At 54.8% G+C, this 115,343-nt stretch carries 93 protein-coding genes (1 of these 93 running past the window's edge); 58 read left to right on the forward strand and 35 right to left on the reverse strand.

Annotation, left to right across the window (positions count from 1 at the left end; genetic code table 11):
• Positions 1 to 162 (reverse strand): DEAD/DEAH box helicase (locus tag AC01ZF_RS06855; protein WP_476575244.1); only part of this gene is annotated, 162 nt, incomplete at its 3' end.
• Positions 163 to 674: 512 nt separating this feature from the next.
• Positions 675 to 1,829 carry a CRISPR-associated protein Csx3 gene (locus tag AC01ZF_RS06860; protein WP_476575229.1) on the reverse strand — a complete coding sequence of 385 codons (1,155 nt, stop codon included), beginning with the start codon at positions 1,827 to 1,829 and terminating at the stop codon, positions 675 to 677.
• A 230-nt stretch (positions 1,830 to 2,059) separates the two neighbouring features.
• On the opposite strand from AC01ZF_RS06860, the gene AC01ZF_RS06865 reads away from it, so the two are divergent.
• From AC01ZF_RS06865 to csx2, 10 genes are all read left to right on the forward strand, one after another.
• Positions 2,060 to 2,938, forward strand: a complete 879-nt coding sequence (locus AC01ZF_RS06865) for a CRISPR-associated ring nuclease (protein ID WP_428113566.1) — start codon at positions 2,060 to 2,062, stop codon at positions 2,936 to 2,938.
• A gap of 152 nt (positions 2,939 to 3,090) precedes the next feature.
• Complete coding sequence (locus AC01ZF_RS06870; protein WP_428131253.1) at positions 3,091 to 4,836, forward strand: hypothetical protein; 1,746 nt, start codon at positions 3,091 to 3,093, stop codon at positions 4,834 to 4,836.
• A gap of 13 nt (positions 4,837 to 4,849) precedes the next feature.
• Positions 4,850 to 6,478 carry a Cas10/Cmr2 second palm domain-containing protein gene (locus tag AC01ZF_RS06875; protein WP_428113562.1) on the forward strand — a complete coding sequence of 543 codons (1,629 nt, stop codon included), beginning with the start codon at positions 4,850 to 4,852 and terminating at the stop codon, positions 6,476 to 6,478.
• Complete coding sequence (locus AC01ZF_RS06880; RefSeq protein WP_428113560.1) at positions 6,475 to 8,805, forward strand: RAMP superfamily CRISPR-associated protein; 2,331 nt, start codon at positions 6,475 to 6,477, stop codon at positions 8,803 to 8,805. Before AC01ZF_RS06875 ends, AC01ZF_RS06880 begins: the two co-directional genes overlap by 4 nt.
• A gap of 3 nt (positions 8,806 to 8,808) precedes the next feature.
• Complete coding sequence (locus AC01ZF_RS06885) at positions 8,809 to 10,602, forward strand: RAMP superfamily CRISPR-associated protein (protein ID WP_428113558.1); 1,794 nt, start codon at positions 8,809 to 8,811, stop codon at positions 10,600 to 10,602.
• On the forward strand, positions 10,599 to 11,174 hold the full coding sequence (csx19, locus tag AC01ZF_RS06890) for a type III-D CRISPR-associated protein Csx19 (protein ID WP_476575230.1): 576 nt from the start codon (positions 10,599 to 10,601) through the stop codon (positions 11,172 to 11,174). The genes AC01ZF_RS06885 and csx19 overlap by 4 nt, the downstream gene beginning before the upstream one ends.
• A gap of 12 nt (positions 11,175 to 11,186) precedes the next feature.
• Positions 11,187 to 13,289, forward strand: coding sequence for a TIGR03986 family type III CRISPR-associated RAMP protein (locus AC01ZF_RS06895; protein ID WP_476575231.1), 2,103 nt, complete (start codon positions 11,187 to 11,189; stop codon positions 13,287 to 13,289).
• Positions 13,290 to 13,298: 9 nt separating this feature from the next.
• Positions 13,299 to 13,583: a hypothetical protein gene (locus tag AC01ZF_RS06900; RefSeq protein WP_428113552.1), complete on the forward strand. Its 285-nt coding sequence runs from the start codon at positions 13,299 to 13,301 to the stop codon at positions 13,581 to 13,583.
• A gap of 531 nt (positions 13,584 to 14,114) precedes the next feature.
• Complete coding sequence (locus AC01ZF_RS06905; protein WP_428113550.1) at positions 14,115 to 16,196, forward strand: TIGR03986 family type III CRISPR-associated RAMP protein; 2,082 nt, start codon at positions 14,115 to 14,117, stop codon at positions 16,194 to 16,196.
• Positions 16,197 to 16,204: 8 nt separating this feature from the next.
• Positions 16,205 to 17,440 (forward strand): TIGR02221 family CRISPR-associated protein, encoded by a 1,236-nt coding sequence (gene csx2, locus AC01ZF_RS06910; RefSeq protein ID WP_428113548.1) that lies wholly within the window; start codon positions 16,205 to 16,207, stop codon positions 17,438 to 17,440.
• Positions 17,441 to 18,025: 585 nt separating this feature from the next.
• On the opposite strand, the gene AC01ZF_RS06915 is transcribed toward csx2, so the two are convergent.
• The gene (locus tag AC01ZF_RS06915; RefSeq protein WP_424676302.1) at positions 18,026 to 18,745 is read right to left on the reverse strand and encodes a haloacid dehalogenase type II; all 720 of its coding nucleotides are present in this window, start codon (positions 18,743 to 18,745) and stop codon (positions 18,026 to 18,028) included.
• A gap of 916 nt (positions 18,746 to 19,661) precedes the next feature.
• Here AC01ZF_RS06915 and AC01ZF_RS06920 point away from each other — a divergent pair.
• Entirely contained in the window at positions 19,662 to 20,291 is a 630-nt protein-coding gene (locus AC01ZF_RS06920; protein ID WP_424676303.1) for a hypothetical protein, read from the forward strand.
• Between the two features lie 66 nt (positions 20,292 to 20,357).
• Here AC01ZF_RS06920 and AC01ZF_RS06925 read toward each other — a convergent pair whose 3' ends face one another.
• Both AC01ZF_RS06925 and AC01ZF_RS06930 read right to left on the reverse strand, forming a co-directional pair.
• Positions 20,358 to 22,235 carry a S8 family serine peptidase gene (locus AC01ZF_RS06925; protein WP_424676322.1) on the reverse strand — a complete coding sequence of 626 codons (1,878 nt, stop codon included), beginning with the start codon at positions 22,233 to 22,235 and terminating at the stop codon, positions 20,358 to 20,360.
• Positions 22,207 to 23,706: a S8 family serine peptidase gene (locus AC01ZF_RS06930; RefSeq protein ID WP_476575232.1), complete on the reverse strand. Its 1,500-nt coding sequence runs from the start codon at positions 23,704 to 23,706 to the stop codon at positions 22,207 to 22,209. Before AC01ZF_RS06930 ends, AC01ZF_RS06925 begins: the two co-directional genes overlap by 29 nt.
• Before the next feature lie 526 nt (positions 23,707 to 24,232).
• Between AC01ZF_RS06930 and AC01ZF_RS06935 the strand changes: the two genes are divergently transcribed.
• The 3 genes from AC01ZF_RS06935 to groL are packed head-to-tail and all read left to right on the forward strand — an operon-like array spanning position 24,233 to position 26,754.
• Positions 24,233 to 24,763, forward strand: a complete 531-nt coding sequence (locus tag AC01ZF_RS06935) for a DoxX family protein (protein ID WP_424676305.1) — start codon at positions 24,233 to 24,235, stop codon at positions 24,761 to 24,763.
• Between the two features lie 54 nt (positions 24,764 to 24,817).
• The gene (groES, locus tag AC01ZF_RS06940; protein ID WP_012616334.1) at positions 24,818 to 25,111 is read left to right on the forward strand and encodes a co-chaperone GroES; all 294 of its coding nucleotides are present in this window, start codon (positions 24,818 to 24,820) and stop codon (positions 25,109 to 25,111) included.
• 5 nt (positions 25,112 to 25,116) lie between these two features.
• A complete protein-coding gene (gene groL, locus AC01ZF_RS06945; protein ID WP_424676306.1) occupies positions 25,117 to 26,754 on the forward strand; it encodes a chaperonin GroEL in 1,638 nt (545 codons plus the stop codon).
• Between the two features lie 193 nt (positions 26,755 to 26,947).
• Here groL and efp read toward each other — a convergent pair whose 3' ends face one another.
• Positions 26,948 to 27,517, reverse strand: coding sequence for an elongation factor P (gene efp, locus AC01ZF_RS06950; RefSeq protein WP_012616332.1), 570 nt, complete (start codon positions 27,515 to 27,517; stop codon positions 26,948 to 26,950).
• 441 nt (positions 27,518 to 27,958) lie between these two features.
• Here efp and AC01ZF_RS06955 point away from each other — a divergent pair, with 441 nt between their 5' ends.
• The 3 genes from AC01ZF_RS06955 (at position 27,959) to AC01ZF_RS06965 (ending at position 30,827) form a co-directional block, all read left to right on the forward strand.
• Complete coding sequence (locus tag AC01ZF_RS06955; RefSeq protein ID WP_424676307.1) at positions 27,959 to 28,915, forward strand: D-2-hydroxyacid dehydrogenase; 957 nt, start codon at positions 27,959 to 27,961, stop codon at positions 28,913 to 28,915.
• Between the two features lie 54 nt (positions 28,916 to 28,969).
• The gene (locus tag AC01ZF_RS06960) at positions 28,970 to 30,166 is read left to right on the forward strand and encodes an aminotransferase-like domain-containing protein (RefSeq protein ID WP_424676308.1); all 1,197 of its coding nucleotides are present in this window, start codon (positions 28,970 to 28,972) and stop codon (positions 30,164 to 30,166) included.
• A gap of 280 nt (positions 30,167 to 30,446) precedes the next feature.
• Positions 30,447 to 30,827, forward strand: coding sequence for a GxxExxY protein (locus AC01ZF_RS06965; RefSeq protein WP_424676309.1), 381 nt, complete (start codon positions 30,447 to 30,449; stop codon positions 30,825 to 30,827).
• Positions 30,828 to 31,045: 218 nt separating this feature from the next.
• Here AC01ZF_RS06965 and icd read toward each other — a convergent pair whose 3' ends face one another.
• Positions 31,046 to 32,848: an NADP-dependent isocitrate dehydrogenase gene (gene icd / locus AC01ZF_RS06970; protein ID WP_476575233.1), complete on the reverse strand. Its 1,803-nt coding sequence runs from the start codon at positions 32,846 to 32,848 to the stop codon at positions 31,046 to 31,048.
• Positions 32,849 to 33,151: 303 nt separating this feature from the next.
• On the opposite strand from icd, the gene AC01ZF_RS06975 reads away from it, so the two are divergent.
• From AC01ZF_RS06975 to AC01ZF_RS07050, 16 genes are all read left to right on the forward strand, one after another.
• Positions 33,152 to 33,508, forward strand: a complete 357-nt coding sequence (locus AC01ZF_RS06975; protein WP_012616327.1) for an NADH-quinone oxidoreductase subunit A — start codon at positions 33,152 to 33,154, stop codon at positions 33,506 to 33,508.
• Entirely contained in the window at positions 33,499 to 34,023 is a 525-nt protein-coding gene (locus AC01ZF_RS06980) for an NADH-quinone oxidoreductase subunit B (protein WP_424676310.1), read from the forward strand. The genes AC01ZF_RS06975 and AC01ZF_RS06980 overlap by 10 nt, the downstream gene beginning before the upstream one ends.
• 1 nt (position 34,024) lies before the next feature.
• The gene (locus tag AC01ZF_RS06985; RefSeq protein WP_424676311.1) at positions 34,025 to 34,543 is read left to right on the forward strand and encodes an NADH-quinone oxidoreductase subunit C; all 519 of its coding nucleotides are present in this window, start codon (positions 34,025 to 34,027) and stop codon (positions 34,541 to 34,543) included.
• 2 nt (positions 34,544 to 34,545) lie between these two features.
• Positions 34,546 to 35,781, forward strand: coding sequence for an NADH dehydrogenase (quinone) subunit D (gene nuoD, locus AC01ZF_RS06990; RefSeq protein WP_424676312.1), 1,236 nt, complete (start codon positions 34,546 to 34,548; stop codon positions 35,779 to 35,781).
• A 230-nt stretch (positions 35,782 to 36,011) separates the two neighbouring features.
• Positions 36,012 to 36,704, forward strand: a complete 693-nt coding sequence (locus tag AC01ZF_RS06995) for a complex I 24 kDa subunit family protein (RefSeq protein ID WP_424676313.1) — start codon at positions 36,012 to 36,014, stop codon at positions 36,702 to 36,704.
• 35 nt (positions 36,705 to 36,739) lie between these two features.
• The gene (nuoF, locus tag AC01ZF_RS07000; RefSeq protein WP_428113622.1) at positions 36,740 to 38,044 is read left to right on the forward strand and encodes an NADH-quinone oxidoreductase subunit NuoF; all 1,305 of its coding nucleotides are present in this window, start codon (positions 36,740 to 36,742) and stop codon (positions 38,042 to 38,044) included.
• Between the two features lie 162 nt (positions 38,045 to 38,206).
• A complete protein-coding gene (gene nuoG / locus AC01ZF_RS07005; protein ID WP_424676315.1) occupies positions 38,207 to 40,918 on the forward strand; it encodes an NADH-quinone oxidoreductase subunit NuoG in 2,712 nt (903 codons plus the stop codon).
• 13 nt (positions 40,919 to 40,931) lie between these two features.
• Positions 40,932 to 42,155 (forward strand): NADH-quinone oxidoreductase subunit NuoH, encoded by a 1,224-nt coding sequence (nuoH, locus tag AC01ZF_RS07010; protein WP_424676316.1) that lies wholly within the window; start codon positions 40,932 to 40,934, stop codon positions 42,153 to 42,155.
• 72 nt (positions 42,156 to 42,227) lie between these two features.
• Entirely contained in the window at positions 42,228 to 42,725 is a 498-nt protein-coding gene (gene nuoI, locus AC01ZF_RS07015; RefSeq protein ID WP_012616319.1) for an NADH-quinone oxidoreductase subunit NuoI, read from the forward strand.
• A gap of 95 nt (positions 42,726 to 42,820) precedes the next feature.
• On the forward strand, positions 42,821 to 43,327 hold the full coding sequence (locus AC01ZF_RS07020) for an NADH-quinone oxidoreductase subunit J family protein (RefSeq protein WP_424676317.1): 507 nt from the start codon (positions 42,821 to 42,823) through the stop codon (positions 43,325 to 43,327).
• Positions 43,327 to 43,629 (forward strand): NADH-quinone oxidoreductase subunit NuoK, encoded by a 303-nt coding sequence (nuoK, locus tag AC01ZF_RS07025; protein ID WP_287908885.1) that lies wholly within the window; start codon positions 43,327 to 43,329, stop codon positions 43,627 to 43,629. The genes AC01ZF_RS07020 and nuoK overlap by 1 nt, the downstream gene beginning before the upstream one ends.
• A 6-nt stretch (positions 43,630 to 43,635) precedes the next feature.
• On the forward strand, positions 43,636 to 45,564 hold the full coding sequence (gene nuoL, locus AC01ZF_RS07030; RefSeq protein ID WP_424676318.1) for an NADH-quinone oxidoreductase subunit L: 1,929 nt from the start codon (positions 43,636 to 43,638) through the stop codon (positions 45,562 to 45,564).
• Positions 45,565 to 45,699: 135 nt separating this feature from the next.
• Complete coding sequence (locus tag AC01ZF_RS07035) at positions 45,700 to 47,277, forward strand: complex I subunit 4 family protein (protein WP_424676319.1); 1,578 nt, start codon at positions 45,700 to 45,702, stop codon at positions 47,275 to 47,277.
• 92 nt (positions 47,278 to 47,369) lie between these two features.
• Positions 47,370 to 48,839, forward strand: coding sequence for an NADH-quinone oxidoreductase subunit N (locus AC01ZF_RS07040; RefSeq protein ID WP_428131237.1), 1,470 nt, complete (start codon positions 47,370 to 47,372; stop codon positions 48,837 to 48,839).
• A 378-nt stretch (positions 48,840 to 49,217) separates the two neighbouring features.
• Positions 49,218 to 49,364 (forward strand): hypothetical protein, encoded by a 147-nt coding sequence (locus AC01ZF_RS07045; protein ID WP_476575234.1) that lies wholly within the window; start codon positions 49,218 to 49,220, stop codon positions 49,362 to 49,364.
• Positions 49,365 to 49,379: 15 nt separating this feature from the next.
• Complete coding sequence (locus tag AC01ZF_RS07050; protein ID WP_476575235.1) at positions 49,380 to 50,861, forward strand: choice-of-anchor Q domain-containing protein; 1,482 nt, start codon at positions 49,380 to 49,382, stop codon at positions 50,859 to 50,861.
• Between the two features lie 164 nt (positions 50,862 to 51,025).
• Here the strand turns inward: AC01ZF_RS07050 and AC01ZF_RS07055 are convergent, their stop codons facing one another.
• Positions 51,026 to 51,382, reverse strand: coding sequence for a PleD family two-component system response regulator (locus AC01ZF_RS07055; RefSeq protein ID WP_424674955.1), 357 nt, complete (start codon positions 51,380 to 51,382; stop codon positions 51,026 to 51,028).
• 111 nt (positions 51,383 to 51,493) lie between these two features.
• The gene (locus tag AC01ZF_RS07060; RefSeq protein WP_424674954.1) at positions 51,494 to 52,279 is read right to left on the reverse strand and encodes an enoyl-ACP reductase FabI; all 786 of its coding nucleotides are present in this window, start codon (positions 52,277 to 52,279) and stop codon (positions 51,494 to 51,496) included.
• Between the two features lie 205 nt (positions 52,280 to 52,484).
• Between AC01ZF_RS07060 and AC01ZF_RS07065 the strand changes: the two genes are divergently transcribed.
• The 5 genes from AC01ZF_RS07065 to ybeY all read left to right on the forward strand — a co-directional run bounded on the left by AC01ZF_RS07065 (position 52,485) and on the right by ybeY (position 57,051).
• A complete protein-coding gene (locus AC01ZF_RS07065; protein ID WP_476575236.1) occupies positions 52,485 to 53,441 on the forward strand; it encodes a peptidylprolyl isomerase in 957 nt (318 codons plus the stop codon).
• A 210-nt stretch (positions 53,442 to 53,651) separates the two neighbouring features.
• The gene (locus tag AC01ZF_RS07070; protein WP_424674952.1) at positions 53,652 to 55,388 is read left to right on the forward strand and encodes a WD40 repeat domain-containing protein; all 1,737 of its coding nucleotides are present in this window, start codon (positions 53,652 to 53,654) and stop codon (positions 55,386 to 55,388) included.
• Between the two features lie 187 nt (positions 55,389 to 55,575).
• Positions 55,576 to 56,127 carry an inorganic diphosphatase gene (locus AC01ZF_RS07075; protein WP_012259161.1) on the forward strand — a complete coding sequence of 184 codons (552 nt, stop codon included), beginning with the start codon at positions 55,576 to 55,578 and terminating at the stop codon, positions 56,125 to 56,127.
• Between the two features lie 10 nt (positions 56,128 to 56,137).
• On the forward strand, positions 56,138 to 56,578 hold the full coding sequence (locus AC01ZF_RS07080; protein WP_424674951.1) for an NUDIX hydrolase: 441 nt from the start codon (positions 56,138 to 56,140) through the stop codon (positions 56,576 to 56,578).
• Positions 56,579 to 56,589: 11 nt separating this feature from the next.
• Positions 56,590 to 57,051 (forward strand): rRNA maturation RNase YbeY, encoded by a 462-nt coding sequence (ybeY, locus tag AC01ZF_RS07085; protein ID WP_424674950.1) that lies wholly within the window; start codon positions 56,590 to 56,592, stop codon positions 57,049 to 57,051.
• 56 nt (positions 57,052 to 57,107) lie between these two features.
• Here the strand turns inward: ybeY and AC01ZF_RS07090 are convergent, their stop codons facing one another.
• From AC01ZF_RS07090 to AC01ZF_RS07140, 11 genes are all read right to left on the reverse strand, one after another.
• Entirely contained in the window at positions 57,108 to 57,296 is a 189-nt protein-coding gene (locus tag AC01ZF_RS07090) for a hypothetical protein (RefSeq protein WP_424674949.1), read from the reverse strand.
• A gap of 3 nt (positions 57,297 to 57,299) precedes the next feature.
• Complete coding sequence (locus tag AC01ZF_RS07095; protein ID WP_428131383.1) at positions 57,300 to 58,439, reverse strand: methyltransferase domain-containing protein; 1,140 nt, start codon at positions 58,437 to 58,439, stop codon at positions 57,300 to 57,302.
• 17 nt (positions 58,440 to 58,456) lie between these two features.
• A complete protein-coding gene (locus AC01ZF_RS07100) occupies positions 58,457 to 59,545 on the reverse strand; it encodes a M20 family metallopeptidase (RefSeq protein WP_424674947.1) in 1,089 nt (362 codons plus the stop codon).
• A gap of 188 nt (positions 59,546 to 59,733) precedes the next feature.
• A complete protein-coding gene (locus AC01ZF_RS07105) occupies positions 59,734 to 60,519 on the reverse strand; it encodes an SDR family NAD(P)-dependent oxidoreductase (protein WP_424674946.1) in 786 nt (261 codons plus the stop codon).
• Positions 60,516 to 61,409, reverse strand: a complete 894-nt coding sequence (locus AC01ZF_RS07110; RefSeq protein ID WP_476575237.1) for a R2-like ligand-binding oxidase — start codon at positions 61,407 to 61,409, stop codon at positions 60,516 to 60,518. Before AC01ZF_RS07110 ends, AC01ZF_RS07105 begins: the two co-directional genes overlap by 4 nt.
• A 20-nt stretch (positions 61,410 to 61,429) precedes the next feature.
• Positions 61,430 to 65,131 (reverse strand): HEAT repeat domain-containing protein, encoded by a 3,702-nt coding sequence (locus AC01ZF_RS07115; RefSeq protein WP_424674944.1) that lies wholly within the window; start codon positions 65,129 to 65,131, stop codon positions 61,430 to 61,432.
• Between the two features lie 280 nt (positions 65,132 to 65,411).
• Entirely contained in the window at positions 65,412 to 65,630 is a 219-nt protein-coding gene (locus AC01ZF_RS07120) for a Franean1_4349 family RiPP (protein ID WP_424674943.1), read from the reverse strand.
• Position 65,631: 1 nt separating this feature from the next.
• Positions 65,632 to 69,957 (reverse strand): adenylate/guanylate cyclase domain-containing protein, encoded by a 4,326-nt coding sequence (locus AC01ZF_RS07125; RefSeq protein WP_476575238.1) that lies wholly within the window; start codon positions 69,955 to 69,957, stop codon positions 65,632 to 65,634.
• Positions 69,958 to 70,102: 145 nt separating this feature from the next.
• Positions 70,103 to 71,275: a radical SAM protein gene (locus tag AC01ZF_RS07130; protein WP_424674941.1), complete on the reverse strand. Its 1,173-nt coding sequence runs from the start codon at positions 71,273 to 71,275 to the stop codon at positions 70,103 to 70,105.
• A gap of 101 nt (positions 71,276 to 71,376) precedes the next feature.
• Positions 71,377 to 72,909 (reverse strand): aldehyde dehydrogenase family protein, encoded by a 1,533-nt coding sequence (locus AC01ZF_RS07135; RefSeq protein ID WP_424674940.1) that lies wholly within the window; start codon positions 72,907 to 72,909, stop codon positions 71,377 to 71,379.
• A 603-nt stretch (positions 72,910 to 73,512) separates the two neighbouring features.
• Complete coding sequence (locus AC01ZF_RS07140) at positions 73,513 to 74,574, reverse strand: homoserine dehydrogenase family protein (RefSeq protein WP_424674938.1); 1,062 nt, start codon at positions 74,572 to 74,574, stop codon at positions 73,513 to 73,515.
• Between the two features lie 183 nt (positions 74,575 to 74,757).
• On the opposite strand from AC01ZF_RS07140, the gene AC01ZF_RS07145 reads away from it, so the two are divergent.
• The gene (locus AC01ZF_RS07145) at positions 74,758 to 76,206 is read left to right on the forward strand and encodes a leucyl aminopeptidase (protein ID WP_424674937.1); all 1,449 of its coding nucleotides are present in this window, start codon (positions 74,758 to 74,760) and stop codon (positions 76,204 to 76,206) included.
• Positions 76,207 to 76,334: 128 nt separating this feature from the next.
• Positions 76,335 to 77,228, forward strand: coding sequence for a DMT family transporter (locus AC01ZF_RS07150; protein WP_424674936.1), 894 nt, complete (start codon positions 76,335 to 76,337; stop codon positions 77,226 to 77,228).
• Between the two features lie 96 nt (positions 77,229 to 77,324).
• Here the strand turns inward: AC01ZF_RS07150 and AC01ZF_RS07155 are convergent, their stop codons facing one another.
• The 9 genes from AC01ZF_RS07155 to AC01ZF_RS07195 form a co-directional block, all read right to left on the reverse strand.
• Complete coding sequence (locus AC01ZF_RS07155; RefSeq protein WP_424674935.1) at positions 77,325 to 78,122, reverse strand: slipin family protein; 798 nt, start codon at positions 78,120 to 78,122, stop codon at positions 77,325 to 77,327.
• A 66-nt stretch (positions 78,123 to 78,188) separates the two neighbouring features.
• The gene (locus AC01ZF_RS07160; protein ID WP_424674934.1) at positions 78,189 to 79,508 is read right to left on the reverse strand and encodes an NfeD family protein; all 1,320 of its coding nucleotides are present in this window, start codon (positions 79,506 to 79,508) and stop codon (positions 78,189 to 78,191) included.
• Positions 79,509 to 79,679: 171 nt separating this feature from the next.
• Positions 79,680 to 79,883, reverse strand: coding sequence for a DUF951 domain-containing protein (locus AC01ZF_RS07165; RefSeq protein ID WP_424674933.1), 204 nt, complete (start codon positions 79,881 to 79,883; stop codon positions 79,680 to 79,682).
• Positions 79,855 to 81,081 (reverse strand): nucleoside triphosphate pyrophosphohydrolase, encoded by a 1,227-nt coding sequence (mazG, locus tag AC01ZF_RS07170; RefSeq protein WP_424674932.1) that lies wholly within the window; start codon positions 81,079 to 81,081, stop codon positions 79,855 to 79,857. Before mazG ends, AC01ZF_RS07165 begins: the two co-directional genes overlap by 29 nt.
• Positions 81,078 to 81,986, reverse strand: coding sequence for a peptidylprolyl isomerase (locus AC01ZF_RS07175; RefSeq protein WP_424674931.1), 909 nt, complete (start codon positions 81,984 to 81,986; stop codon positions 81,078 to 81,080). The genes mazG and AC01ZF_RS07175 overlap by 4 nt, the downstream gene beginning before the upstream one ends.
• Positions 81,987 to 82,012: 26 nt before the next feature.
• A complete protein-coding gene (gene lepA / locus AC01ZF_RS07180) occupies positions 82,013 to 83,836 on the reverse strand; it encodes a translation elongation factor 4 (protein WP_476575239.1) in 1,824 nt (607 codons plus the stop codon).
• A gap of 147 nt (positions 83,837 to 83,983) precedes the next feature.
• Positions 83,984 to 84,922 (reverse strand): diguanylate cyclase, encoded by a 939-nt coding sequence (locus tag AC01ZF_RS07185; protein ID WP_428131395.1) that lies wholly within the window; start codon positions 84,920 to 84,922, stop codon positions 83,984 to 83,986.
• Between the two features lie 123 nt (positions 84,923 to 85,045).
• Positions 85,046 to 87,907: a PAS domain S-box protein gene (locus AC01ZF_RS07190; RefSeq protein ID WP_476575240.1), complete on the reverse strand. Its 2,862-nt coding sequence runs from the start codon at positions 87,905 to 87,907 to the stop codon at positions 85,046 to 85,048.
• 597 nt (positions 87,908 to 88,504) lie between these two features.
• A complete protein-coding gene (locus AC01ZF_RS07195; RefSeq protein ID WP_476575241.1) occupies positions 88,505 to 89,734 on the reverse strand; it encodes an MFS transporter in 1,230 nt (409 codons plus the stop codon).
• 194 nt (positions 89,735 to 89,928) lie between these two features.
• Here AC01ZF_RS07195 and AC01ZF_RS07200 point away from each other — a divergent pair, with 194 nt between their 5' ends.
• From AC01ZF_RS07200 to AC01ZF_RS07215, 4 genes are all read left to right on the forward strand, one after another.
• Positions 89,929 to 91,509, forward strand: a complete 1,581-nt coding sequence (locus AC01ZF_RS07200) for an acyl-CoA carboxylase subunit beta (protein WP_424674925.1) — start codon at positions 89,929 to 89,931, stop codon at positions 91,507 to 91,509.
• A gap of 24 nt (positions 91,510 to 91,533) precedes the next feature.
• Positions 91,534 to 91,893 (forward strand): OadG family protein, encoded by a 360-nt coding sequence (locus AC01ZF_RS07205; protein WP_424674924.1) that lies wholly within the window; start codon positions 91,534 to 91,536, stop codon positions 91,891 to 91,893.
• A 64-nt stretch (positions 91,894 to 91,957) separates the two neighbouring features.
• Complete coding sequence (locus AC01ZF_RS07210; protein ID WP_424674923.1) at positions 91,958 to 92,356, forward strand: biotin/lipoyl-containing protein; 399 nt, start codon at positions 91,958 to 91,960, stop codon at positions 92,354 to 92,356.
• A complete protein-coding gene (locus tag AC01ZF_RS07215) occupies positions 92,356 to 93,522 on the forward strand; it encodes a sodium ion-translocating decarboxylase subunit beta (RefSeq protein ID WP_424674922.1) in 1,167 nt (388 codons plus the stop codon). Before AC01ZF_RS07210 ends, AC01ZF_RS07215 begins: the two co-directional genes overlap by 1 nt.
• Here AC01ZF_RS07215 and AC01ZF_RS07220 read toward each other — a convergent pair.
• Positions 93,509 to 94,414 carry an oxidoreductase gene (locus AC01ZF_RS07220; protein ID WP_424674921.1) on the reverse strand — a complete coding sequence of 302 codons (906 nt, stop codon included), beginning with the start codon at positions 94,412 to 94,414 and terminating at the stop codon, positions 93,509 to 93,511. The two genes, AC01ZF_RS07215 and AC01ZF_RS07220, sit on opposite strands and share 14 nt — an antisense overlap.
• A gap of 152 nt (positions 94,415 to 94,566) precedes the next feature.
• Between AC01ZF_RS07220 and AC01ZF_RS07225 the strand changes: the two genes are divergently transcribed.
• From AC01ZF_RS07225 to mreB, 12 genes are all read left to right on the forward strand, one after another.
• On the forward strand, positions 94,567 to 95,691 hold the full coding sequence (locus tag AC01ZF_RS07225; protein WP_424674920.1) for a L,D-transpeptidase family protein: 1,125 nt from the start codon (positions 94,567 to 94,569) through the stop codon (positions 95,689 to 95,691).
• Between the two features lie 81 nt (positions 95,692 to 95,772).
• On the forward strand, positions 95,773 to 96,906 hold the full coding sequence (locus AC01ZF_RS07230; protein WP_424674919.1) for a hypothetical protein: 1,134 nt from the start codon (positions 95,773 to 95,775) through the stop codon (positions 96,904 to 96,906).
• Positions 96,907 to 97,012: 106 nt separating this feature from the next.
• Complete coding sequence (locus AC01ZF_RS07235; protein WP_424674918.1) at positions 97,013 to 98,197, forward strand: response regulator; 1,185 nt, start codon at positions 97,013 to 97,015, stop codon at positions 98,195 to 98,197.
• Positions 98,198 to 98,562: 365 nt separating this feature from the next.
• Complete coding sequence (gene atpB / locus AC01ZF_RS07240; RefSeq protein WP_424674917.1) at positions 98,563 to 99,489, forward strand: F0F1 ATP synthase subunit A; 927 nt, start codon at positions 98,563 to 98,565, stop codon at positions 99,487 to 99,489.
• A gap of 80 nt (positions 99,490 to 99,569) precedes the next feature.
• Complete coding sequence (atpE, locus tag AC01ZF_RS07245; RefSeq protein ID WP_012258898.1) at positions 99,570 to 99,800, forward strand: ATP synthase F0 subunit C; 231 nt, start codon at positions 99,570 to 99,572, stop codon at positions 99,798 to 99,800.
• Between the two features lie 30 nt (positions 99,801 to 99,830).
• Entirely contained in the window at positions 99,831 to 100,325 is a 495-nt protein-coding gene (locus AC01ZF_RS07250) for a F0F1 ATP synthase subunit B (protein ID WP_424674916.1), read from the forward strand.
• A 44-nt stretch (positions 100,326 to 100,369) separates the two neighbouring features.
• Complete coding sequence (gene atpH, locus AC01ZF_RS07255; RefSeq protein WP_424674915.1) at positions 100,370 to 100,843, forward strand: ATP synthase F1 subunit delta; 474 nt, start codon at positions 100,370 to 100,372, stop codon at positions 100,841 to 100,843.
• Between the two features lie 60 nt (positions 100,844 to 100,903).
• Positions 100,904 to 102,472 (forward strand): F0F1 ATP synthase subunit alpha, encoded by a 1,569-nt coding sequence (atpA, locus tag AC01ZF_RS07260; protein ID WP_424674914.1) that lies wholly within the window; start codon positions 100,904 to 100,906, stop codon positions 102,470 to 102,472.
• A 62-nt stretch (positions 102,473 to 102,534) separates the two neighbouring features.
• On the forward strand, positions 102,535 to 103,407 hold the full coding sequence (locus AC01ZF_RS07265; protein WP_424674913.1) for a F0F1 ATP synthase subunit gamma: 873 nt from the start codon (positions 102,535 to 102,537) through the stop codon (positions 103,405 to 103,407).
• An 18-nt stretch (positions 103,408 to 103,425) separates the two neighbouring features.
• The gene (atpD, locus tag AC01ZF_RS07270) at positions 103,426 to 104,841 is read left to right on the forward strand and encodes a F0F1 ATP synthase subunit beta (protein WP_287908785.1); all 1,416 of its coding nucleotides are present in this window, start codon (positions 103,426 to 103,428) and stop codon (positions 104,839 to 104,841) included.
• A 69-nt stretch (positions 104,842 to 104,910) separates the two neighbouring features.
• A complete protein-coding gene (locus AC01ZF_RS07275) occupies positions 104,911 to 105,330 on the forward strand; it encodes a F0F1 ATP synthase subunit epsilon (protein ID WP_424674912.1) in 420 nt (139 codons plus the stop codon).
• A 280-nt stretch (positions 105,331 to 105,610) separates the two neighbouring features.
• A complete protein-coding gene (gene mreB, locus AC01ZF_RS07280; protein WP_012616267.1) occupies positions 105,611 to 106,621 on the forward strand; it encodes a rod shape-determining protein in 1,011 nt (336 codons plus the stop codon).
• Positions 106,622 to 106,738: 117 nt separating this feature from the next.
• On the opposite strand, the gene AC01ZF_RS07285 is transcribed toward mreB, so the two are convergent.
• Both AC01ZF_RS07285 and mce read right to left on the reverse strand, forming a co-directional pair.
• Entirely contained in the window at positions 106,739 to 107,719 is a 981-nt protein-coding gene (locus tag AC01ZF_RS07285) for a DinB family protein (RefSeq protein ID WP_428112397.1), read from the reverse strand.
• A gap of 100 nt (positions 107,720 to 107,819) precedes the next feature.
• Positions 107,820 to 108,239 (reverse strand): methylmalonyl-CoA epimerase, encoded by a 420-nt coding sequence (gene mce, locus AC01ZF_RS07290; protein WP_424674910.1) that lies wholly within the window; start codon positions 108,237 to 108,239, stop codon positions 107,820 to 107,822.
• A gap of 109 nt (positions 108,240 to 108,348) precedes the next feature.
• Here mce and AC01ZF_RS07295 point away from each other — a divergent pair, with 109 nt between their 5' ends.
• Positions 108,349 to 110,526: an ATP-binding protein gene (locus tag AC01ZF_RS07295; RefSeq protein ID WP_424674909.1), complete on the forward strand. Its 2,178-nt coding sequence runs from the start codon at positions 108,349 to 108,351 to the stop codon at positions 110,524 to 110,526.
• Between the two features lie 40 nt (positions 110,527 to 110,566).
• Here the strand turns inward: AC01ZF_RS07295 and rpoD are convergent, their stop codons facing one another.
• From rpoD to AC01ZF_RS07310, 3 genes are all read right to left on the reverse strand, one after another.
• The gene (gene rpoD / locus AC01ZF_RS07300; RefSeq protein WP_424674908.1) at positions 110,567 to 111,712 is read right to left on the reverse strand and encodes an RNA polymerase sigma factor RpoD; all 1,146 of its coding nucleotides are present in this window, start codon (positions 111,710 to 111,712) and stop codon (positions 110,567 to 110,569) included.
• A gap of 331 nt (positions 111,713 to 112,043) precedes the next feature.
• Entirely contained in the window at positions 112,044 to 112,898 is an 855-nt protein-coding gene (locus AC01ZF_RS07305) for a 3'-5' exonuclease (protein ID WP_424674907.1), read from the reverse strand.
• Positions 112,895 to 114,130 carry an SH3 domain-containing protein gene (locus AC01ZF_RS07310; protein ID WP_476575242.1) on the reverse strand — a complete coding sequence of 412 codons (1,236 nt, stop codon included), beginning with the start codon at positions 114,128 to 114,130 and terminating at the stop codon, positions 112,895 to 112,897. The genes AC01ZF_RS07305 and AC01ZF_RS07310 overlap by 4 nt, the downstream gene beginning before the upstream one ends.
• Positions 114,131 to 114,506: 376 nt before the next feature.
• Here AC01ZF_RS07310 and metG point away from each other — a divergent pair, with 376 nt between their 5' ends.
• Positions 114,507 to 115,343 carry the beginning of a methionine--tRNA ligase gene (gene metG / locus AC01ZF_RS07315; protein WP_424674905.1) on the forward strand. 966 nt of this gene lie beyond the right edge of the window, so the window shows 837 of its 1,803 coding nt (coding positions 1–837); its start codon is at positions 114,507 to 114,509; its stop codon lies beyond the right edge, outside the window.

Below are 115,343 nucleotides of genomic sequence, written 5' to 3' on the forward strand. Positions count from 1 at the left end.
GAGCAGAGGAAAAATGGCGGCCTTCGTCTTGCCACTGCCGGTTGGTGCCTGAAGAATGACGTTCCTGCCATTGAAGAGATGCTGAGCGACGGCGATCTGGAAATCATACGCCGGAAAGCCGAACATTTCCTTAAATGACTGTTTGAGCGTATCATCGTTCATAAGGTTAAGGTCCTATCTTTGGATATATCTTGCGTGGGTTAGGTGTCTCTATTCCTGGAGATAAGGCAATGTTAGCACTGAGATTTCGTGCCTGGCCCAACATCGTATGCGCTACCTTCAGCCGTACCAATTTTCAACCCGACAGACACTCCTGCGTTCCGCTACCCGCGTTCTTCCCCCAAGACCCTTGAGATCGGGCGGGATACCGACCAGGCACAGAGATCATTCCGCCGGTCTGGTTCCGCAACCGGGAGGAGTGCGCGGAGCCAGACCTCAGGGGTCGGGTGCGTTTCCTGTTGAAGTCTAGCACACAACGCCGTCACAAATGCGACATCCGACGCCAGCACGAGAGGCAATGGTCGCGTATGACGCGCGCCGTGTGATGTCCGGTCGTCATGTTCGCAATAGCGGGTGAAAAATCTGTATTGCGCGATACCTTGTTGCATTCTCCAAATATAAATTGCGTCATCCGCCAGAGCGTTCTGAGCCTCATTTTCTGATCGGCGCTCCGGCTATCGGTTGCTCCGAAGTACAACCAGCGATCCTGGACGATACTCCTGCACTCTGCTTGTAACGACAATGCCGTTCGTGTATTCCTGCGCCTGGACGATTGCCAGCCACGGATGATGGCGGTAGGCAAGCGCCGCGCCGACGGTCAACCAGTGTGGAATCTTGCCGCTGAGCACTATGCCGCGCTGCGGGTCGCACGCCGGCAGTGTTGTGCCGTCGATTTCGTGGTAGTCGAGGTATGGCATTCCGGGTTGCATCTCAATCCAGGTCCATTCGGAGGTTGTGGTGATCTGCCATGAAAACGCAGCAGGCGCCGCCGATGATGCGCAAGTCAATGAAACGGGAGGTTGCCATCCCAGGCGGGGGTCGAACAGGAAGACCGTGTTTGGCGCTGCGCGCAGCGCCAGCGCGGCGTACAACCAGTTCGGTCCCCGTCCGTAGATAGAAAGGGCTGTGTCCGGCACTTCATCGAGGGCGGATGGCAGATCGTTGGGCTGCCAGCGCCGTTCGCGCTCCGGCAATCCGATCGGGCGCGCGAGGTGATCAATATCGATCACCAGTTCGGTAGGGGTGTGCGACAGATGGTACGCTTTCAGTTCAACATCGGTGTAGCTCAAAACCTGCTTCAACCGCTGTGCCAGCGCCAGCGCCACAGGTCCGACAGCGTCGGTATAACGTTCGAGGCTGCCGATCTGCCCGCGCAACACCGGCGCGTCGGCGTCGATGCGGTCGGCGCCGTCGAGGACGGAATGGAGTTCTGCGATAATCGCCAGCCCGTGGCGTTCAGCGCGCTCACGCCATTCTGTCAGCCCCTCGACTGTGGCGGAAATGAGGACGGCATGGGTGCAATGGTCCAAGATGCGCTCCTGATCGCGCGTCGGTTTTCCACCGGCATCGACGATCAGCGGCAAATGGCGTTGCGCTAAGTCGCGGCAGACCCGATCGACAAAGTCGGCGCTGAACGATCCTTTCTGCCGCAGCAGTCGCACAGTTTCGGGAGGCGCTTCCTGACTCCAGTCGCCTTCGCCGTCGGGGCAGGCGCGCAGCACGTAATGTTCCACGCGCTGCCGGCGCAACTCTTGTGTGAGCAGATAGGTCAGCACCGACTTGCCGCTATGCGGCGGACCGCCGATGAGAATGGCAGGGAATGGGTTCACAGGCGACTCCTGGTGAATGGGACACGGATGGTTTTGACAAACAGCATAGCGCTGTTATAGTATGAACAGTTCACAGGCGACTCCTGGTGAATGGAACACGGATGGAACGGATCGGGAGGGTCCGCGCGGATCGGGAGGGGGCGCGCCTCGTGTTCTCTACCCCGCTGAGGAGTGAGGATAGCGCGTGATCGACCGCACATCCATCGCGCGCTGATCACATGGGAGCAAGCATGCAGCCAAAGACCGACGCTGGTGCCACGCTGGTGGCGACGCTGGGAGGGCAGCCGCAAATCGTGACCTTTGCCCTCGATGCGCTGCTGGCACAGGGTGAAGCCATCAGCGACGTCTACGTTTTGCACCTCTCGTTTGCCAACCTGCGCACCCGGCAAGCATGGCAGCGGCTGCAAGCCGAATTCGTTGACGACTACTATGCCGGACGGCGCTGCCGACTGCGTCACGTTCCTCTTCGCGCGAACGGCTCGGAACTGACCGACATCCGTGCAGCAGCGGACGCCGAGGCGGCGTGGCAATGCATCCGCGACCTGATAGCCGACCTCAAACGTGAAGGGAGACGGCTGCACCTCTGTCTCAGCGGCGGTCGGCGCATGATGGCGCTGCTGGCGATGTCGGCGGCTGCGCTGCTCTGCGACCACCAGGACCGCATCTGGCACATGCATACGCCGGAAGCAACGTTGCAGCGGGTCAAGGATGGTGCACTGATGCACGTGACACCTGCCGATGGCGTACAGTTGATTCAGGCGCCACTGGCGCCGTGGGGTGCCTATTTTCCGGCGCTGCGCGCCCTGGCGCAGACGCCAATGCAGGCGGTGGAGACGCAGTTGCGGCGCATTGTCCCCGTTGATGAGCCACAGTGTCGCCAGGTGTGGGAGCGGCTCACCCTGCGCCAGCGCGACGTGCTGTGCGCCTTTGCTCGTGGGTTGCGCCCGGATCAGGTGGCTGTTGATCTGTCGGTCTCGTTGAGTACCGTCAATTCGCACAAAACCTCCATCCTGGCCGAGTGCCGCAACGCATGGGAACTTGCGGACGACGCACCGCTCGATTATCGCTTCATCCGCGAGCATTTTGCTACATTTATAGAGGGAGTATAGCAGCCGTTCAACCGAGCCGCATCAGCAGAAGTGATGAGGAAGAATCAGCAGGAGTGGGGATGAGCCGCACCGACAGTAGTGGTAAGGTAGACTGCAAGAGCAGATCAGGCTGCCAACCGGTGTACGTAATGGTTATCCACGAGGAGATGTGTATGGGTGGTAAGTGTGATATTGACAATTTGAGGGAACAGACGTACAAATTCTGGAATAAACACAACTATGAGGATTATATTCAGCAATATATTCAGCAATTGCTGGGTTGCGAACTTAAGATGGCTGCTCAAGAACCTGATCGACTACGCGGTGTTGACCAGCCTGTTCACACCCTAGCGCTGACCGTCGGCGAGTCGTTTGAGCCTCTGTTGCAGGTTGTTTGCGTGTTAAAGCCGAAGCGGGTAGTGTTGGTATTGAATACATTGTATAGCAAGATGCCGGGCGTTGATCATGGTACGCGGCTCAAGGGGTATATGCTGAGCCTGAAGCAGGCTCCTCTCTCTGAACAGTTCCGTCCCAACTTGGCGGACGATAGTTTTGACCTGATCGAATTACCCAAGGATACGCCTACCCACGTTTTCCGCGCTCTCCGCGAAGCGTTCCAGAAGCAGGAAGCCCAACCTCCGGCAGGTTACACCAACGTTGTAGACATTACCGGCGCTAAGAAGAGTATGGTGGTGGGTGCGTTTCTCTACGCGGCTCATTCGGGTCTGCCGATCACTTATGTTGATTTTGATGAATATGATCCCGATTGGCACCGGCCCTATGGCTTTACCTGTCGCATTGGAACCGTTGCCAACCCCTACGAAGCCTTCCACCTGCGTGACTGGGAGCAGGTGCGACGGTTGTACGAGAGCTACAGCTTCCGCAATGCGCGCGTTTTGTTGGGGAGTGAGCCTGGTTCCGGTAGTCAGGGGAGTGGTATCCTCGGTGCGATGTCGCAAACTCTGGACGCTACCGCCAACGGTGATTCGCTGTTTGAGCCGTGTGATCTGGAGAAGGTACAGCGTTTGGCCAAGTTGCTCAAAATGTATGAAGAGTGGGAAAACGGCAATTACGCCGTTGCTAAGCAGATGCGCGACTGCTTTGATCCGCCGTTGCCCGATGATGTGGTACCGTGGAGTATTGATGTCTTAGGTCTGATTTGGCCGAATGTGTCTGCTGTAACGACCGCAACCGCTGCGGCGCAGCAGTTGCTGGATAAACACCTGAAGTTGAAACATGGCGATCCCGACCCTACTCATTCGCTGTTTAACCAACCAGAACCGCTGCTGGCGTATGTGAGCGATGAGCTGGCGAAGATCGAGCGGTTAATTACGAAGAATGAAGATTACCGTTCGGCGTATTTGCGGGCGGCCGCTCTGGACGAGTTTCTTTTGAAGGCGCGGCTATGCATTGCCTGGCTCAAAGGTAGCCTTGATCTGACGGACAGTGGCGGGTCATCGAAGAAAGTGAGTAATTTATCTAATACCGAGCAAAGCGAGGGTTTCAAACGTCTCGCCGATCACAGTGGGGCTGAGGCAATGCGAGAAGTGTTATTAGGAGGCAAATCGCTTGATCTACGAGGGTGTGGGAAAGTAAAAATTGTGTCGGGCTGTCCTTCACTCAATAAGTATTGGGATGGCAAAGCGCTCGATTTTACTCACAATGGTAATCGTGGTTTTACCAAACTGCGTGGTGAAGCCATTCATACCCATCTGTACCTTCCTAGTTCTGTTGCCGAGGCCGCGTTGGAGTGGGTGAAGGCTGCTGTGGAAGAGTTTATCCAAAACTGGTTAGAGCATTTCTATCCAGGTACGGTTGCTGCTGCTAAAGGAAAGAACGATCGAGTCGCAGCGCCTTCGTGGTCGCGTTTGGTTGAGGTATGCGATCTGAAATTCTTACCGCCGGGTCTGCGTCAATAATGGAGATCCACCTATGCCCTACCTCTTGGCTGCCGAGGCCGATAAGATTCAGGATTTCATCTTTCGCTCTTCGCGCTTGCGCGAAGTGGTCGGGGCGAGTCAGTTGTTGACCCGCTTCTGCCGTAGCATTGAAGATACATTGGCGAAGCAGTACAACGGTCAGGTTGTGGTCAACGATGGTGGTAGTTTTCGGGTCATCTTTGACGATGTCCGGCAAGCAATTGATTTTGGCAACGATTTGTCCGAACTCTACCGTTTGACGCTCGGCGGCAGCCTGACGGTCGCCGAACCGGTGGAGATGAACGATGACTTTGCCGACGCGAATAAGAACGCCGCTGAGAGGCTGCGCTGGGGGAAGAATCGTCGGCAAGGGGTAATGGTCGAAGTTCATATGCCGTATGTGGCCTTTTGCGAGTCGTGTGGCGTGGGGTTGGCGGAACGGCGTGATCGGCTGGCGGTAAGGAACGCTTCCCGCCACAGATATCTGTGTGCGACCTGTCAGATTAAAGCAAAGGAGCGAGATCGCGGTCTGCGTGAATTCCTCGGTGCAGTGTACGATGCTTATGCTAAGAAAGCGGAAATTCCTGCCCATATTAAGCCGGATTGGCCCGAGGACGCCGATGCCATTGCCGAACTTGACCTGAGTGGACGAAACTACGTAGCCTATTTGGTGGCCGATGGCAACGGTATGGGTCAACTATTCGGCAGTTGTGACCAGCATCAGCTCCAGCAACTTTCGCAAGGTCTATCAAGGGTGCTGAGCGAGAGTCTGGCCGTTCCGATGATTGCGTTCCGCAAGCAGGTTCCGGCACAGGCAGCGATGATACCGATGCTTCCCCTCATTCTCGGTGGTGACGATCTCTTTGCGCTCATCCCGGCGCCGTATGCGCTCGATATTGCCCGTCGCTTCTGCCTCGAATGGGAAAAGTGCATGCAGATGCTGGTAAATAAGATAGGTCTGCACAACGTGCCTCGTCCGACGATTGCCGCGGCAGTGGTAATTTGCAAGGGTACCTATCCGTATACACTGGCCCATCGCCGGGCCAAAGCCTTGCTAGAGGATGCCAAGCGCCAGAGCAAATTGCTGGCTGCCAAGACGGGCGAGCATCTGTCGGCGGTCAATTTCGAGGTCATTTTAGGCAATCGGTTGGCGGGCATAAACGAGGCAGACGGTGATCAGGTCATCCAGCGCTCGTTACGTCCGTATTGGGTCGCCGAGAACGATCTTTCGGTAGGTGCCTTACAACACGGTATCGACCTTAGGCATCTGCTGGCGCAGCGCTATGCACTGAAAGATCTTCCCCGGAAGCGCTTGGCCGAATTGCGCCGTTGCTTTGCCGAGGCGCCGGCGGGTATTTGTGTGCGGGAGCGTACCCAAGCCTTAGAACGGTGGACGCAGCATCGGCTCGAAAAGATTCTGGAGCGCTTGAGTGCAGCTTCACGTTCGGCGGTAGTCGGTGCACTCGAAGCGGTAGGCAAGCTCAAGAACGATGGGAATGGCGCTCACTACTGGCGCAGAATCGCGCACGATAACCGCGATGTAGTCGCTCACGGTATACCCGATCTGCTGGAAGTATGGGAGTTTGCGCAGGATCTGTCACACGCTCCCGACGATTATGAACCGCAGGAGGAAGAGGCATGAGTACCCGTCTCGAATTCGAGATCGAGTTCAAGAGCGATTACCACATTGGCGCCGGTTATGGTCTCGGTCTACAAGTTGACTCGGCCCTACTCCGCGACGCCGACGGCGTACCGGTAATTCGCGGCACGGTGCTAGCCGGTCTCCTGCGTGAAAGTCTAGCGAACCTGCTGACGTTGCAACCATTTGCGCGACCTGATTGCCAGCAACTTCTTGAGCGCGTCTTCGGCTCGCCGCGTCAGCTTAAACGCTGGCGCATCTCGTCGGCCCGGCCAGCCGGGTTGCTGGTACCGCAGGTACGCCCCCAAAAGCAGCGCATGCAGTTTATGGTCGCCCAAACCACAACTCGCGCGCGGATCAATCCGCGCACCCGCCGCGTTGAAGAGAATAAACTCTTTACCCACGAGGACGGCGATGGCAGCCTGCGGTTTCGCTTTGTGGCTGAGTGTGAGTGTGATGATGCCATTGCGCAGCAGGAAGCGGAGTATATCGTTGCGGCGGCGCGCATGCTGCGCAACCTCGGCGCAGGGAAACGCCGTGGCTATGGTGAGTGCGAGATTCATTTAGTTGATCGAAACAGAGAAAGCGAACTGTTAACACGGCTGGCTAAGCGCCTAAAGAGTGAGACAGTCCCTGAGTCTGCGCCTGAGATTATTCATGACGAGACTAAGCCGTTTCATCTGCCTACCGATACCGGTAATCACACCTATCGCCTGCGGGTGATCATCCGTCTTGATGAACCGTTGCTGATTGCCCGCCGCGCTGAAGCCGGCAACCAGTATGAGACGCTCGACATGATTCCCGGCAGTGTGCTTCGCGGCGCGCTGGCGTGGTGTGCGGCGAAGCGTCTGGGACAGCAACTTCAGGGGTCGGTATACCGGTGTTTTGTCGAACTGTTCTACCGTGATACAGTACGCTTCTCGATGTTGACTCCGGTAGAAGTGTCTCAGCAAGCTAGTGGTTATCCCACTATAATTGCCCCGCGCGATCTGCTAACGTGCGAATTGCATCCGGGGTATGCCGATCCCAGCCGAGATAAAGGCCATGGAGTCTGGAGTCTGTTCGATCCGAGTGCGCCGGAGGAATGCCCGCGATGTAAGCGTACCGGCCAGTTAACGAGCTTGGGAGGGTTTATTTCATTAGTCAGAGGTATGCCGCGTTCCAGGCATAAACCGTCTACGATGGTAGAGATGCACATTCGCATCGATCCTGACAGTGGGCGGGTGCGTACCGGCGATCTGTACGGGTACGTAGCTTTAGAGCCGGGTCAGTATTTTGTCGGTGAGGTAACCTGTACCGATCAAACGGTCTGGGACCTTTTACAAAACATGGCCAATCTTCAACCAAATGGAGAGGTAAACGAACTGCACCTCGGTAAAGCCACCCAACGCGGCTATGGCAAAGTTAGCGCCGTGTTTCAGCCAATCAACGAACCGCTGTTCAGCTTGCAGCCACTCACAAAACGCCTCACGTCAACGAAGCATGTCACGATGCTCTTGTTGAGTGATGCGATTATTGTCGATCCTTGGGGGCGCTTCTGGCGTGGGTTCGATGCCGCATGGCTACAGCGCGAGTTGCAGTTGCTGGATAGTGCAGAAGTCTCGATTGATTGCAACCAGAACGGCGAGGCGCTGGCGTTTTCAGCGGTGCGGACGGTAGACTCCTTCAATGCCACGTTAGGTTTGCCGCGCGCGCGAGACATTGCCATCGTTGCCGGTTCGAGCGTGCGATTGAGTTTCAAGGGCATTGAGCTGGATGATCTCATACAGCGCCTGAAAGAGGTGGAGAATCGCGGCATTGGGTTACGCCGCGAAGAGGGGTTTGGCCGGGTGGCCTTTAATCACCCGATCTATCGGCAACTCGAAGGAATCGACAGCCCGATGCTCGATCTCACTTCGTTGCAGATGGCGTCTGCCGAACAGTCGACCCCGCTTGTGGCCGTGCTTGCTTTCACCCGCGAGTGGGAGGAAAAGCTCGAAGCGAAAGCAAAATCCTTCGCTTGTTTCAACGATGGGCGTTTTGAGACGATTGCCCGTCTGTTGCATATTTCTCAGCATACCTCGGTTGATGCCATCAAGCAGGATTTACAACGATCAGGGAATGCAGAGAACATTCTCGGCAAATCGTTGTCCGGCCGCGACAAACCGAATTTCTTCACGGCTGACGGGAAGAGCGGTATGGATGTGATCGATAAGCTGCTGGATGTGTTGGTAGACAAACTCAGGCAACACAAGTTGGACCAACATCCGCAGGCATGGCGCATAGGCTTGCAGATGCTGGCTGCCCGGATCGCTGCGCCTGCCCGCCAGAAGGCTGAAGAGAGGAGATAGCCGATGAAGTTTCGTGCCATCACTGCTAAGCTAACGCTGCGTACAGCGCTTCACGTGGGCACGGGCAGCGATACGGAAACGACCGACGATCTCTTGCGCCGTGATGTGCGGGGGCGGCTGCTCATACCGGGTACCGCTATCGCCGGTGCGCTGCGCAGCATTGCCACGCGGCTCGCGCCTCGCTTTGGGGAAAGTCCGTGTCAAGCGATTGACAACCAATCGTCAAGCGCCGTCTGTCAATGCCTCGTCTGTCAGCTCTTCGGCGATGTGAATCCAAGGGAAGATAGTGATACCGCCACTGCTGCCCGGGTGCTGGTCTACAATGCCGTGCTCGATACGATCCCATCGCTGACCATCCGCGATGGAGTTGGGATTGATCGGGTGACCGGTGCGGCTGCGCGACGTGAACGGATTAAGTTCGATTACGAAGTGTTGCCGGCGGGGACGGTATTTACTCTGAGGCTTGAGATCGATCCCAAACTGCCTGATGTGCCGAAACTGCTGCCCTTATTGGCGGCGACGTTGGCCGAATGGGAACAGGGACGAGGAGCAATCGGTGGTCGGGTCAATCGGGGGTTGGGTGCGTTTACTCTCAACGAGGTGCAATGGATCGAGCGCGATCTGAATTGTCCAGAGGTGCTGATCGAGTTTTTACACCACGGGCCGTCTTGGCACACTACTGACGGCGACCGCACATGGCTGACCACTCAGGTCCAGCAGGCACGGGCGTGGGTAAAACCGTACCAGGGTGATGATCCGGTCGCCCGTTCATGGGTTTTGGCCGAATTTACACTGGCCGCAACCGGTCCCTTTCTGACCAACGATGTGGCTCAAGCCGGTCGGAGCGGGTTTGATCATGCGCCGGTGTTCGCGACTTACGAGCAAGGGGCTAAGCCGGTGTTGCCCGGTTCGAGCCTGCGCGGTGCTTTGCGGAGTCAGGCCGAGCGGATTGCCCGTACTCTAGCGACCGTAAGCGCATGGGATACCGGTAAGGATATGGAGAGTCGCAAGACGGTATTCTTAACTACGTGCCCCGCGTGCAACCCGCTGACGACCAAAACGAGCGACCCGGTTGCGAGTTGTAATAGTTTCATCAAAACCCTACCGAAGAGTGAACGAAATTCTATTGAGCAGCGTGGTGCCAAAGACAAACTCTGTCTCGCCTGTCGGCTCTTCGGCAGCCCGTGGAACGGCAGCCGGTTGCGCGTCGAAGATGCACCATTTGTCGGCGATAAGGTTACTCTCAAGGTGCTCGATTTTCTGGCTATCGACCGTTTTACCGGCGGCGGGCGCGATACGGCCAAGTTCGACGCGGTGGTGCTGTGGCAGCCCAAGTTCCGAGTGCGTCTCTTTCTCGAGAACCCCGAACCATGGGAATTGGGTTGGCTGGCGCTGGTGTTGCGTGATCTGCACGACGGGTTGATCACTGTTGGCTTCGGTGCCGCCAAAGGTTTTGGTCAGTGCAGGATCGAAGACGGTGCTGTGACTCTCGGCATTATTCACGAAAGCGATTTTCCGCTGTCTGAGACGAATAACCAGGAGCCGGCTGCGCAGCAGGCGATTACCGCTAAACAGCGACTTTTGCAATCAAAAGGCGGGATGAGCGGCGTCTACCGCACGTTGATGCTTGATCCGACAACAGAGAACGATTGGAGGGCTCTGGCAGAGAGCTGGATCAGAGCGTTCAATGTGACGGTCAAGGAATACAAACATGCATTCGGTTTGAATAAAGACGGCTACTTCGATGAAATCAACGGCACTTGGTTGCCCGATCTCTATCCAGCGAGGGTGTCATGAGCGACGAAAGCAACGACTTTTTTACCCAACTGTATAAAAAGATGCAGCAGGCGAAGTTGAGCGACTCAGATCGCCCGGCCATCCTGGGTGGCGAGTTTATACCTGATCAACTGTGCGACTTCCTCAATGCGTGGCAAGCGCATTGGCAGGGGATGCCCTACCGAATCTGGGAACACGTCAGCCATATCGAGTTTGCTGACCAGCCCGCCCAATCGGAATATCTCCAGCGTGCCGAAATCTTCGGTGAGAGTGGTCATCTCTCGCTGCGGCGCGATGGTAATCGCTGGCTGTGGCATTACATCGGTACATCAGTATCGTTCAATGGATTCGCCTTCGAGAACTTCTGGCAGAAACATCCCGCCTGTCAGCTTCGCCGTTACGAAGAGTCGGTCATACTGTGGGGTGAGCGCAAAGATAATCAACCGCGCTGGTTCGAAGACCGGGTTGCAGCGTCCATCCTGGCGTATCCTCTGAATGCAACTGGTCGCGTCTACCTGCATTTCTGGCGCTACACCGAACAGGGACGAACGGCGTTTGTCTGGTACCGGGCATTAAATGACAGGCCAGCATAAAGCGGAGGCACAATGAGCAAATCTAAATCCCCACGCCGGCCTATATCGAGCGGCGCCTCATCTGCACAAGGATACCGCTTTCTCAACCCCTACAACTTCGTGCGCACATTGGAAACGCGCAACCGGCACCTTGCCCCTTTGTTAGGTCGTTGTGCACCACCGCCCCATGATCGGTATGTGGGGTTGACCGGACGTATCTATTGCCGACTCACCGCCACCACCCCGATCTTTGTTGCGGATAGCGAGGATGTGCGCGAAGAGCACGTCAATGGCAAGATCCATCGTCACTATCGCTTCTTCCGCGATCCGGAAGGCAATATCGCTATTCCCGGTACGAGTCTGCGCGGTGCAATCCGCGCGATCTTTGAAACAGCGACCAATTCCTGCTTTGCCCACTTTGCCGGTGATAAGCGATTGAGTTATCACCTGTTGCCAGAGCTGGCGCTTCAACTGGTTCCAGCGCGGGTGCGCCAAATCGACACGCGGTGGGAATTGGAGTTGTTACCCGGAACAACAACGATCACACCCGGCCAACGACCTTCCGGTCCGCAGTACGCTGCATGGGTGCATGTGTACGATCCGTTGCAGAAGAGCAAAACGGTCGCTCAGTCGCCCAATACGCCCTACGATCGGCGTCAAAAACTTTCGCTGACCGGCTTTGCACATGGTGAGTTTTGCCAGGCGATTATCGAGCGTATGAGCCATCCGCGCCGCAATTTCAAGTTCTGGAATGTGGTGCACCTGGCAAAATCGGACCAACCACTGCCGAAGCCCGGCGCTAACCAGCTACAGGTGAGCGGGTATCTCTGTATTACCAATCAGAACATTGAGAATAAACACGATGAGCGGCTGTTCTTCACCAATCAGAAGCTCTCTCCACTTGATTTGCCTGACTCAGTATGGCAGAAGTACGAAGAACTGATCGCCGACTATCAAGAGCGTCACCGCGATGAGGTGCGCAAACGGCGGGATCCAAATCGTCCGCAGGGCAAGGAGCCGGCCTTCAGCCGTTTTATTGTCGAAGGCCGCCAAAAACTAACAGATGGTGATCTGGTCTATGCCATGCTCGACAAAGATGGCAACAGTGGATACAAGGTGCGATTCATTGTGCCCGTCTCGGTGTCGCGTGTCGGCTTTGAGCGCACCATCGGCGAACTGCTGCACCCCTCTAATCTGAAGAAATGCTCAACCTACGATGCGCTCTGCCCTGTGTGTCGGGTGTTTGGGTGGGTGTGGGGTGACGAAACCGCCGTTAATCCTCCAGAACTGTCAGCACGAACGGCGTATGCCAGGCGCGTTAGCTTCAGCCATGCCGTATTGACCAAAGATGGCGGAACGTGTGATGAAACCCTGGCTATTCTGTCTACGCCCAAGCCGACCACCTATCGCTTCTATTTGCGTCCACGCACCGGCAAACCACAAGATGGACAAGATGGACAAGACGACGGACAAGTAGATTACAACAGCCAGAATCAGATCCTGCGTGGGCGCAAAGTCTATCGCCATCACGGTGCAAAGCTCAATCCGCAGGAATACCGGAGTGTCAACGGTGCAAAGAGTGATCAGAACCGGACGATGCACTGTGTACAACAGGCCGGCAGTGTGTTCGAGTTTACCGTCGATTTCGCGAATCTGGCTCCGGTAGAGTTGGGTGCTCTGCTGTGGAGTTTGCAACTTGAGGGCTGGTATCACCGCATCGGCTACGCCAAACCGCTGGGGTTCGGCTCGATACAGATCGAGGTCGTTCGTGTTTCATTGCTGGACCCTACCGAGCGGTATGCATCGTTTGCACGTAGCGGTTGGCACGACCAGGATCCGCAACGCATCAACGCATGGATCACGGCATTCAAGCGAGCGATGACATCGCGTTTTGGCGCTGCGTTTGAGCAGTTGGCAAACATCCGTGATCTCAAGGCATTACTGGCCGATACTCCACCCTTGCCTGTCCATTACCCGCGTTCGACACGCCAACCGCAGCCGGATGGCAAACAGTATGAATGGTTTGTCGGCAACAAGCGGGGAGGTAAAAATCCCGGACCGCGTATCGCGTTGCCACTGGCGGAGGATGATTCTGCGGGGTTACGGTTAATTGGCAAGCACGGTGTTACTGAGTGAGGTGGTTTCATGCCAACCAATGAGCTTTCGCTATGGGAAGTCTTGTATATTGGCTCGAACTTGGAGTTTCTGGGCAATGTCACTGCCCGAACACCGCTCTACCCCTCTCGTACCAATCCACTTGGCATTACCGACCGACTAAGAATGCCCCGTCAAGACCTGGAGGAACTCGAATTATCTGAGGCTGAGCGTGTTTTGAGTGCCGATTTAGACGAGGTATTGAAGTGCATAGAGGAGGATTACCATGCCGATGTTTTAGGTAGGAATGCCAGAAAGATACGACAAGATCGCTAGAAATGTGCTTAACGTTTTGTCTGAAGAGGGGAGCAGGCGGAGGGTGTTCGTAACTTTGCGGGATCGCACGGATCAAATTATCGATCTGCTCCGTGATCCAATATATTTTTAGTGTCGATCCGGAGATATTAGAGTTAATCGACGTTAGTAAAGACGACTTCTACGAAGCAGCGAGGTGTTCTTCAGTAGGATTTTTCTGTGGCATCAATGATGTTTATGCTCCGCGCTACTGAAGAGGTATTGCGAACCTACTATTCTAAAGTCACTCATCAACAGGCCCAAAGAAGAAATTGGGGCGTCTTGTTAGAAGTGCTCCGTATCCCGGTTTTGAACTGTCCATCTGAGCTGATCAATTTGTTGGGAGAATTACAGAGAAGGCGAAATGCTGCCATGCATCCCGGTATAAGAAGGCCGGATGAAAGGGATTTGAGCACCGCGAAGGAGATATTCTCGATGTGTGTCACCTCACCTGATGGTTGACGATTCTAAAGGCAAGGTTCGGTGCAGCACATATCTAGTGATGAGGTCGTGATGGCAAAGCACAAAAACAAAAAGCGTGGACAGGTGCATCAAGGCGGAGGCAAGGCCAATCGCCCCGAAAAGCGGGATCGTTATCAGGTATCGGCGCAAGTGGTTCCACCATCGCCACCGACGGTACCGTGGCCACGTGCCAAAGAGTCAACCAAGGCGCGGGAAGCCTACCGCTTCCTCAACCCATACAATTTCGTCCGCTATTTGCCACCACCCGATATACCGGAAACCGATCCCGATGCGCAGTTGCTGGGCCGTTGCCCGCCGCCGCCCCACGACCGCTATGTGGGTTTGACTGGACGCATTACCTGTTCGCTGGAGGTTGTAACGCCGCTGTTTATATCTGATAGTCACGATGTGCAGGTGACGAATGTTCTACTGTCTGATGGCAGAGAAGTACAGCACAAGCGTTATCGCTTTTTCCAGTATGATGGTCAAGACGCCATACCTGCTACGAGTCTGCGCGGCATGATCCGTGCCTTGTTTGAAACGGTGACCAATTCACCGTTCAGTGTCTTCAATGGCGAGGAACGGCTCGAGTATCGCATCGACCCGATTGAGGCCAAACGATTTAAACCAGGCATCGTGCTGAGTTTGCCTGACGGTGATCAACCGGGCGTCATTGCCCTCTGTGAAGAAGCGAAGATCGGTGCGTATCACGAAGACGATTACCTGAACGTCTTGCACGGCGATTGGCGTTGTGGTGAAGCGGCGTATGCCGTTCTGAGAACTACCAAGAATGGTGTAAAGAAGGTGGAAGCACTTGCGCGTGAGCAAGATAAGAAACGCTTACTAAAGCACAACAAACCCTTGGTTAAGGGGTGGGTGAAAATAACCGGCCGCACTATTGAGACAAAGCGCAATGAGCGTTTCTTTTATTTCAAAGAAGGTGATTCGGCCAAAGCCAAGCACGTCTCTTTCGATACCGAGCGCGAAGCCGACTTTAACGCGGTGTTGCATGCCCAACTCCACGAACGACGTGACGATTTTCACCGCCAGGTGCAGAGTGAGCGGTTGATGCCGGGCAATTTGGTGTACGTTGAACTAGAACCGGATCAAAAGACGGTGCGCAATATTGCTTTGGCAAAAGTGGCACGGTTGCGCTATCGTCACGCAATTGGTGATCTGCTCCCTGAGCACCTGAAGCCGAGTGAAGAGTACGAGCGGCTCGATATTGCTTCGCGTGTATTCGGATGGGTACGCGCCACGCCAGCCGAGGATCGGAAGGCACGCATCGCCTATGCCGGACGGGTGCGCTTCAGCCACGCAGTATTGACTGAAGACAAAGGCGTGTACGCCGAACCAATGCCGTTGGCCGTCTTGGCTTCGCCCAAACCAACCACCACACTTTTCTACTTGCGCAAGAAAGACGGCGAATTGAGCGAAGCAGAACGCACGCAACCGGGTGTGGTAACGACCATCGGCTACGATGGTCCTAATCAGTTGAGTGGACGGAAGTTCTACCGTCACCACGGAAATAGCCTGAATCGACTCGAATATGAGCGTGCCGGGCAGCGTCGCGATCATCAGAATCGCACGGTGCGCGGAGTACGTGTGCCGGGTAACGTATTTCAGTTCACAATCGATTTTCATAACTTGGCGCCGGTGGAGTTAGGTGCTTTGCTGTGGACGCTAAGCTTAGGCGAAGAAAAATGCTTTTTCCGGCTCGGTTATGCTAAACCCCTGGGATTTGGCAGCGTGAAGCTGGAGGTCGAGCAGGTTGAACTGCTTGATCCGATCGCACGCTATCGTTCGTTGCAGACATCAGGGTGGCGCCGTGCTTTACCCACGGAACGCAGTAAATGGATAGCTGCTTTTGCAGAAGCGATGAAGCGCTGCTATGGTAAACCTTTGTGCGAATTGCCGAATATTATCGATCTCATGACGTTGCTGCGCGATCCGGTTCCACCGCTTCCCATCCATTACCCGCGCACCAATGTTCATCCAGACCCAGAGGGCAAGAACTTTGAGTGGTTTGTTGCCAATAAGGTAAAATCAAACAAGTCTGCCAACGCCGGTCGCAACCTCGAATTGCCGGGCAATGAGAAAGGCTTGCAATTGTTACAGAAACTCGCGGAGTGATATGTCGTATGAAAACTAAAGCTATTACCTTCCTCGGCGTTAGACCGCAAGAAACATGCTATGTCTTTCCAGATGGTCGCGAGCATGTTGCGCCCTTTTTCGGGCTAGCATTGGCTCAGCACCTTCCAGATCTAGATCTCGTCGTTTTTACTACTGAACTGACGGCTCAATTCTATCATCAATATTTTGCCAGTGCGCAAGTTGCGAGCATTCGAGCAGTTTCCATCCCTGATGGGCGCGATGATGATGAACTGTGGCGGATCTTTCAGAATGTGGTTGAAGTCATTGAACCGAACGAAGCGGTTGTGTTCGATATTACTCACGGCTTTCGTTCGCTGCCATTCTTATCCTTCCTCGCCGCTGCCTATTTGCGCAAAGTCAAGGCCATTCAACTAAAACATGTATTCTTCGGTAATTTTGAAATGCGTGATCAGAGTGTCACTCCTCATCGCACGCCTGTGCTTGATCTGACCAATTTCGTCGAATTACTCGACTGGATGGTCGGGGCCGACCTGTTTGTGCGTTTCGGCGATGCGCGTGATTTGGCTACGTTGCTGCATACGCAGCATAACCGGGTCAAGCCCGATCCAAAAACTGCTAGTAATGATGAAATGGCTGCTTGGAACAAGTTACCAATTAAAGCAACAGCGAATAATCTGACGAAAGTCTCAAAGGCACTGCGCGTCGTGCGACCGGCTGAGGTTATGGAGGTGAGCAAGCAAATCTACCAACAGTTACCGAATGCTATTTCATCGGTTGGTTCTCTAGCGATGCCCTTCGAACCTCTCGCTAAGCAAGTTATCAATAGCTTTCAAAAGATTGCGCTTGGCGACAATGAGCTTAAGGCCGAGTGGGAATTGATTAGCTGGTATCTAGAACGCGATCAAATCTTTCAAGCGGTGGCATTGATGCGTGAGTGGTTGGTGTCATGGGTGATGGTACAACTTGGTAAGGATGGTGAGTTATTGGAAAAGAAAGAGCGTCAACTGGTCGAACAGGCGCTTGGTGCGGCTGTCCAAGCACAGAGTGGAGGTACTGGCAAAGAAGAGAAAGAAGAGATACATGTTAATCTCAATGCCATTCCCTCACTGAAAGAAGTGATTGATCTTTACAACCAACTTGGCGATTTGCGCAACGATCTTATGCATGCCGGCAAGCGTAAACACCAACTGTCTGCTGAAAAGGTCGAGAAACACGTGAAGAACGTGTTTGATCAGTTACAGAAGTTGCCTCTTCCCAACTGACTATAAACGGTTTAGAGCGGGATAGTGAACAGCAATACTCGTTGCGTTGTGGTTGTCCGAGGATGGTGCGGTGAAACGACTGCGATGAGATCCGTGCTGCAAAGTAGTTTTCGGTGCAGGCGACATTGCTTATACCACTATTGCTTCTGAGCAATAGACGGTCGCTTGCTTTCTGGCAGTGCATTTCTCGGTGATGCAGTATGTATGTTCAACAACATTAACACAAAAGCTTTGATGCATGCAAGTAGTTGGTAAGAGTGTAACCTGGAATCTTCATTTTTCTTCGTATTTATCAGTGCAGATTGAAACATGTTCTAATTCGGTTTTTCGCTACAGTTGATTTGCTGTCCGCCATTTTGCAATGCACATTCGCTTTCGACACAACCCTCAATAAAGATGGCCGTCTGGTTTTCGATGCAGGCCATCAGTTTGCCCATGCGGTACGGACGGTTTACAAGCGGAATCCATCTGATACCAGAAACGTGTAAGCGTTTGGTCAATGCGGTGAATCTTGCTAAAGGTAATCTTAATTAACTATCAACATGGTCGAATACGCTAAACTCCCGGTTTTGCGGTTATCGGCTGTCAGCCAGAATCACGGCCCTGATTTTCCGAAACGGTACTACGATCTTGTCCGAGTTCTACCGCCACGATCTGCTCAGCCACGGTAATCAAGTCACTCCCGATTACATCGGGCGGCGGTGCAAGCGGATCAAGCACCATCCCCGGTCGCGCAACGAAAGCAGCCGCACAACCAACACGTAACGCACCAACGATATCCCATGCGTGGGCAGCAATGAGCCGAATGTGGTTGATTGGTACGCCGAGCCGGTTCGCTGCCATCTGATACACCTCTGGTGCCGGCTTTAAACGTCGTACTTCTTCGACCGAGAGACATTGTTCAATATAAGGCTTCAACCCGGCGGAAACTAGCTGGGCTTCGGCAAGGTCGTAGTTTGAATTGGTCAACGTAACGATCCGTAACCCTGCTGCCCGTAACCGTTCGAGGGCTGGTACAACATCCGAATGAGGTGGTAGACGTCGCATTCCGTCGAGGATGCGTCGCCGATCAACGTCACGGAGTGTGAGACTGCGTCGATTTGCTATCATTGTTAGTGCGGCATCCCCTAACGTGATGAACGGTTCGTAAATCCCGGTAATGGTAGCGACCATCGCCAATTGCAGCATTTGTCCAAACCATTCTTTGCGGACTGTCGGATCGCCGAAAATTTCATCGAAGGCGGGATCAAGCGCTCGTAGATCGAGCAAGGTCTCGTTAACGTCAAAGACACATATACGTGCCATAACTTTCCTCCTTTCCGTTACTGGTTGCTATCTCGAGCAGTTTAGAATCTCTTTCAATAAAGGTCAACATGCAGTAAACGGCCCGGTATGCACCAGGGTGACTTAATCGATACCCAATTGGGCGTCATTGCACCCTTGATCCCCTGGTAGGACCTCGATTGTGGGTGTCACGTGCGGAATGAATGCCCCACCTTGAACGGTAAGCCGGTGCGATAGATGAGATGTGCGATCCCATCTGGTGCGCTTTGCTGAGCCGACCGGCTGCCCAAGCGAACCGTGATTGCCCGCACGCCTTCCTTGATAGCAGCGTTGGCTCCGATCAACAGTGGGGCAATGGTGTCGGATACATCAGGTTGGCACGGGCAGGCGGATGATGATAGTGGTGGAAGGCAATGCTTATCGATAGGGATGACAGTCGGGCATCACAAGTGCTCGACGTGATGCCGCACAGGCGACGCTTGCGACAATCCGTGTGTCTCACTTGCGCGGTTAATCTCACATCCGTTGTGGGGTGATGGCAGCGGACAAGCCCTCCGATCACCAGGAGGTGTGGTGGACGTACATCGATATGAGTTTACGTCTCTCACCGATGCACGCCGTTCGGCTAAGCAACTCTCACTTGACAACCGCGATACGGGTGGGAGCGAGCTATGACTGCTCTTGGAAGGTCCAGAAGTGATGTTTCATTCGAACGGACAACTATCGGTGTTTGGGTTTGTGAGAAACGGGAGCTGCATTGGTACCTATTTGTCCTCCCGTAGTTAGTCAACCATATGTTGAAAGAGGTTCTAATCTATCAACTATTGGTGCGTTTGATGATCTATCACGGTATAATCTTGAACGCTCCCTATGGAACGAATTCACTGCGCTTTTCGTCTTCTGAATAAATAATCCTCTATCGCACAAAGGAAGACCTATGTTGCGTTGGTTTACAGGAACAGTTGTTATCATTATCCTCACCGCTTGCGGTGCTCCGGTGGGTAGCTCGCCTGTTCGGCCCACAGTGGCTCTCGATCAATCTGTTTCCACTCAACCTCCCGCTGCTACCCGCATTCCTGATACTGCCTTACCGACAGCAGTCCTGACTGTGTCGCCGTCGCCTACGCCTGCTGTCTCACCAACTACTTCGTCATCGAGTATCCCAACGATCAAGGAAACATCAATACCACCGCTCAAGGAGTCGCCGATGCCCATTCAACCTGCACCCCCATTTAATGCCCAACCGTTGCAGCCCCCCTACAGCCCCACCATCGAACAGCAGATCGCTGCTGCCAAACAAGACCTGGCTCAGCGCCTTGGGATTGATGCTGCCACGATTGAGGTTGTTTCGGTCGAGGCGGTAACGTGGCCCGATGGTTCACTCGGCTGTCCACGTCCGGGTATGGCCTACACTCAGGTCTTGATCGATGGTCTGCTTGTGCAACTCCGGGCCAATGGCCAGATGTATCCCTACCACGGTGATGGTCGCCAGCCCCTTTTCTTGTGTGATTCGCAAGCCGGTTCGCAGTCAAAACCACCTCGCCAGTCGCCAAGTAACGCACCGTAACGTTCTACATACCTACCCCCTCTCCACATTGCGTGGAGAAGGGGGTACGTACGCTGCAAACTCGCATTACGGCCTGACAACCTCACCACTGAATGATTTGATGTAGGTGCCGAAGAAAGATGGGCTGGTCAGTTCAGCGTAGTTTGTCCAGCGACCAAGCCGAACACCTTGGGCACGGAATGTGATCGTCACCGTTTGTCCCGGTGTGCCGGGTGTAGTTGCAATGTACACATCGTCTGAACCGGCGGTCGGGATAGTACCGATGACCGGTCCAAAACCGTCGTTGCTGTAGATGTTTGCACCTCTGTTGCCAAACGCATTCTCAGCACCGACGGTGACAAATCCGCCATCACCGTTCGAAAGAACCGGACCATACGAGTAGGTAATGTCCTCGACCCCGTTCAGGCCGATCCAGATCTGGAAGGTGTTGATTTGGCTGTCACCCCAGTTCGGCGCGTTCTCCCACTCCAGAATCAGCCAGCAGGCATTCGCCGGGTTGCTGCACGGACCAAAACCGACAAGGTAGGCATAATAGTTACCACCTGCACTGCCGTCAAGGTCGGTCCAGAACGCGCCAAGCGTGTTGTTCGGGCGTTCTGCATTGGGAAAGGTGCGGTTGATGAATGAAATGTCTGCCGCAGTACCACCACCGACCACTGCGTAGCCATTACTGACCATCGCGATCGTATTGTAGCTTTGCCCACCGAACAGGAATGAACGTGAGAGGGTTAGGTTGACGAGAGTCTCGTCACCGAGACTGATATTGGGTGATGCACCAAGACCGGCTAGTGAGAGGTAGCCGTTGAAGCCTAAACGACCCGCACTCACATTCGGAGGCGCTGCCCCGAGCAAGGTTCCGTTGTAGGTAAGACCGTTGCCCATCTCAACTGCACCACCGGTCACGCTACCGCTCACCAGTTTCAATTGTCTTGGCATGGTGTCGTTCATCGTGACCGTCACGTTGTTGAAGGTGTTGTTGGAGATAGTAATGGTGCAATCGGTGGTGCCGCGCAGCGCGAGCGTGGCCGGGTTGCACTCCTTCTCCATCTGGATCGCAGGCTCACGGCGCACGATGGTGATCGGGAAGCGGACCTGACAACCGTTACGCTCGGTGAAGACAACCACGGCGTGGCGTACCTGTCCAATCGGTACGTCACGTGCGTCAACGGTGATGTTGAAGGTATAGGTGCCGTTGGCTGGAATGAAGAATTCCTTCGGAACCGTTATCTTAAAGTCACGTGGTTGGCCGGCCTGGTACGAGATCGTACTCTTGTAGAAGCTGTCGTAGCCCGACACCTCACGCACCGTTCGGCTTACGGTGATCAGTCCTGGTATGTTCGGAACGTATAAGCTTGGATAGTTTGCCTTCCACAGTTCGTTTTGCAACGTTACGTAGTTGGCGCCGCTCTCATCGAATGTGAGTCCCGGATCCCATGCCTTGTTGAGATTGATTCGTCCCGAACCGGCATCGAATGGCGTGAAACGGGTCACGCCGTCCTCTTTAAAGACGCCGGCTGCTTTCGCGCTGGTCATCAAAGCCGATTTGATCTGACCCGGCGTCCATGTTGGGTTGAGCCATTTCAGTAAGATGGCGGCGCCAGCGTTGTGCGGACTCGACATTGAGGTACCGCTCAGGAAAGCGAATTGTGGTACCGGCGTTCCGTATTCAATCGCTGTGTAGCCGGCCAGAATATTGACGCCAGGCGCAGTAACGTCGGGCTTGCTAATGCCGAGCGTTTGGCCGGGTCCACCGCGTGAGCTGAAGCCGGCCATCACATCACCCTGTATCGGGCCGGGGGCGCCGGCTGTGAAGGTGGCCGTCGCACCGGGGTTGGCAGTTAGGAACGCCAGCAGCGCTGCGCCATCGGTGTTCTGAATGTGAACTGTGGGAATGATATGGAAATCGGCATCGAGACTACTCGGCGACGAGTTGTACAAGATCATACCCACGGCGCCCGCCTTCAGCGACGTTGGCACTCTTAGCGACGCGCGCAATCACACCACGCTGACAGACAACGATCTGCCCGGTGAACGATCCCGGTGCTGCCGGGTTTAAACAGAGCGGGTCACCTGTATTAACCACAACCGAAGCAGGGGTGGCAATCCCGGCACCACTCGATGCACCGACAGCGGTAAATGTTCCACTGCTGCCTGTGACGGTTAGCGTGCTGAGATATGAACGATCTGAGGTACTGGCGCCAACAGTGGCTACCCACGGTTCGCGATGGTTGACCGTGTCGGCTCCAGGACCGGAGTTGCCAGCCGAGGTCGACACCAAAATCCCGGCATTGTAGGCGTCAAGGAAGGCGAGCGAGGCGATATCGCTGTAGGGGTTTGTTCCACCGCTAATCGAGAAGTTGATCACTTGAACGCCATCGCGGATCGCCTGCTGCACTGCTGCCGCCGAATCGGTTGTGAAGCAGCCTTGTTCACCGCAGACTTTGTAGTTGACAACATAGGCGCGTGGGGCAATACCTGAAATCGTTCCAAATACCCGACTCCCATCACTGGCCGGTACGCCACGATTGCCGGCTGCAGTCGAGGCTGTGTGAGTTCCGTGACCGTCATCGTCGCGACCGGATAGAAATTCATATGGCTGGGTGCCGACAAAAAAGTCATAGGCAGTCATGAAGCGGTACGAGCCGATCAGTTTGTTGTTGCAAGTAAATGGCGCGTCGCCGGGTATCGCACTGCCAAAATCACATGCGCGCACGCCACCGGGATTACCCGGCGCCGGTGGGGGTGGTGCATATGGCTTGCCGAGCGGATCGGGATCTGAGAACGAGGGGTGTTCGGGCCAGACGCCGCTATCGAGCACACCGAAAATGACCCCTTCGCCAGCAAACGCCGAACCACCGCCGCGGTTCCATGCCGTGGTAGCGCCGATAAAAGTTGGAGTGCGGTAGGTTTCGATTTTCTCGATCCGGTCATTGATCACATCCACTACGTTCGGCAGTCGGCGCAGTTGGTCGAGTTGGGAAACCGGCGCTGCAACTGAAACGCCGCCAATGATCAGATCGAAGCGGTGGGTGATGACGAGGCCGGGTATACGCTGTTGCGCTTGGGCGATAAGTGCATCGAGTTCGGCGTTCAGTTGGCGCAGGTACTGCTGGGCAGCGGGGGAGTTGATGTTGGTAATACCATTCTGCGCCATAAACGACAGTAATGATGGTGAGTCGACCTTCAAGAAGACGCTAGCAAGGGTGCCGTCGCGCGAGAGAGCAAGTTGTTTGTTGTAAGCTGCATCCTCTCGGCTTGTGATGGTTGCTGGCTCGATAGTTAACGGCGTCCCGGTCGTGGGGCGTTCAGGGCGTGGCTGCGCTCCAACAGGGCGCAGCGGCGTTATTCCGACCAAAATCAGCGACAGCAGCAACGTCAAAGCCACGAAGTACGAGCGTGGAAATGGACGACTCATGATTCCCCCTTCAGATGAATACAGGAAACGACGGCATACCCCTTTGTATGACGTTTGATGGTGAAAATGCACCTCCTTTCACTGTGATTACAGCATACTAAGCATGCATGTTCATTAGAACAACGCACGTTACAGAAAGCTAAATGTAATGTGACGATTCAGACAAAGTTTATTGTAGTAGAAACTTTTCTACCGTTCAAGTGCTAGGAAGTGGATTGCGGCAGCTAGTTGATGAATCTTTTTATAGATCATGATGAGATTTTTGCCACTATCAAAGTACAGCCTCGGTGTGACGCGATGGTCACCGGTATTGAAGCGACGGCAACCCACTTGTCAAGAGGTGTTGCTCACTTTCGTGCACAATTATTCCCTGATAGACACCGTTCACTTCTAACGGATTACTAACACTCCGCTGATAGCGATCTAACATCGCTTCTTTATTTACTCAGGTGTACGCCTTACTTGTCATCACCGTTGTATCGCTACGTGCCGATGCACGCTGATGATCAGAAGGAGGTGATTCGCCATGACGATGGATCTTGGCCTGCTCATCCTGCAAGTGGTCATCGGTTTGCTGATGATGGGGCACGGTGCGCAGAAGTTGTTCGGCTGGTTTGGTGGTCAAGGCTTACGCGCCACTGCCGATTGGCTGGCAAGCATGGGGCTACGTGCGCCGCGCTTTTGGGCGCTGATGGCCGGTCTGGCTGAGTTTGGCGGCGGTTTGCTCTTTGCACTTGGCCTCTTCCATCCGATTGGACCTCTCGCCATCATCGCGGTCATGATCGCGGCGATTGCCCTCGTCCACTGGTCGCACGGTCTGTGGATTAGCAACGGTGGGAGCGAGTATTCTCTCGTGCTGACCGTGCTAGCGTTGGTGATGGGGTTGTGGCAACCCGGCGCATATACCCTCGATCGGGTGTTGGGTATCGCTTTGCCGCAACCGCAGACCTTCTGGGTCGGTCTGATCATCGTGCTGCTTGGTCTCGCGTTCGCGCTGTTCGGACGCCAGCATCGTGCGATGGCAACGCCGCATAGCGCCGGTCAAGCTACCAGCTAAGCAGGTGTGGGCGTCATCCAACCCGACGCCCACATAGTCGAGAGGAGGTATCCCGTGCAAGTAAGACCACTTCACGATCGCGTTGTCGTGAAACCAAAACCCAAAGAGGAGAAGACCAAGGGCGGTATCTTCCTGCCGGATACCGCGAGCAAAGAGCGCCCGATGGAGGGCGAGGTTATTGCGGTTGGTCCGGGCCGGCGTGCCGATGACGGTAAGATTATTCCAATGACAGTGAAGGTTGGTCAACATGTGTTGTACGCTAAATACGCCGGTACCGAGTTTAAAATCGACGATGAGGAGTATCTGATCCTGCAAGAGAAGGATATTCTGGGTATCATCGAGGAGTAGGCAATATGGCGAAGCAACTGATCTTCGATCAGCAAGCTCGTACTGCACTCAAACACGGTATCGATACACTCGCGCTAGCAGTCAAAACGACGCTCGGCCCCCGTGGCCGCAATGTTGCCCTCGATAAAAAATGGGGTGCGCCAACCGTCACCCACGACGGTGTGAGCGTAGCGAAGGAGATTGAGCTGAAGGATCCGTTCGCGAACCTTGGCGTGCAACTGCTTAAGCAGGCCGCTGTTAAGACCAACGATGTTGCTGGTGACGGTACCACGACGGCGACTGTGCTTGCCCAAGCGATTATCAATGAGGGCTTGAAGCTGGTAGCCGCCGGCGCGAACCCGATGCTGCTCAAGCGTGGTCTTGATAAAGGTGGCCAAGCCTTGGTAGCCCGCATCAAAGAGCAGGCGATTACCCTCAAGACCCGCGATGAGATCCGCAATGTTGCCACCATCTCGGCCCAAGATGCCGAGGTTGGTGAGTTACTGGCGACCGTGATGGATAAGATCGGTCGCGACGGCGTCGTGACGGTCGAGGAGGGTAAGAGCACCCATCTCGAGCACGAGTTGGTCGAGGGTATGCAGTTTGACCGTGGTTATATCTCGCCCTACTTCATCACCGACTCGGCTCGTATGGAGGCGGTGCTCGATGAACCCTACATCCTGATTACCGACAAGAAGATCAGCTCGATCAAGGATTTGTTGCCGATCCTTGAAGCGGTGCTGAGCAGCGGCAAGAAGGATCTCCTCGTCATCGCCGAGGATGTTGATGGTGAGGCTCTGGCGACGTTGGTCGTCAACAAGTTGCGTGGTACCCTTAATGCCCTCGCCGTGAAGGCCCCTGGCTTCGGTGATCGGCGCAAGGCGATGCTGCAAGATATTGCGATCCTCACCGGCGGTACCGTTATCTCCGAGGAGATTGGCCGCAAGCTCGAAAGCGCTACTCTGCAAGACCTTGGCCGCGCCCGCCGCGTCAAGGCCGATAAGGATAACACCGTGATTGTTGAGGGTCACGGTGACAAGCAAGCCATCCAAGCCCGCATTGCCCAGCTCAAGCAGCAGATCGAGACTACAACTTCGGATTACGACCGCGAGAAGTTGCAGGAGCGTGTCGCGAAGTTGTCGGGTGGTGTGGCCGTGATCAAGGTCGGTGCGCCGACCGAACCGGCGATGAAAGAGCGCAAAGCCCGCGTAGAAGACGCACTCAACGCGACTCGAGCCGCGGTTGAGGAGGGTATCGTTCCCGGTGGTGGTGTCGCACTTCTCAACGCCATCCCAGCACTCGATAACGTCACTACTCAGTTTGACGAAGAGCGCATGGCGCTCAGCGTCCTGCGCCGCGCCCTCGAAGAGCCACTCCGCCAGCTCGCAACCAATGCCGGCGAAGATGGTTCGGTGGTGGTCGAGAACGTGCGCAACGAGCAACGGAAGCACAACAACAACCACTACGGTTACGATGTCATGACCGGTACGTATGTCGATCTCATGCAAGCCGGCATTATCGACCCGGCCAAAGTGGTGCGCACCGCGCTAGAGAATGCAATTAGCGTCGCCGGTATGGTGCTGACGACCGAGGCGTTGATCGTCGAGGCTCCTGAACCCAAGAAGAACAACAACACGCCACCAATGCCGGACGACGATTTCTAATCCGGTGACGAATCCTGTAAAGCCGCACGGCTGTGCGGCACCCCAACTATAAGGTGATCGCGATCAATGGGTAGCGCCGCACGGCTGTGCGGCACCCCAACTATAAGGTGATCGCGATCAATGGGTAGCGCCGCACGGCTGTGCGGCGCTACGGTTATACCGTGATCGTAATGAACACCGTATGGCGGTATCGTTACACCCGCGTAATGTATTCACCGGTGCGCGTATCGATCTTCAACACGTCACCCTCATTGATAAACGCCGGTACTTCAATCACCGCCCCCGTCTCTAACGTAGCCGGTTTGGTGACGTTCGTCGCCGTGTCGCCGCGTACCGCCACCGTCGTCTCAACAACCTTCAAATTGACAAAGATCGGCAACTCGACACCGATAATCTGATCCTTCTCGGCGTCGTATACAAGGTCAACCGTCTCATTCTCTTTCATAAACTTCACCGCATCACCGACCAACTCCGCCGAAACCGGAATTTGATCGAAGGTATCGTTGTCCATAAAGACGAAGCTGTCGCCTTCGCGGTAGAGATACTGCATCGGACGGCGCTCGATACGCACAATGTCGATCTCTGCACCGGCCCGTACTCGATCTTCAATGACTTTACCAGTAGTTAGACTCTTCAGCTTCATCCGCACGAAGGCGCGCCAGTTGCCTGGCGCAACGTGCTGAAACTCAACGACCTGATACAGATCGTTGTTGTACCGAATGACGATACCGTTACGCAAATCTGAAGTTGTTCCCGCTGCCATGTGAATATGCTCCTCGTGATCACGCTTTTTGTGACAATACAACACAAGCCGGGTAGGACTCGCTTCCCGGCGAATGCTATCACTATAGGCGGAAACTCGATTCTACGCAAGTTGTCACCCCAGTGATAAACACATTCTCTACGCCCTCCGCGCTCTTTGCGTGAGCAATCTTTGCGCCCTTTGCGCTCTCTGCGCCTTTGCGTTACCGCCTTTGCGCCCTTTGCGCTCTCTGCGCCTTTGCGTTACCGCCTTTGCGCCCTTTGCGCTCTCTGCGCCTTTGCGTTACCGCCTTTGCGTAAGCGGCCTGTGCGTGAGCAATCTTTACGCCTTTGCTCCCTCCGCGTTCTTTGCGTTAAGAAAACCGTTCTCTTGACCGATCAACCAATTGCTTACGTTCGGTACAATACTCCTAAAGCCCTACAATTTCCTTGAGGAGTCTCCATGAAACTCGTATTACCCAGTTTATTGCGTGATGAACTCCTTCCCCGTGTGAAAACCGTCGCGCCAGAAGCGACCATCGTCTGGTATGATCAGAATGGTGAATCAGACGCACCAATTAACGATGCAGAGGTCCTGCTTCGCTGGTTTTTTCCCCCCGAACAGTTAGCCGGCTTTATCCGCCGCATGCCAGAGCTACGTTGGCTACATATCCCTCGTGCCGGGGTTGATGGTTTACTCATCCCCGAAGTGATCGAGCGTGACATCATCGTTACCAATTCTGCCGGTGTCCACGCCATCCCCATCAGCGAATTCGTAATGCTCTTTGCCCTCAGCCATGTAAAGCAAGCCACCCGTCTGCATCAATTACAAGCCGCTCATCAGTGGCGCGAACACGATCTCCAATTGCGCGAACTGGCCGGATCAACTATGCTCATTATCGGTCTCGGTCAGATCGGGCAGGCCATTGCCACACGCGCGAGCGCCTTTGGAATGCGAGTCTGGGGTTCGCGCCGCACACCACGCCCGACTCCCGGAGTCGAACGGGTGGTAGGTGAAGGGGCATGGAGAACACTGCTCCCGGAGGCCGATTTTGTCGTCATCGCAACCCCACTAACACCGTTCACCCGTGGCATGTTTGGGCGAGAGGAACTGGCGCTGATGAAGCCAGATGCCTACCTGATCAATATCGCCCGTGGTGAAATCATTGACGAAACGGCATTGATCGAAGCCCTCCATAATCGTCGGATCGCCGGAGCCGGCCTCGATGTCTTTACCCAAGAGCCATTGCCGCCCGACAGTCCATTTTGGACATTGCCGAATGTCTTTGTGACGCCACATATCTCATGGAATTCTCCATTTATCCGTTCCCGTACACTTGATCTCTTTATCACGAACCTGCACGCTTTCATCCACAACGAGCCAATGATCAACGTGGTTGATAAGCAAGCCGGGTATTGATACCATATCCGTGTGCAGCCAACACATGGTCTGTGACAGAAGGAGTATATGTTCATGTCTTCAACTGTTGATCGTCTGACCGATCTCTTCGCGACTCGGGTGCGTGAAATTGTGCCGCCACTCTTTGGGGCTGCTGGCGAGCCGGTCCGACCGCTAATCAGCCTTGCCTATGGATTAGCCGACCCCGCCCTCTTCCCCCGTGCTGAGCTGATGGCTGCCGCTACCCAAGTGTTAGCTTACGAAGCGGCCGAATCGCTCAACTACGCGATGTCGTACCCCGGTTTGACCGACCAGATCGTGGCTCGTTTACAGGCTGAAGGAGTCGATGCCCAACCCGAACAGGTATTAGTTGGTTACGGTTCTGGTCAGATTTTAGCTCTATTGCCTGAAATCTTTGTTGAGCCGGGTGACATCGTGATCATCGAGGGTCCGAGTTTTCTCGGTGCGGTCAAGCGCTTTGTCCAGAGCGGTGCCCGACTGATAACAGTGCCGGTCGATGAGCACGGCATGAACGTTACCGTGCTAGCCGATGTCTTATGCAGGTTAGCCGCAGAGGGTCGGCGACCAAAGTTTATCTACACGATTCCCACCTTCCACAATCCTACCGGCGTAACGCTCAGCCTCGACCGACGACGACAGCTTGTGACGTTAGCCGCCGAATACGGCGTACCCGTCATCGAAGATGATGCCTATATCGATCTTCGGTTCAGTGGTGAGCCACTACCATCACTGGCTGCACTCGACCAGGCCGGTTGGGTGATCCGGGTTGGTACCTACTCCAAGATACTTGCGCCTGGCTTACGTATTGGCTGGGTGCATGCCCGTCGGGAAATCATCGACCGGCTCCTCATGGTCAAAGCCGAAGGCACCACCGGCCCATTTATTACCCGTGTAGTTGCCCGCTACTGCGCCGATGGCCGTCTCGAACGGCATATTACCGAGCTACGCCGGCACTATGCTGCAAAGTGTCACGTGATGGTTTCAGCAATTCAGCGTTATTTTCCCGCCGAGGCACATTTTGTCAGACCTGAAGGGGGCTTTTTTATTTGGGTTACGTTACCTTCAGGGGTTAGCGCTCAGGCCTTATTGACCGCCGCTCACGCCCGTGGTACCGAATTTTTGCCCGGCTCTGCCTGCTTCGCCGAACCCGGTCAAGGTGATAATGCCATCCGTCTCGCCTTTAGCCTCCAAAGCAGTGAACGGATAGAGCAAGGGATCGCCGCAATCGGTGCTGCATTCGGCGATCTGTAACTCAAAGACGCGAAGGGGCGATACACAAAGACGCGAAGGGGCGATACACAAAGACGCGAAGGGGCGATACGCAAAGACGCGAAGGGGCGATACGCAAAGACGCGAAGGGCGCAGAGAGCGCGGAGAGTTTTGTGGGAGAATAACAGTACTCTTACATGCCAATACTCGCCTCTTCGCGCCTTAGCGTTCTCCGCGCCTTTGCGTTTTTGCCGCGAATCCTTTCACCTGTTCAAACGGTTTTACTTAATGAGGAGGCAAATCTACATTCAAGAGTTACACCATGAACGAAAACATTCTCAGCCACCACATCATTGCTGCTGCAATCGAAGCACATCGTAATCTTGGCGGACCGGGCCTACTCGAGCGTATCTACGAAGAAGCACTAGTATGGGAATTATCACAAGCCGGCATTCCAGTTGAACAACAAAAATATCTGCCGATCAAGTACAAAAACCAAACACTGGCAACCCCACTCCGCATCGATCTCCTGGTGGGTGGATTAGTCATCGTCGAATGCAAAGCCGTGAATTTCTACAACGAGGTGTTTACGGCGCAAGCACTCACTTATTTGCGGTTGTCCGGTCTAAAGCTTGCCCTCGTCATCAATTTCGGTGAGCGGATGGTAAAAGATGGTATTCATCGTGTTGTAAATCGCCTGTAACGCGGAAACGCAAAGACGCAAAGTGCGCAGAGGGTTTTTGGTAGAGGAAGGAGCGCGCTTGTGTGACTCCAACCCTTTGCGCGCTTCGCGTGCTCTGCGCCTTTGCGTTAATCGGCAGTGCGCAGAGGGTTTTTGGTAGAGGGCGGGGCGCGCTTGTGTGACTCCAACCCTTTGCGCGCTTCGCGTGCTCTGCGCCTTTGCGTTAATTCTCTGCGTTTCTATTCCGCCACGTGACTAAAGATATCGGTCTCCGAGATGATCCCAATCGGCTCACCATTCTCAACCACGGCCAACCGGCGAATATTACGCTCGACCATCAGCGCCGCACACTCGGCGATAGAAGTCTCCGGGCTAACACTCAGCAAGGGCCGTGTTGTCAGATCACCGACAGTCAAACCATCAACCGCTCGACCCTCGCGCACGACCTTCTTCAACACGTCGCGCATGGTCATAATGCCCCACTGTCCACTCGCATCCGGCTTAACAATCACCGAGTGGATATTGCGCCCACGCATATAGATCGCCGTTTCGCGCAACGATGCCTCAGCCGGTACCGCTACCACGGCCCGCGTCATTACCGCCCCCACGCTATCGTGCGGATAAACCTTACCATCAGCTCGGCGCAGAATCTCTGGTCCGAAGGTCGCTTCAGGATGGGGCACGTGACCGGCAGCGATCTTCTCCATATTAGCAATGATCAAGCTACCGAACTCTGAGGTCTTCACCTCGCGTGCCCCTTCCATCAACCGGGCGAAGTCATAGGTCACCGTCTTGTCGGCAATCGTGCGCTCAAGCCCGGCAATAATAAGGTCAGCAGCTTCCGTCCAACCCATATAGCGCAGCATCATCTCTCCCGACAAAATCACCGAACCGGGGTTCACCTTGTCGAGATCGGCATACTTCGGTGCCGTACCATGGGTCGCCTCGAAAATGGCGTGACCGGTCACATAGTTGATGTTACCGCCGGGTGCGATACCGATCCCACCGACTTGCGCTGCCAACGCATCCGAGAGGTAGTCGCCATTGAGGTTTGGCGCGACGATAACGTCAAATTCGTCTGGCCGGGTCAGCACTTGTTGGAAGATAATGTCGGCGATGGTGTCTTTGACCAGAATCTTGCCACTGGCTAGCGCCTCTTTCTGCTCGGCGTTAGCTGCTGCTTCGCCACGTGCCGCTTTCGTGCGCTCCCACTGTGCCCACGTATAGACATAATCACCAAACGCTCGCTCGGCATATTCATACGCCCAATCGCGAAAGGCCCCCTCGGTGAACTTCTGAATGTTCCCCTTGTGCATAATGGTAATGCTCTTCCGCTTGTAATTAATCGCGTATTGAATAGCCGCCGCCATAATGCGCTCGGTACCGATTCGGCTGATTGGCTTAATACCAATCCCGACTTCGATCTTACCTTCTGGTTCCTCACCGATCAAACGGCGAAACTCGTCGGTCTGTTCAGGGGTGCCAAACCGAATCTTCGCGAAATCCTTTGGGAATTCACGCTGTAAGAATTCGATGATCTTGGCCGCCTCTGGACTACCACCACGATACTCAATCCCGGTGTATACATCCTCCGTGTTCTCACGGAAGATGACCATGTCAACCTTTTCGGGGTGCTTAACCGGCGACGGTACACCGGCAAAGTGTCGTACCGGTCGCTGACAGACATACAGGTCGAGATGCTTGCGCAGCGCTACGTTGAGTGAGCGGATACCGCCGCCAACCGGTGTTGTGAGCGGTCCCTTGATTCCAACTAGATACTTCTGGAACGTCTCAATGGTCTCATCGGGTAGCCAGTTGCCGGTCTGTTGGAAGGCCTTTTCGCCGGCCAATACTTCCAGCCACTCGATTTTGCGCTTGCCACCATAAGCCAGTGCTACCGCAGCATCGAAGACCCGCACACTGGCCCGCCAAATATCGCGACCGGTACCATCACCTTCAACGAAAGGAATAATCGGGTGATCGGGCACTTGTAGGCGCCCGTTGACGATTTGAATGGCTTCGCCTTTTGGCGTGGGATTCATAGTTCGACTCCTTCACACCTTACAATAGATTGCGGCCTGTATTATAGCCGACAATTGTTCTCTTGACGACTCTCACGCCACAACATTTTCCTGCACGAATTTGATGGGCATCGCCGTGCGGAAAAGCCGTTATCCGTGCAATGTATGTTCCTGTCTTTACATTGTTTCCCACTTTTGCAGACAGATCGCACAAGAAACTTCCTTAGATCGTTCGCATTGACACAACCCTGAAGACAAGTATAATTCCCTTGACACCTCTGCCCGCACCGGCAGGCCGGCGCTCTGCATACTGTGAGGCTGCGTATGCTTGAATCATACATTCCGGTTCTGATCTTGTTTCTCATCGCCGTCTTCATCGCCGCCTTTGTCATCACACTCTCTGCACTGCTTGGTCCGCGTCGCAGTACGCCGCGCAAGCTGGCACCCTATGAGTCAGGAATGAATCCGATCGGGCAGGCAATCCGACGTATTCCGGTTAAGTTCTATGTCGTGGCGATGCTCTTTATCGTCTTCGACATCGAAGTCGTCTTCTTTTACCCCTTCGCACTGGTGTTTCGCCAGCTCGGGCCGGCCGGTTTGGTTGTGATGGGTGTCTTTTTTCTCGTACTGATCGTCGGCTTCGTCTATGAATGGAAGAAAGGGGCCTTGCGATGGGAATAGAAGAGAAGGCCGGTAATCTTGGTATTGTCACGACGACCCTCGAGACGGTCGTGAATTGGGGCCGTACCAATGCGATGTGGCCGTTGTTGTTCGGGTTAGCCTGTTGTGCTATCGAGATGATGGGGGCGCAGGCGAGTAACTATGACCTATCACGGTTTGGCATGGAGCTGAACCGTGCGTCACCCCGCCAAGCCGATCTTATGATTGTCGCCGGGCGTGTGTCGCGTAAAATGGCGCCGGTCGTGCGTCGTCTGTATGATCAGATGCCTGAACCGAAGTGGGTCATCGCCATGGGCGATTGCGCAGCATGCGGTGGTATCTTTAACAACTACGCCATCGTCCAGGGCGTCGATGAAGTGGTGCCGGTCGATGTCTATGTCGCCGGTTGCCCACCGCGTCCCGAAGCCTTGATCGATGGCATTATGATGCTGCATCAGAAAGTGATGCGCGAGAAGCTTAGCGGGAAGAAGGAAGCTCCGATCCGCATTGATCGGCCACTTGTGCAGGTGAAGTAGTATGAACAATCAGACGGTGCTCACCGTATTGCGTGATCGGGTTGGGAAAGACATTGTGGCCGTGAACGAGTTTCGTGGCGATTTAAGCGTGACGCTGACTCCCGCCGGCTATCTGGCTGCTGCCCAACTTCTCCGTGACGATCCGGAATTAGCGTATACGTTCCTCGAAAATCTGTGTGGCGTTGATTATCTCGGACGCAAGCCGCGCTTTGAAGTCGTGGCTCATCTGACCAGCATGCGCCATCGCCATCGGGTTTGTCTGAAAGTGGGATGTGATGAGCCGAACCCTACGGTCCCCTCGTTAACACCACTGTTCCCGACGGCGAACTATCAGGAGCGTGAAACGTTCGATCTGTTGGGCATTACGTTCACCGGTCACCCTTCGCTGACCCGCATTTTGCTGCCCGAGGACTGGATTGGGCATCCTCTGCGTAAGGATTATCCGTTAGGCGAGGAAGAAGTTGCCTTTACGTTTAATCAGGACCGAATCTACGCGCACAAGCCGTTCGCGAAGGAGTAGCCATGACTGAACCGATCACGGTGCCGACGCCACAGCAGATCATCGAGCCGGCAGTGACCGGGCGTACCGAGACGATGGTGCTAAATATGGGGCCGCATCATCCGAGTACCCACGGTGTATTGCGGCTTGTGTTGGAACTTGATGGCGAAGTGGTGGTGAATGTCGCTCCCGATGTCGGCTATCTCCATACCGGCATCGAGAAGACGATGGAGAGTAAAACTTACCAAAAGGCGGTAGTTCTGACCGACCGCATGGATTATCTGGCTCCGCTCTCGAATAATCTCTGTTATGCACTGGCCGTTGAGAAGCTGCTCGGTGTTGAGATACCTGAACGTGCCCAGATTGCCCGTGTCCTGCTCACCGAGTTGCAGCGGATCGCTTCGCATTTGGTCTGGCTCGGTACGCACGCCCTCGATCTCGCGGCAATGAGTGTCTTCCTCTATGCCTTCCGTGAGCGTGAGCAGATCCTCGATATTTTCGAGTTGGTTTCCGGCGCGCGTATGATGACCAGCTATTTTCGGATCGGTGGGCTGGCTTACGATCTGCCCGCCGATTTTATTCCTACCGTTGAGCAGTTCCTCGCCATTATGCCGTCGCGGATTGATGAATACGAGGATTTACTGACGGCCAACCCGCTTTGGCTCGAACGGACGGTTGGGGTCGGTGTTATTGATGCCCAATCGGCAATTGCCCTTGGTCTGACCGGCGCCAATCTGCGCGCGACCGGCGTTGCTTACGATGTGCGTAAGGCAATGCCCTATAGTGGCTACGAGACGTATTCATTTGAGATTCCGGTGGGCAAGAATGGCGATATCTATGATCGCTACCGTGTTCGGGTTGCTGAAATGCGCCAAAGCGTGAAGATTGTGCAACAGGCAACCGAACGATTGCGCGAGTTGGGACCTGGTCCCGTGATAACTCCTGATCGTAAAGTTGCGCCACCGCCTAAGCGTGAGATTACCGAAAGTATGGAGTCGCTCATTCACCATTTTAAACTGTGGACCGAGGGCTTCAAGCCACCGCGTGGCGATGCCTATGTAAGCATCGAATCACCCCGTGGTATTCTCGGTTGCTATGTGGTGAGTGATGGTAGTCCCAAACCGTGGCGTGTCCATTTCCGCGCACCGTCATTTATCAATCTTCAGAGTCTGGCGCATATGGCTAAAGGTCGGCTGGTGGCCGATTTGGTTGCATTAATCGCCAGCCTCGATCCAGTCCTCGGTGAGGTGGATCGCTGACGGGTTTGATGTGTGGGTTAGGGATTGGTGCCTTTAACGCAAAGATTGCTCACGCAAAGGCCGCAGAGGAAGCAGAGGACGCTAACGCAAAGGCCGCAGAGGAAGCAGAGGACGCTAACGCAAAGGCGCAAAGGGGGCAAGGGACGCAAAGGATGGGTTCTCCTTGCTCACCACGTGGAAGCGGGGGCTGGGGAGAGGGACCTCATGGCGAGGAAACCACGGAGGAAACAGTGACGCTACGCGAAACTTATCAAACTGAAATCGAGTCGATTATCGCGCGCTACGCCAGTAAGCGCAGTGCAGTCTTGCCATTGTTGTACCTTGCTCAAGATACCTACGGCTATCTCACCGATGATGCTATCTGTGAAGTAGCCGCGATCCTTGAATTACCACCGACCGATGTCTACGAAGTGGTCGGTTTCTATACACTCTTTTACGACCGTCCCGTTGGGACGTGGGTGTTGCAAGTCTGTGATGATGTGCCATGTTGTTATTGTGGCGCTGAAGAGTTGATAGCAGCGCTCAAGCAGACACTCGGTATCAACGAGGAAGAGACAACACCTGATGGTATGTTTACCCTGCAACGGGTGAAGTGTTTGGCCGCCTGTGACCGCGCACCGGTTCTCCAGGCCAACCTCAATTATGTGTATGATGTAACCCCCGAACGAGTGCAGACGTTGCTCGCCGATTTGCGGGCCCGAGCTGCTGAAGCACGCAAACAGGGTGTGAGCGGCCGTTTTGCCGAAGATTATGAGTTTACCCGCGATGGCCGTCTTGTCCAGATCGAACGCTTTTCACCGTATCGGCCACGCGAGTTTGTGAACGAACCACCGGTTACACCGACGACACCACCACCGGCGGTGGCTCCTGAGGCTGATGCCGGTCTTGAACGCCCTGATACGCGCAAGGCTTCGCCGTTGTGATACCGCGTTGGTAGCGCGCTAGAAAGATGGATACGATGGGGTTGACCGAACATATTATCATGCGGGAACTTGACATCCCTGATATTTCAGATTTTGCCGTCTATCGGCGTCATGGCGGTTGGGAGGCGTATCGCTATGCCCTCACCGAGAAGACGCCGGCCGATATTGTGCAAATGGTGAAGGACTCCGGTCTCCGTGGCCGTGGTGGCGCCGGTTTTCCTACCGGAATTAAATGGAGTTTTTTGCCTAAGGGGGTCTATCCGCGGTATCTCCTCTGCAATTGTGACGAATCGGAGCCGGGAACATTCAACAATCATCAGATTATCGACAAAAATCCACATCAGCTTATTGAAGGCGTCGCTCTTTCCGCGTTCGCCATCGAGGCCAATACAGCGTACATCTATATGCGCGGCGAGTTTGCCGCTGCGGCACGCACGCTTGAACGAGCAATTGCGCAGGCCTACGAAGCAGGTTTTCTGGGTAAGAATATTCTTGGTACCGGTTTCGATCTCGATATCTATGTGCATCGTGGTGCCGGTGCATATATTTGCGGTGAAGAAACTGCATTGATGGAGTCGTTGGAAGGTAAAATTGGTCAGCCTCGCTTGAAACCCCCCTTTCCGGCAGTCGCTGGATTATACGGTAAGCCGACAATTATCAACAATGTTGAGACTTTGGCGAATGTGCCGCGGATCGTCGAGAAGGGAGTGGCTTGGTACCGTTCCCACGGCACCGAGAAAAGCCCCGGTACAAAATGTTTCTCGCTGAGCGGTCATGTGAATCGGCCCGGTAACTATGAGCTACCTTTTGGTGTTCCTCTCCGCGAGTTAATCGAGTCGCCCGAATATGGTGGTGGGATGAAAGGTGGTCGTCCGGTGAAGATTATCATTCCCGGTGGCGCTTCCGCACCATGGTTGACCGCCGATCATCTCGATGTGCCGCTCGATTACGAAAGTTTGGCGGCTGCCGGTTCGATGCTCGGTTCTGGGGCAGTCATTGTGCTCAACGATACCGTCTCGGCTCCACACCTCGCCTACAAGATGGATGAGTTCTTTAAGCACGAGAGTTGTGGGAAGTGTACGCCCTGCCGCGAGGGTACCCATTGGTTGGTGCGAGTACTCCATCGTATGGTGGAGGAAGGTCACGCGACTGCGGCTGATATTGATACCCTCCACGGCATTTATCGCCAAATGGCCGGGAATTGCTTCTGTCTGCTTGGTGAAAGTGCGGTGATGCCGATAAAAAGTGCATTGCAGCTCTTCCCACATGAATTCGAGACGCTGGTTAAGCGGAGTGTTGGTCATAATGGACACCATATTCGGCTGACAGCTCACCGGTAGGACAAGCGCAACACGGTGAGTTGGGGATTGGGATATCTTGACCGCCGGGGTAGGTTCCCTTCCGCTTACACAGCGGGAGCGGGTCAAATTACCGCCTCCGTGGGAAAGAGTCTGGGACGAAGGGCCAAAGGTACACCCGCTACTAGAATAGGGTAACGTACAATGTCAGATGTGACGCTTACCATCGATGGTGTGCAAGTAACGGTGCCTGCCGGTACTAATATTGTGGACGCAGCCCGTCAGGCCGGAATTGCGATCCCGGTGTTTTGTTACCATCCACGCCTAAAACCGGTCGGTATGTGCCGTATGTGTTTGGTTCAAGTCGGTACGCCAAAGATCGATCCGGCGACACGTCAGCCGGTGCTCGATGCTAACGGTCAACCTGTGATCACAATGATGCCAAAGTTGCAGACGGCCTGTACCACACCGGTTAGCCCTGGTATGGTGGTAAAAACAACCACCGAAGAGGTGAAGTTCGCCCAGCGTGGCATTCTCGAATTTCTGCTGACCTCACACCCACTCGATTGTCCGGTATGCGATAAGGGCGGTGAATGCCCGTTGCAGAACCTGACGATGGGTTGGGGGCCGGCAGTTTCACGTTTCGATTACAACGATAAGGTCCATTTTGAAAAGCCGGTTAAGCTCGGCGATCTGATCTATCTCGACCGCGAACGCTGTATTCTCTGCGCGCGCTGCGTGCGTTTCCAAGATGAAATTGCCGATGATCCGGTGCTCGGTTTCGATAATCGTGGCCGTAACTGGATGATTATCTCAAAATCGGACCCACCCTTCAACAGCAAATTTTCCGGTAATACAACCGATATTTGTCCGGTGGGGGCGCTGACTAGCAGTGACTTTCGCTTTAAGGCACGGGTATGGGAGTTGCAGAGTAAGCCGGTGATCTGCACCTTGTGCCCGGTTGGTTGTAATTTGACCTTCGATATGCGTCACGATCGGCTGATGCGGGTGATGCCCCGTGAGAACGCGGCCGTCAACGATATTTGGATCTGTGACAAAGGACGCTATGGCCATCGCTTTATCGAGTCGCCGGACCGCCTGACCACACCGTTAGTACGGCGTGATGGCAAACTGGTTCCGGTCAGTTGGGATGAGGCACTCGAAGTGGTGGCCGATCAATTGACGATAGTTCGGACACGTTATGGGGGGAATGCGTTAGCCGGGTTGGCCGGAGCACAGCTTAGCAACGAGGATCTCTACCTGTTCCAACGCTTGCTACGTGAGCTGGGAAGCGAGAATATCGATACCGGGATCGGTGGACCGGCGGCGTTACCTCCCGACGAGATGGGTGGGTTGCTAGCACCTGGCCCAGAGACGGATTTGAGCAAACTGGGTACCGGAGCGGTGGTGCTGGTGGTAGGAGCCGATCCTGAAGAAGAAGCACCTCTCTATATGCTACGTCTGCGCGGTATTGCTCAGCGCGGCGGTAAACTGATTGTCGCCGGACTACGCCCGACGAAGCTCGAACGCTCGGCAACGACGGTGGTGCGGTATGCACCGGCAGGTGAGCTGGCGTTTGCCCAAGGTTTGCTTAAGGCAGCCTTAGAGAACGGTGCTAAGCTGGCGACGCTTGAACGGATGCAGGGCTGGCATGAATTGCGCCGATCATTAAGTCAGGCTAAGCTGGCCGATTTTGCTACTGCGTGTGGCTTAAGTGAAGCCGTATTGACCTCAATTGCCCAGAGTTTCCTCACTGCCGAGCACAGTCTGATCGTCTACGGTTGGGAAGCGCGGAGTGCCGGTCTGGCCTTGGTCGAGACACTGGCTGCGCTGATGATCTTGACCGGCAAGGTGGGGAAGGCCAATAATGGTATGATCGCATTGTTGGCGGGCGGCAATAGCCGCGGTGCAATCGAGATGGGTGTGCGCCCCGATGCCGGGCCTGGGTACGAGCCACGTAAACAACGCGGGTTGGATGCCAACGGCATCTGGGCGGCGGCTCAAACCGGTAAGGTGCGGGCCATTTGGCTGGCCGGTGTCGATCCGGCGGCTAAACTACCTGCCGCACGTGCTGCCCTCGATGCTGCTGAGTTTGTAGTTGTGCAAGACCTCTTCCTCACCGCTAGTGCCGAACTGGCCGATGTTGTGTTGCCGGCGGCAAGCGTCGCCGAACGTGAAGGCTCCTACACTAATGCCGAACGGCGGGTGCAGCGTTCGCGGCAAGCCTGTTCGCCGGTTGGTGAGGCTCGCCCCGATTGGCAAATTGTGGCCGCAGTTGCTAATGCGCTGGCAATGGTCCCGATTGGGGGTGGACGTAACGGGTCTATCCCTGTGAAAGGAGAAGCTTGGGAGTATGTGGTCGCATCTGATGTAGCCGATGAGATCGCCGCTCAGGTACGAGGCTATGCCGGCATCACCTACGCTGCACTGGCCGCTACCGGTACCGGTGGCGGTTGGGGGCGTCAGTTTGATGACGCCATCTATTACGACGGAACGAGTTATGCCAACAGTGAAGGTGTTGGCCTGGTCTTGCCGTCCTTGGCGGCGATGGCCTCCTCGCGGCTGACCTTCACCGGCGCGACCACACCATTTACCGATGAACGTCCGCTCCTGTTGCTCGAACAGGTGTTGGCTTACGATGGCGACCGCCATCTACGTGGCTCGAAGCTACAAGGGTTGATCCCACCCGGCTACGTTGCTATCAGTACCGAGGATGCGGCGAAGCTGAATATTCATAGCGGTGATCGGGTGCGTCTCACTTCAGCCGCCGGCGAATTGGTGATCGCAGCACGGGTGTCGGCCGATTTGCCGGCAGGAATTGTCTTGTTGCCGGCAGGTTTGGCCGATGTCGCGGCAGCGACCATCGAAACTGGGCCACGGACACGGGTAAGTCTGGCTAAGGTGGTGATGGGGTAGCAAGGAAGCGATTATGGATTGGCTTACCATTCTGATTATCGTTATTCAATGTTTTGTGATCACGCTGGCCGTGACTACCGCCTTTGCCTATCTAACCCTGTTTGAGCGGCGGCTGTTGGCCCGATTGCAAAACCGTGTTGGTCCTAACCGGGCCGGGCCGGCCGGTTTTTTACAACCGGCTGCCGATGCGGTCAAGCTGTTCTTCAAAGAGGATATTGTGCCGGCATTGGCTGATAAGCCGGTCTACTTATTGGCTCCGGCATTAGCAGTGATACCGGCATTGATCATCTGGGCGGTCATCCCATTTGGTTGTCTCAACCTGAACTGGGATTATCAAGCGTGTTATGATCCCAATCGCACCAATCTGTGGAATATTCTACAGATTACCGATTTGAATATTGGGGTTCTGTACATTCTCGCGATAACGAGTATTGGTGTGTACGGAATCACCCTGGCCGGTTGGGCTTCAAACAACAAATATTCGATGTTGGGTGGGATCCGTTCCTCGGCCCAACTCATTTCGTATGAGTTAGCACTGGGATGCGCGGTGCTGAGCGTGGTAATGACATACGGTACGCTCTCGACCCACGAGATCATCGCCCAACAGCGTGGTTGGTTGTGGGGCGTCATTCCCCAACTGCTCGGCTTCTTCCTCTACATGATTGCCGCTACTGCCGAAGTGGTGCGGGCGCCGTTCGATTTGGTCGAAGCCGAACAAGAGCTGACCGGCGGTTACAACACCGAATACGGCTCGATGAAGTTTGCCCTCTTCTTCATGGCCGAATACATCAAACTGATCGCCGTTTCGGCATTGACCGTCACCTTCTTCTTCGGTGGTTGGCATTTCCCCGGTCTCGACATCCTCGGCCGTGAAGTGACAGCACTGGCCGGGCCGGTTGCCGGTAGCATTGTCTTCGGGATTGTCTCGCTCGGTTCATTCTTGCTCAAGGTGGTTGTGTTCCTCTTTATTTCGGTCTGGATCCGGGCTTCATGGCCGCGTCTGCGCTACGACCGTCTGATGGATCTGGGGTGGAAGTGGTTGCTGCCGTTGGGTCTCCTTAATCTCGCCTACACCGCCGTGGTGATAGTGCTCATTCCCGATCGGGTCGTGCATTCGTGGGTTTTGTTTGGCCTCGGTGCATTGACGATTGCGATTGCGATTGGCTTCAACCGTACTCCCAAACCGGTTGACAATGTGACGTTAGTCGGCGATATTCAATTGCCGCATGGGAATTAGCGTGCGTTGTCAGAGGAATATCATATGGTAGAACGGCACGGGTAGTCTGTAACCCGCTGAAAGGATAGAGCTATGATCAAAGAACTGGTCAAGGGGTTAGGCACAACGCTACGTTATCTATTTAAACCGCCGGTTACTGTTCAATATCCTGAAGTGAAGCGACCGGTGCGGGAACGGTTTCGGGGTCGTCACGAACTCAAACGGTTCGCCAACGGTCAAGAACGCTGTATTGGATGTGCGCTGTGTGCCGCCGCTTGTCCGGCAGATGCAATTTTAGTCATACCGGCGGAAAACGATCCGGCTAATCCTCGTTCGCCCGGTGAGCGCTACGCTGCCGTGTATGAGATCAATATGCTGCGTTGTATCTTCTGTGGGTACTGCGAAGATGCCTGCCCGACCAACGCGATTGTGCTCGAACATCAGTACGAACTCAGTTTCTATGATCGCCGTGCTGCGATCTATACCAAAGAGATGTTGTTAGTTCCTCCGGACAAGGGGCACGGTGAGCCGCCGCCGATTTTGCAGCAGCTTAATCGCCAGCCTAGCCCGCCGGCAAAGATTGATCTGTGATCAGGTTGGTTGCTACGGGGATGCGGTTGCCCGCAAAATCGGTCTCATCCGGCTAGCTTTGCGCCTGCAAACCCGTCCCGTATGGAGCGCGGTGTATGGAATTGATCTTGTTTTTGATTACGGCGCTGATCGCAATTGTTGGGGCAGTCGCGATGGTGGTATCGCGCAATGCGGTGCATAGCGCACTCTTCCTACTACTCAACTTTGCCGCTATTGCAGTGCTCTTTCTTCTCTTGTATGCCCCATTTCTCTTCGCGATCCAGCTTACCGTCTATGCTGGTGCGATCATGGTGCTCTTCTTATTTGTCGTCATGTTGTTGGGCGCTGAAAAGGTCGAAGATGCACCTGACCGTATCGCATGGCAGCAGCCGTTGGCCTTGGTACTCGGTTTGGCATTATTGGTCGTAGCGGTTGTGGTTGGGTTAGGCGGTGCTACCACCCCTCCACCCGACGGTGCAGCGCTCGTGTCGTTTACCGATCCGCGTTCACTGGGTGGATTACTCTTTACCGATTATTTGCTCCCGTTTGAAGTAACCGGCTTTATTCTGCTGATTGCTGTGGTGGGCGTTGTTGTGTTGAGTCAGCGCGGGAGGAAAATCTGATGGTGCCCACGTCGTATTATGTGCTGCTCAGCGCCATCTTGTTTACCATCGGCGTGCTCGGTGTGTTACTACGACGGAATGCAATTGTGATCTTTATGTCGGTCGAATTGATGCTAAATGCGGCGAATTTGGCCTTGGTAGCTTTTGCGCGTGAGCGGCTTGGAGTTGAAGCACAGGTGATAGTCTTTTTTGTCATTACGGTGGCCGCTGCTGAAGTAGCGGTCGGTTTGGCGCTGTTGGTATCGATTTTCCGTACCAAACGTACAGCAGATGTGGATGAAGTCAGTACATTGAAGGGCTAGCCAACCATGGAACTGTTGATCTGGCTGATACCGCTGCTGCCATTTATAGGTTTTTTGTTAAACGTGTTTGTGATTCGTCGCGAGCGTGAGGCAGGATTGGTGGCGAGCGGTATGGTTGCGGCAGCGTTTGTAGTGACGCTGATCGCGGTCAGTATGTTGGCCGGCATGCCACCGGAAGAGCGACGGATTGTGAGTACGGCGTGGGAATGGATCAATACCGGTAGTTTTCGAGTGCCGTTTGCCGTGATGTTCGATCCGCTGACGGCAGTCATGGCGCTGTTGATTACCGGTGTTGGTGCGCTCATTCACGTCTACTCGATCGGCTATATGCACGGTGATCCGCGGGTGGTGCGCTATTTCGCCTACCTCAATTTGTTCGTCACCATGATGCTCTTTCTGGTGATGGCAAATAATTTGTTGCTGCTCTTCCTCGGATGGGAAGGTGTCGGTCTGTGTTCGTTCTTGTTGATCGGGTTCTGGTTCGAGCGCAAATCGGCCAGCGAAGCGGCAGTCAAAGCGTTTGTCGTTAACCGAATTGGTGATGCGGCATTTATTTTAGCGATGTTGGCCATCTTTGCCTATTTTGGTACCCTCAACTTTTACGGCGATGGCGAAAGTGGTCAACTCGGTTTTCTCGAGCGGGTGAGCGATATTGCCGGTTTGCGGATTGGTCCTACGTGGCAGCCAATCTTTGCAAGCACAGCGATCTCGTTTCTCCTACTGATCGGGGCAACCGGTAAGAGTGCACAATTCCCACTCTTCGTCTGGCTCCCTGATGCAATGGCCGGTCCTACACCGGTGTCGGCACTCATCCACGCCGCGACTATGGTGACCGGTGGGGTGTACCTGATGGCGCGTACCGAACCGCTCTTCGTGGCCTCGTTTACAACGCAAGGCTGGGTGGCATGGATCGGGGCGTTGACTGCGCTGCTCGCCGGTACGGCGGCAATGGCTCAATGGGATATTAAGCGAGTGCTGGCGTATAGTACTGTCTCCCAATTGGGTTTTATGGTGGCAGCGTGTGGTATGGGAGCGTATGTCGCCGCAATTTTTCACTTGTTAACCCACGGCATTTTTAAAGCACTGCTCTTTCTGGCTGCCGGTTCGGTCATCCATGGGACACATGATACCCAAGATATGCGGCGTATGGGTGGCTTGAAGGATGCGATGCCTATCACCTTCCGCACCTATCTAATTGGGGCGTTGGCGCTGGCCGGGATTATCCCGTTTGCCGGCTTCTGGAGTAAAGATGAAATATTAGCGCACGCGGTGAGTCATGGGCACACTCCGATCTTCTTGATCCTCTTCCTCACCTCGTTGCTTACCGCCTTCTATATGGGTCGGCAGGTTGCGTTGGTCTTCTTCGGGACACAACGTGATCCGAGCTATCATCCGCACGAAAGTCCGTCGGTGATGACGGTACCGCTGATCGTGTTGGCTGTTGGGGCGGTCATTGGTGGTGCCATCAATCTACCGGTGTTGCACTGGTTGACCGACTGGCTCGAACCGGTGTTGCACGAGCAGGCCGGCGAATTTAATCTGTGGCTGGCGTTGGTAGCCACTATCGGTGCAGTCGGTATGGGCTATCTTGGCTGGTGGGTCTATACCGTCAACGCGGCTAAGATCAAGATTGGCGGTAAAGACCCAGCCTACCGCTACAGCGGTGATATTTGGGAAGGGATGGCGGAAGCGTGGTACCTTGATCGCTTCTACCAGCGCACGGTGGTTGCCGGTTTCGAGCGGCTGGCCGATTTTCTCGCCCTCGTGTTCGATCCGCAGGGTGTTGATGGATTGGTGATGGGTATTGGCCGCTTCTTCGGTGGTTTGGCCAATGGGGTGCGTGCCTTGCAAACCGGCTATGTGCGCACCTATGCGCTCGTCTTCACCGTCGGCGTGTTACTCGTTCTTGGCTTTATGCTCTGGTTTGCCCGCTAGGCGCAACCGGTGGCGCAACCGGATCGGGTGTCTGGCAATCTGATTGCCGGTCGCGCCGCGCTGCGTCCGGTGTGGGATGGCCGGGGCAGCGGTTGACAACCAGCTTGTTGATACGCTGCTCCATAGGGGAGATTTATGAATCAGCTAGGCTTTCCGCTCCTCTCGCTCATCCTTTGGTTGCCGGCAGCCGGCGCCTTGGTGCTGCTCTTTGTGCCGCGCGCCAATGCCGAGCTGGCCCGCCGGGTATCACTTGCCACGATGGTGGTCGTCTTTTTGCTCTCGCTCCTGTTGCCGCTGCGGTTTGAAACAAATCCGCTCCAGACAACTGTCGTCGGTGCATCGCCGGTCATGCAATTTGTCGAAGAAGTGCCTTGGTTGCCGATTGTTGGCGCAACTTATAGTTTGGGCATTGATGGGATCAGCCTCTGGTTGGTCATGTTGACCACCTTTTTGGGGCCGATCGTTGTGCTTTCGACGTGGGATTCGGTGCATAAAGATGTGCGTAACTTCCAGATTCTGCTGCTGATCTTGCAGACGGCCATGATCGGCGTCTTTCTCGCGCAGGATCTCTTGTTATTCTACCTGTTCTGGGAGTTTACCCTTATCCCGATGACCTTCTTGATCGGTATTTGGGGTAGTCAGAACCGAATTTACGCAGCGCGTAAGTTTTTTCTCTACACATTTGCCGGCTCAGTTTTCATGCTGTTGGCGTTAATTGCATTGCATATCCTGCACCGTAATGCGATTGCCGAAATTGAGCCTGGATTTCGCGGTACCTTCAGTTTTAGCCGGTTTGTTAGTGATTTGCGCGCCGGTCGGCTGACCCTTGATAGTCTCACCGAGCGGCTGCTGTTTGGCGCATTTTTCCTGGCCTTTGCCGTCAAAGTACCGCTATGGCCGTTCCATACGTGGTTACCCGATGCCCACGTTGAAGCGCCGACCGCCGGTTCGGTGGTACTGGCAGGGGTGTTGTTGAAGCTGGGCGGCTACGGCATGATTCGCTACAATTTGACGCTCTTCCCGGCAGCCTCGCAGTGGGCAGCACCGGCACTGGCGATACTTGCCGTGATCGGTATTATTTACGGCGCGGCTGTTGCCTTTGCTCAATCGGACATGAAAAAGTTGGTCGCCTATTCGTCGGTGAGCCATATGGGGTTCGTCGTTCTGGGAATCTTTGCCCTCAACACCGAAGGAATTAGCGGTGCTGTGTTGCAGATGGTCAATCATGGTCTCAGTACGAGTGCGCTCTTTTTGATGGTCGGTGTGCTCTATGAACGGCGACATACTCGCGAATTGGCAGCCTACGGCGGGTTGTGGAAGGTAATGCCGGTCTTTGCCGCTTTCAGTCTGCTGGTTGCGCTTTCGTCGGCCGGTCTACCGGGTCTCAACGGTTTTGTTGGTGAGTTTACGATCATCACCGGCGCATTCTGTTCACCTTTGCTGGGATGGATCTACGTTGCCTTTGCCGTCGGCGGTGTCGTATTGGCCGCCGCGTATCTGCTCAAACTCTTCCGCTCGCTCTTTATGGGTGAGGTACATCAGCCGGATAATACGAAGCTGCCCGATTTGAATCGGCGTGAGCTAACGACATTTGCGCTTTTGAGCATTCCTATTGTATTGATCGGCATCTATCCGGTGTTCTTCTTCAATGGAATGCAGTATAGTGTGGCTGCACTCGTAGCAGATTTGATGGCGCAAGTGGCGGGGAGTTGATGAACCGGAATATGATCTTCTAAAACGTATTGCCGGCATTGAGGGGTGGGCAGACCGTTCACCGCCCCTATGCCGTTGAGGAGGAGATACACATGGATTCATTGACGATCCCACCGGTGGATCTACGTTTACTGGCGCCCCTGTTAGTTGTTGTTACGTGGGCGACGGTGTTGTTGTTAGTTGATGTGTTCTTCATACCTGATGGTCGCAAGAAACTGACCGGCTATCTCGCGATTGGTGGCTTGGTAGCAGCCGGATTGGTCGGTTTGCCGCTGTGGGGCGTGACCGGTACGACCTTTGGCGGCATGCTGCGCTTGGATCCGTTTGCGCTCACGCTCACATGGATTTTCCTGCTGATCGGCATTCTCAGCATTACAATGTCGTTGGAGTATTTGCCTGGTCAAGGGATCGAGCAGGGCGAGTATTATCCATTGATCATGTTTGCCGTGAGCGGGATGATTTTGCTGGCTCAAGGCACCGATCTGATTGTGCTCTTTTTGGGAATAGAAACTCTTTCGATTACGCTGTATATCTTAACCGGTTTTGCCTACCCGCGACTGACCTCGGAAGAGGCAGCGATGAAGTATTTGGTGTTAGGGGCGTTTGCCGCCGGTTTCTTCGTCTACGGGATTGCCTTGATCTTCGGTGCTACCGGCTCGACGCGGCTCGGCGAGATCGGGGCCTATGCAGCGAGTCGCGGTATCGGTGATCTGAACCTAACGCTCTTGCTCGGTGGGGCGGCAATGGTGCTGATCGCCTTCTCGTTCAAGGTGGCGCTTGCACCTTTCCACATGTGGACGCCCGATGTCTATGAGGGTTCACCGACGCCGGTGGCGGCGTTTATGAGCGTTGGTACCAAAGGTGGCGCGCTTGCAGCCCTGGTGCGGTTGCTCTTTGAGGGCTTGCCTACGCTCAATGAATACTGGCTGCCGGTGTTGGCCGGGCTGACTGCTCTGACCATGGTCGTTGGTAATCTCGGTGCGGTGGCGCAGACGAATGTAAAGCGGATGCTGGCCTATTCGAGCATTGGTCATGCCGGTTATGTGATGCTTGGGGTGATGGTTGCCGGCGAGCAGCGCGGGCCTGAAGCGTTCCTGTTCTATATGTTGGTGTATGCGTTGAGTAATCTTGGTGCGTTTGCCGTACTGATTGCGCTTGAGCATCAGGGCGAAAATGCGTGGCGGCTCGATGATTTTGCCGGCCTGTACCAGCGTCAGCCGCTGTTGGCAGTGGCTATGGCAATCTTTATGTTCTCGCTGGCCGGTGTTCCGCCAATGGCCGGATTTATGGCAAAGTTCTATGCTCTGACCGCCGCATGGGAAGGTGGTTTGCCCTGGTTGGCACTGGTCGGGGTGGTGACGAGCGCGATTGCAGCCTTCTTCTACCTCCGTGTTATTATTCGTATGTTCATGACCGAACCAGAAGGCGAACCGACCCCAACCCTAAACCGTGGCCTAACCGTTGATATTGCGCTTGCTGCGATTGGGACGATTGCAATTGGCCTGATTCCGGCGCCGGTCTTTGCACTGGTTGAGCGGTCATTGGTAGTGTTTGGTGGATAGAAAAAGGTTCTGTTATCGCCTCCCCCTTCTCTCCGGCGCGAGAGAAGGGGGATTTGCATGTTCGTATTCGGTTGGGTGGCGATGACTACAATCCGTTGTAGTCATCGGTTGGTGTTGACCAACACAACCAGCATTCTTGCCCTCTCTGGTAAATTCCCCTTCTTTCGGTAACAATTCGGTAACATCGTTGTCGTATACTTATCTGTACCATAGTTAGGGCGTATTTGGTATTTGAACAAGACATACTCCAAGAAGAGCGGTTGCACTCATGTCGAAGGATGCAGTTGCATTTTGATGATGGGCGTTAGATGGTGCCGTAGTGACAGAGGGGATGGGTTAGCGTTGAGCATGAGTCTGAATTGTCGTCGTAGGTGCGCTATGAATGCCAAACATCCGTTGGTAATCGCTAGTGCAATTATCGTGCTGTGTCTATCCATTATCGGCTACAATACGGCACCAGTACAAGCAACAGGTGTGTTGTATGTAGCGCCGACCGCAGTAGGCAGTGGCGATTGTTCGTCATAGGCGAATGCATGTACCTTGCAGACTGCGCTTACCAATGCGGTAGCCGGTCAGCAGATCTGGGTACAGGCGGGTGTCTATAAACCCGGAAGTACACGTAGTGATAGTTTTGCACTTAAGAGCAATGTGGCCGTTTATGGAGGATTTGCCGGTATCGAAACAAGTCTGAGTCAACGTAATATCACCAATATCACTGTTCTGAGCGGCGATATTGATAACAACGATAGTATTGACGCTAACGGTGTGACAACGGAGATCAATGGCGCGAACAGCTATCACGTCGTCACAGCATCTGGAGTAACCGGCGCCGTTCTTGACGGATTTGTGATTACCGGGGGCCAAGCGGATGGTGGAGTTTTTTTCGACAAAGGTGGTGGGCTGTACAGCTACAATAGTAGCTTTTCGCTACGTCACATTACCTTCGCCGGTAATTATGCCTCGAGCGGTGGTGGGATGTACAATGATCACAGTCTTTGCGGACTAGAGCTAGAGACTGTTACGTTCATGGACAACACTGCGCTCTATTTTGGCGGAGGAATGTTTAATGAACAGATCAGTACCATCTGTACCACCACTAATCCGACTCTGAAGAATGTGACCTTCGCCAACAATCGTGCTGATTATGGCGGTGGGATGTTTAATTCAAATAGCAGTCCAGAGATCATCCACGTCACCTTTAGCGGCAACCACGCAGACCAGAAGGGTGGCGGGATGTATAATAACTCGGGCAGTAATCCTGAGGTACGGAGGGTGATTATCTGGGGTAATAGTGCTCAGGCCCATGCTGGAGTAAGTAATGTATCTGGAGCAACACCCAGGTTTACCCACACTATTGTTGAAGGATGTATAAATCCGATTAGTTTGAATTGGATAAATGCTTGCGGCATCAATAATGGAGGCAATCTTGGCGCCGATCCGAATCTTGGTCCACTTACTGACTTTGGTGGGCCGGGGCGTCAACTCTTCCCCTTGTCACCAGGTTCTCCTGCAATTGACGCCGTAACAGGCTACTGTCCTTCAGTTAGCGATCAGCGCGGTGTCGCTCGTCCGGTCGATGGTGATGGTGATAGTGTAGCCCGCTGCGACATAGGTGCGTTTGAGTTTACGGCATCTGTGCCAACTCCAACCCCGACGGCGACGGCGACAGACACCCCGACGGCGACGGTGGCGGAGACCCCGACGGCGACGGTCACGCCGACGGCGACGGCGACGGCGACGGTCACGCCGACGGCGACGGCGACGGCGACAGACACCCCGACGGCGACGGTCACACCGACGGCGACGGCGACAGACACCCCGACGGCGACGGCGACCCCGACGGCGACGGCGACCCCGACGGCGACAGACACCCCGACGGCGACGGCGACCCCGACGGCGACCCCGACGGCGACGGCACAACCGGCTCCATCGTATCGCCTTTACGTTCCGATAATCATGAGGCAGCCAACCGTGTTCGCAGCGCCCGTCCATCGAACCTATCTGCCGATGATGTTCCGCTGAAAGGAGGTTGATTACGGGTAAGATGCGGTTTTCAGCACGACGATAAGAGCGAAGGCATCGAGTAAAAGGTTGTTGCCACTTCCTGCCCTATACGACGAGAGCGCTGCCTACGAGGCAGCGCTCTCGCTACGAATGTAGCAGTGCTCGAGAACGTATGTTGATAGCTATGGTTGTCCTAATAGAAAATTGATCGTCTCGATTAAGACGGTTGCCTCGACCGGTTCAGGCACTATCGCAATCGTCCAATCGCTGGCGTAAGGTACCGATTGAAGCTCATTCATCGGCAAAGCGCTCGCAATCACGATAGGCACATTTGCAGTCGTTTCATCGGCACGGAGGCGCTCGATAACCTGTTCTTCCGGCGAAGACAGGGCCGGCATAGCAATGATAAACAGTGCCGGGAGTGTAGCCGGTAAGGCATCGGGTGTATAAGTAGTGACACGAAAGTCGTGACCGGTTATGAGAGCGGCCAGTCGTTGTGCGGTCGCGCTATCGGTTGATACAACTGCAACCTCTACCATGCTTTCCTCCGCAGTGCAGTGCGCATGTTGCTTCATTGTAGCACACTGCGGACAGAACGGCTACTCACGAAATAGAATATCTCTTGGTGGGTCTTCAGATTCACGGTATAGTTATAATTCGTCACTACTGCCTGGCACAACGACGTTGAATCCACCGTCAACATAATGAATCTCACCGGTGACACCGGCTGAGAGTGGTGAGCAGAGATACAGGGCTGCATTGCCGACATCCTCAATCGTGACATTGCGGCGTAACGGTGCGTACTCGGCAAAGTGCTTGTGTAAGCTGCGAAAATTGGCAATACCACTGGCGGCAAGCGTCCGAATCGGGCCGGCGCTAATCGCGTTCACTCGGATGCCACGTGGTCCGAGACCGGCAGCGAGGTAGCGCACGCTGGCTTCGAGCGCTGCTTTGGCTACTCCCATCACGTTATAACTTCCAATGACCTGACGTGAACCGTGGTAGGTCAGGGTGAGTACGCTGGCGTTAGGGGCAAAGAGCGGCTCGGCAGCTTTGACCAGTGCGATGAGTGAGTAGGCACTGATTTCGAGTGCAATGCGGAAGCCTTCGCGGGTCGTATTGAGGATTGTACCGCTGAGTTCCTCTTTGTTGGCAAAGGCGATCGCGTGAACGAGAAAGTCGATCTGCCCGAACGTCTCGCGGGTGCGTTCCATAAGTGCTGCGATGTCTTCATCTTTCGACACGTCACACGGCTCGATCAGCGGTGCATGCATGCTTTCGGCCAAGGGGCGTACCCGCCGTTCAAGCGCCTCACCAAGGTACGTAAAGCCAATCGTTGCTCCTTCACGATGCAACGCTTGGGCGATGCCCCATGCAATCGAGCGGTCGTTGGCAACACCGAGAATTAGGCCTTTTTTGCCTTCCATGAGGCCCATAGATTATTCCTCCAGTGCAACAAGGTATCAGACTATGGCTTGAGCGCCTCACTGATGTTCTGCTTCACTAGCGCGCCATCTTACCATACTTTGGCCGAGAAGTGGGTAGTACCGATTATGCTGTGGGTGGTAAGATATGGTACGATACCTATATTGTGGCATATTGTCTGTAATACGCCCGGTTTTGGTGTGAGAGGAGTTTTGTGTGAGCCTGGATCGTTTTTTTGTCTATGTAGTTAGTCTGGTGCTGGCGGCGAGTTTGGTCTTGACCGCCTGTGGAGCACCGTCTGGGCCGACGGTAGCCGATTCGGCGACGAACGTACCATCTGCGCCGACAACAAGTGCATCACCTGCGACAGTCTCGAATGCACCAGAAGGAGCTATTGCCCGTGTCGGTGATGAATATATCCTGCGACAAGATTTTGATCGCTTCTATTTGCCAGGCGGAGATGTACAAACACTCGTTAATCAGATGATCGATGTCGAGCTGGTTGTCCAAGCGGCCCGTCAGGAAGGGGCGATGGTCGATGAGACCGTGGTTGATGCGCAGGTGGAGCAATTGCGCTTGGCGCAGGCTGGTGGTGATGACGCGAAATTTGCTGAGTTTTTGCAGAGTAACAACATCGCCGACGAAGCTGAATTACGGCGGTTGTTGCGGCGTGATCAGTTGATTGAGCAGATGCTACTCAAGCATACAACTGCTGAACAGGTGCGGGCGCGGCATATTTTGGTCGCGGCTACGCCGGAGGAAGCTGAGAGTCGCAAGGCCACTGCCGAAGCTATTCTGACCGAATTGCGGAATGGAGCCGATTTTGCTGCGCTAGCGCGAACGCGCTCGGATGATCCAGGATCGGCGGCGCAAGGAGGTGATCTCGGTTGGGCGCCACGTGGCGTCTATGTTGCTCCGTTTGAAGAGGCGATTTTTAGTATGCAACCGGGCGAATTACGCCTGGTCCAAACCGATTTCGGTTGGCATATCATTGAGGTGACTGGCGGGCCAGAGGTGCGCAGTTTCGAGGATCGGGCGTTGTTAGACACACCTGCTGGGCAAGAAGCATTTTCTGCCACGTTTTTGCCATGGGTGGCTGAGCTGCGAAGTGCAGCTGAAGCGGCAGGGAAAATTGAGATTTTAGTCGATCTGAATACGCTGGTTCAGCAGTAAAATTTGTTCACTACTTTTCACGTGCAAAGACACAAAAGTGGTTGGGTGACCAACATGAGGCATCTGCGGCGCGGGTTTTCTGTTATCTGCACACCTAACCGGTCTTTTTTGGGTCTTTGCACTTTCGTATTCAGAAACAAATCGCCGATCACGTTCGTCATGATGATATGCAGAATGATACCATACAGATGCATCGCTAAGGAGAACGTTATGCTGTATCGCCTGGGTCTACTCTGCTTATTGGTACTGGTTGGATGCACAGTAGCGGGAACAACATCGCCGATAGCATCACCGGTATCGAATATTCCACCACCGACAATTGCGATTACTAATGTTGTGCCGACGGCGGTGCCAACGTTACAGCTACCGACAGTGGTGCCAACGCTTCTGTCAACATCGACTCCTCCTGCCCCGACGCCGACACCAATTCCGCCAACGCCACTGCCTCAACCGGTGGTTCTTGCGCCAACATACCCAGAGGAGATTCTATTTTTGCGTGGTGGATCGTTAGTGGCCATCGATCCGTCAAGTAACCAGGAACGGGTGTTGGCGAATAATGTACGTGACGTGGCGATTGATCTGACGGGTCGGCATCTTGCAGTGGCTTCCAATCAGACCATCAATCTGATCGACCGTAGTAGTGGTTCGGTGCAAACGTTGGTATCGGGCAAGATCGCATATGGGTTGAGTTGGGCACCTGATGGATTAACGCTGGCGTATGCAGCCGCTCCTCAACCACCTACGTTGCCGTTCGATTGGATGCAATGGAGTAATTGGTGTGCTACGGCGACTGTGTACCTGATTGACCTGCCGACGCTCAACGAGCTTACCATTGGGTCGGGCTGCGATCCGGTATTCGCCTCTGATGGTCGTCGTTTGGCTTTTGCAACGTCTCCATCGATTCAACCTGGTTCCTTGAACTTTCCCGGCCAAAACAATGCCATTCGATTAGTGAATCGGGCCGGTGCCAATGCGTGGAATCTGGCGACGGCCAATGGTTCTCCCGGATCGGGGTATCTGGTGTATCGGCCAGCGTGGCTACCGGATGCGAAGATGGTAGCCTATCAGCGTTTTCTTGGTTATCAGGCGTTAGTTGATCTTAATCTGACAATGATTACCGATAGTAGCGGAGGTACTGAAAATCCGACTCTGATCGGAACAGGCTGGCTCCGTCCACCGGCCTTTTCGCCTGATGGTCAGTATGTCGCTTCGGTAGAATATAACTTTAGTGATCCTCGTGGCTTCAGCGGCTACGACATTTGGGAATTTGCGTTAGTCCAACTGAAAGGACAACGGAGTGAGATTTTACCGAGCGGTAATCTCAATCTGTTTGGTACAGTGGTAGCGCAGTTGCCACGCATTACCTCAGCAGCTTGGTCACCACAAGGTGATAGTCTAGTGGTACTTACTCCCGAGAATTGGAATGCAACAGCCGATCCGAACGACCCCCTCTATAGTGTCACCACACCCGGTGAGCTTTGGCGTCTCTCGACGAAAGGTCTGCCCCAGAAGATGGTGACGAACAACGTTGATTATGCCAGTCCACTCATCTGGGCTCCTGAAGATCTCGTAACTGCGCAAATTGGGTTGGCGACAATACGCTACCCTGCTTATTGGCAATTTGCGCCGGTTACGAACAACGGTGAGTTGGTAGCAACTGGGAATGGGCGATTCATCGGGCGACGTACCGTCGCTAATTCGGCTTTGCTGAACGGATCAACGTGGATGCAAACCGTCTCCGATTGGATATCGGTGGCCCAAGCTGACCCGCCATACCAACTGCCCGATGGTAGCTATCTTGTCACCTTCTCCGGTCAAGCGGCTGGAAGTGCAATCAGTGGAGTTGCTCGCTTCAATGCAAATACGATCATCATTAGTTATGCACCGGTGTCAGCCTGGCCGAATGAGCAGGCATGGGGTATTGGGTTGGCGTTTGCCGCACAGTAAGTGAGACCGGTCATTTCCAACCGGGAAATTGTATACTATTATTGATGCCGGTCTTGGCTCAAAGCGCCGCCGGCATCTTGATGTGTCATCGTTGGTTATCGGCGCCTAACGAACACTGCTACCATTACGTGTTATAATCTTGCGGTAATAGGTTAAGTTAGATAATACAGTGTAAGTGAGGCAGCCAATGCAGAACCTATGGCACGATCTAGAGCCCGGTCCAGACGTTCCGAACGTTATTCATGTTGTCGTTGAGATTCCGAAAGGTTCACGTAACAAGTATGAATTTGACAAGCGGATCGGTGCCTTTCGTCTTGATCGTGTTCTCTATTCAGCCGTTCAATATCCTGGCGACTATGGCTTTATGCCGCAGACATACTATGATGACGGCGATCCGCTCGATGTATTGGTGATGACCAACTTACCAACCTTCCCCGGCTGCATTGTCGAGGCACGGCCATTAGGTTTGTTCCGAATGCTTGACAAGGGTGAGCCGGACGACAAAGTACTGGCGGTGTTGCAGTACGATCCCTTCTTCGCCGATTATCACAATTACACTGCTCTGCCGGCGCATTATTTACGGGAGGTTGAGCACTTTTTTACCGTGTATAAAGACCTTGAAGGCTCACGGGTCGAGCCGGTCGGCTGGGAGTCGGCGGATGTCGCTCGCGAGCGGATCCAGTACTCGATTGACCGCTATTGGGATATGCGTGCCGGTCGGGTGCTCAAGCGTGCCTGAACGAACACCCATGACTTCACGCCGTTCATTGTCGCACCGTACAGCCTATTCGGCCGGCGGTGTTATTTACCGGATCGTTGCCCCGCAGATCGAAGTGGCGTTAATCGCCACCGATCGCGGGGAACGCTGGGGGTTGCCTAAGGGTCACGTCAATCGTGGTGAGACCGCTGAGGCCGCAGCCGTGCGTGAAGTTGCGGAAGAAACCGGTTTGTTTGGTGTGGTCGAGCGGCATTTGGCGACCATCGAGTATTGGTTCCGTTCGGGATCGGGCCGGGTGCATAAGTACGTCGATCTCTTTTTACTGCGCTACGAGCACGGTGAGATTCGTCCTCAGGCTGGCGAGGTTGACGATGCACGTTGGTTCACGCTCGATGAAGCTCTACAGCGGGTTTCATTTGAGCGGGAAAGGGATGTTCTGCTCCTGGCGCGGCAAATCCTGTGCAGTGTTTGAGACTCACCACTATGACATATACCGTTGAAGTATTGATTGATGACGGTTTGGCGGTTGATGCGGCGTTGGTTGAACGAGCAGCTCAGGCAGTGTTAATCGCTGAGCAAGTTCCTGCCGGTTGTGAGGTTTGCATTCGTATTACGACTGATGCCGAATTACACCGGCTCAACCGCGATTTTCGAGGGATTGATGCGCCAACCGATGTTCTCTCGTTTGCCGATGATGGTGATAGTAGCCAGTTTGTGACTGCACCAAACCTTCCGCGATACCTCGGTGATATTGCTATCTCCTATGAGCGAGTGTTGGCGCAAGCAGCGGAATACGGCCATAGCCCAGCCCGTGAGTTGGCTTACTTGACCGTACACGGGGTGTTACATCTGCTGGGGTATGACCACGAGCACGGTCTTGCCGATGAGGCCCTCATGCGTGCGCGGGAAGAGGCGGTGATGACTGCACTGGGTTTGCCACGCTGAGTACGTCGTTTGGTGTATAACCAGTGGAAGGAGGGGTGAGGGTACCTCCCTTCCACTTACCGTCTTCGCTGACCGAGCAACCTATCGACAGCGTATTCGATCACGAGATAGCTGCCCACTACCAGTAACAACAATCCCCACCATGGCGTCGGTACCCAGATCACGATATGGAGCCGTGACCAGATCAGCCACAAGACAAACACGACGATCAGTATCCTGATCAGGGAACGGAGTCGGCTTGGCATAACTTATTCCCAATCGTCATCTTCGGCAGGTATAGGTGGCGGTGGTGGTGCTGCCGTATCAGGAACCCGAATATGTTCGCAGATCGTTGCCCGATGACCGAGTACCAGCACACGGTGGCGAGCCGTGGCGCGTAAGACCGGTGCTGCCTGTGTTCTGGCCCGGTCGAGCAGTTGTTGATCGGCGACGAGGGTCACTAGCCGTCCACCTGGTTTGAGGACACGCGCGATCTGGCGCAACACGTCGCGGTATAGCTCTTCGAGGTCTTCACCTTCGCCGATCTGGGTGCCGAACGGCAAATTAACGGCAACCTTGGTCACGCTGGCGTCGGGCAACGGTAGCTTGGTCGCGTCCCAGCGGCGGATTGCGATCTGACCACGGATACCGCGGAGATTGGCTTGCATAGCCGTCACCGCAGCCGGGCTAATATCACCGCCGTAGAGTGCGGTAAATGGTCCGGCGGCAGCCCGTTCAAGCAAGATCGTGCCGACGCCGGCCATTGGGTCGAGAAAAATGTCGTCAGCCGCCGGCTGGGTCAGCATGACCATCGTCGCAGCAAGGGCCGGACGCAGTGAGGCCGGGAGGTGGGCAATTTTGCCACGGATGCGCAACGACGCATCGGAAAGCCGAATCGCTACGATCAGTTCTTGTTCGATCAGGGTGGCCCACACCTCCAAATCGGCTTCTTCATTTACCGGCTGCCAACGGCCTGGCCAGCCGTCGCGGATCGCGTCACTGACAGCCCGCCCTAGCTCATAGCGCTGGAAGCGGTGTTTGCCGACCATCCGCGCAACGACGCGAAAGCTGCCGTTCCGCTTTCCACCATGTAGCCGTTGCCACAACGTGAGTGCCGGTTTGACGACTTCCTCATTTCGGGTTGCGGCATGAATCTGGCGTAATCCGCGCTCATCAGGTGCGATTTTGAAGCCACGTGTCGCGACAACGAAGACATCTTCGATGGTACGCAGTTCCAGTAATCGGCGCGGTGAGCCTTGGTAATCAAGGAGGATAAGGTCGTTACGACTCGGTACGTTACGCACCCCAACTTGGCGTGGCGCAGTCCGTTCGTCGGTATGGATTTTTTGTTCAACTTCACGCCATGTGAGCGCGGCGAGGCCGGGTAAGGTTTGTAGAAGGTAGAGCATGGTATTATTTAGGACTGCTAAATACTGTTGACGTAGTCGTTAATGATGTGGTAGAGCGTGACCAGACTGGCAATCTCCACCCACTCTTCAGCCGAATGTAACCCGGCCCCCACCGGACCGAGACAGATGGCCGGAATGCCAATGTGTGAGTAGTAACGCGCATCGGTGGCGAAATGTTCGCGGTAGAAGCGTGGTGGTTGGCCGGTATGACGTTCGATCAGGTTGGCGATCCGTTCAACTTCGTGATGTTCAGGATCGGTGTGTAGCCCGGCGCTAGCCATCACACTTACAAACTCACTATCGGGGAAGACAGCAGCGAGATCGGCCTGAATCGCTTCTGGGGTTGTATCCAGCGTCCAACGAATATCGAACGTAACGAACACCTCTGCTGGTACTTGGTTGCGTGAACCGGCACCGGCGTGAATTTCCGTTGGGGTTACCGACGTGCGCCATTCGTGGGGGCCGGTGGGTGGTGGGTAGCGTTCGGCCAGCGCATTGATCCCACGGGCCAGCCGATAAATTGGATTCTCACCTTCCCATGGTCGTGAACCGTGAGCAGCACGACCGGGTAAGCGCAGCTTGGCCCACATGCCACCTTTGTGCTCGAACAAAATACCGAGATCGGTTGGTTCGAGGCAGAGCATGAATTCGCAGCTCCAGCCTTCGTCGCGCAGCCGACCGGTACCGTGACGACCACCAATCTCCTCATCGGTCACAAACTGAAAACCGACATCGGGTGGGTTGGGTTGGGTTGCCAAATCCCGAATCAGGCGGAGCATGACCGCAATACTACCTTTCATATCCTGGCTACCGCGCCCGTAAATGCGGCCGTTGCGTATTTCTGGTGTAAATTGGTGTGGTTGCCCTACAACGACATCAAGGTGGCCGTTCAGCATGAGTCGTGGTGATCGCGTAGGTCGTAAGGTAATCACGAGGGCCGGTTTACCGCCTGCGCTACTCCGTTCAATGTGCAACGATGGTAGATCGGCGACGTATGCAGCAACATAATCGATAGCAGCCTGCAACTGATCAGGTCGGTCGGCAATCGTCTCAAATCGGATGAGATCACAGGTCAGACGGGTCAGTTCCGCGGCAAGTTCGCTCATATGTATATCCTACAGCATCAAAGCACGGAAGCGTAGAGCGCCGCTAAAGGTAGCGACTGTACGGTTCTGCGTCGTGCTCGCTTAACGCTGTCTGTAGTGTACCACAGTCGGGGTGTGTCGCTACACATGAACGCAAGGATGCAACGGGCAATGTGTCAGTGGTACGTGCGTCGCCGGTGGGTGTGTCGCTACACCAACCGGCTAAACGGCGGTAGAAGATCAGGCGCAACCGCAGCGACAACTGCAAACAGTTTTGCTTTCCAACTAGGAAAGATATGTCGGCGACGGGCGGCGATACCGGCCAGACTCGCTCGTACTACCGGGCGCGGTTGATCGACCAACCAGTGCGGGACACGCCGTGGTGGGCCTTCCCCGTACTGTGGTGCATCAAGGATGTTGGTTTGGGTGAAAAAAGGATAAACCGTACTGACGCAATAGCCGTCGGCAGTGAGGCCACCGGCGAAGCCACGCAGGCCGAACTTAGCAGCGCTGTAGACACTAATGTTGGGTAGTGCGGCGCGACCAAGGATCGACGAGATGAAGACGATCTGCCCGTTAGGACGATGATGCAACATCGGTAAGAGTGCGGCAGTGAGTCGGATCGGAGCGTGGAGATTAATCTGTAAGAGTCGTTCGATGGCAGCCGGCGGGATAACATTGAGTGGGCCATACAGACCGACGCCGGCGTTGTGAATGATCAGATCGAGATCGGGGGCCACGTGCATCACCTGTTGGGCTAGCCGGTCACAACTAGCCGGATCACTCAAGTCTGCCGGTAGTAAAGCCCGAATGCAACCGGGATGCGGACTCGTCTGGTGGTGGGACGCAAACTCGGCAGCGGCAGTCAGTCGATGTGGATGGTGACTGCTTAGGATTAGGTCGGCGCCGGCAGCCAACAATTGGCGAGCAAACTCGCGTCCCAATCCGCCACCGGCACCGGTTAGTAAGACAACCCGTCGCAAGAACGTACTCATGCGGCTTCCTCATCATCGGTCGCCAGTCCTTCAATCTCGGCGAGGCTCTGCTGAGACGCCAGTTCCAGCCGATTGAGACGGCGTTGGAATTGGTTGAGGGCAAAGGTGCTGAAGGTCTCGATCTGCAAGCCAAACGGCATCGTATCATAACTGGTAAAAATCTCATCGATGACGCCTAAGGCGTGCATGACTAGCTCGTTCATCCGCTCAACGATATGATCCCAAATCTGCCGGTCGGTGGCGATCAGGCGTGATAGGAGGTAGATGCCATACGCAATATGACGCGACTCATCTTGTTTGAGCAGCCGAATCCCCTCACGTACACCGGGCATCAGATTGTGAGTGTCGAGAATAGTAAAGTAGCCGTGGTATCCGGTCTCGGCGAGTACCCCTTCAACGATCATATTGTATGTGAGCGACGCTTCGGCGAGATTGAGCGGTGACGGATCGTGCTCTAGACGTTGCATTGCACGCGGGAGTGCGTCGTAAATCAGTGCCCGATAGCTAGGCGTATGGTAGCAACTGAGGTTGTGGTCGACTCGGGCTACTTCGCTGATGAAGCGGGCAAAGAAATCGGTATGCTTGGCTTCTTCAAACAAGAACGTGGTGAGAAAAAGCTCCTCCTCTAGCCGTCCATCGTGCGCAATGGCTTTGATCAGAGGTAACAAGTCGAGGGTAACAGCTTCTTCGCCGGCCTGAAAGAGGGCCGTCAGACGTAGTAATAAATCGCGTTCTTCGTCACTTAGCCGATTCCAGTCGTCAATGTCACGGCTGAAATCGAGCTGTGAGGGGTTCCAGATGCCAAACTGTTTTGCTTTCTCAAATAGACGCATTGGTGGACTGTTGCGACGTAAGCCGCGGCTTGTCGTGACGAAATTGGTGTGGGACATCCCTCGCTCCTTTCACTGAACTAGTGGCTGGAAAGCAGCTTGTTAGCGATTGCTTTCGGTTCACCGATCTCGATCGGTACCAGCCGGTCAAGCAGTACCGTGCCGGCCCACAGCGCTACTTCGGGAATCGGTGATGTGACAAGGGTAATCAGTGCGGTGAGCGCCGCCTCGTACCCGACTTCAGTCCATTGCCGGTCGAGGGCAGCGATTGCTGCATGTTTCACTGCCAGCGGTTGCGTAGCATCACCGGCAAGCCGAAGTAATACGCCAACGACGGTTGCATCGGCTTGCCGACCCAGTACGGCAATGGCATGGCAGCGTAATTGTTCAGGTGCCGTCGGATCATTTGCTACTTGGCGAATGAGCGGATCGTTCGGTTCGTATGTACTGAGATGGTGCAACGCTTGAAACCGAAGGACAACCGTCTGCTGTGGATCGGTTAGTGGTTGACGTAATGCTGCATGATACGGGGCGATGGCAGCGAGGAGCCGGAAGGCTTGGGTTTGGAGTGCCGGATACGGCGAGAGCAACGCTTCTACAAAGACCGGTATGGTCTCGTCGGCTGCCGACGCATCAAAGGCTGCCGCTGCTGCGAGGCGTACAGCCAGATCGGGATGGCTGCGGATCAAGCGGGCCAGGATCGGCGCATGGGTTTCGGGATGGGCGGCGAGCGCGCCTACCGCAGCGAGCGCACAGGTTCGGTCGGGGTCGAAGGCAAGGCGGTGTAAGATAGGGGCCGGACCCGGTTGCGGACTACGACTCAGCGCACGCAGGGCAGCACTACGGATCGGTTCTGGTTGTGAGGTGATCAACTCGGTGAGCGGCGCAACCGGTGCCTCAACTATCGCATCGAGGGCTGCGGCACGGATCGCAGGGGTCTCTTCGTTGTTCAGCGCAATCTCAAGGAGGGCGGGTACCGCAGTAGGGTCAGCATTGCGGCCCAGTGCCCGTAATCCGGCAAGTCGCACCGCTTCGTCGGTAGCAGTGTTGACTAATTGTAGCAGTTGCTCGTTGAGGGTTGGTGGCAATGGCGGTTGGAGCCGATCGAGTGCAGTACAGCCCAAACTGCTGTCTGCGTGTTTGGCAAGATGCAAGAGTACTTCTGCACCATTAGGCTGTTGCGCGAGCGTGTGCAAAGCGGCATAACGCAGCGGCGGGTCGTGTTCGGTATTACGGACAATTGCCACTAAATCGCACGATGGGTCGGCGTTTAGTAGTTCGCTGAGCGGTCGAAGTGAGCTGGTGTCATACAGCGCGACACCGATCAAGGCGCGAACTGCCGGCATCAATGTCGGTTGATGTTGACCAATGGTGCCAAGTGTACGGGCTGTGGCGCTACTCAATATCATGACGTGACCGGCAATTAATGCCGATGGCCGGTCAAGCGCGACTCCGATGAGGTTCGGATGGTTGGCAATTGCCACCATCAGATCGGCTAGTAGTGCCCGGACAGTTGGGTTGTCGGCTTGATCAATCCACTGTTCACTCGGCCCGATTAACGCCGGAAACGATGTAATCCATGTTTCGAGCAGTGTGACACCGTAGGTCGGTGCAAGGATGTGACCGAGTGCTGCTAATGCTTGCTTCCCCCCGTGCTTGCCGAGCGTTTCAATGATGGTTGTCGTCAGGGCTGCGTCTAGATCAGGTTGGTTCAGTACGGTGAGTAAGCTGGTTCGTGCAGTGAGTGCCGTCGATTGATGAAGACGGGCAATTGCACTGAGCACATGCACGGTGGTACGGCGAATGAGCGGTGGATGCCTGCGGTCGAGTAGTGGGTCGAGGTGGGTGATGACGTGGATGTTGTGGCAGAGACTGCGTACCGCAGCCGCGCGAATAATTTCGGGTTCGTGCTCGGCGTAAAGGAGACGTTTGAGCAGCTCGGTCCCATTTGGTAGTCGGCTGAGCAGTCGAATCGCCCGCAGCCGCAGATCGAGCGGGAGGCGATTGCTAATGGCAAAGGCCGCGATAAAGGTTTGGCCGTCGGCTGTCGTTGCAAGATCGGTCAACGCTTCATCACGGGCCGACCATGGTTTGTCGGTTTGGGTTACAAAGCGGGCGAGTTGATCAATATGACCGGTGCGGATCCATACCTTACGCGCTGCTTGCCGTACTTCGGGCATCGGATCGACAATCGCTTGCCCGACTTCGGCAGGCGGAAGGGCTGCCGGTGCGAGCGCGCGGACACTTGTCGGTAATGTGGTGTGGGCCAAGAGGTGATGGGCAATCAGGTATTGCCGGTTTGTACCGGCTGCACCGCTGAGCAGTAAACGTAGGCCAAGCTGTAAGGCTGGTTCGGCGAGATGATGGATTGTGTCGGGATGGGCCACTGCGAGGAGGCAACGACCTGCTTGACTGATCAGATCGGCGTAGGTCGGTAACGGCGGCGGCAAGATGCGTTGCCGGTACAGCAAATCAATTGCCTGCCAGCGTAATACAGGCGGAGCATCGCTGGTGTCGAGGATGGTAATCAGGAGGGTCGTGCTCGTCTCTGGCGGCAAAAGTTCGGTAATCCGTTCTAACAGCTCGTTGATCTGGCCTGATTGGGTACGGCCAATATCGGTCAAAATAACCGGTAATACCGGGACGAGGGTGGCAAGTGCTTCACCCCGCGAGCGACAAATTTCGTCAAGAATGGGCCGGCTAAGTGCCGGATCGAGTCGAGGACGTTCACGAAGCGAACGTGCCAGTAACGACAGGCGTTCGTGAGAGGGGAGCATAGCATCTGCAAGCGTATTGATCAACGGACGCGGGTCAGGAGCGGCGCCGAAGGCCAGCGGGATACACAACCCACGCCAGTGTGGAGTAGCTTGACGGATGGTTGCCGAATGAGGTGTCGCTTGCGCAGCCAATTCTACTGCTTGTCGATACAACCGGTATGCAGTTAATCCAATCCGCCAACCAGCCTGTTCATCTGTAGCAACGATAATCGGTGCGACGAAGGCAGCGGTACGTTCGTACAGCGCGGCGCGCGAAATCGGCCAGCCACTGAGTGGTTGGGTTAGAGCCAGCATCAAAATCTCTGCCGGGCGCTCGCGCAGGAGCACGAGTGGATCGCGCTCGAAGAGGGCCAATCCTTCTTGGCGATCGGTAAAGGTGAAGAGTCGCTGTGCCCATTCTGCCAGATGTTCGGCAGATAACGGTGCAATAGCGTGATGACGAAATCCCGGCCACAATTCTCCCGCCGGTAACGCGACGACCGTGCATGCCCGTGACCAGCGTTCGGGTAGACGGGTGAGAAAACGCTGCCAGATGGCTCGCCGGGCGAGTGGCAACTCCTCCCAGTCGTCGATCAACAGAAGGCAAGGGAGGTTATGTTCGAGTGGGTTCGGCGCGAGGTTTCGCCTCGCCAATGCACGAGCAACGATCGCGCGTGGGGTCAGACTCGGTGAGTCGAGTTCGCCGAGCAATAAGCGCACCAACGGCATTGCCGGTTGCTGATCGAGCCAACGGCGGGCGATTTGGGCAAGCGCGAGGCTACGACCACTGGCCGGCGGCCCGATGAGTGCGATGTGATGCGGCTCGCTCATCAGCTTCGCTAGATCGAGATTAAGACCCAACGGTAGCTCAAGCGCTACCGGTAGCAAACGAGTAATTGGTTCACTCTCGAGCCATTGTTCAACCGCAGTACGAACCTCGCGCGGTATACGGCGTGGCAAAAAGAGATCGCGGAGCGCGCGAGGTACGAAGGTCATCTCAGGACGATCGGCGCTCCGTTCTTGCATAGTGTGTTCCTACCGAAAGCGATGTGCTGGGAATGGTCGTTTGGTTCGGATCGATATGACATACATGAGTCGCAATCGGTACGGTTAATGGCGTTCGGGGGTAGGATGCTGGGGTGTGGGCGGGAGTATCGTAGGCCTCAGCGCCCTGTTTCACGAGCTGAATGGCCTACATTCGCGCACCTCTAACCGTTCCCGATGCTATGAGGCTCGTATTGCTTGTGCCAACACCCTGCCCACTACCTACGTTCCACCCGAAGACGCTCCGACCGCATCACCTACCTTAGAAGAAGCCACGGCCGGCACTCTTGGTCAGGCGCGGATCGAGTTTGCCGGCGAAGGTTTGCAAGCTCTCGACATCAAGCTTCTCGAGTGCCTCCAACTCCTCGTCGGTCAGATCATACCCTGCGCACGCAGTCCGGGCATCGGCGATAAGCTGTTCGCGAAACGCAGGATCAACGACGGCCCGGCCAATGATCTGCTCAACGGCTGCTTGTGACATGTTACACCTCTCCAAGTTGCGTAGCCAGTCGGTGGAGTTCACCGTTGGCGTCGATAAGGGCCAATTCTCTGTTGGCATATTCTAAATACGTAGTAGCTTCGGCCAAGTTTCGGTGATTCAGTGCCAGTCCAAAGCGGGCCGCAGTACACGCATGCTCAAAGCGAGAGTTTATCGCGCTCAAGATGTCAAGTGCGCGGTGGAAATAGTCGCTAAACGGTTCGTCGCGTTCAGCGGCGATTTCGCCGCGTAAGCGCAGTGCTACTGCCTGATCGAGCCGACTACCGATCTGTTCGGCAAGGGTTGCGGCGTGGTTGGCGTGATCGGCAGCTTGATGCAAGAGTGCCATGCGCATATCGCTGTCGTGGCGCCGGCGAGCTTGTGCTAACAGCGCTTCAGCCATCGCACAGTGCGCTTCGACAATGAGCTGCGGTACCTGAATCTGTTCGCCGATCTGGTAGGCTTCTCGCGCATACGCTAGTCCTTTATCCGGATCAGCGTTGGCAGTGGCGGCCACAGCCGCTAACGCGAGCGTGTTACCGTATTGATAGGTGCTTTGTTGCTCGGTATAGATCGTAAGGGCTTGCTGATACACGTGAAGCGCATGCTGATAGTTACCACGCGCATAACTGATAATGCCCAATGTATCATTGGCTTGTGCCACACCTAATCGGTCACCCATTTCTTCGCATAACGCGAGCGCATTCCGACAAGATTCTTCGGCCAAATCGAACTTAGCTAAACGGTAGTAAGCATATGCCTCATTCAGCAACACGCTGGAAAGGGCATATTTCGCGCTTATCTTCCGCGCCAACTCTTCTGCTCGCCGATAATGATTAACTGCTGCAACATAATCGCTCTGTAACTGCGCCAGATAGCCGAGGTTGTTGTGGGTACGCGCACAGCCGTAAAGGTCATCGATGGCCTCTTGTACGCTCAATGCATTCAAGAAATGGTAGCGCGCTAGATCGTAATGGCCGCGCATGCCGTGAATCATGCCTAATTGCTGTTGTAGTTCGGCAGTAATCCGTTCGTCTTCGATGCTCCGTTGATCGTTGCGGATACGCGCTAAGCCGGCCTCACACATCGCCAATGCTTCGTCGAACAGTGCAAGACGGGTAAGGGTTTGGGCGATGTCGGCTGCAATTGCTGCTAGGAGGAGGGGTGGCGTATGATTAATATCTGCACTCGCGATTACCTCAGCTTTACGTAGACGTTCGAGCGCTTCGTGATAGCGCCCCTGTTTCTCTAGCGCTGCTCCCCACGATCGCAAAACCTCGGCTTGGACAACAGGCGGTAAGTGCTCACCACCGATCGTGAACAGGCGTTGGTAAGTCTGTTGGGCCTCATCATAGTGACCAATCGCCGCTTGGATGTCACCGAGGGCTTCCATCGCTTCCCAGAGCCGTGCATCATCACCACGATCGCCCAGGATGTCGATGGCCCAACGGTAGTACGTCATTGCTTGTTCATTCGCATACTCATCGCGCGATAGATGACCGGCTATGAGTAAATACTGGACCGCACGGTCGGGGGTATCACTTAGTCGGTAGTGGTGAGCGAGGAGGAAAATCGGGCCAACAATCGCCCGTGCAGTACGTGACATAAACATTCCGTTACGGCCGATCTGAACATATCGATATTGGCGGGTGGCCGCAAATTCTTGGCGTAACCCACTCAGTTCACGGGCGTACCGTTTTTCGAGATACTCGCCAATCTGACGGTGCAATTCGCGTCGGCGCGAGAAGAGCATACTCTGGTACGTTACTTCGTGTAGCAGAGCGTGCCGGAAACTATGTACTCGCTCGGGTGTTTCATGCTCGAGTAGGGTCAGCTCTTGCGCATCAAGCTGATTGATACGCTCGATGAGTTGTCGAGTATCTTCGTCATATACCGATTGCACAACGGGTAAGGGAAAACGTTGACCAACGACTGCCGCTACGCGGAGCAAGGAGCGAGATCGTTCATCGAGCTGATCAAGACGGGCCATCAGCAGACCATTGAGGCTGTCGGGTAGTTGATCGAGATTAGCATTATCTTGGTACACGGTGCGTACCAGCTCTTCGATAAAGAGTGGATTGCCGGCAGCACGAGCGATAATCTGGGCTTGCAGTTCTGGATCGATGCGCGTGCTTGCCGGAATTGCGGCAATCAACGCGGCACTATCGGCAGCCGGTAGCTCAGTTAGGGCAAGAACTTCCGCACCGTCTGCGAGTGGATCACCGTTCCATTCTAATGAGTCGCGATGTAAGCCAAGGAGCAAAATGGGGACCTGAGCAATCGAATTGGCCAGAAACCGCCAGAGATCAAGCGAAATTCGGTCGGCCCACTGTAAATTGTCGAAGACGAGAATCAGACCGTGTGGTGCAGCTCGTGCGTGGATGATAGCCCGGATCACTTCAAACCGTCGCTCTTGCCGTTGCTGCGGATCGAGCGCGCCCGTGATCACATTGTTGTCAACATCGAGCTTAACCAGATCGGCGACAAGTGGTGTCCAATCGTCGGCAATACCGGCAGTAGCCAATGCCTGACGCAATTGAGCGGCACGGGTTGCCTGATCGGCGTCTGCCGGAATCGTACACAACGCTTGCAGCGCATCACTCCACGGTGCATACGGTTTATTTTGCTGGTATGAGAGGCAGCGTACCGTCACTATCCGGGTTTCGCGAGGAACGCCGCTGACCAGCAGTTCAGCGGCTAGTCGGGTTTTACCGATGCCGGCATCGCCGCTGATGCGCACTACCCGGCCAAGACCGGTTAACGCCAACGCGAGCCGCTCGCGTAGCCATGCCAACTCGTGGCGCCGCCCCACCAGTGGTCGCTGGACTTCTGGGGTTTGGACATGCCGGACATCCTCGAGCCTGAGTAATTCAAGCGGTTCGCGTTTGCCACGTACACTCACCGTGCGCGCATCGGTGAAGACCATAACCGTGCCGGTGGCAACGGCGAACGGTGTTGTCACACGAATTTCGCCCCAGTCACTGTGAGCCATAACACGTGCCGCTACATTGACGGCATCTCCCATCACCGTATATTCCTTGCGATCGATATCGCCCACGTTGCCGGCAAACACAATCCCGCTGTTTAAGCCGATCCGTAAGCGTAGATGATCAAGCGAGATGCCGGCGGGATGCGCTTGGGTGAGGGCTGTAAATGCACGTCGAAGTTCGAGGGCAGACCGTGCTGCGCGCTCGCTATGATCTTCTTGGGCCACCGGCGCACCAAAGATGACGAGGAGCTTAATCCCTTCGGTCGAGACATCGATTTTATTGACATAGCCACCATACTGCTCCACAGCCGTGAATCCGACACGCCAGACCGTATCGATGACGTGCGCTGCGCTTTCTGCCGGGAGGGTTTCGATGAGTTCGGCTAGCCCATCAATTTGCGCAAACAGGATTGACACCGGCCTGAGATCGGCTTCGAGGTGGGGTTGACGAGGATGGGTAATGATCCGATCCACCAAAATCGGTGGTAGATATGGTCGTAGCCGTTCGATATTCCACAACAGGCGGAGCGCAGTGTCGTGGGAAGGTGGTGGCACATCGTAGTGCGGCAAAGCAACGGATACTGCAGTTCCGCTGATGGCTGTTAATTTGATGTAACCTTCGGTAATTGACTCACCTTGGGCGCGTCCAGTCAGCCGTTGCCACGCCTGCGGCCCGACGACGATTTCGCCACTGCTACTCAACTCCTCGGCGTGGGCCACTCGTTCGACACAGGTTCCCATCGCGCTATACCGCATGGTTTCGTCTCGACCGGCGTTGACCAGCGCCACCCGGCCACTCTCGATCCCAATGTGCATTGTCAGTGGGAAGACGCCAATGCCCGGAACTTCGCGGGTAAAGCCGGCTTGTGCGTGCAACATATCACGGGCAACAATAGTTGCGGTGTAAGCATGATCGTCGTCGGTAAAGAGCACCAATAAGGCATCTCCACCGAAGGTGATAAGATCACCGCCGGCTTGTTGGATACGGCGAATTAAGCCTCCAAAATAGGTGTTGAGCGTCTCGGTGACAATCTCAACACCTTCGCGGCCAAGGCTGCTGAGTCGTTCGGCTAATGCAGTGGAACCGCTGACGTCGACAAAGAGTAAGGTGCCTTCAACCCATTCGATCCAAGGTCGGTTGTCGGTCGTGGCGAGACGGTGTACTACTAACCGATGTGGTAGATAGGTACTAAGCGCGTATTGAATATTTGCGAGCCGCGCACAAACCGCATAGAGTTCGTGCGGTCGCATCGTACCACGCAACAAGGAATCGGCTTGGTCTGCCCCGAGATAGCTTCTAATCTGATCGGGATCGAGCTGAAAAGATGCTTGGTCAGACATCAAATTACCGCTCCTGTTGAATGACACCGATCATCAAAACCCATAGTATGAGTATGGTACTTATTCTCAATTATAACAGAGCGGTGTCTATCTAAAAGGTTGAGATTAGGTAAGATTGTGCGGTATCGTGCGGTTGCATGCCACGCTAATACACAAACTCTTCGATATGATAGAGCACTACCTTTGTGCCGGGGGCAACAACCGTGCGCAAGCTCTGTTTGAGCGTCTGTACCTGCTTCGTAATCTCCGCTGTATCAAGTGGTTGGCTACCAGATTCGCGTAACTGATCAAGATAAGGACTATCAGGAGTAACAATCAATGGTGAGAGGTAGACAATATCGTCTGGGCCGAGGTTCATCGCGGCAATAACATTGATGGAGTGTTGGACATGATCGGCAGCGAAGCGACTGCCACCGGCCCCGGCGAGGAGGATCACACCGACCGCAATCCCGGCGGCTTTGATCGTTTGCACAACCTCGATAGCTTCAGCCGGTGAGCCGGGCTTGTTGAGCTGATGGAATACGGTATCATCACCACTTTCAAGACCAAGATAGATCCGGCGCACACCAGTATCGGCCAACTCACGATAATCGGTCAGCGTCTTCCGTTCGGCCCCAAAAATGTCGAGGAAGGCATAGATACCCTTCAAAGGGGCTGTTGGCCCAATCGCGAACTCTTCATGAACTACCTGTAGTAACGACCGTAGTCGCGGCTGAGGAGTAATCAGTGCATTAGCATCACCGAGAAAGATTGCCATCCGCAAGCCGAGACCGGCGCCGACAAATGCCTTCACCTGTCGGATATGCTCACGAAATGTGTCTGGCGTGTGGATTCGGAATGGTCGATCACGGTAGAACGTGCAAAAATGGCAGCGATTCCAACTACATCCTTCGGTAGCCTGCAAGACAAGCGCACGGTATTGATCGGGCGGCACAATGCTGATCCGTTTGTAGATGGTACGGAATCGTTTTCGTTCCGCTTCCAAGCTGGCTACATCCCACCGCCGGATGCGCATAAACCGGTCATGAGCTTCCGGTGGTGCTGTTGCCGCTATCTGATCGATCATCCGATTGGCATCGTGCAATAGCTCGGCCAAGATCGCTTGTCGCTCGTCTGCGGATAGCTTGCGTCGTTCCTTCTGACCGGGAGCAATCGTCCGTTTCAGCAGCACATCACCACTAAGCCCACGCACATAATTCGTACCGTTGCGAAACGCGACAATTGGCCGTCCCTCACCATCGAAGGCGATAATCGTGCGCATCGCCTCGGCGAGCGTGAGATGGTGTGGTTGAAGATTGATCGTAATATCGGTTGTCATAGAAGCCGGTGGTTACTGGATAGCCAGTGCAAAGATGTGAGGAAAGACAGCAGGATGGTATACGCACCCTGAGCATCTTTGCACCAGGCCATCGTCATCTACTATTCAGGCAAGAGGGTGTCCCACCATAACCTGCCCTGTCGGCGCTGCATCAGGTCAACATGAATATGCTTGACTTCAGTGTACTCATCGAGGCCGTAACGCCCCATCTCGCGGCCAAACCCGCTCTGACGGTACCCGCCAAACGGCGCCTGAGGGTTGAGGACGTGATGTTCGTTGATCCAGACCGTGCCGGCGCGAATGCGTTTGGCCACGGCCAGAGCTTGCTGGAGATCGCGTGACCACACTGAGGCGGCGAGACCGTAGATACTGTCGTTGGCGATCTTGATTGCTTCACTCACCTCTTCATACGCTATGACGGCCAACACCGGCCCAAAGATCTCTTCTCGCGCAATTCGCATCTCTGGCCGCACATTGGTGAAAATAGTCGGCTCGACATAATAGCCGTTGGCATATGCTTCGCCCAGCGGCCTACCGCCACCGATGACCACCGTTGCTCCTTCTTCGCGACCGATGGCAATATAGCGCTCGACCTTCGCACGTTGTTGTTCACTGATCAGTGGGCCGATGTCAGTTTCAAGATTCATCGGATCACCGATCCGCATAGTGCGCACTCGTTCCACCAATCGGGAGACGAGCGTATCGTGGAGGGCGTGGGGAACGAGCAGACGCGAACCGGCTTCGCACAATTGACCACTGTGATAAAACGCACCCCACAGCACACCATCGACGACCAGATCAAGATCGGCATCGGGGAGAATGATCATTGCGTTCTTGCCACCTAATTCAAGCGTCACCCGCTTGATATGAGGAGCGGCAAGCGCCATAATTTTGCGCCCGACTTCAGTGCTACCGGTAAACGCGACTTTATCGACATCTGGGTGGGCGACCAGATACTCACCAACTTCGCCGCCGGGACCGAGGACGAGATTGACCACCCCTTTCGGCAGAAGGTTCAGCTCGTGGATCGCTTGAACGATAGCCAATGTACTTAACGGTGCGAGCGACGACGGCTTAAAGACAACCGTATTGCCGGTGGCCAGTGCCGGACCGAGTTTCCAAGCCGCCATACAGAAGGCATAATTCCACGGAATAATCTGGGCACAGACGCCGATCGGTTCCCGCCAGACAAAGTTCCACGAAACACTCGGCAAGTCGTTCCACGGTAACGGTTCGTAGGGATGCTTGCGAGCCATCTCGGCACAGCCACGCAAAATCTCGATACCAAGGGTAATATCGTTGTACGTCGTTTTGCGGAGTGGCACACCGGCGTCATGTGATTCAATCTCGGCTAATTCAAAATTACGCGCTTCGAGTGCGTCGGCCAGCGCATGCAAAATCTCGGCCCGACGCGCTGGGCTGGTATGCGGCCACGGGCCGTGGTCAAATGCCGATCGGGCAGCGGCGACGGCCCGATCAACATCGGTGGGGCTAGCACTGGCGCAGGTTGCTAATGGCTGGCCGTTGGCCGGATCGAAGACGGTAAAGGTCTGTCCACTGCTCGCCGGCTGCCATGCACCGTTGATGTACAGATCATAGTGAGGTAACCCTGCCGGGGAATGTTCGTGCCTCATCGCAAGACTCCTTACATTTGGTGGGGAGCGAGGTGCATGCCGCTATGCGTTATAGTGTAACACGCTGCGTTATAAAACTCAAGAGATGTAACATGATGTTTTGATCATATAGTTCGGCGCTAACGGAGTTATCGGTGAAGGCAACAGTCCTGACGATCTGCCAATCCGCGTCGGAGATATAATCTGCGCTGGAGCATGGATCGTGACGCTGTTTGCCGACCTCGATAATACACTGCCAAACAAGTGGGTCGTTTGGTAATTACGCGATGAACGTAGGCCGTTACCCATTGTTCTACGTTCGCCAAGCAGTTTTGTCATTCGTGGTGGGTCAGATCGATGCAGATGTCTCTTCCTCATGAGCGTAATCGCAACGCGCACGGCATTTCACCGTTCTTTTCGCAATCTGTGTCACGACATCTTCATCAACACAAATCGGCTTGGATAAGGCACGCGCCACCATCATCCCGTACATTTGTCCATCGTAGCCAGTAGGTACAGGCTTCATGAGAACAGTGATCGGCGGTGCGTTGCCGTTGAGGTGGTGATACAGACCGACCGGTGGCGCATCGCGGATAACTGAAACCAAGACGACAGTTTGCGCTATCACAGTTCTCGAGCTGTCGCAATAATATCGCTCAACACACCGGTTGCCGTCACTTCAACCCCTGCACCTGGCCCGCGGATCACCATTGGTCGGTCGTGGTAACGTCGGGTGGTGAAGCTGATCATATTGTCGGGGCCACGCAGACCGGCGAGCGGATGATCGGCGGGCAACTCGCGCAACCCCACCTCGATGTTGTCCGGCGTGATGCGCGTGATATACCGCAAGACGTTGCCAGCGGCGCGGGCCGCGGCAAAGCGTTCCATAACAGATTCCTCGGCTTCAGGCAAGCGTTGCAAGAACTCTGCCACACTGACCGTTGCGAGCTGGGGTGGGAAGAGCGATTCAGCACTCACCGCGTCAGCCGGTACGGGGATGCCACAAGTACGGGCCAAAATCAGCGCCTTACGTGCCACATCAGCCCCGCTTAGGTCATCCCGCGGATCCGGCTCGGTGTAGCCGAGTGCGTGCGCTTTCCGTACCGCTTCGGCAAAACTGCTACCCTCTTCTAACGCGCTCATCAGAAAGCCGAGGGTACCACTCAAGGCCGCTTCGATCCGCAGTACATCATCACCGGTGTCGAGCAAGCCCTGTAATACCCCAATAACCGGCAAACCGGCCCCAACCGTCGCTTCGTAGCGGGTTGCACCACGTTCGGTGAGCGCGGTAAACAGATCGTACTCATCACATAGTGGGCGTTTATTGGCCAATACAACGCGATGACCCGCCGAGACGGCTGCGGCCAATGGCGCGGTATGTTCACTCGTTGCCGTGACATCAACAACGATTGCTATTGTCGCAGGGAGTAACTCGATCCAGTGCCGATCGGTGATCGCATTAGTCATCCTATCAAGCCCATAACCGGCTTCTTTTACGGCGAGGATTTGATGTACTTGTTCTTCTCTCACCGTCGGATCACCGGCAATGATACCGCGACTATCAGCAATCGCTATGTAGCGTAGATCTATGCCATAGCGTCGGCGAATGGCAGGCGCGACGGCTACTATTTGTCGTGCTAAAGCTCGTCCGACGCCACCAATGCCAAGTTGGATAATGGGTGTCATGATGGCCCCCTACACAACTTTCCTAAATGCGGCTATTGTACCATAGTGCAGATGGCAACCCTACGGATGTGAAACGTAAGGCACGTTATTTCCTGAGTATGCGGTCGGATTTGACGGTCTGCTGGCTTGAACGTACAATAAAAGTCCTGCAAAATATGACACATCAGGTATTCCGAGGTTCTTATGGAATGTGAAGTTCAGAGCGGTGAATTGTTGGCTACCGAGACGGAGTTAGCCGTTTTGCTGTACGCCGAGGACGAAACATTACCTGCGGAAGTTACTGCGTTATGCGAACCTAACGATGCCAACGGACGCTGGAAGCAGCAAACGTTACTCTACCCACGCGGAGCGTTGCCGGCGCGGCGGTTGTTGCTGATCGGGATGGGGAAGCGTTCGGGTATTACTGCCGACACAGTGCGGCAAGCGGCAGCCATTGCGGCCCAACGGGCGCAAGAATTGAAGGTGTCGAGTTATCATCTGGGCTACAATGGTCATCTGCCATTGACACCACAACAGTTTGGTGTAGCTTTTGCCGAGGGTAGCATTCTGGGGTCGTACCGATATACACGCTATAAGAGTGACCGGGAGGAGACGCCGGAGATTACGGCTATCTTGCAAGCTGGTTCTGATGCGCCAGAAGCCGTCGAGGGGGTACGGCGTGGTCAGATATTGGCGCGGGCGACGACGTTTGCCCGCGATCTCGCGAACGGTCCCGGTAATGAGGTGACACCGGCATTTCTGGGTCAGACTGCTGTTGAGATGGGTGCTCGTCTTGGTTTGCAGGTCACTGTGCTGGATAGAGCACAGTTGATCGAACAAGGTTTTGGCGGTATTCTCGCCGTTGGGCAAGGATCGGCCAACGAACCACGCTTTATCGTGATGGAATATGGTACTGGCGGGCAAGGTCCAACCATTTGTCTCGTCGGTAAGGGTATAACCTTCGATACCGGTGGTATCAGCATCAAACCGGCCGAGAAGATGGACGATATGAAGATGGATATGAGTGGTGCGGCGGCAGTTTTCGGCGCCATGCAAGCGGTAGCCGAATTACAGTTACCGTTGCATGTGGTTGGTATTGTTTGTGCTGCCGAGAATATGCCGAGCGGTACCGCTTATCGTCCCGGTGATATTATTCGCACCCTCAGTGGTAAGACGGTTGAGGTGCTTAATACTGATGCTGAAGGTCGGATCGTGTTAGCAGACGGCCTCTTTTACGCACAACGCTATCAGCCGGCGGCGATTGTTGATCTGGCAACCCTGACCGGTGCGATCATGGTGGCCCTTGGCTCGCATGCGATTGGTTTGATGGGGAACAATCAAGAATTGGCAAATCGGCTCATTGCTGCCGGTGAAGCGACTGCCGAGCGCGTTTGGCAGTTGCCGCTCTGGGATGAGTACCGTGATGCGATGAAGAGTGACATTGCCGATCTCAAAAATACCGGTGGGCGTTACGGCGGCGCGATTACGGCTGCCGGTTTTCTGGCCGCTTTTGTCGGTGATTATCCGTGGGCGCACCTCGATATTGCCGGTACCGCGTGGGTTGAGAAGCCGTCGCGCGCTTATCAAGCACGTGGGGCGACTGGGGTTGGTGTACGGTTGTTGGTTGAGCTGTTACAGGGGTATGTGGGCTGAGCTGACGAAATGAGTCGCTCGCTGTGAGTGACATCTGTTGCGTACCGTGAGAGGCGGGTTGCAACCCGCCTCTCCGATTGTCACGAATGTACGCCGTTGAACGGTTTTCTGCAAGAAATCAGGATGCTATGTCTACGCTTAATGAAGCCCAACGTCCCTTCGATATTGCGATGGTAGTTATCGCTGCGTTATCGTGGGGGACCATCGGTGTGGCGGTTGGGTGGCTCTATCGCTTGACCGAAACCAATTCGCTTTCGATAGGTTTCCTTCGTTTGCTGCTGTCGGCGCCGGTGTTGTTGATCACTGCACGTATGCTTGCTGGGCCACAGGCCTTTCGCATCAAACCACGCCATCGTTGGGTACTGGCCCTAATCGGTGGTGCGTTCGCCGGTTATCAGGTGGCCTACTTTGCCGCAATTCCGTATCTCGGTGTGGCAGCAGCCGTCTTGATCAATATCTGTAGTGCACCGATCTTCACTGCGCTGCTTGCCCGGGCTTTTCTCGGCGAGCGGTTGCGAGCGAGCACCGGGCTGGCGATTGGCGGTGCGGTGATTGGCGCAGGTCTGTTGGCCGGTGGTGTGCCACAAGTACACTCCACGAACGATTGGCTGGTAGGGGCTGCGTTGGCACTGACCGCCGGCTTTTCGTACAGTCTGGTGGTGTTGGGCGCACGACTGGTCGCTGCTGATTACCATCCGGTCGTGCCGGTTGCGTTGTCGTTTACCCTTGGAGCGTTGTTGTTACTGCCCGCTGCCCTATCTACCGGTTTGGCGATTGATTATCCGCCATTGGGCTGGTTGGTGTTAGGCTACCTGAGTGTAGTCCCGACCGCTTTAGCGTATGCACTCTATGTACGCGGTATGCGCACGGTGCGGGCGACGACGGCAGCCACTATTTCGCTGCTCGAGCCGCTCGGCTCGGCATTGTTGGCGATGCTCTTGCTCGGCGAGCGCTTTACCGCTACCGGTATTGTTGGTGCGGCGTTGCTTGTTGCGAGTATTGCAATCATCGCTCGGCGATAGCCGGTGTATGGTGTGGGGCAGATGACAACCTCTGCCCCACAACTACTGTACGACGCTCGTGCGGGCTACCATACCATGAGCATCGTGCTACCCACCCTAATCTGATGAGCGTACCACATCATTATTGACCGACTGCGGCGCCAAAAAGGTCTTGAGCAGCTCAATCGGGAGCGGGAAGATAATCGTGCTGTTCTTCTCGGTGGCGATTTCGGTCAAGGTTTGCAGATACCGTAGTTGCAACGTGACCGGCTCGCTGGCTAACACGCGCGCCGCTTCGGCCAGGGTACGCGACGCTTGCAATTCGCCATCAGCGTGGATCAACTTGGCACGCTTTTCACGTTCGGCTTCTGCTTGGCGTGCCATTGCCCGTTGCATGTTCTGCGGCAACTCGACGTCTTTTACTTCGACAATCGTTACCTTGATCCCCCAAGGTTCGGTCTGTTCGTCGATGATCTGCTGAAGTTTTTGGTTGATCTTCTCGCGTTGCGCCAGCAGTTCATCAAGCTCGACCTGACCAACAACGCTGCGCAAGGTTGTTTGGGCGATTTGCATCGTGGCGCGGATGTAGTCCATCACTTTCGTGACCGCCCAATTCGGATTGATCACTTGAAAATAGAGGACGGCATTGACCTTAATGGTCACGTTATCGAGCGTAATCACCTCTTGGACCGGCACGTCCATTGTAATAACGCGCATATCAACCCGCACCATACGCTCGAAGATCGGGATCACAAAAAAGATTCCCGGCCCGCGTGGCCCCATTAGCCGACCCAATCGAAAGATAACTCCACGCTCGTATTCGGGAACGATCTTGATCGCCGAGAGCAAGATCATTAACGCAATGAAGGCCAAAACTGCCAGACAAGCGAACAAGAAGAATGTGAAGCCGCTCATATCACTCCCTTTCCGTGATGCAACCAAAATATGTTGGATGCCGACTTCCAACCCCAACCGTTGTTTCTATGATGGCGACGATACTTCAGATGGTTCAATCCGCCGCACCGTTAAGCGCAAGGCATAGATTCCGGTCACACGTACCCATTCACCTGCTTCTGCGGTACCATTTTCGCATACCGCTCGCCACAATGCACCCTCAACAAATACCATCCCTTCTGGATCGAGGCGCTGTCGTACCTCAGCCAGTCGTCCGATTAATCCTTCCTGCCCGGTCGTAACCGGTCGGTTACGCGACCGCAGTGCCAGCCACACCCCGGTCACGGCGAAGATTGCAATGATCATCGCAACTAAGATGATCACCCACAGCGCCACGGCCACACCCGGGGCTTGGGTCGCGTCGAACAGCGTTAATGCGCTGGCGATCATAATGCCCACCCCAATGACGGTCAGCGTGCCATGCGATGGCACGAAGAGATCGGCTGCAATGAGGCCGAATGCGATGAGAATGCCTAACACGCTGAGCCATTGCACCGGCAATGCGATCATACCGATAATTGCGCCAATAAGCAATAGCACACCGAGACCGGCCAGGATACCGATAGTTGGGCTGAGAAACTCGGCGTAGAAGGCAAGCCCTGCCATGATCAATAATAAGAAGACAACGGTCGGGTTGGCGAGTATGAGCAGAAAGGCTTCGAGAAGATTGACTTCGACGACAAAGGGGCGGGCGCCGAGTGTTGCCAAGGTGATCTGCCGTCCATCGGCCAATGTCACTACCCGGCCTTCCAGGCGTTGCAACAATTCGGTACGGTCACGGGCCACCAGATCGATAATCGGCGGTTGTGCCTCGATGGCTTGGGCTGCTGTGGCAATAAAACCGCTCCGTAAGGCGGTATCGGCCCAATCAACATTTCGGTTGTGGGCCTGGCCCCATGCCTCGAATTGCTGTAACTGCTCGTTTAACAACAATTCTTGGGTGTCATTGCTCATACCCATTGTCGGTACGAAGAGGGGGGTGGCAAGGCCAAACCGACTATCCGGTGCCATCGCCGCGATGTGCGCTGCCGGCAATAACCACGAACCGGCAGCGCCGGCATCGTGGCCGGACGGATTGATGTACACCACCACCGGTACACGCGCATTGGCAATATCGTTTGCAAGTTTGCGCACCTCTTCGAGAACGGCGCCGTTTGGCGTCAGTTGCATCACGATGACCTGGGCATTCGCAGCCTCGGCTTCGTGCAAGGCACGCCGCAAATATCCGGCGGCATAGCTACTCAGGACACCCTCGTATTCGGTAACGTAGATTGGCTGAATTGACTGTGCTGTTATACCGGTGACGAATGCTGACCAGAGTAATCCGATGATGAAGTACCGCCACACCGACCACCATCGAGGGATTGGGTATGGAAATAACCGATGTTGAACCATGCGACCTTGCATACTATGAAGCTGACTAGTTCTATCAATGAGCAGGAAGGAAGTACTAATGGAATGTTGAGCGGCTATGATACTATCATAAGGACAATCTCTCTCGTCCCGCCAAAGGTGTCGTTATTCATCAACACCACGTGCTACAAAGCGTTTGATTCGCCGTTCGAGTTCGGCTCGCGGCAACAATACTCGCCGTCCGCATGTCTCGCAGCGCAGGCCGATGTCGGCTCCTAGCCGCACAATTCGCCACGTATCACCACCGCAAGCATGCGGTTTGCGTAACTGGACAATATCGTTACGATACAGCGGAATTGGTGGTGCCATCGGTGGGTTCGTTACTCATCATCTTTGCTGCCGTCCACCATGCGATCAGTTCATCGAGTGTGCAATCACGTAGGTTGCGGCCAGAACGCGCAGCCATCTGTTCAACCTGCTGAAACCGTTGTTTAAACCGCAAGTTTGCTTCGCGCAGGGCCGCTTCTGCATCGAGTTGGAGCCAATGGGCCAGTATGGTCAGCGCGAACAGCAGATCGCCGAGTTCCCTCTGCTGGGCCGCACTATCATCAGTTTCGCGTAACTCGGCTAGTTCTTCGACAATTTTGGCCCAGACTTGCTCAACCGTTGTCCACGTAAACCCAGCTCGGATTGCCTTACGCGCCAGCGTCTGTGCAGTGGCCAGTGCTGGTAATGCTGACGGAATACCATCGAGGACACTGCTATGTACTTGGCCTTTAGCAGCCAATTCTTGAGCCTTTAACGCATCCCAGTTCTGTAGAACTTCACCGGTATCGGTCACACCGGTTGTGCCGAAGACGTGCGGGTGGCGAAAGATCAGTTTATCGGTGACGTGCTGAACAACTGCTTCTAGGGTAAAATGGCCAGCTTGTCGGGCCATTTCACTATGTACGAATACCTGCATCAGTACATCACCAAGCTCTTCGCAGAGATGACGCATGTCGCCGCTGTCGATGGCTTCTAGCGCTTCATATACCTCTTCGAGGAGAGCGCTTCGTAGGCTCTGATGGGTCTGACGTACATCCCATGGGCACCCGTCCGGGCCGAGTAGACGACCGATCACCCACCGCAATCGGTCAATGCTTCGTCGGTCTTCGGCGAGGGACAATGCCGGAACGACCATCCCAAACGCTTCAGTCGGTGGTAATACTGCCGTGGCGAGTTCGGCTACGGTCAACGGTATTGTATTCCCCTCTGGCGCGGTCAACACGACCAACCGATGATTGGTCGGGTAACGTTCAGCCAAAAGGGTAGCCAGTGCGGTCAGATTGCGAGTGGCCGGTTCACCCCAGATCAGAGCCGGGATATGTGTTGCCAGGGGGTATGGCAAGTGTACCGGTTGATAGCTGCCCAAACCTTGCTGTTCTACCCATGGTAACACCTTGGTTGCTGTTGGCCGGGGTGGTGGTTGAAGCAACCACTCAACTGACCACACCTGTAATGCCGCTGGGTCGATCAGGCCCTGACTTACCGCAAGGTTAAGGACAGTATGTAGTGTGGTACTCATGGTGTCTCAGGGAACGGGATCGGTAAGGCGTTTGGATCAAAGCCATCGGCGATCTGTAGTTCCCCACTCAATTCAAACTCACGGCGCAACTCCTCGTACCACGGTACAAAGGTTTCCTGATAAAATTGGCCGGCATTCTGACGAACCCGCAATTGTTCAAACGTATCGAAGGGACGTTGGAGTTCGCGGTCCAATACCTCGACGACATGAAAACCGAAATCGGTCTGCACGATCTGTGGTGTATTGAGTGGTAGTGTAAAGATAGCTTCTTCAAACGCCGGTACAAAATCACCCCGCGTGGCCCAACCCAAATCACCACCGTTCGTTGCCGATGCTGTGTCGCGCGAACGAGTTGCCGCGAGTGTAGCAAAATCGGCGCCACTTTGCAGTTCGGCAAGGATCGCCTGCGCTGCAGCTTCATCATTGACCAGAATATGGCGCGCATGGGCCATATCGGCGCGGGTATTGCGAGCAATGATTTCCAACACGATCTGCTCACGGGCTAACACACTGCGCTGATCGAGCACTTCTGCCGGCGTGGCATTGTTCGCTATCCGATTAAATACCACCGCATCAAGAGCCACCGGATCGACACCAATCCCATGCTGGCGGGCGTAGTACAGCAGCAGCTCATTCTGGATCATCTGCTCAAAGATCTGTCGGCGCAGATCGTTCTCGACCACAATTTGCTCGATCTGCTCACGGGTCTGGCCGGAGGCCAATGCATTGGCTATTCCATCACCGATGGCACGTTTTATTTCATTATTGACATCGGCAACCGTATAAACCTGCGTTCCCAAACGAAACGCTACCGGCGAATCGGTCTCAATCCATTGACGGCCATTCACCACGCTCTGGCAACCGGCCAGGAGGAACAGGGTGAGTAGCCAGATCAAGTGACGCATACTGCCTCTCTCCACATTCCAATACGCTATCGTTCACGCTCATTCCCCGACTCGTTGAGCGATAGAATTGCCATAAATGCTTCTTGCGGAATCTCGACGCTACCGACCATCTTCATGCGCTTCTTACCCTCTTTCTGTTTTTCGAGCAGTTTACGCTTACGGGTTACGTCGCCGCCGTAGCACTTCGCCAACACATCTTTCCGCAACGCTCGAATCGTTTCGCGAGCAATGATTTTCGAGCCGATGGCTGCCTGAATCGGTACTTCAAACATTTGGCGTGGGATCAGTTGGCGTAGTCGTTCAACCAGGTCCCGCCCACGCTGGTAAGCAAAATCACGATGGACGATCAGCGACAACGCATCAACCGGCTGACCGTTGACCAAAATATCGAGCTTGACCAGATCGGCCGCTTGATAACCCGCCAGATGATAGTCGAGCGAGGCATAGCCCTGTGTGCGACTCTTGAGCTGATCGTAAAAATCGATCACAATTTCGGCCAACGGCATCCGATACTTCAGTAGCACGCGCGTCGGGTCGAGATAATCCATACTGACAAAGACACCACGCCGGTTCGTCACCAAATCCATAATAGTGCCGATATAGCGTACCGGCGTAATAACACTAATCTCGACCACCGGCTCTTCGATGGCTTCGATCCGTGACAGATCTGGCATTTCGGATGGGTTAGCGACCGTCACGATCTCACCATCTGACAGCAATACCTGATACTCCACCGAGGGTGCAGTGATCAACAGATCGAGTTTGTATTCGCGTTCAAGCCGTTCGCGTACAATCTCCATGTGGAGTAGTCCGAGGAAGCCACAGCGAAAACCAAACCCAAGTGCAGCCGAGCTTTCGGGTTGGAATGAAAGCGCAGCGTCGTTCAGCTTGAGCCGTTCGAGTGCCTCGCGCAGTTCGGGGTAAGCGTTCGAGTCGATCGGGTAGAGACCAGCGAAGACCATCGGTTTGGCCGGGCGATAGCCGGGTAGCGGTTCACCGGCTGGGGTGTCGGCCAGGGTAATGGTATCGCCAACCTGACAATCGGCGACACTCTTAAGACCGGTTGCGATATAACCCACCTCACCGGCAACCAGCTCGTTCAGGGGGGTCATCGCCGGGCGAAAGATGCCGAGTTCGAGCGTTTCGGCTTGGGCGCCGGTGCCCATAAACTGCACCCGATCGCGGGCAGTAAAGACACCATCAACCACCCGCACATAGGCGATCACTCCTTTGTACGGGTCATAATGCGAGTCGAAGATCAATGCACGTGCTGGTTGCTGGCGCTGGCCGCGCGGCGGCGGGATACGCTTGACAATCGCTTCGAGAATCTCCGGCACACCAATGCCCTCTTTGGCCGAGGCAAAGATGGCCTCTTCAGCAGGAATACCGATCACCGACTCGATCTCCTGCGCGACCTCTTCGGGGTGTGCGCCGGGCAGATCGATCTTGTTGATAACAGGAATGATCACCAGATCGTTTTCAAGCGCCAAATAGGTATTCGCCAGCGTTTGCGCCTCGATACCTTGCGAAGCATCGACAACCAAGAGCGCACCTTCACAGGCAGCCAGCGATCGGTTGACCTCATAGCTAAAATCGACATGGCCGGGAGTGTCGATTAGGTTAAGTTGGTAGAGCTGACCATCGGCCGTACGGTACTCCATCCGCACCGGTTTGAGCTTGATGGTAATGCCTTTTTCCCGCTCCAGATCAAGCGAATCGAGGAGTTGTTCACGCTGCTCGCGCTCAGTAATTGTGCGCGTCGCTTCGAGCAGCCGATCACTCAATGTCGTTTTTCCGTGATCGACGTGAGCAATAATGCTGAAATTGCGGATGTGTAGTTGATCTGACATGTATGATTCAGTCGGTGACAAGACCTTGTATTTGCTGTTGTCTCTGAAAGGAAGTATACCATAGCCCCAGTGGCGCCGGTATCGTTCGCCGTCGATCAACCGGGCTTTGGCTTTCACCGCTTCTACCGTTATATCTTCGATCTTACCTTACACACCCACAACGCAGTTACGCCCTTGCCGTTTGGCCGCGTAGAGGGCTTGATCGGCGCGGTCGATGATCCGTTCGATTATTGTATCGGCCGGTTGGCGCTCGGCCACGCCTAGACTGATCGTAGCTGTGATGGTGCCCTTCTCGGTATGTATCTCTAACGCGGCGACAGCGGCTCGTAGGCGCTCGGCGAGGTGTAGTCCAGACTCCATCCTCGTATTCGGTAACAGCAGGATAAACTCTTCACCGCCAAAACGACCGATACAGTCAGTAGTGCGAATCTGACGGGCAGCCGTTTGGGCAATGGTCCGCAGTACTTGATCGCCGATCAGGTGACCGTATTGGTCATTGATGTGTTTGAAGTGGTCGACATCGAACATGCAGATCGCCAGTGGTTGATCGTAACGGGTGGCAATCGCAAACTGGTGGGTTGCCAGCTCGTAAAAATGGCTACGATTGTAGACACCGGTCAACCAGTCAATTCGAGCGAGTTCCGCTTCACGTGCAAGTGCTCGTTGCAGTTCGCGGTTTGCCATCTCAAGTGCAATCCGGGCTTGGGCCAAGGCCAGATGGGTGCGCACACGCGCCAATACCTCGGCCGGTTGGAATGGTTTCGTAATGTAATCGACACCTCCACACTCAAAGGCGCGCACTTTGTCTTCAGTATCGTCGAGCGCACTGATGAAGATGATCGGTATATGGTTGGTTTCCGGATCGGCTTTTAAGTTTTGACATACTGTATAACCATCCATATCGGGCATGCGGATGTCAAGTAATATCAAATCAGGGTGAATTGTACGAACTGCCGTTATTGCTTGTCGGCCTTGGGTAACCGGGCGAACATCATATGATTGACCACTCAGTAGTTGGGTCAAGAGGAGGAGATTTGCCGGAGTATCGTCGACGATCAGGATGGTAGGTGTTCGATTATCTGGCATGAAGGTAACGTCTCAACTATACCTGTACATTCTATTCTAATGTCAGCTGCCATACGTGCTGAGCGCGCACGACACCAACACGTCTCAACTATACCTGTACATTCTATTCTAATGTCAGTCCTACTATCCAATAGGATTCACAGCTTGTGATGTCGTCACATTATCAATCCATGCTAATACTGACTGATAATCAAATGTTTCAATCCATTGTCGCAAAAGGGTAGCGTCGGCGGGTCGTTCGCGTTCAATGCACTGGACCAATTCTTGCAAGCGGCGAAAGTTGGCCTCTTGGGCCGCCTGTTGCAATGCTTTACACCATTCAGGATGATAGCCGTTATCGGTCACTATTGTGGTTGGTAATTGGTTAGAGATCGGTACGGCGTATTCGAACTCCACGTGTAGGAGTTGTTCAATCGTGTGCACAACGTCATCTTCGCGAAACGGTTTCGCGATAAAGTGGTCGCATCCGGCATCAGCAACGAGTTTCGCTGTATCCTCGAGTACATGGGCCGATAACGCCACGATAAAGGGACGCATCATACCCGGTTCGTGCGCGCACATTTCTCGAATCCGCCGGGTGACCGTAAAGCCATCAAGTTTCGGCATGCGGATATCGATCCAGATTATATGCGGTTGCCACGAGCGCCAAATCTCGATTGCCGCTTGACCATCGGCAACCGATTGGACGGCAAAACCGAGCCGGTGCAGGAGCGCGACGAGGAACAACGCATTCGTTGGTTGATCATCGGCGATCAACATGCGATACACCGGTTGGCCGTCGCGTAGGCGGATTACACGTCGCTGTTCTGGTTCAATGGGTGAGGTTGGCAGTGTTGTGATCGCTGTGTTTAATGGAATTGCTAGGGTAAAGCGGGTACCACAACCTCTTCCCTCGCTAAACACACTCAGATCACCGCCGATCAGTCGGGCGAGTTCGTAACTAATACTTAGACCAAGGCCGACGCCAACGTTTGTGTTAGATTCCCCCGTTTGCTGACCTTGGAAAAAGGGCTGGAAGAGCTTTTGCTGATCCAACGGTGGAATGCCGATCCCGGTATCTTCCACGGTAAAGAGTAAGCGTTGCTCCTCACAGATAACGTGCAAATGAACGGATCCGGCATCGGTAAACTTGATCGCGTTGTTCAGTAGGTTGATTAGAATCTGACGTAATTTTGCCTCATCGCTGATGATGAGCGTTGGTACATTACTGGCACATGTCACGTTTAAGTGTAATTGCTTGGCTTCGGCGCGGTTGCGAAAGAGAAGTTGGATATCTTCAATGAGTTGTCGCACATTCAGCGGTGCCGCATTGTAGGTGTAGCGTCCGGCTTCAATCTTAGCCAAGTCGAGGACTTCATTAATCAGGCGTAGTAAGTGCTCACCACTGCGATTGATAATCGCTAGATACTCATGTTGGGTGGTTGTTAAGTTGTTGTCGTTTGCCAGCAACTGGGCGAACCCTAATACGGCGTGCAATGGGGTTCGTAATTCGTGGCTAACATTCGCCAAAAAGGCGCTCTTGGCCCGATTGGCGGCTTCAGCCTGCTGGCGGGCGATTCGTAATGCTACTTCGGCTTGCTTGCGTGCAGTAATATCACGGGCCACACCGAGAACCATCAACCGCTGCTCTTCATCACGGACGAACGAGGTAATAATTTCGGCCTGCACCACATGGCCGTCGCGGTGGATCAGGTCAATCTCCGCAACCCACGGTGGAGCGGTTGTCAGATCACCTTCCCAATGATTGAGCATGTACTGTAAGGCCAAATGTATGTGCTTGGCTGACTCGGTCGTTAAGAAATCGGTGAACGACATCTCTTGAGCTTCTGCTGCCGAGTAGCCGATCAGTTTATGAATTGATGGGCTGAAGAACGTAAAGCGCATCGCTAACGGATTGAACAACCAAATGACATCGGTGGTGTTTTCGGCAATGAGCCGGTAACGGGCCTCACTACGCTGTAATGTTGCTTCGATCTGTTTGCGTTCGGTGATGTCGTGAACGATGCTAATCGCGTGCGGTACGCCTTGGATGAGTAATTTTTGAGAGGAGAGCAAACAGGTGCGCAACTCGCCGGTACGTCGGCGAAATTGGAACTCCATACTTCGGCATGCGCCGTCACGTTGGATTATTTCGGCCCACCGCCGCCGATCTTCTCGCGAATACCAAATGTTTAGCGTGAGTGCATCCTTACCGATGACTTCTTCAGCGGTGTAGCCGCTAATGACTGTAAACCCATGATTCACCTTGACAAAAACCCCATCGCTCAGACGTGACAACAGGACTGCATCGGGCTGTGCGTTGAAGATCTGTTCGAGTTGGTCGAGGGTCTCGCGTTGTTCAACGGCTAGGGTTTGATTGACCAATAAAATCAAGCCAAACGTCCACAAGGTGGTGGTGGCAATTGATACCAGATACGTTGCAGTCTGCCAAGCCGGTGAAATAAAGAGCCAATTCGGTTCACTAACAACCGCCAGCCCGCGCAGCACGAAAAAGATGGCGTTGACCCCAAAGACGGTGGCGAGGAACACAATGATGGTTCGCAAGTCAGGTCTTGGGGCTTGTAGCAAGCGAATAGCGATCAAGAGCGAACTAAGTGCAAGGAAGGTTGAGAAGAGGACGCGGCGCAGAGGTGGCGTATCATCGGTAAAGGCAAGGATCAGATTGGCGACAAAAAAGAGCACACCGATCATCAGTAAGTGGTACGGACGACCAGGTTCGCCGAAAAAGCGCTTGATGCCGTGATACAGCAAGAGCATGCAGGCGCCTACTATGCCATTACTGACCGCATTGATTACCAACGGTACATCGGCTACATCGCGGAAGCTGGTTATGGTTAGCCCGATGGCTAACAGACTCATCGCGGCTGCCCAGCATCTCAGACCGGGTCGTCCGCGGTTGGCAATAGCTAACCCGATCAGGGCAGATGCCTGTAGAAAGTTGGCGAGGTTAAGGGCAATCGAGAGGGTTAACAGGTCAACGACCATAGGACGCTCCGGGATCGAACATGCATGCAAATATTGTAACGGCTGGCGGCAAACTCTAGTTACTCTTTTTTGTGGTCACCTCGACTCCGAGCGAATATGATGTATCTTTCTGCCGAGTCGGGTTACGGTGTGGTATGTGTGGTATGTGATGACAATACTGCTATAACGGTAAGCACACCGTGTGTCATCGATTCGCAAGCGACTCAATCGGTGAACTTAGGATGAGGGTGAGAAGCGATCCGTTTTAGCTCACCTGCTCAGTCTGCTCATCCTCCAGTGCGAACGACCTGGCGGCTTGTCGCTCCTGTACGTGCTCATTACCTAATCAACAGAAATAGGCTGTGCGTCCCGATACACCCTGCGAATCAGATACGGCGCGCTCCATTGCGTGCTCATTACCTATCAACAGAAATAGGCTGTTCGTCCCAATCGTCAAACACCCGTATCAACGATACTGTGCCCAACGGTATTGTGCCTTGACGTGATACAGTTCCGTCCGCGCCGTGCCTGGTGATGGTATCCATCACCTCCGCCCGCCTGCCAGTCGTGCTGCGGAGCAAATGCCAGAACTGGCGCTAGCGGTTCTGGCAGTATCCATCACCTCCGCCCGCCTGCCAGTCGTGCTGCAGCCGGTGAACGTCGGAGCGTCATCATCGCCCACATCCCAATCACCGGCCCAATCGCCAAGATGGAAAACGCCCAGTGCCACCCTACCAGCGCCACCAGCGGTGGGATCAGCCAAATGGTAATCAGGGTGAGCAAAAAGCCTAAACTCGTCTGGAGGGCTAATGCAGTGCCGATGAGACCTGGCGGAGCAAGTTCACTGATGGCAGTTGAAAATTGAGCCGAGTCGGCGATGATGGTCAGGCCCCACAAAAGTGCTATCCCGGTCGTCAGCCACGGGTTACCACCGAACGTCATTCCGATCACGAGCGCGCATCCACTACTAATGGCCATAGACGCAATCGTAATGGTTGTGCGTCCCAGCCAATCAGCGAGTGCACCGGCGACGATACAGCCAATTCCACCAATACCAATTGCAGCGAAGGCAACCAAGCCGGCCCAATACGCTGCTATCCCGCGTGCTTCAAAACTAGCCAGTAAAAAGAGTGGTAACCATGTCCATGCGGCGTACAGTTTCCACATATGACCGAGGTAGCCGAGATTAGCCAAAAGAATCGGTCGTTCACGCAAGATAGCAGTTACGTGCCGCCAATGAAAGCGCGGTGCAGCGGTTTGTAGTGGGCCTTCACGTATCGCAACGGCCACGATAGCGCCGCCCACCGCTGCTATCCCGCCGGCCAAAAGCAGTGTACGTTGCCAGTCGCCAATCCCTCCTATCACGTTGAGTAAGTGTGGCGAGGCCGAACCTAACGTCAATGCTCCAACCAACATGCCGATTGCTAATCCCCGCTCACGGTTCGTCCACGTTGCCATTATCTTCATCCCCACAGGGTAAACACCGGCCAGTGCCATACCGGTGAGCACACGCAAGATCACTGCCGGTGCTGGTCCATTGGCAACGAGTCCGATCAGAATAGTACACAGCGCCGCTGCCCACGCCGAGCCGGCAAAGAGTCGGTGACTCGGCCAGCGGTCGGCTAACCCCAACACGGCTGAAACAAAGGCGCCACACGCAAAACCCAGTTGTACGGACATTGTGAGCCACGCTCGGCTTGTGTCGTCCAATCCCCATTCGGTAGTTAGGGCCGGCACTACTGCCGAAGCGGAAAACCACGTGCTTTTCACAAACAGGACGGCTAATGCGAGTATCGTGATCACCGGCCATGGTCGGGAGAGGAAGGAGGCGTTGGTGATGGTTGTCATTTGTTTACCTTTTCCTTAAAAGCGCAATCTGCGGTTGCCAAACAACGACTCTATCTTACCACTCGCAACTATTGCGCGTGCTATACTGGCTGCGAGCATCATCGACCTAATCCTACCATCATCCCTGCTACCAACGCTTTCACGTAGCAATGTGAACGCGTATGTCCATTCATCCACCAAGGAGGCATGTCGTTATGACCCAGCACGAACAGACGGCAGAACATACACCTATGACGATGCACGCCCGGCTCGCAGCCCTACGTCAATATCGCCACCGGCTTGAGCAGGGCGGTGGGCCTGAACGGATCGCTCGCCAGCATCAAGCCGGCAAATTGACTGCCCGCGAACGATTGCACATACTGATCGATCACGATACGTTTCAGGAGCTCTACCTCTTTGCCCGCCATCGCTGTACTGCCTTCGGCATGGCAGATAAAGAAATGCCCGGTGAGGGGGTGATTACCGGCTGTGGTAGTGTCGATGGCCGGCAAGTGTTTGTCGCCGCCCAAGATTTTACCGTCGCCGGTGGCTCGGTAGGTGAGATGCACGCCGATAAGATTTGTCAAACCATGGATCTTGCCCTTAAATGTGGTTCACCGTTTATCACCATTAACGATAGCGGTGGAGCGCGGATACAAGAGGGTATCGATGCACTGAGCGGCTATGGGCGCATCTTCTACCGCAATGTGCTGCTGTCTGGTGTCGTACCTCAGATCGCGATTATCGCCGGTCCTTGCGCCGGCGGTGCCGCTTACTCGCCGGCACTGATGGATTTCATCATTATGGTGCGTGGGAGCGAGATGTTTATCACCGGCCCCGAAGTGCTCAAGCAAGTTACCGGTGAGTATGTGACCGGTGAGGAGTTGGGTGGACCGGACGCCCAAGTTCGCAGCGGTGTCGCACACTTTATCGCCGAGAATGATTACGAGGCGATTGCTATCTGTAAGCGGTTGCTGAGCTTTTTGCCGTCAAATAATCTCGAAGATCCGCCTGATCGGGGTAATGGCGAGTTACGTATCTTTTCCGATCCGGTGCTTGATACGATCATCCCGGACGACCCACGTGAACCGTATGATGTGATCCCCATTATCAAGCGACTGGTCGACGATGGCGATTTTATGGAAGTGCAGCGTGGATTCGCCGACAACGCTGTGATCGGCTTTGCCCGCATCGATGGCAGTACGGTGGGAATTGTCGCTAACCAGCCGATGGTGATGGCCGGCGTGCTCGATATCGATGCCTCTGACAAAATTGCTCGCTTCGTGCGTTTCTGCAATGCGTTCAACATACCACTGATTACCTTCGTCGATGTTCCCGGTTTCTTGCCCGGTGTTGCTCAAGAACGTGGTGGCATTATTCGCCACGGTGCCAAGATGTTGTTTGCCTATTCGGCAGCAACAACACCCAAGATTACGGTGATTTTGCGTAAAGCTTACGGTGGCGCGTATCTGGCGATGTGTGGCAAAGACCTCGGAGCAGACCGCGTCGCGGCTTGGCCGAGTAGTGAGATTGCAGTGATGGGGCCGGAAGGCGCGGTCAATATTATCTATCGTGAACAGATTAAGCAGGCAGAAGACCCGGCAGCCGCCCGTGCTGAGTTTGTTCGTCTCTATCGTGCCGAGTTCGCTTCACCTTACGTTGGTGCGGCACGTAACTTGATCGACAGTATTATCGCACCGAGTGAAACCCGTCGCTATCTGAGTCTTGCGTTGGCTTCGCTCCGCACCAAACGTGAATTTCGTCCCCAGAAGAAGCATGGCTTGGTGCCGTTGTGATAGTTGCTATGGGAGTGAGATCGTATGATTGACCTGACGGCCGACCCACTCATTGTCGGTGTGCAGATCGCTCTGACGGGGATAGGTGTTGTTTTCGTCGTACTGACGATTGTCGCATTTGCGCTGAGTGCTTTGCGCGCTAGCCAGCATCTGTTCCGCCGCCGGTCCGAGGTATTGCAGCCGGTTGTTTCCTCACCATCACCTACGCCTACACCTGCCGACCGGCTCGATCCCCAATTGGTGGCCGTCTTGGCGGCAGCAGCCTTTGCTACACTCGGTCAGCCGGTGCGGATAGTGCGGGTGCGTTATTATCGCCAAACGTTGGGGATGTGGGCACGTTTAGGCCGGGTAAGTGTGATGGCTGCTCGTCAACTGCGTCGTTAGGTTCGATTGAAGTGGCTACCGCTCGACGCGCGCTGACCGCTATCAGATACAGTGTGGAGTTCGTATGAAACGCTTACGGATTACCGTCAACGGAATTGTCTACGAGGTCGAAGTTGAGGTGTTGTCCGATGACGATGAGGCGGTTGTCGCTGCACCAACGAGCTTTGCAGCGCCGCCACCGGCCAAATCGGCTGCACCGGCTGCTGCATCATTGTCATCAACCACAACACCGAACACCCATCAGAGTGGGCCAGGGGTACTCGTGTCGCCGATTGCCGGCATTGTCGCCGAAATTAAGGTCAATGTCGGTGATCAGGTGAAGGAGAATGATCCCCTCGTTGTGATCGAAGCGATGAAGATGAACTCCAATGTGAGTTCGCCGGTTGCCGGAACGATTCGCGCTATCAATGTCAAGGTTGGTGATTCGGTGCGGCAAGGTCAACCATTACTGGAGTTTGCCTGATGGAATGGCTCATTGGCTTCTTTGAGGCAAGTGGGTTAGCCCATCTGGCATGGGGTAACCTACTGATGATCGTGGTTGGCTGTGTGTTTGTCTATCTGGCGATTGCCCGTGGTTTCGAGCCATTGTTGCTGGTACCAATCGGGTTTGGCATTATCCTTGGCAATATGCCGTTCGAGCCGGGAATGGGGCAGGGAGTCTACGATCAAGGGAGTGTGCTAAGCTATATCTACTTCGGCGTGATTACCGGTATCTTCCCGCCGCTGATCTTTCTCGGCATTGGTGCAATGACCGACTTTTCGGCCCTAATTGCGCAGCCTCGGCTCATCTTGCTCGGTGCTGCTGCGCAACTCGGCATCTTTTTCACCCTCCTGATGGCGATCTTCCTCGGTTCACGCCTCCCCTTCCTTGATCTCACCGGTGACGATCCACTGCGCCTCTTACGAGCTGCAGCAGCAATCGGGATTATTGGTGGCGCTGATGGCCCAACGGCGATCTTCATTGCGTCGCGACTTGCTCCCGATCTGCTCGGCGCAATTGCCGTCTCGGCCTATTCGTACATGGCATTGGTACCGGTCATTCAGCCACCGATTATGCGGCTGCTCACCACCCGCGAAGAACGCCTCATTCGTATGCCGCCACCGCCGGAAGTCAACCGTACCCAGCGCATCCTCTTCCCCATTATCGGGTTGATCGTCTGTGTCCTGATTGTCCCTGATACGCTACCGTTGCTAGGAATGCTCTTCTTCGGCAACTTACTTAAAGAGAGTGGCGTCACCGAGCGATTAGCCAAGACTGCGCGTAGCGCCTTGATCGACAGCGTAACGATTATGCTCGGTCTGACCGTTGGTGCCAGCACTCAGGCCAGTAATTTTCTATCTCCGCGCTCAATTGCTATTTTCGCACTCGGTGCGTGTGCCTTTGCCATCTCGACTGCCGGTGGCGTGTTGTTTGCCAAGTTCTACAATCTTTTCACGAAGAATAAGATCAACCCACTGATCGGTGCAGCTGGGGTGTCGGCAGTCCCAATGTCTGCTCGCGTCGCCCATAGTCTCGCTCAAGCAGAAGATCACCAGAATTACTTGATCTGGCAGGCGATGTGCCCGAATGTTGCCGGGGTGATCGGTTCTGCCGTGGCCGCGGGGGTGCTGTTGGTTATCTTGCGCTAACCGGTAGCAACAGGCGCTTTGCTAGTTTTGGCCATTCGGGTACATAGCGGAGAGCAGTACACAGCATGACCAAATCGACGCTGCCGTCTCGGATGGCAGCGTCGGCCAACCATGGATCGCTCAATTGCCCAGACCCGATCACGACTGCTTCACTGGCGATCCGGCGTATCCCGGCTACCAATGGCAGTGTCCAGCCTGGAAAACGGGCGACGTCGGCAGTATAGCGCGTCAATGTGACATCAAGCAGTTGCACTCCGGCAGCCACGGCCCGCCGGGCAATGAGCCGTGCATCTTGATGGCTGAGACCGTTGGGAATCAACTCAGCCGCCGGCATACGTAGCCCGATCCACAATCGACGACCGAAGAGGTGGCGCATCTGCTCCAGAATGGTCAATACCGGCAGAATCCGTTCGTTCATCACCGGTTCTACCCCATTGTCGGTGGCACGGCTTGGTGAGACGAGTCGTGCCAGCATACCATCATCGGCAATGGAGATGAAGACGCCGTCTGCCCCGGCGGCCAATGCACGCCACGTCGCCTGGACGTAATCATCAATCAGCGTGGTAGGTATTTGGGCGATGGCTGGCGCCTCGAGCAAGAAGGCAATTCGACTCCCAAATGCATGGGCTGCTGCTACTAATCGTCGGAGACCCGGCAGAAAGCAATCGTGCCATATCCCAAGATGTGCGACCAGAGTGGGTGGCGCATAGATAAACATTGGTTCGCCGATAATCAAACCAACACCGGCTTGTGCCCGTCGCTCGTAGAAACTGGTGAGCGCTCCATGGCAAAATCCGTCGGTCCCGGCGAGACCACTCGGCGCCGGCGCCATCACGATTCGATTAGCTATTTGCCGGCCTGCCACTTGGATCGGGGTAAACAGATCTGCCATATGACGCTCGCCGTACTTCCGTTACTTATCGTAGTATAGCTAAAGATTTCTCTTCTCTGCAACAAGCTGAAAGTAATACGGTTGATATGTTGATGTAGTAATGGAACTGCTATAATAATAGAATAAGGTATTTCCGTTGTTATCGTCCTACAATGTCATACACTATCCTACCGACAACCCATCATCGTCACATAACGACCACGCTGAGCATCCTTGCAATAAGCGTTCTCGGATGGTTGTACTGGTTTCATCCGGTTACTGCACATCCCACAGCCGCTCGCAGTCGTTTACCGGTTGTGCGTACCGTCTACTTCCCGGCAACCGGCCATCATCTTTCCAATCGGGTCGGTTTTCTCGATTTTTGGCGTGCCAATGGTCAGCTTCACACCTTTGGCATGCCGATTACTGAAGAATTAGTGGTTGATGGTCGTATTGTGCAATATTTCGAGCGAGCTAGGTTTGAGTACCATCCTGAATATGCCGGAACGCCACAGCAAGTGCAATTAGGCCTGCTCGGACGGGAATGGTTCGACCCGCAGGGACTGGTGATGCCGCCCGCATCTGCCGGTGACGGTGCATTCTTTGCCGAAACCGGGTATTGGGTGAGTGGCGAGTTTCTAGAATTCTGGGAGCGTCATGGTGGTTTACCGGTATTTGGCTTCCCGATTAGCGACGCTTTCTATGATAACGGTGTCCTGACCCAATACTTTGAGCGAGCCTGGTTGCGGTACCGGCCGGAAGCGCTCTCACCGTTTCTCCGTCAGCAGCAGCTTATCTACGGATTCGATCTCGATACCCTTGACGAAGTTCAGATCGATGATCTTGGTCGGCGCGTGGCGGCACAGCTTGGCCTCAGTACGGCGCCGGTTGCCCGCTTGCCCGGCGCACCCGATTGGAGCCCGGCGCTGTGGCACCGGTGGATCGAAGTTGATTTGACCCGTCAGCGTCTCTTTGCCTACGAGGATGACCTCCTCGTCTTTACCGCACCGGTCGCGACCGGTCGTGATGGCTTCAATACACCACGAGGTGAGTTTGCGATCTACTATCGCTTGCCCGAACAAACGATGGCCGATTGTCTCGGTGGTGAGTGTTGGTATGTGCCGAACATTCCGTGGGTGCAGTATGTGGTTGGTGGGGTCGCCCTCCACGGTACGTACTGGCACAATGCGCACGGAACCGGCGTGCGTATATCGCATGGCTGCATCAACTTACGGATCGATGATGCGCAGTGGTTGTATACGTGGGCCGATCTGGGAGTCCCGGTGCGGGTGTATTAACAGCTATCTGCAGGAAAATGCCGGTTATCTACTAGCACGTGCTATAATGGCACCAGTAACACAGCGTAAACGGATATCACTATGCTGTATGTACCAGATGGTGTGCCACCCCTTGTCACAAGCTCTGTCGCTCGCCTAGAACGTTGTCTGCCCCAACCCGGAGACATATTGGTTCGGCAAGGCGGTCGGGTCGAACCCGATGACGTTATTGCCCGCGGTCTAAGTCAGCCGCAACCATATCTTATTAATCTCGCTCGTGAACTCGGTTTGCCACCGGTGCAGGCAGCGCGTGCCGTCGTGGCCCCGATCGGGCAACCGATCAATGCCGGTGCGGTAATAGCCCGTCGGCGTGGTTTAACCGGTCGGCGTGTGCTTAGTCCTGTCAAAGGTACCTTAACGATGGTTGATGCAACTACCGGCTATGCGTTTGTTGTACCGGAACCTCGTCAGATCACTCTTACCGCCGGCATCCGTGGGATTGTCATGGAGATCGTCAATAATCAACAGGTTGTGATCGAAACTCCCGCTGCACAATTGTACGGCGTTGGTAGTTTTGGTCCCGATTGTAATGGAGTTACTCGCTTGCTCACTCTCGATCCCGCTGAGCCGATCACCGAAGCGATGATCGATGCGCAAAGCATGTATGCGGTGGTTATTGGTGGTAGTGGGATCAGTGCTGCTGCGTTACGCAAAGCAGTTGAGCATCAGGTGCGTGGTGTGATCGTCGGTAGCATTGCCGAGAGCGAGTTACGGGACTTTTTTCGATTGTCAAAACGGTTGCCGTGGACAATCGGTGTGCGCAATTGGCAGTGGTCTGGTTTGATCGAATCACCGCTGACTATCGTCATTACCGAAGGGATTGGCAATGCTCCGATGGCTGCGCCATTGTTTGAACTACTCGCTACGCATGATCGACGCGAAGTCTTCATCGAGAGTAGCACCGATTTGCGCCGGCCACATCGCCGACCACGTATGATCATCCCGCTGTCAAGGAGTAGCAGTACTGCACTCGATCCGCCGCGTCCACCACTGCGTGTTGGTGCGCGTGTGCGTCTCCTCAGCCACGACCACCTCGGTCATCTCGGTCAGATCCGTAGCTTGCCGGTGTTCCCTCAACGGCTACCTTCTGGTGTGCGTACTGCTGCCGTCGAAGTGCTCCTCGAAACCGGTGAGTCGATCTGGTTGCCGCGCAGTTGTGTCGAAGTGATTGCATAACTAAACCGGTGTGGATCAGAATCACTACTGCAAATCGTAGCGACTTCGAGTATACTAGTGAGCAGTAGTAAATGAGATCGTTTAAGCACAATTGCGAGAGAATCCAATGACATATCGCATTGTCGTGGTCGCCCGTGCTAATCCGATATTACGCAGTCTTCCTGAGGCGTTGGCCGGCGACGCTACTGTGCAAATCTTCGATTCGGCCAATGAAGCTCTCTGGTCAATTAGTACCGAACCACCCGATCTCGTGCTCAGCGAACTAGAACTCGACGAGATGAGTGGTCTCGATCTGGCCGAGATTGTGCCGAACTTCGATCCGAATACACGGGTGGTACTGTGGGGGTCCGGCATTACTGCTGCCGACCGTGCCCGTGCCAAGGCGGCCGGGGTTAGTACCGTGCTAAGTGGTGATGTCAGCCTCGATGCAGTGCGCGCCGCCGTGAGCACCGCGCTTCAGGCTATCCATCATGAGTCGACATCACCAACTCCGTCGCCTGCTCCCGTCGCGAGCGAGCCGATGCGCCGTGAACCACCTGCTCCGTCAACCAAATCGGACCTGCGCGAATCGACACTCCGTGAACCACCGGCTGCCAAAGAAACCTCTCACCGTGAACCATCACCGGTCGCCAAAGAAACTTCACCGGCGTCTGAGCCTACTGCTCGGCGTGGTTTTACGCCGGCGCGCATCGTCTTACCCTCACGTGCCGAGCGAGAAGCAGCGGAACGTGCTGCGCGGGAAGCCGCCGAACGGGAAGCTGCCGAGCGAGAGGTATCTACTGCCAGAAGCAGTTTGGCTGCTCGTTCACGGGCGGCAGCCGAGCGCCGTGCTGGGTCATCGTCATCGGCTACCGAACCGCCTATCGGTTGGCGGAGTGACGGTCGTAACCTTATCGTGACTGAGCAAAATATTGCGGCAATCCGCAGTATTATGGGTCAATTGGGCCAAGATCTCGGTACGCAGAGTATTATGCTGACCGACCGCGCCGGGATGATTTTGGTCGAAACTGGCGATAAAGGCAACTTGCCGTTAATGGTGGTTTTGCCTCTCCTGTCGACCGGTTTCTCAACGACCGGTGAGGTTGCGCGCCAGTTGCGTGAGGAAGACGCAACCAGTGTCTATATTCATGAAGGTGTGAATATCGATCTGTACTGCTTCGATGTTGCTCAGCGCTTCTTGCTGGTTTTGGTCTTCAATAAGCGGGTGGCAAGTTCGAAAATCGGTGCGGTGTGGGTGAATGCTAAACGCGCTATCCGTGAATTACGCGAGGTGTTAGCGAAGTCGTCGTAGGGGCATAGAGTCTTATGCCTCTACCCGATGTCGCTCGTGATATCCGAACCATTCCCTGTGCCTCCGCGATACCTCCTAACCTCCGATGCTACCACACTTCACTCTTCGTGTGCCCGTTGATTCCTGACGACAACCGTCGCTACCACTGTTTGCCCATCCTGCGCAGCTATGGTATACTCGCGGCGGCTTTGCAAAACCTATCTACACGCAACCTCAGCCGAGCGGTTGGTTGCGAAATGTTGCGAAGTGCGTTATACTGATTGTGAAAGACTGAACAAAAAAGTGATCGTTCGTGTTTAGGGCGGCAGCGTACACGATGGCAAGACGCTGAGTGATGCCCGACGTTGTCGAGTAGGAGGTAGGCGTTGTCAACGCGGACTCGAACTATTCTGATTATCGCAGGGGCACTTGTTATCTCTATTGTCAGTCGCTTTTTCCTCTACACCGGTCCACCTCACGTCGAAGTTGCCGCCGAAGTTATTTTCGATGGCATTCCTGGTTTCCCCATTACCAACTCGTTCGTTGTTACCATTATCGTTGACATTCTGCTGATTGCTTTAGCCTTTGCGGCAACGCGCAACCTGCAGATGGTGCCACGTGGTTTGCAGAACGTGATGGAGTTTGCCCTTGATGCACTCTACAACCTGTTCCGCAACATGAACGCGAAGTACGTGGCAACCGCTTTTCCGCTGGTTGCAACGATCTTCCTGTTTGTGCTGCTAGGTAACTGGTTTGGTCTCTTGCCAGGGGTTGGTTCAATCGGTGTCTGCCATGAAAAGAAAGATATGCATGGCGTAGTCGAACAGCGATTGGCGTTGATCGGCCCGGCAAATGTGCTTGCCGCTGAAAGTGAAGAGGTGCATGACACCTGCGCTGCACAGGGTAAGAAGCTGGTACCGCTCTTCCGCGCGCCGGCTGCCGATCTGAACTTTACCTTCGCGATTGCGGCCATTTCGTTCGTCTTTATCGAGTATTGGGGTTTCCGAGCACTTGGTCCAGGCTATCTGAAGAAGTTCTTCAATCTCAACGGTATCATGTCGTTTGTCGGCATCATCGAGTTCATCTCCGAACTGGTGAAGCCCTTCGCGCTGGCCTTCCGTCTTTTTGGTAACATCTTTGCCGGCGAAGTGTTGTTGGTAGTCATGGCGTTCCTCTTGCCGTTACTGTTACCGTTGCCGTTCTACGGCTTTGAGGTGTTTGTCGGGTTTATCCAGGCGGTTATCTTTGCGCTACTGACCTACGCCTTCCTTAATATTGCCGTGACCGGCCACGACGAGGAGCACGCACATTAAGTTTGGGTTCATGCGGTTTGTACCGTGTTGTTGTAATAAGGGATCGTTGCAGAGTCTGCTTTTAAGGAGGCATTTCAATCATGGAGGGTTTGAATCTCGTCGCAACCGCGCTCGCTGTTGGTTTGGGCGCCATTGGGCCGGGTGTCGGCATTGGGATCATTGTTTCGGGTGCGGTGCAGGCGATCGGCCGCAATCCTGAAATTGAAAATCGTGTGGTGACCTACATGTTTATCGGTATTGCCTTTACCGAAGCGCTTGCCATCTTCGGTCTGGTGATTGCATTCTTGATCGGTTTCGGCGTGTTGCAGTAGAATCATGACACGTTACGGGAGGCGAAAAGGGTGGAAGCATTAGGCATTAACCTAAACCTATTTCTCGCGCAACTGGTCAACTTTCTACTGCTTATCTTCATTCTGCGCGCGCTGCTGTATCGACCGGTGATGAATTTGCTCAACGAGCGTACCAAGCGCATTGAAGAGAGTGTACGAGATGCAGAAAAGGTGCGCGAGCAGTTGGCAAACGCCAAGCGCGATTACGAGGCTGAACTGGCTAAAGCGCGTCAGGAGGCAGCCAAGATCGTGGCGCAAGCACAAGAGCGGGCGAAGCAGCAGGAAGCTGAGATCATTGCGCAGGCGCGTCGTGAGGCCGAACGCTTGAAAGAGGAGGCTCGCATGCAAGCTGAGCAAGAGCGTGCTCGCTTGCTAAGCGAGGCTAAGAGCCAGATTGCCGATCTGGTAACGTTGACGGCGAGTCGCGTGCTCGGCGCCGAGTTGCAGGCCCGCGGCCATGATGCGTTGATTGCCGAGTCGCTGGCGGCGCTCGACCGCCGGAACTAGCGTTGCACGACTGGCGCCCCCAGTCTGCGTGAGGAACGGAGAGTATGGCAACAACCATTGACGCACGGGCGCTGGCCGCTCCATTGGTGGAAGCTCTGCTAAGTACGGCTGCTGAGCAGATTCGAGCCGCTGCGCCGCGGATCGCCGGTCTTCCGGCAAGCGATGCAGCGGCAGTGCTCCCCGCCGATCTCTTGCCACAGGTGCGCAATTTCCTGCTGACCATGGCAAAAGAGGGATTAAGCGGCGAGTTGAATGCAGTGGCCGAAGCGCTCCAGACCTATCTGGAAACCGGTGGTCGTGTGATCGACGCCAGTGTAACCAGTGCGATTGAACTGAGCAGCGAACAGCAGGAACGGATTACGAGTGAGTTGCGTCGGCGCTACGGCGATGTCCATGTCACCTACCATGTTGATCCAACGCTGATCGGCGGTTTGATTATTCGGGTTGGCGATCAGGTGCTCGATAATAGCCTGCGTGCCCGCCTGAGCGCTATTCAGCGTGCATTACAGGCAAGTTGATTTTTCAGCCTTCAACTCGCTGGCCCGGTGTTGCCGGCAACCAGCGCGACGGAGTAGAGCATGACGACGATTACTGAAGAATTGATCGCCCGGCTGAAGCAGGGCATCATCAGCGGCGTCGACCTTCAGCCGCGTCAGGTCAATGTCGGAACGGTGATTGCCGTCGGTGACGGCGTCGCGCGGCTGTCCGGCCTTGATCAGGTCGTTGCCTCTGAGATCGTTGAGTTCCCGCCTAAGGCCGGCCGGAATGAATCGATTTATGGTATTGCCCTGAACCTCGAGCAGGATAGCGTCGCTGCTATTATTCTCGGTGACGATGAAACCATTGAGGAAGGGGATCTGGTAACCTCGACTGGCCGCGTAATCTCAGTGCCCGTTGGTCAAGGTCTGCTGGGCCGGGTGGTTAATCCGCTCGGTCAGCCGATCGATGGCAAGGGGCCGATCCAGTATGAAAAGATGCGCCCAATTGAGCGTATCGCTCCCGGTGTGATTACCCGTAAGTCGGTCGATACACCGGTGCAGACCGGGATCATCGCGATTGACGCCTTGATCCCGATCGGTCGTGGTCAGCGTGAGTTGATCATCGGTGACCGCCAAACCGGTAAGACGGCAGTGGCGATTGATACCATCATCAACCAGAAAGGTCAAGGCATGGTGTGTATCTATGTCGCCATCGGCCAGCGCCGGGCGCAGGTGGCGCAGGTGGTCGGTACGCTCGAGAAGTACGGGGCAATGGAGTACACCATCGTAGTTTCGGCTACCGCATCGGAAAGTGCTGCACTCCAGTATATTGCGCCTTATGCCGGTTGTGCGATGGGCGAAGAGATCATGGAAAACGGCGTGATGCTCAACGGAAAATTGGTCAAGGACGCTTTGATCGTCTACGATGACCTGAGCAAGCACGCAGTCGCTTATCGCCAAGTATCACTGTTGTTGCGCCGCCCGCCGGGTCGTGAGGCGTACCCCGGTGATGTCTTCTATCTGCATTCACGTTTGCTCGAACGTGCTGCCCGTCTTAACGAGGAATACGGTGGTGGTTCGCTGACAGCTTTGCCCGTGATCGAGACGCAAGCTAACGATGTTTCGGCCTATATTCCGACAAACGTTATTTCGATTACCGATGGTCAGATCTATCTGGAGGCTGACTTGTTTAACGCCGGTCAGCGTCCGGCGCTCAATGTCGGTATTTCGGTGTCGCGCGTCGGTAGTGCAGCGCAAACGCGAGCGATGCGGGCTGTCGCCGGTAAGCTGAAGGGTGAGCTGGCCCAGTTCCGCGATCTCGCCGCTTTTGCCCAATTTGCCAGTGATCTCGATGCCACAACGAAGGCTCAGATCGAGCGCGGTCAACGGCTGCAAGAGCTGCTCAAACAGCCGCAGTTCCAACCGTTGGCCGTCGAAGATCAAGTGGCCGTGTTGTACGCGGCTACCAACAACTACCTCGACGATGTGCCGGTGGCAATGATCACGAAGTGGCGCGATGATTTTCTGGCCTTCCTGCGCACCGCCCATCCAGAAGTGCGGAAGCTGATCTACGACAATCGCCTTGATCGCAAGTTCCCCACGCCTGAGGTTAAGGAGGCGTTGGAGGCGGCGATTAAGGAGTTTAAGGCGACCAGTAACTATAGCTAGCAGATCTCCGGTGGGCGGGCCGTGCGCCCGCTCGCCGGTCTCTTGACTGCAAAGGGTTCGTTATGGCGAGTAGTCGTGAGATTAAGCGCCGCATCCGCTCTGTCAAGAACGTCGCTCAGATTACCCGGGCGATGGAGATGGTATCGGCCTCGAAGATGCGGCGCGCACAACGGAATGTGTTGGCAACCCGGCCATATGCCGACCGGATGCGAGAGGTGATGGCCAATCTGACTGCGCGTGTGGTCGGTGCGGCGCGCCGTGGTACGTTGCTCGAAAAACGCGAGACGGTGAAGAGCGTGGCGCTGTTGGTGGTGACGCCTGATCGTGGTCTCTGCGGTAGCCTCGTCGCGAATGTACTACGCCGTGCCGGGCGTTTTATTACCGAGCAACGGGCGATGGGGCGCACCGTTGATGTGTACACGTTTGGTCGGAAGGGACGTGACTTCTTCTTGCGCACCGGCTTCGCGCCAGCGGGCGAGGCTATTCGCCTCGGTGATGCACCGAAGCTTGAGGCGATTCTCGGGGTGGCGATCAGCGCGATCAGTGGCTTCCAGTCGGGTAAGTACGATGAACTGTACATTATCTACAGCGAGTTCATCAATACGCTCGTGCAGCGACCGGCGATAAAGCAGTTGTTGCCGGTGGAAAGCCCTGATATTTCTACCACCATTAATGTCGATTATACCTATGAGCCGAGCGAAGAAGATGTACTGAACAGCATTCTGCCACGTTACGTCGAAACGCAGATCTATCAGGCGGTGCTCGAAAGTATCGCCAGTGAACATAGTGCACGAATGGTCGCAATGCGCAATGCAACCAATAATGCCAAAGATCTCGTGCGTGATCTGACACTCTCGTTCAATAAGGCGCGGCAGGCCGCGATTACGAAAGAGGTCAGCGAAATCGCTTCAGGTGCCGCTGCTCTCGTCAGTTAATGCTTAGAGGAGGAGCCGATGCCGGCAAAGGGGGTTATTCAAGAAATTATCGGCGTGGTCATCCGGGCCAAGTTCCCGGAAGATCAGGTGCCGGAGATTTATAACGCTATCGAAATTCCGCTCGAACAGGGTGGCCGCCTGGTCTGCGAGGTACAGCAGCAGCTCGGTAATGGCGTAGTGAAGGCGGTTGCGATGGGTTCGACCGACGGCTTGCGTCGTGGGCTTGAGGTGATCGATACCGGTCGCCCGATTGCCGTGCCGGTTGGGCCGGCAACGCTGGGACGGGTGTTTAATGTGTTGGGTGACCCGATTGATGGTGGCCCACCCCTTGGCCCAGAGGTTGAACGACGCCCCATCCACCGAGATCCACCGAGTTTTGAAGAGCAGTCAACCCAAGCCCAGATCTTTGAAACCGGAATTAAGGTGATCGATCTGATCGCACCGTTTACCCGTGGTGGGAAGACGGCTATCTTCGGTGGCGCTGGCGTCGGGAAGACGGTGGTGATCCAGGAGCTGATTGCGAATATCGCGAAAGAGCAGTCAGGCTTTTCGGTCTTTGCCGGTGTCGGTGAACGCTCGCGCGAAGGGAATGACTTGATCCACGAAATGCGCGAGGCGCGCATTGACGAGAATACTACCGTCTTTGACAAGACGATTATGGTCTTCGGTCAGATGAACGAGCCGCCCGGTGCTCGTCTGCGCGTCGGTCTGACGGCGCTGACCATGGCCGAGTATTTCCGCGATCAAGGACGCGACATCCTGCTCTTTATTGATAACATCTTCCGTTTTGTGCAGGCCGGTTCTGAGGTGTCTTCGCTGCTGGGCCGTATGCCGTCGCAGGTGGGGTATCAGCCGACCCTCGGTACCGAGATGGGTGAGTTGCAAGAGCGGATTACCTCGACCAAACGCGGTTCGATTACATCAATGCAGGCCGTGTACGTGCCGGCTGATGACTATACTGACCCTGCTCCGGCAACGGTGTTTAGCCACCTCGACGCAACCATCTCGCTCGAACGCAGCATTGCCGAGCGTGCAATCTTCCCGGCGGTTGATCCACTCGCTTCCACATCGCGTATTCTCGACCCGAATATCGTCGGTGAGGAGCATTATCGGGTGGCGCAAGAGGTAAAGCGCGTCTTGCAGCGCTACAAAGACCTCAAGGATATTATTGCCATTCTCGGTATGGAAGAGCTGAGCGATGAAGATAAGCTGACGGTGCAGCGCGCACGTAAGATCGAGCTGTTCTTCTCGCAGCCGTTTACCGTGGCGCAGCAGTTTACCGGTCGCCCCGGTAAGTATGTGCCGGTGAAGAAGACGGTTGAGAGTTTTGCCCGTTTGCTGAACGGCGAAGGTGACCATATTCCCGAGTCGTTCTTCTACATGCAAGGTGATTTCGACGATGTCCTGGCCGCGTATGAGGCGAGCCAGAAGTAAGCTTGAGCCGGTAATAGCCGTTGGGTTACACTACCGGCGATAGTCTGTGGCAGGCAGAAGGAGCAATCCATGCCCATCCATCTAGAGATTGTCACTGCTGAGCGGGTTATTTTGTCGGACGATGTTGATATGATCAGCGTGCCGACGAAAGATGGTCGTGTTGGTATTCTCCCGCGCCACGCTCCGCTGATGACGATCCTCGAACCGGGTGAACTCGATATTATAAAAAATGGTGAGCGCACGCCGTTTGCCGTGTCGGGCGGGTTTATGGAGGTGCTGCCGCACCGCGTCACGATTCTGGCCGATACGGTTGAGCGGGCCGATGAGATCGATGAAGCACGGGCCGAACAAGCGCGGGCTGAGGCTGAAGCCCGGCGACGTGAGGCCCAGAGTGAGCGCGATATGGCGCTGGCCGAAGCGAAGCTGCGGAAGGAGATGGTGCGGTTGCGTGTCGCGCAGTTGCACAAGCTCAAGCGGCGTCAGTCGTAGCACCGTGTGTATCATGATCATCAGGAGGAGAGGCGGGTTTATGACCCGCCTCTCTGTATGGGTTTGGAAGTGTTTTCATGGAGTGCCGGTAGTCGTCCGTTACTCTCTGCCAAGCGCTACCGCTCGTTACCGATCCTCATCCGAACCATGCAGCCTGGCTGTTCGTCGTAACCTACTCGCTCATTGCCATTTTGTCTCATCATTTGCTATAATACGCCGCGATTATGTAAGATGCAGCTCATTGCTGCTCAGATACACTACGCAAGTAACAGGAACGACTATGGCCCGCAAAATCGGGATTGATTTGGGAACTGCCAATGTCTTAGTCTACGTCAAAGGTAAAGGTATCGTGCTCTCTGAGCCGTCGGCAGTGGCGCTCAGTACGCGCGACGGGCGAGTGCGTGCGGTTGGCGCCGAGGCGATGGCGATGTTGGGCCGTGAACCGGAAAGTATCGAAGTGGTGCGGCCAATGCGGAATGGCGTGATCGCCGATTATGTCGTCACCGAAGAGATGCTGCGCCACTTTATCGGGCGCGCTGCTGGGTGGTTTCGCTTTTCGCGCCCCGAAGTGATGATCTGTATTCCCGCCGGTGTAACGAGTGTTGAGATGCGCGCTGTGCGTTATGCGGCGCTGGAGGCCGGCGCCGGAAAGGCTTATCTCATCCGCGAGCCGTTGGCAGCAGCGATTGGGGCGAATATCCCGATTGCCCAGCCATCGGGGAATCTGGTGATTGATATTGGCGGTGGTACCACTGAGGTGGCTGTCATCTCACTCAACGACATTGTAGTGAGTACATCGGTGCGGGTTGGCGGGAATCGGTTTGATGAAGCGATTGCTGCGTATATCAAGCGCAAATACAACGTGTTGATTGGTGAGCGAACGGCCGAAGCGGTGAAGATTGAGATCGGCTCAGCGTTGCCACTCGATAAGCCACTGGTAACGCAAGTTCGTGGACGCGATCAGGTGACCGGTCTACCGCGCACGATTCAGGTGGATAGCAACGAGATTACCGAAGCCATTCAAGAGCCGTTGGAAGCGATTATTAACGCGGTCCGGGCGGTCTTGGTCGAGACGCCACCTGAGTTGAGTTCAGATATTATCGATAAGGGTATGGTTATGACCGGTGGTGGGTCAATGTTGCGTCGGATCAATGATCTCCTGACCCAAGTGACCGGCGTGCCCTGCTATGTTGCCGATCAGCCGGCTTCGTGTGTGGCAATTGGGACCGGTTTAGCGCTTGAAAATCTCGATGTCCTGTACGATAGCTTGAGCGGCTTGGATTTGCCGTAATTCGTCTACTAATTGTTTGTGCGGTGGGAACAGTGATTGACCGATCCTACCGCACAATTTCTTTGCACTTGCCCGGCTGAGCAGATTTGTTAGGATTGTCTCACCGTGCGCCCCCAATTACGGATGCAATAGCTCCTGCACAATATCAAGGGCGTGGTTTTTGCCATACAAGATATTGTGTCGCATTTGCGCCAATTCGATCAGATGCCCCTGTTCGTGCGATACCACCCAGTTTCCTTGGTGTAGAAGGGGGACCGGCCCGTAAATTTCGTGGTGACCAATGCGCTGCCATGCCGCTTGGGTTAGGCCGCGTAACAGGTTTAGTGTTTGCTGACGGCTAGTAGTGTACCGCTCGAGTAGTTCGTCGATGGGGACGGTACGATACTTGACCGCATGACGCAAGGTTGGGGGGTGGGCCGTCGACAATTTAGGTTGATCGGTCTCGAGAATCAGCCATGCGCGCTCGCGAAAGACAATATCCATATCGGTGAGATGACCGATCAGATCTTTGAAAGCTGGAAACCCATTAACAGGCATTGCTAACTGATCTTCACTCAATCCTTCAACCAATGCCGGTACCGTTTTCAGCCCCTGCTCTAGCCGGCGAACAATGGTGTACGAGCTAAACGTTCCCATCCCATCAACAATCCGAAAATCGAGAAAGCCCTCGCGCACCGTTCCACATTGTGGGCAAAACTGTGGTGCTTCACCTTCAACGAGGTAACCACAGGTACTGCACACAAACAGATCACCCAGCTCACGGTAGGTGAGATCACGACCGGCGGCAAGAGCTTTGGCTGCACGTTCGAGCAGTGCGCGTTGAAAAGCACTTGTTCCGGTAACCGGCCCGGTCGCAACCGCTTCTGGTTCGAGACCGGCAAGTGCGTGATTGATGTTGGTTTGCGTCTGCGACACTTCTCCCAAGCGACGCATTGCTTGTTCGGCGCGCACTCGCTTGACTGCGGCTGAAGCTTCGAGTAAGCGCGCAATGTTGAAGAAGCGCTCACGCCGTGCCTGTTTGGCCCAAACGGCATACGCTGTTTGTCCGACACTCATACTTACCAACAGGCGTCTATCTTCTGCGTCGTTGGTTGTCATACCTTCTGCTCCCGTTATCATAGTGTCGTTATAGGTTCGTTAAATTGGTGTAAAGGTTAGCATGGGCGGTGACGAGCACCGCCCTCCGCACACCAAACGATCAGGCGTGATGTGGTGTGCGGTGTTGCACAAGTTCGATAAGCACTCCCTGCCCGCCGGCTTTGGGATGAACAAATGCGACAAGTGTATCGTGAATGCCGGGGCGAGGCTCATGATCGATGAGGGGGAGGCCGCGCTCTTGCAGCGTGGCGAGTGCGGCATGAATATCATCAACACGGTAAGCGATATGGTGCATGCCCGGCCCCTTTTCGCGCAGGAAGCGAGCGAAACTTGCCTGATCACTGGTTGGGGTGATCAGTTCGATCAGGGTATCGCCAAACCGAGCGACACCGATCGCAGCGTGACGCTCTGGCAGCTCGATGCGCTCCCATTCGGTGACCTCAAAGGCGGTGCGATAAAAGTCGATGGCCGCTTCCAGATCGGCTACCACCAGTCCAATATGATCGACCGCAGTAAACATTGCTCACTCCTTTACTTCCATCGGTAAATCGATGGATATAGCATATCATAACATAGAGCTGTAACGAGATAATTGACAGCTATTATAGGTTGACTACAATGAACGGCAAATGACGCACAACGATGATCCCACAACTAGTTTGTTAAGTCTGTTGGCGGCTGTTTCGCGGGTATTACATGAGGAACGGCCGTTTGTGCAGCGTCTTCATCGTCTCTTTGGTCTACTCCGGCTGGCAATCCGCTACCGCGATGGTCGCATTACGTGCTGGCTGCAATCGGCACGACCGGGAGCAACCCGTCAGCAGGTCTATTCACCCGAATCGAGCCCCTACCCGTGGGATGATCGGCTCACTCGGTCGGTGGCGTTGGGAGGGCAATTGATTATCAAAACAATTGCGCTCGGTGATCCACACCAACCGGGTGATGGATTACCGTTAATTTCGGCCAGCTATCTGGGCATGCCGATCTTTTGGGGAGGGCGACTGTGGGGCGTGTTTGAACTGCGTAGCGATGATCAGAGTCCCTTTACGCATCGCACAACCGAGTTGGTTGAGTCGTTAAAACCGTTGCTGGCGGCTGCAATTGCGCAAGAGGGAGTACAGTCATCGCGGCTACCGGCACCGCGATTTGCCGGCGAAACACCACTGGGTATTACCCTTACCCCTTCCTTGCGTCAAAAGATCATTGCACTGAATGACCAGCTCGAACAGACACTCGACCTCCACGAGTTGTTAGGGATCGTGTTGCGACGAGCGTTGGAGGGTAGCGGCGCGGAGGCCGGTGCGATTGCGTTGGTTGATCACGAACGGCGCGAACTGGTGTTACACCTGTACGAGGGCTATGCGAGCGAGCAAGCCGGTGCAGCGTTACCGAAAATGCCACGCCAACGTTGGGGCTGGGACATCGGTTTGGCCGGGCAAGCGGTACAGGTACGTCGGCCGCTGTTAGTGCGTGATGCCGGCCGTGAACCGGGCCTTCCCAACGGAATGCCGTTTCTTGCCGAGCTGGCTGCGCCGATTAGTACTGATGAGCGAGTGCTGGCCGTGCTCATCCTGCACAGTCGGCGGGCCAATACCTTCACCGAAGAGGTGTTGGCATTTATCGATGCCCTTCGTGAGCGCGCCGGATTGCCATTGGCCCGGGCAATGGCGTACCAGGTTGCCTATGAAACCTCGTACCATTTGGGGCAGGTATTTAGTAGCTTGCCGATCGGATTAGCCCTGCTTGATCTGAATGGGCGAGTGATCCGAGCCAATCCGGCGTGGTATCAGGTATGGCGTGTACCCGAACAACCGCAACGATCGTCGTTTTACGTTGGGATCGATCTGGTCGAGCATCTCCTGACCCGACTCAGCGATCCATTTCGGCTCAGCGAATTTTGCGATCTCGGTCAGCGTTCACCCGACCAAGTCTTTGAAATCAATTTGCAACTGCGCCAACCCTACCAAGAATTGCACGTGCTCTCGGTACCAACGCGCGATAGTCATCACCAACTGACGGGGCGGCTGTGGGTGGTGAGTGATCGCACCCGTGAGCGTGAGTCTGACCGCCTGAAAGACGAGTTTATCGGGATTGTTTCGCACGAATTACGTACACCGCTCACCTCTATTCTCGGTTATACCGAGATTCTGATCAATCGGCAAGATTTGGATAGCGAGAGTCAGCGCGAATTTCTTCTGACAGTCTCGAACGAGGCCGATCGCTTGCATAAAATGGTCAAAGATCTGCTTGATGTCTCGCGATTGGAGGCCGGTGTTGTCAAACTCAACCGCTGGGCGATGGGGTTGTGGCAGGTCATCGAAGAGCTAACCCTTCAGCTCCATACGCAACTCGTACAGCATAAGCTCCTGATCGATATGCGCACACCGTTGCCACCGGTCTTCGCCGATCGCGACAAAGTCAAGCAGATTATTGTCAATCTATTGAGTAACGCGATAAAGTACAGTCCCGAAGGGACCGAGATTCAGTTAACCGTTCGCCAGGCCGAAGCGAGCGATCTGCCAGCCGGTCATCCGCCTGGTCAATGGATGTTGATTACGGTGCAAGACCAAGGTATTGGGATCGGGCCGGAAGATCAGGCGCGTCTGTTTGAGCGGTTTCACCGCGTGGACAACAGCAATACTCGCCAAAAGAGTGGGGTTGGGCTAGGGTTATACATCACCCGTTTATTGGTGGAATTGCACGGAGGTCGAATTTGGGTGCAGAGTACGGTTGGAGTTGGGAGTAGTTTTTCGTTTACGTTACCAATCTGGACGGTACAGCGGGTTGAGGGGGTGCTTGAAGAGTAGGGGCGGGTTCGTATCCCGCCCCTGGTAACGGATGTAGCAGCTAATCGAGATAACCGCGCAGCTTCTTCCCCAAATGGGGATGACGCAGCTTCCGCAGCGCGACTGCTTCGATTTGGCGAATCCGTTCGCGAGTAATCCCAAACTCAATCCCCACCTCTTCGAGGGTGCGGTAGCGGCCATCCTTCAAGCCATAGCGCAATTGAATAATCTTCCGTTCGCGCTCAGGCAATTTCATCAACACCTCTTCGAGTTGTTCGCGCAGCAATGAAGCTGCTGCGGCCTCTGCCGGGGTCGAGATGCGATCATCCTCGATGAAATCACCCATGCGCCCTTCGCCCTCTTGACCGACCGGCATCTCAAGTGAGAGCGGGTGCATGCTTGCCTCGAGCGTGCGGCGTACTTTACCCGCCGAAATGCCCATTGCATCGGCGATCTCTTCAGGTGTTGGTTCACGCTGCATCGTCTGCTGGAGGCGATGGGAAGTACGTTTCACCTGGCTGATCGCTTCACCCATATGAACCGGCAAGCGGATCGTGCGGCTCTGGTCGGCAATGGCACGGGTAATGGCCTGTCGGATCCACCACGTTGCGTAAGTACTGAACTTATGGCCCTTCTTATAATCAAACTTTTCAACTGCTCGCATCAGGCCAATATTACCTTCCTGCACCAAATCCATCATGGTCAGGCCATAAGAGGTATATTTCTTCGCAATACTCACAACCAATCGCAAATTAGCCTGAATCAGATGGTGGCGGGCATCTTGACCTTGTTGGACGGCGCGCTCCAACTCAAACCGTTCACGTGCCGATGCGTACTCCTCACGGTCAAGACGTTGACGGGCAATAGCGCCGGACTCCATTGCTTTAGCTAATTCAACCTCTTGCTCGGCAGTCAATAGAGGAACTTGCCCTATCTCTTGCAAATACATACGCACCGGATCATCAAACGCAATTTCTCCCAGATCGGGCAAATCGACAGTCAAATCGTGATCGGTTTCTGGTTCAAAATCAGTCGGACCGTCTAGTTCATCACTCGACTCGACAACCCTAATGCCTTCAGCTTGCAGCATGGCGTACAACTGATCGATCTCGGCAATGTCGTGCTCAGGATTAGGGAAGGTAGCAAGAATGTCGGCGTGGGTAATGTACCCGCGCACCCGTGCTGCGGCGAGCAGTTGCTCGATCATCGCCTCTGACTCCGGTGTAGCTTTGCTCAACATCGTTCAACCAATACTCTGTTGATGGCGTCAGACCGGGTGACAACCATCACTGGGCCATCGTAGCGACGGCGGGCTGCTGCACTTGATGCTTTCTTTCGTCCGCTAGGAATGTTGAAAGGCCGCAGCGACTACTCTAAAACGCCGGGCCTTTCACGTCGCGTTCTCCGAATTGCTTTGGCAAAGAGATGGGGTTGAGAGAAAGCCCTCAAACCCCAAGCTGTCATTGCGATGGAGGGACGCAGACGTGGCACCCCATTAGACGTAACTAAAGCTACTATACACGTTTTAGATACCGGAGTCAACCCCCTCTTTCGGCTGATTCGTCAGGAAAATCGGGAAGGTAGGCACTGATTTTGGCAAGGAGGAAATTGCGAATATCGTTACGCAGATAGCAAAAGGCCCGCACGCTGAGGCCATTTGGCTCGATCACCAATTCGATGGGGCGAATCCGGCGTTCAACTGGCTGTGGGTTACTATTTGAGGTGTAGATAATGCGTAATGTCGTACCACTTGCCAATGCGGCAGCAAGTGGTGGGGGTGCTTCTGGTTCGGGTTGACCGGGGAGTAAGCCACGACTGAAACGTAGCGCATCATAGAGTGTCGTGACACCGTAATCGGCCAATTTCACCACCAACCGGTCGAAAAGGGCATGCAACGTCAGCACATCATTCATTGCACGGTGGGTAGGTATCGGGAGACCGAACGAGGTTGCGAGAGCGCCAAGGCTGAGTGATCCACGGCGTACACCGAGGCGGCGGGCCAATTCGAGGGTGTCGAGTGCGGGTCCGGTCAGCGGTGGATAACCGGCCCGAGCTAGTTCCATATTGAGAAAGCTTTCATCAAATGGTAAATTATGAGCGATCCGTACTGCCTGTTGACTTAGTTGCACGACCTGTACGGCCAACTCGACGAAGCGCGGCGCGCTTTGCAGATCTTCAGCTCGAATCCCGTTAACTTGGCTTGCTTGTGGATCAAGCTCACGTTCGGGATTGATCAACGTATTGATCTGATCGGTGATCTGCCGGTGTTCACGCCGTAGCATGGCTAGCTCGCAGATACGATGGCCGTTTTGTACGTCAAGACCGGTGGTTTCGACATCGAAAAACACCAGCGGCAGGTCGATCAGCGGTTGAGTATCGTCGATAGTTGTCATCGTGCTACCGGTACTTGGGCTGCTACATCATCGGGAATACCGAGCAGGTTGGCCTGGACCCAGCCCCCGCGCTCACGCACGTTTAGCACTTTATACCACATACCGTCGGCTGTGCGTTCCAGCAATTCGACCACTTCATTCCGTTCAACACGATCGATTTGCGCACTCGCCGGGTCAGCCGCTAGATAGACGGGTCCGCTGACAAACACCGTCACTATGTTGGCAACCGGTGTCTCAGCAGCGATCAGATCGGTCACTGCGAGCAAAGAGGCACTTACCCAGCCTACTTCATCGCGCACCGTGCGCACGTAGTACCAGAGCGCGTTGGGTGTGCGAGCAATGATTTGCACCTGTTCACCGGCGTTGACGCCACCGATCACATTATAGACACCGGTGAAGGGTAATTTACGCACGTTGCCGCCATTGGTAACAGCGACTTGCTGGACGGCGACTAAAGTGGGTGTTGGTGCGATGGTCGGAGTGGGAGTAGGCGCAGGAGTAGCCTGAGCTACCGGCGTATTCGTCGCTGTCGGTTGCGATGTCGGATTTGCGGGCACGGTTCCGTAGAACGCAGCCGCGAAACGTGGCGGAATCTGCAATTCGGCTTTGGCGCTGAGTGAGTCGTCAGGAAGGCTAACGACAACAGTGTAGCGCGGTCCTTCCGGGGTGGGATCGCCGTCGGCGAGCTTGGGGGCGCGTACTTCGCCACGATTGTTACGAATACGAATAGTCTTTTCTGGATCGATCCATTTGATCGGTTGATTATCGGCGTACAATGTCACGACGAGTTCGGTACCATCGGGTAGGCCGGTAGTGCGTACACGCACGAAGATAGTTGGCGGTTCGGCACTGGCAACGGTTGCATTTTCTATCGTCAAGCTAATCGGGATTGGTGATGGTGTGGGCGTAGGAGGTGGTGCTGCCGTGCTCCTGTTGGTTAGGCTTAAAACCAATACCCCAATGCTCATACAGAGCAAAATAGGCACAAGGATAAACAGGATCTTGGCGGCTAGTGATAGGTTGCGCAGACGATCTTGCCAACTCTGCGGTTCTTCAAGGGGGACGGCTGTGTAGTCAATCGGTGTCGCCGGTGGAGCTTCGGGGAGCTGTATAGTCGGTTGCGCAGCCCGCCGTCGACGAATGAGGATCACAACCAACAAAATGATGATCAGGCCAACAATGATGAGACCGATTGCTATTGGTGGTGAGATCTGATTGAGTATCGTTTGCATGAACAACCCCGATTCACAACAGCTTCAGATGCTTATGATATGCGAATCCGTCATTGTGCGCAACTAGACGGCTTATATTTGCGTATTCACGTGAAGTCTGGGTCTGTGTTATACTAAATGAGCACTATCGTATGTGCGGAGCAAGCATGAAACCCAGTTCGGCCAATGTGATTACGTATCTCTTTTTACCTGCCCACTGGCGTGGCCTTCGGCTAACGGCACGCGGTTTTATGGCGGTCTAACCGCCATCATGTATGTCCCCATCTACTTCATATAGTGTGCAATTGGAGGTGCACGGTGCAGACGGTGCTGCATTCGGCAGAGTGTCTCCGTAGGAGTAGAACATCATTGATGAAGTAATAATTGAGGGATTGATATGCCTGAACATATTCTGGTTGCTGTTGCATGGCCGTATGCGAACGGTCCACGCCACATTGGTCATGTGGCCGGTTTTGGAGTACCGGCGGATATTTTTGCCCGTTATCATCGCTTGCGGGGGAATCGCGTGCTGATGGTATCCGGTACTGATGAGCACGGGACACCGATCACGTTGGTTGCCGACAAAGAGGGGACAACGCCGCAAGCGATTGCCGACCGCTACAATAAGATTATCGGCGATGATCTGTATAACCTTGGCCTTAGCTACGATACCTTTACCCGCACGACAACGGCTAATCATTATGCGGTGACACAAGACATCTTCCGCACTCTGTACGAACGCGGCTATATTCTGCGTAAAGAGACGCTGGGCGCGTTTTCGGCTACGACCGGGCGCACCTTGCCTGATCGCTACATCGAGGGAACATGTCCAATCTGTGGGTATGATGAAGCGCGTGGCGATCAATGTGACAATTGCGGCAGCCAACTTGATCCCACCGACTTGATCAATCCACGCTCTAAAGTTGACGGTCAGCCACCGGTCTTCAAGCCGACCGAGCACTTCTTCCTTGATCTACCGGCGTTTGCCAAACAGTTGCATGACTGGATCAACCGGCAAGACCATTGGCGGCCCAACGTGCGCAACTTTTCGCTCAACTTTCTCAAAGATCTCAAACCACGTGCGATTACCCGTGATCTAGAGTGGGGTGTGCCAATTCCGTTGCCGGAATACACCAACCGCGACGACAAAAAAATCTACGTCTGGTTTGATGCGGTCATCGGTTATCTCTCGGCCAGTATCGAGTGGGCGCAGAATAGTGGTCAGCCTGATGCA

The organism is Chloroflexus sp. (genome assembly GCF_056331925.1).

Bases quoted from the DNA above. Each gene is read 5' to 3' on its own strand.
- AC01ZF_RS06865 (WP_428113566.1), top strand. From the start codon at position 2,060: ATGCAGCCAAAGACCGACGCTGGTGCCACGCTGGTGGCGACGCTGGGA.
- AC01ZF_RS06870 (WP_428131253.1), top strand. From the start codon at position 3,091: ATGGGTGGTAAGTGTGATATTGACAATTTGAGGGAACAGACGTACAAA.
- AC01ZF_RS06875 (WP_428113562.1), top strand. From the start codon at position 4,850: ATGCCCTACCTCTTGGCTGCCGAGGCCGATAAGATTCAGGATTTCATC.
- AC01ZF_RS06880 (WP_428113560.1), top strand. From the start codon at position 6,475: ATGAGTACCCGTCTCGAATTCGAGATCGAGTTCAAGAGCGATTACCAC.
- AC01ZF_RS06885 (WP_428113558.1), top strand. From the start codon at position 8,809: ATGAAGTTTCGTGCCATCACTGCTAAGCTAACGCTGCGTACAGCGCTT.
- csx19 (WP_476575230.1), top strand. From the start codon at position 10,599: ATGAGCGACGAAAGCAACGACTTTTTTACCCAACTGTATAAAAAGATG.
- AC01ZF_RS06895 (WP_476575231.1), top strand. From the start codon at position 11,187: ATGAGCAAATCTAAATCCCCACGCCGGCCTATATCGAGCGGCGCCTCA.
- AC01ZF_RS06900 (WP_428113552.1), top strand. From the start codon at position 13,299: ATGCCAACCAATGAGCTTTCGCTATGGGAAGTCTTGTATATTGGCTCG.
- AC01ZF_RS06905 (WP_428113550.1), top strand. From the start codon at position 14,115: ATGGCAAAGCACAAAAACAAAAAGCGTGGACAGGTGCATCAAGGCGGA.
- csx2 (WP_428113548.1), top strand. From the start codon at position 16,205: ATGAAAACTAAAGCTATTACCTTCCTCGGCGTTAGACCGCAAGAAACA.
- AC01ZF_RS06915 (WP_424676302.1), bottom strand. From the start codon at position 18,745: ATGGCACGTATATGTGTCTTTGACGTTAACGAGACCTTGCTCGATCTA.
- AC01ZF_RS06920 (WP_424676303.1), top strand. From the start codon at position 19,662: ATGTTGCGTTGGTTTACAGGAACAGTTGTTATCATTATCCTCACCGCT.
- AC01ZF_RS06925 (WP_424676322.1), bottom strand. From the start codon at position 22,235: ATGATCTTGTACAACTCGTCGCCGAGTAGTCTCGATGCCGATTTCCAT.
- AC01ZF_RS06930 (WP_476575232.1), bottom strand. From the start codon at position 23,706: ATGAGTCGTCCATTTCCACGCTCGTACTTCGTGGCTTTGACGTTGCTG.
- AC01ZF_RS06935 (WP_424676305.1), top strand. From the start codon at position 24,233: ATGACGATGGATCTTGGCCTGCTCATCCTGCAAGTGGTCATCGGTTTG.
- groL (WP_424676306.1), top strand. From the start codon at position 25,117: ATGGCGAAGCAACTGATCTTCGATCAGCAAGCTCGTACTGCACTCAAA.
- efp (WP_012616332.1), bottom strand. From the start codon at position 27,517: ATGGCAGCGGGAACAACTTCAGATTTGCGTAACGGTATCGTCATTCGG.
- AC01ZF_RS06955 (WP_424676307.1), top strand. From the start codon at position 27,959: ATGAAACTCGTATTACCCAGTTTATTGCGTGATGAACTCCTTCCCCGT.
- AC01ZF_RS06960 (WP_424676308.1), top strand. From the start codon at position 28,970: ATGTCTTCAACTGTTGATCGTCTGACCGATCTCTTCGCGACTCGGGTG.
- AC01ZF_RS06965 (WP_424676309.1), top strand. From the start codon at position 30,447: ATGAACGAAAACATTCTCAGCCACCACATCATTGCTGCTGCAATCGAA.
- icd (WP_476575233.1), bottom strand. From the start codon at position 32,848: ATGAATCCCACGCCAAAAGGCGAAGCCATTCAAATCGTCAACGGGCGC.
- AC01ZF_RS06975 (WP_012616327.1), top strand. From the start codon at position 33,152: ATGCTTGAATCATACATTCCGGTTCTGATCTTGTTTCTCATCGCCGTC.
- AC01ZF_RS06980 (WP_424676310.1), top strand. From the start codon at position 33,499: ATGGGAATAGAAGAGAAGGCCGGTAATCTTGGTATTGTCACGACGACC.
- AC01ZF_RS06985 (WP_424676311.1), top strand. From the start codon at position 34,025: ATGAACAATCAGACGGTGCTCACCGTATTGCGTGATCGGGTTGGGAAA.
- nuoD (WP_424676312.1), top strand. From the start codon at position 34,546: ATGACTGAACCGATCACGGTGCCGACGCCACAGCAGATCATCGAGCCG.
- nuoF (WP_428113622.1), top strand. From the start codon at position 36,740: ATGGGGTTGACCGAACATATTATCATGCGGGAACTTGACATCCCTGAT.
- nuoG (WP_424676315.1), top strand. From the start codon at position 38,207: ATGTCAGATGTGACGCTTACCATCGATGGTGTGCAAGTAACGGTGCCT.
- nuoH (WP_424676316.1), top strand. From the start codon at position 40,932: ATGGATTGGCTTACCATTCTGATTATCGTTATTCAATGTTTTGTGATC.
- nuoI (WP_012616319.1), top strand. From the start codon at position 42,228: ATGATCAAAGAACTGGTCAAGGGGTTAGGCACAACGCTACGTTATCTA.
- AC01ZF_RS07020 (WP_424676317.1), top strand. From the start codon at position 42,821: ATGGAATTGATCTTGTTTTTGATTACGGCGCTGATCGCAATTGTTGGG.
- nuoK (WP_287908885.1), top strand. From the start codon at position 43,327: ATGGTGCCCACGTCGTATTATGTGCTGCTCAGCGCCATCTTGTTTACC.
- nuoL (WP_424676318.1), top strand. From the start codon at position 43,636: ATGGAACTGTTGATCTGGCTGATACCGCTGCTGCCATTTATAGGTTTT.
- AC01ZF_RS07035 (WP_424676319.1), top strand. From the start codon at position 45,700: ATGAATCAGCTAGGCTTTCCGCTCCTCTCGCTCATCCTTTGGTTGCCG.
- AC01ZF_RS07040 (WP_428131237.1), top strand. From the start codon at position 47,370: ATGGATTCATTGACGATCCCACCGGTGGATCTACGTTTACTGGCGCCC.
- AC01ZF_RS07045 (WP_476575234.1), top strand. From the start codon at position 49,218: ATGAATGCCAAACATCCGTTGGTAATCGCTAGTGCAATTATCGTGCTG.
- AC01ZF_RS07055 (WP_424674955.1), bottom strand. From the start codon at position 51,382: ATGGTAGAGGTTGCAGTTGTATCAACCGATAGCGCGACCGCACAACGA.
- AC01ZF_RS07060 (WP_424674954.1), bottom strand. From the start codon at position 52,279: ATGGGCCTCATGGAAGGCAAAAAAGGCCTAATTCTCGGTGTTGCCAAC.
- AC01ZF_RS07070 (WP_424674952.1), top strand. From the start codon at position 53,652: ATGCTGTATCGCCTGGGTCTACTCTGCTTATTGGTACTGGTTGGATGC.
- AC01ZF_RS07075 (WP_012259161.1), top strand. From the start codon at position 55,576: ATGCAGAACCTATGGCACGATCTAGAGCCCGGTCCAGACGTTCCGAAC.
- AC01ZF_RS07080 (WP_424674951.1), top strand. From the start codon at position 56,138: ATGACTTCACGCCGTTCATTGTCGCACCGTACAGCCTATTCGGCCGGC.
- ybeY (WP_424674950.1), top strand. From the start codon at position 56,590: ATGACATATACCGTTGAAGTATTGATTGATGACGGTTTGGCGGTTGAT.
- AC01ZF_RS07090 (WP_424674949.1), bottom strand. From the start codon at position 57,296: ATGCCAAGCCGACTCCGTTCCCTGATCAGGATACTGATCGTCGTGTTT.
- AC01ZF_RS07095 (WP_428131383.1), bottom strand. From the start codon at position 58,439: ATGCTCTACCTTCTACAAACCTTACCCGGCCTCGCCGCGCTCACATGG.
- AC01ZF_RS07100 (WP_424674947.1), bottom strand. From the start codon at position 59,545: ATGAGCGAACTTGCCGCGGAACTGACCCGTCTGACCTGTGATCTCATC.
- AC01ZF_RS07105 (WP_424674946.1), bottom strand. From the start codon at position 60,519: ATGAGTACGTTCTTGCGACGGGTTGTCTTACTAACCGGTGCCGGTGGC.
- AC01ZF_RS07110 (WP_476575237.1), bottom strand. From the start codon at position 61,409: ATGTCCCACACCAATTTCGTCACGACAAGCCGCGGCTTACGTCGCAAC.
- AC01ZF_RS07115 (WP_424674944.1), bottom strand. From the start codon at position 65,131: ATGCAAGAACGGAGCGCCGATCGTCCTGAGATGACCTTCGTACCTCGC.
- AC01ZF_RS07120 (WP_424674943.1), bottom strand. From the start codon at position 65,630: ATGTCACAAGCAGCCGTTGAGCAGATCATTGGCCGGGCCGTCGTTGAT.
- AC01ZF_RS07125 (WP_476575238.1), bottom strand. From the start codon at position 69,957: ATGTCTGACCAAGCATCTTTTCAGCTCGATCCCGATCAGATTAGAAGC.
- AC01ZF_RS07130 (WP_424674941.1), bottom strand. From the start codon at position 71,275: ATGACAACCGATATTACGATCAATCTTCAACCACACCATCTCACGCTC.
- AC01ZF_RS07135 (WP_424674940.1), bottom strand. From the start codon at position 72,909: ATGAGGCACGAACATTCCCCGGCAGGGTTACCTCACTATGATCTGTAC.
- AC01ZF_RS07140 (WP_424674938.1), bottom strand. From the start codon at position 74,574: ATGACACCCATTATCCAACTTGGCATTGGTGGCGTCGGACGAGCTTTA.
- AC01ZF_RS07145 (WP_424674937.1), top strand. From the start codon at position 74,758: ATGGAATGTGAAGTTCAGAGCGGTGAATTGTTGGCTACCGAGACGGAG.
- AC01ZF_RS07150 (WP_424674936.1), top strand. From the start codon at position 76,335: ATGTCTACGCTTAATGAAGCCCAACGTCCCTTCGATATTGCGATGGTA.
- AC01ZF_RS07155 (WP_424674935.1), bottom strand. From the start codon at position 78,122: ATGAGCGGCTTCACATTCTTCTTGTTCGCTTGTCTGGCAGTTTTGGCC.
- AC01ZF_RS07165 (WP_424674933.1), bottom strand. From the start codon at position 79,883: ATGGCACCACCAATTCCGCTGTATCGTAACGATATTGTCCAGTTACGC.
- mazG (WP_424674932.1), bottom strand. From the start codon at position 81,081: ATGAGTACCACACTACATACTGTCCTTAACCTTGCGGTAAGTCAGGGC.
- AC01ZF_RS07175 (WP_424674931.1), bottom strand. From the start codon at position 81,986: ATGCGTCACTTGATCTGGCTACTCACCCTGTTCCTCCTGGCCGGTTGC.
- lepA (WP_476575239.1), bottom strand. From the start codon at position 83,836: ATGTCAGATCAACTACACATCCGCAATTTCAGCATTATTGCTCACGTC.
- AC01ZF_RS07185 (WP_428131395.1), bottom strand. From the start codon at position 84,922: ATGCCAGATAATCGAACACCTACCATCCTGATCGTCGACGATACTCCG.
- AC01ZF_RS07190 (WP_476575240.1), bottom strand. From the start codon at position 87,907: ATGGTCGTTGACCTGTTAACCCTCTCGATTGCCCTTAACCTCGCCAAC.
- AC01ZF_RS07195 (WP_476575241.1), bottom strand. From the start codon at position 89,734: ATGACAACCATCACCAACGCCTCCTTCCTCTCCCGACCATGGCCGGTG.
- AC01ZF_RS07200 (WP_424674925.1), top strand. From the start codon at position 89,929: ATGACCCAGCACGAACAGACGGCAGAACATACACCTATGACGATGCAC.
- AC01ZF_RS07205 (WP_424674924.1), top strand. From the start codon at position 91,534: ATGATTGACCTGACGGCCGACCCACTCATTGTCGGTGTGCAGATCGCT.
- AC01ZF_RS07210 (WP_424674923.1), top strand. From the start codon at position 91,958: ATGAAACGCTTACGGATTACCGTCAACGGAATTGTCTACGAGGTCGAA.
- AC01ZF_RS07215 (WP_424674922.1), top strand. From the start codon at position 92,356: ATGGAATGGCTCATTGGCTTCTTTGAGGCAAGTGGGTTAGCCCATCTG.
- AC01ZF_RS07220 (WP_424674921.1), bottom strand. From the start codon at position 94,414: ATGGCAGATCTGTTTACCCCGATCCAAGTGGCAGGCCGGCAAATAGCT.
- AC01ZF_RS07225 (WP_424674920.1), top strand. From the start codon at position 94,567: ATGTCATACACTATCCTACCGACAACCCATCATCGTCACATAACGACC.
- AC01ZF_RS07230 (WP_424674919.1), top strand. From the start codon at position 95,773: ATGCTGTATGTACCAGATGGTGTGCCACCCCTTGTCACAAGCTCTGTC.
- AC01ZF_RS07235 (WP_424674918.1), top strand. From the start codon at position 97,013: ATGACATATCGCATTGTCGTGGTCGCCCGTGCTAATCCGATATTACGC.
- atpE (WP_012258898.1), top strand. From the start codon at position 99,570: ATGGAGGGTTTGAATCTCGTCGCAACCGCGCTCGCTGTTGGTTTGGGC.
- atpH (WP_424674915.1), top strand. From the start codon at position 100,370: ATGGCAACAACCATTGACGCACGGGCGCTGGCCGCTCCATTGGTGGAA.
- atpA (WP_424674914.1), top strand. From the start codon at position 100,904: ATGACGACGATTACTGAAGAATTGATCGCCCGGCTGAAGCAGGGCATC.
- AC01ZF_RS07265 (WP_424674913.1), top strand. From the start codon at position 102,535: ATGGCGAGTAGTCGTGAGATTAAGCGCCGCATCCGCTCTGTCAAGAAC.
- atpD (WP_287908785.1), top strand. From the start codon at position 103,426: ATGCCGGCAAAGGGGGTTATTCAAGAAATTATCGGCGTGGTCATCCGG.
- AC01ZF_RS07275 (WP_424674912.1), top strand. From the start codon at position 104,911: ATGCCCATCCATCTAGAGATTGTCACTGCTGAGCGGGTTATTTTGTCG.
- mreB (WP_012616267.1), top strand. From the start codon at position 105,611: ATGGCCCGCAAAATCGGGATTGATTTGGGAACTGCCAATGTCTTAGTC.
- AC01ZF_RS07285 (WP_428112397.1), bottom strand. From the start codon at position 107,719: ATGACAACCAACGACGCAGAAGATAGACGCCTGTTGGTAAGTATGAGT.
- mce (WP_424674910.1), bottom strand. From the start codon at position 108,239: ATGTTTACTGCGGTCGATCATATTGGACTGGTGGTAGCCGATCTGGAA.
- AC01ZF_RS07295 (WP_424674909.1), top strand. From the start codon at position 108,349: ATGACGCACAACGATGATCCCACAACTAGTTTGTTAAGTCTGTTGGCG.
- rpoD (WP_424674908.1), bottom strand. From the start codon at position 111,712: ATGATCGAGCAACTGCTCGCCGCAGCACGGGTGCGCGGGTACATTACC.
- AC01ZF_RS07305 (WP_424674907.1), bottom strand. From the start codon at position 112,898: ATGACAACTATCGACGATACTCAACCGCTGATCGACCTGCCGCTGGTG.
- AC01ZF_RS07310 (WP_476575242.1), bottom strand. From the start codon at position 114,130: ATGCAAACGATACTCAATCAGATCTCACCACCAATAGCAATCGGTCTC.